The sequence below is a fragment of the Streptomyces sp. NPDC018026 genome, from assembly GCF_044327745.1.
GTDB classification, from domain to species: domain Bacteria; phylum Actinomycetota; class Actinomycetes; order Streptomycetales; family Streptomycetaceae; genus Streptomyces; species Streptomyces rubrogriseus.
In genome coordinates, this window is record NZ_JBIRFY010000008.1 from 165,715 (window position 1) to 278,138 (window position 112,424).

Annotated in this window: 104 protein-coding genes and 1 pseudogene (2 of these 105 only partly in view); 61 read left to right on the forward strand and 44 right to left on the reverse strand. The window is 73.2% G+C overall.

Features of this window, described 5'->3' with window-relative positions; all coding sequences use genetic code 11:
- A protein-coding gene (locus tag ACH4D3_RS24900) for a hypothetical protein (RefSeq protein ID WP_398325784.1) crosses the window boundary here: on the forward strand, positions 1-325 show its 3' portion. Its footprint begins 605 nt before the window's first position; the window shows 325 of its 930 coding nt (coding positions 606-930); its start codon lies beyond the left edge, outside the window; its stop codon occupies positions 323-325.
- A gap of 57 nt (positions 326-382) precedes the next feature.
- Here ACH4D3_RS24900 and ACH4D3_RS24905 read toward each other — a convergent pair whose 3' ends face one another.
- Positions 383-565 (reverse strand): hypothetical protein, encoded by a 183-nt coding sequence (locus ACH4D3_RS24905; protein WP_016325661.1) that lies wholly within the window; start codon positions 563-565, stop codon positions 383-385.
- Between the two features lie 271 nt (positions 566-836).
- On the opposite strand from ACH4D3_RS24905, the gene ACH4D3_RS24910 reads away from it, so the two are divergent.
- Together ACH4D3_RS24910 and ACH4D3_RS24915 are read left to right on the forward strand one after the other, a co-directional pair.
- Positions 837-3,707 (forward strand): DEAD/DEAH box helicase, encoded by a 2,871-nt coding sequence (locus tag ACH4D3_RS24910; protein ID WP_398326390.1) that lies wholly within the window; start codon positions 837-839, stop codon positions 3,705-3,707.
- Positions 3,704-4,972, forward strand: coding sequence for an SWF or SNF family helicase (locus ACH4D3_RS24915; RefSeq protein WP_398325788.1), 1,269 nt, complete (start codon positions 3,704-3,706; stop codon positions 4,970-4,972). The genes ACH4D3_RS24910 and ACH4D3_RS24915 overlap by 4 nt, the downstream gene beginning before the upstream one ends.
- Before the next feature lie 122 nt (positions 4,973-5,094).
- Here the strand turns inward: ACH4D3_RS24915 and xylA are convergent, their stop codons facing one another.
- Positions 5,095-6,258, reverse strand: a complete 1,164-nt coding sequence (xylA, locus tag ACH4D3_RS24920; RefSeq protein ID WP_361864144.1) for a xylose isomerase — start codon at positions 6,256-6,258, stop codon at positions 5,095-5,097.
- 155 nt (positions 6,259-6,413) lie between these two features.
- On the opposite strand from xylA, the gene xylB reads away from it, so the two are divergent.
- The 6 genes from xylB (at position 6,414) to ACH4D3_RS24950 (ending at position 13,810) form a co-directional block, all read left to right on the forward strand.
- Positions 6,414-7,859, forward strand: a complete 1,446-nt coding sequence (xylB, locus tag ACH4D3_RS24925; protein ID WP_398325791.1) for a xylulokinase — start codon at positions 6,414-6,416, stop codon at positions 7,857-7,859.
- Positions 7,860-8,090: 231 nt separating this feature from the next.
- Positions 8,091-9,299 (forward strand): ROK family protein, encoded by a 1,209-nt coding sequence (locus ACH4D3_RS24930; protein WP_398325794.1) that lies wholly within the window; start codon positions 8,091-8,093, stop codon positions 9,297-9,299.
- Positions 9,300-9,607: 308 nt separating this feature from the next.
- The gene (locus ACH4D3_RS24935) at positions 9,608-10,213 is read left to right on the forward strand and encodes an N-acetylmuramoyl-L-alanine amidase (RefSeq protein WP_398325797.1); all 606 of its coding nucleotides are present in this window, start codon (positions 9,608-9,610) and stop codon (positions 10,211-10,213) included.
- Between the two features lie 117 nt (positions 10,214-10,330).
- Positions 10,331-11,629, forward strand: coding sequence for a GAF domain-containing protein (locus tag ACH4D3_RS24940; RefSeq protein ID WP_398325800.1), 1,299 nt, complete (start codon positions 10,331-10,333; stop codon positions 11,627-11,629).
- Positions 11,630-11,767: 138 nt separating this feature from the next.
- Positions 11,768-13,291 (forward strand): aldehyde dehydrogenase family protein, encoded by a 1,524-nt coding sequence (locus ACH4D3_RS24945; RefSeq protein ID WP_398325803.1) that lies wholly within the window; start codon positions 11,768-11,770, stop codon positions 13,289-13,291.
- 186 nt (positions 13,292-13,477) lie between these two features.
- Positions 13,478-13,810: a type II toxin-antitoxin system PemK/MazF family toxin gene (locus tag ACH4D3_RS24950; protein ID WP_398325806.1), complete on the forward strand. Its 333-nt coding sequence runs from the start codon at positions 13,478-13,480 to the stop codon at positions 13,808-13,810.
- Positions 13,811-13,915: 105 nt separating this feature from the next.
- Here the strand turns inward: ACH4D3_RS24950 and ACH4D3_RS24955 are convergent, their stop codons facing one another.
- A complete protein-coding gene (locus tag ACH4D3_RS24955) occupies positions 13,916-15,736 on the reverse strand; it encodes an IlvD/Edd family dehydratase (protein ID WP_398325809.1) in 1,821 nt (606 codons plus the stop codon).
- Positions 15,737-15,841: 105 nt separating this feature from the next.
- Here ACH4D3_RS24955 and ACH4D3_RS24960 point away from each other — a divergent pair, with 105 nt between their 5' ends.
- A complete protein-coding gene (locus ACH4D3_RS24960) occupies positions 15,842-16,585 on the forward strand; it encodes a FadR/GntR family transcriptional regulator (protein ID WP_398325812.1) in 744 nt (247 codons plus the stop codon).
- Between the two features lie 49 nt (positions 16,586-16,634).
- On the opposite strand, the gene ACH4D3_RS24965 is transcribed toward ACH4D3_RS24960, so the two are convergent.
- Positions 16,635-17,048: an SgcJ/EcaC family oxidoreductase gene (locus tag ACH4D3_RS24965; protein ID WP_398325815.1), complete on the reverse strand. Its 414-nt coding sequence runs from the start codon at positions 17,046-17,048 to the stop codon at positions 16,635-16,637.
- A gap of 34 nt (positions 17,049-17,082) precedes the next feature.
- A complete protein-coding gene (locus tag ACH4D3_RS24970; protein ID WP_398325818.1) occupies positions 17,083-17,841 on the reverse strand; it encodes a YqjF family protein in 759 nt (252 codons plus the stop codon).
- 63 nt (positions 17,842-17,904) lie between these two features.
- Between ACH4D3_RS24970 and ACH4D3_RS24975 the strand changes: the two genes are divergently transcribed.
- From ACH4D3_RS24975 to ACH4D3_RS25020, 10 genes are all read left to right on the forward strand, one after another.
- Positions 17,905-19,119 carry a MerR family transcriptional regulator gene (locus ACH4D3_RS24975; protein ID WP_398325821.1) on the forward strand — a complete coding sequence of 405 codons (1,215 nt, stop codon included), beginning with the start codon at positions 17,905-17,907 and terminating at the stop codon, positions 19,117-19,119.
- 123 nt (positions 19,120-19,242) lie between these two features.
- Positions 19,243-20,097 (forward strand): DUF4132 domain-containing protein, encoded by an 855-nt coding sequence (locus tag ACH4D3_RS24980; RefSeq protein WP_398325823.1) that lies wholly within the window; start codon positions 19,243-19,245, stop codon positions 20,095-20,097.
- Positions 20,094-25,292: a hypothetical protein gene (locus ACH4D3_RS24985; protein WP_398325826.1), complete on the forward strand. Its 5,199-nt coding sequence runs from the start codon at positions 20,094-20,096 to the stop codon at positions 25,290-25,292. Before ACH4D3_RS24980 ends, ACH4D3_RS24985 begins: the two co-directional genes overlap by 4 nt.
- Positions 25,293-25,344: 52 nt before the next feature.
- Positions 25,345-26,514 (forward strand): AAA family ATPase, encoded by a 1,170-nt coding sequence (locus ACH4D3_RS24990; protein ID WP_109030324.1) that lies wholly within the window; start codon positions 25,345-25,347, stop codon positions 26,512-26,514.
- 5 nt (positions 26,515-26,519) lie between these two features.
- Positions 26,520-30,368, forward strand: coding sequence for a DUF5682 family protein (locus ACH4D3_RS24995; protein WP_398325829.1), 3,849 nt, complete (start codon positions 26,520-26,522; stop codon positions 30,366-30,368).
- Entirely contained in the window at positions 30,365-32,380 is a 2,016-nt protein-coding gene (locus ACH4D3_RS25000) for a hypothetical protein (protein WP_398325832.1), read from the forward strand. Before ACH4D3_RS24995 ends, ACH4D3_RS25000 begins: the two co-directional genes overlap by 4 nt.
- 75 nt (positions 32,381-32,455) lie before the next feature.
- Entirely contained in the window at positions 32,456-33,481 is a 1,026-nt protein-coding gene (locus tag ACH4D3_RS25005; protein ID WP_398325835.1) for a LacI family DNA-binding transcriptional regulator, read from the forward strand.
- 244 nt (positions 33,482-33,725) lie between these two features.
- Entirely contained in the window at positions 33,726-34,874 is a 1,149-nt protein-coding gene (locus ACH4D3_RS25010; RefSeq protein ID WP_398325838.1) for a cellulose binding domain-containing protein, read from the forward strand.
- 189 nt (positions 34,875-35,063) lie between these two features.
- Positions 35,064-36,164, forward strand: coding sequence for a lytic polysaccharide monooxygenase (locus tag ACH4D3_RS25015; protein ID WP_398325841.1), 1,101 nt, complete (start codon positions 35,064-35,066; stop codon positions 36,162-36,164).
- Positions 36,165-36,335: 171 nt separating this feature from the next.
- Positions 36,336-36,779, forward strand: a complete 444-nt coding sequence (locus ACH4D3_RS25020) for a luciferase family protein (RefSeq protein WP_398325844.1) — start codon at positions 36,336-36,338, stop codon at positions 36,777-36,779.
- Here ACH4D3_RS25020 and ACH4D3_RS25025 read toward each other — a convergent pair.
- Positions 36,742-38,343 (reverse strand): MFS transporter, encoded by a 1,602-nt coding sequence (locus ACH4D3_RS25025; RefSeq protein ID WP_398325847.1) that lies wholly within the window; start codon positions 38,341-38,343, stop codon positions 36,742-36,744. The genes ACH4D3_RS25020 and ACH4D3_RS25025 overlap by 38 nt on opposite strands.
- Positions 38,344-38,416: 73 nt before the next feature.
- Complete coding sequence (locus tag ACH4D3_RS25030; RefSeq protein WP_398325850.1) at positions 38,417-38,890, reverse strand: MarR family winged helix-turn-helix transcriptional regulator; 474 nt, start codon at positions 38,888-38,890, stop codon at positions 38,417-38,419.
- 121 nt (positions 38,891-39,011) lie between these two features.
- On the opposite strand from ACH4D3_RS25030, the gene ACH4D3_RS25035 reads away from it, so the two are divergent.
- On the forward strand, positions 39,012-39,380 hold the full coding sequence (locus tag ACH4D3_RS25035; RefSeq protein ID WP_398325853.1) for a DUF779 domain-containing protein: 369 nt from the start codon (positions 39,012-39,014) through the stop codon (positions 39,378-39,380).
- Between the two features lie 108 nt (positions 39,381-39,488).
- Here the strand turns inward: ACH4D3_RS25035 and ACH4D3_RS25040 are convergent, their stop codons facing one another.
- On the reverse strand, positions 39,489-40,058 hold the full coding sequence (locus tag ACH4D3_RS25040; RefSeq protein WP_398325856.1) for a TetR/AcrR family transcriptional regulator: 570 nt from the start codon (positions 40,056-40,058) through the stop codon (positions 39,489-39,491).
- Positions 40,059-40,158: 100 nt separating this feature from the next.
- Between ACH4D3_RS25040 and ACH4D3_RS25045 the strand changes: the two genes are divergently transcribed.
- Positions 40,159-41,649 (forward strand): MDR family MFS transporter, encoded by a 1,491-nt coding sequence (locus tag ACH4D3_RS25045; RefSeq protein WP_398325859.1) that lies wholly within the window; start codon positions 40,159-40,161, stop codon positions 41,647-41,649.
- Here ACH4D3_RS25045 and ACH4D3_RS25050 read toward each other — a convergent pair.
- The 6 genes from ACH4D3_RS25050 to ACH4D3_RS25075 form a co-directional block, all read right to left on the reverse strand.
- Entirely contained in the window at positions 41,639-41,833 is a 195-nt protein-coding gene (locus ACH4D3_RS25050) for a hypothetical protein (protein WP_003977636.1), read from the reverse strand. The two genes, ACH4D3_RS25045 and ACH4D3_RS25050, sit on opposite strands and share 11 nt — an antisense overlap.
- 115 nt (positions 41,834-41,948) lie before the next feature.
- Positions 41,949-42,812 (reverse strand): phosphatidylinositol-specific phospholipase C/glycerophosphodiester phosphodiesterase family protein, encoded by an 864-nt coding sequence (locus ACH4D3_RS25055; RefSeq protein WP_398325862.1) that lies wholly within the window; start codon positions 42,810-42,812, stop codon positions 41,949-41,951.
- Positions 42,813-42,987: 175 nt separating this feature from the next.
- Positions 42,988-44,076 (reverse strand): acyl-CoA dehydrogenase family protein, encoded by a 1,089-nt coding sequence (locus ACH4D3_RS25060; RefSeq protein ID WP_398325865.1) that lies wholly within the window; start codon positions 44,074-44,076, stop codon positions 42,988-42,990.
- Positions 44,073-45,254 carry an acyl-CoA dehydrogenase family protein gene (locus ACH4D3_RS25065; protein ID WP_398325868.1) on the reverse strand — a complete coding sequence of 394 codons (1,182 nt, stop codon included), beginning with the start codon at positions 45,252-45,254 and terminating at the stop codon, positions 44,073-44,075. Before ACH4D3_RS25065 ends, ACH4D3_RS25060 begins: the two co-directional genes overlap by 4 nt.
- Positions 45,251-46,231, reverse strand: coding sequence for an NADPH:quinone oxidoreductase family protein (locus tag ACH4D3_RS25070; protein WP_398325871.1), 981 nt, complete (start codon positions 46,229-46,231; stop codon positions 45,251-45,253). The genes ACH4D3_RS25065 and ACH4D3_RS25070 overlap by 4 nt, the downstream gene beginning before the upstream one ends.
- A gap of 91 nt (positions 46,232-46,322) precedes the next feature.
- A complete protein-coding gene (locus tag ACH4D3_RS25075) occupies positions 46,323-46,898 on the reverse strand; it encodes a helix-turn-helix domain-containing protein (protein ID WP_398325874.1) in 576 nt (191 codons plus the stop codon).
- Between the two features lie 77 nt (positions 46,899-46,975).
- Here ACH4D3_RS25075 and ACH4D3_RS25080 point away from each other — a divergent pair, with 77 nt between their 5' ends.
- The 8 genes from ACH4D3_RS25080 (at position 46,976) to ACH4D3_RS25115 (ending at position 54,884) form a co-directional block, all read left to right on the forward strand.
- On the forward strand, positions 46,976-47,977 hold the full coding sequence (locus ACH4D3_RS25080; RefSeq protein ID WP_398325877.1) for an NAD(P)/FAD-dependent oxidoreductase: 1,002 nt from the start codon (positions 46,976-46,978) through the stop codon (positions 47,975-47,977).
- A 90-nt stretch (positions 47,978-48,067) separates the two neighbouring features.
- On the forward strand, positions 48,068-49,606 hold the full coding sequence (locus ACH4D3_RS25085) for an ATP-dependent DNA ligase (RefSeq protein WP_398325880.1): 1,539 nt from the start codon (positions 48,068-48,070) through the stop codon (positions 49,604-49,606).
- A complete protein-coding gene (locus ACH4D3_RS25090; protein WP_398325883.1) occupies positions 49,603-50,064 on the forward strand; it encodes an NUDIX domain-containing protein in 462 nt (153 codons plus the stop codon). The genes ACH4D3_RS25085 and ACH4D3_RS25090 overlap by 4 nt, the downstream gene beginning before the upstream one ends.
- 133 nt (positions 50,065-50,197) lie before the next feature.
- Positions 50,198-51,583 carry an NADP-dependent succinic semialdehyde dehydrogenase gene (locus ACH4D3_RS25095; protein WP_398325886.1) on the forward strand — a complete coding sequence of 462 codons (1,386 nt, stop codon included), beginning with the start codon at positions 50,198-50,200 and terminating at the stop codon, positions 51,581-51,583.
- Between the two features lie 25 nt (positions 51,584-51,608).
- Positions 51,609-51,845: a DUF6213 family protein gene (locus ACH4D3_RS25100; protein WP_003977626.1), complete on the forward strand. Its 237-nt coding sequence runs from the start codon at positions 51,609-51,611 to the stop codon at positions 51,843-51,845.
- A 95-nt stretch (positions 51,846-51,940) separates the two neighbouring features.
- The gene (locus tag ACH4D3_RS25105) at positions 51,941-53,143 is read left to right on the forward strand and encodes a 1,3,6,8-tetrahydroxynaphthalene synthase (RefSeq protein WP_398325889.1); all 1,203 of its coding nucleotides are present in this window, start codon (positions 51,941-51,943) and stop codon (positions 53,141-53,143) included.
- Positions 53,140-54,354: a cytochrome P450 gene (locus ACH4D3_RS25110; RefSeq protein WP_398325892.1), complete on the forward strand. Its 1,215-nt coding sequence runs from the start codon at positions 53,140-53,142 to the stop codon at positions 54,352-54,354. The genes ACH4D3_RS25105 and ACH4D3_RS25110 overlap by 4 nt, the downstream gene beginning before the upstream one ends.
- A complete protein-coding gene (locus ACH4D3_RS25115; RefSeq protein ID WP_398325895.1) occupies positions 54,351-54,884 on the forward strand; it encodes a cupin domain-containing protein in 534 nt (177 codons plus the stop codon). The genes ACH4D3_RS25110 and ACH4D3_RS25115 overlap by 4 nt, the downstream gene beginning before the upstream one ends.
- Here ACH4D3_RS25115 and ACH4D3_RS25120 read toward each other — a convergent pair.
- Positions 54,881-56,107 (reverse strand): acyl-CoA dehydrogenase family protein, encoded by a 1,227-nt coding sequence (locus tag ACH4D3_RS25120; protein WP_398325898.1) that lies wholly within the window; start codon positions 56,105-56,107, stop codon positions 54,881-54,883. The genes ACH4D3_RS25115 and ACH4D3_RS25120 overlap by 4 nt on opposite strands.
- A gap of 170 nt (positions 56,108-56,277) precedes the next feature.
- On the opposite strand from ACH4D3_RS25120, the gene ACH4D3_RS25125 reads away from it, so the two are divergent.
- The gene (locus ACH4D3_RS25125) at positions 56,278-56,934 is read left to right on the forward strand and encodes a TetR family transcriptional regulator (RefSeq protein ID WP_398325901.1); all 657 of its coding nucleotides are present in this window, start codon (positions 56,278-56,280) and stop codon (positions 56,932-56,934) included.
- Between the two features lie 37 nt (positions 56,935-56,971).
- Here ACH4D3_RS25125 and def read toward each other — a convergent pair whose 3' ends face one another.
- Positions 56,972-57,511, reverse strand: a complete 540-nt coding sequence (def, locus tag ACH4D3_RS25130) for a peptide deformylase (RefSeq protein ID WP_398325904.1) — start codon at positions 57,509-57,511, stop codon at positions 56,972-56,974.
- Between the two features lie 179 nt (positions 57,512-57,690).
- On the opposite strand from def, the gene ACH4D3_RS25135 reads away from it, so the two are divergent.
- From ACH4D3_RS25135 to ACH4D3_RS25155, 5 genes are all read left to right on the forward strand, one after another.
- The gene (locus ACH4D3_RS25135) at positions 57,691-58,929 is read left to right on the forward strand and encodes a MurT ligase domain-containing protein (RefSeq protein WP_003977619.1); all 1,239 of its coding nucleotides are present in this window, start codon (positions 57,691-57,693) and stop codon (positions 58,927-58,929) included.
- 23 nt (positions 58,930-58,952) lie between these two features.
- Positions 58,953-59,681 carry a type 1 glutamine amidotransferase gene (locus tag ACH4D3_RS25140; RefSeq protein WP_398325907.1) on the forward strand — a complete coding sequence of 243 codons (729 nt, stop codon included), beginning with the start codon at positions 58,953-58,955 and terminating at the stop codon, positions 59,679-59,681.
- Between the two features lie 166 nt (positions 59,682-59,847).
- Positions 59,848-60,873, forward strand: a complete 1,026-nt coding sequence (locus tag ACH4D3_RS25145; RefSeq protein WP_398325910.1) for a 6-phosphofructokinase — start codon at positions 59,848-59,850, stop codon at positions 60,871-60,873.
- A gap of 194 nt (positions 60,874-61,067) precedes the next feature.
- Positions 61,068-62,018, forward strand: coding sequence for a cytochrome c oxidase assembly protein (locus tag ACH4D3_RS25150; RefSeq protein ID WP_398325913.1), 951 nt, complete (start codon positions 61,068-61,070; stop codon positions 62,016-62,018).
- 43 nt (positions 62,019-62,061) lie between these two features.
- Positions 62,062-62,232 carry a hypothetical protein gene (locus tag ACH4D3_RS25155; RefSeq protein ID WP_398325916.1) on the forward strand — a complete coding sequence of 57 codons (171 nt, stop codon included), beginning with the start codon at positions 62,062-62,064 and terminating at the stop codon, positions 62,230-62,232.
- 36 nt (positions 62,233-62,268) lie between these two features.
- Here ACH4D3_RS25155 and ACH4D3_RS25160 read toward each other — a convergent pair whose 3' ends face one another.
- The 4 genes from ACH4D3_RS25160 to ACH4D3_RS25175 are packed head-to-tail and all read right to left on the reverse strand — an operon-like array spanning position 62,269 to position 66,498.
- On the reverse strand, positions 62,269-63,486 hold the full coding sequence (locus ACH4D3_RS25160) for a sensor histidine kinase (RefSeq protein ID WP_398325919.1): 1,218 nt from the start codon (positions 63,484-63,486) through the stop codon (positions 62,269-62,271).
- Entirely contained in the window at positions 63,483-65,294 is a 1,812-nt protein-coding gene (locus ACH4D3_RS25165; RefSeq protein WP_398325922.1) for a cation acetate symporter, read from the reverse strand. Before ACH4D3_RS25165 ends, ACH4D3_RS25160 begins: the two co-directional genes overlap by 4 nt.
- A 43-nt stretch (positions 65,295-65,337) precedes the next feature.
- Positions 65,338-65,733 carry a hypothetical protein gene (locus ACH4D3_RS25170; protein WP_003977612.1) on the reverse strand — a complete coding sequence of 132 codons (396 nt, stop codon included), beginning with the start codon at positions 65,731-65,733 and terminating at the stop codon, positions 65,338-65,340.
- Between the two features lie 3 nt (positions 65,734-65,736).
- Complete coding sequence (locus ACH4D3_RS25175) at positions 65,737-66,498, reverse strand: LytR/AlgR family response regulator transcription factor (protein ID WP_398325925.1); 762 nt, start codon at positions 66,496-66,498, stop codon at positions 65,737-65,739.
- 77 nt (positions 66,499-66,575) lie between these two features.
- Between ACH4D3_RS25175 and ACH4D3_RS25180 the strand changes: the two genes are divergently transcribed.
- The 3 genes from ACH4D3_RS25180 to rocD all read left to right on the forward strand — a co-directional run bounded on the left by ACH4D3_RS25180 (position 66,576) and on the right by rocD (position 69,282).
- On the forward strand, positions 66,576-67,079 hold the full coding sequence (locus tag ACH4D3_RS25180; protein WP_398325928.1) for an Lrp/AsnC family transcriptional regulator: 504 nt from the start codon (positions 66,576-66,578) through the stop codon (positions 67,077-67,079).
- 125 nt (positions 67,080-67,204) lie between these two features.
- Entirely contained in the window at positions 67,205-68,062 is an 858-nt protein-coding gene (gene ddaH, locus ACH4D3_RS25185; protein WP_398325931.1) for a dimethylargininase, read from the forward strand.
- Positions 68,059-69,282, forward strand: coding sequence for an ornithine--oxo-acid transaminase (rocD, locus tag ACH4D3_RS25190; protein ID WP_398325934.1), 1,224 nt, complete (start codon positions 68,059-68,061; stop codon positions 69,280-69,282). Before ddaH ends, rocD begins: the two co-directional genes overlap by 4 nt.
- Before the next feature lie 17 nt (positions 69,283-69,299).
- On the opposite strand, the gene ACH4D3_RS25195 is transcribed toward rocD, so the two are convergent.
- A complete protein-coding gene (locus ACH4D3_RS25195; protein ID WP_398325937.1) occupies positions 69,300-69,758 on the reverse strand; it encodes an RpiB/LacA/LacB family sugar-phosphate isomerase in 459 nt (152 codons plus the stop codon).
- Between the two features lie 141 nt (positions 69,759-69,899).
- On the opposite strand from ACH4D3_RS25195, the gene proP reads away from it, so the two are divergent.
- Positions 69,900-71,414, forward strand: coding sequence for a glycine betaine/L-proline transporter ProP (gene proP / locus ACH4D3_RS25200; protein ID WP_398325940.1), 1,515 nt, complete (start codon positions 69,900-69,902; stop codon positions 71,412-71,414).
- Positions 71,415-71,503: 89 nt separating this feature from the next.
- Here proP and ACH4D3_RS25205 read toward each other — a convergent pair whose 3' ends face one another.
- Positions 71,504-74,704 (reverse strand): M28 family peptidase, encoded by a 3,201-nt coding sequence (locus ACH4D3_RS25205; protein WP_398325943.1) that lies wholly within the window; start codon positions 74,702-74,704, stop codon positions 71,504-71,506.
- Between the two features lie 280 nt (positions 74,705-74,984).
- Positions 74,985-76,463, reverse strand: a complete 1,479-nt coding sequence (locus ACH4D3_RS25210; RefSeq protein ID WP_398325945.1) for a helix-turn-helix domain-containing protein — start codon at positions 76,461-76,463, stop codon at positions 74,985-74,987.
- Between the two features lie 216 nt (positions 76,464-76,679).
- Here ACH4D3_RS25210 and ACH4D3_RS25215 point away from each other — a divergent pair, with 216 nt between their 5' ends.
- Positions 76,680-77,402 (forward strand): lysophospholipid acyltransferase family protein, encoded by a 723-nt coding sequence (locus tag ACH4D3_RS25215; protein WP_398325948.1) that lies wholly within the window; start codon positions 76,680-76,682, stop codon positions 77,400-77,402.
- A 76-nt stretch (positions 77,403-77,478) separates the two neighbouring features.
- Complete coding sequence (locus tag ACH4D3_RS25220; RefSeq protein WP_398325951.1) at positions 77,479-78,504, forward strand: NAD-dependent epimerase/dehydratase family protein; 1,026 nt, start codon at positions 77,479-77,481, stop codon at positions 78,502-78,504.
- A gap of 68 nt (positions 78,505-78,572) precedes the next feature.
- On the opposite strand, the gene ACH4D3_RS25225 is transcribed toward ACH4D3_RS25220, so the two are convergent.
- The 8 genes from ACH4D3_RS25225 to ACH4D3_RS25260 all read right to left on the reverse strand — a co-directional run bounded on the left by ACH4D3_RS25225 (position 78,573) and on the right by ACH4D3_RS25260 (position 85,512).
- Positions 78,573-80,180: an alpha/beta hydrolase gene (locus ACH4D3_RS25225; protein WP_398325954.1), complete on the reverse strand. Its 1,608-nt coding sequence runs from the start codon at positions 80,178-80,180 to the stop codon at positions 78,573-78,575.
- A 174-nt stretch (positions 80,181-80,354) separates the two neighbouring features.
- Complete coding sequence (locus ACH4D3_RS25230) at positions 80,355-81,119, reverse strand: urease accessory protein UreD (RefSeq protein ID WP_398326394.1); 765 nt, start codon at positions 81,117-81,119, stop codon at positions 80,355-80,357.
- Positions 81,116-81,793 carry an urease accessory protein UreG gene (ureG, locus tag ACH4D3_RS25235; RefSeq protein ID WP_398325957.1) on the reverse strand — a complete coding sequence of 226 codons (678 nt, stop codon included), beginning with the start codon at positions 81,791-81,793 and terminating at the stop codon, positions 81,116-81,118. The genes ACH4D3_RS25230 and ureG overlap by 4 nt, the downstream gene beginning before the upstream one ends.
- Before the next feature lie 162 nt (positions 81,794-81,955).
- On the reverse strand, positions 81,956-82,630 hold the full coding sequence (locus ACH4D3_RS25240) for an urease accessory protein UreF (protein WP_398325960.1): 675 nt from the start codon (positions 82,628-82,630) through the stop codon (positions 81,956-81,958).
- A gap of 8 nt (positions 82,631-82,638) precedes the next feature.
- A complete protein-coding gene (locus tag ACH4D3_RS25245; RefSeq protein ID WP_398325963.1) occupies positions 82,639-84,360 on the reverse strand; it encodes an urease subunit alpha in 1,722 nt (573 codons plus the stop codon).
- The gene (locus tag ACH4D3_RS25250; protein WP_398325966.1) at positions 84,353-84,664 is read right to left on the reverse strand and encodes an urease subunit beta; all 312 of its coding nucleotides are present in this window, start codon (positions 84,662-84,664) and stop codon (positions 84,353-84,355) included. The genes ACH4D3_RS25245 and ACH4D3_RS25250 overlap by 8 nt, the downstream gene beginning before the upstream one ends.
- A 14-nt stretch (positions 84,665-84,678) precedes the next feature.
- Complete coding sequence (locus ACH4D3_RS25255; protein WP_003977595.1) at positions 84,679-84,981, reverse strand: urease subunit gamma; 303 nt, start codon at positions 84,979-84,981, stop codon at positions 84,679-84,681.
- A gap of 243 nt (positions 84,982-85,224) precedes the next feature.
- Entirely contained in the window at positions 85,225-85,512 is a 288-nt protein-coding gene (locus ACH4D3_RS25260) for a type II toxin-antitoxin system Phd/YefM family antitoxin (RefSeq protein ID WP_398325970.1), read from the reverse strand.
- Between the two features lie 124 nt (positions 85,513-85,636).
- Between ACH4D3_RS25260 and ACH4D3_RS25265 the strand changes: the two genes are divergently transcribed.
- The 3 genes from ACH4D3_RS25265 to ACH4D3_RS25275 all read left to right on the forward strand — a co-directional run bounded on the left by ACH4D3_RS25265 (position 85,637) and on the right by ACH4D3_RS25275 (position 87,579).
- Positions 85,637-86,272 (forward strand): ATP-dependent Clp protease proteolytic subunit, encoded by a 636-nt coding sequence (locus ACH4D3_RS25265; protein ID WP_398325973.1) that lies wholly within the window; start codon positions 85,637-85,639, stop codon positions 86,270-86,272.
- 7 nt (positions 86,273-86,279) lie between these two features.
- Positions 86,280-86,588, forward strand: coding sequence for a hypothetical protein (locus tag ACH4D3_RS25270; protein WP_398325976.1), 309 nt, complete (start codon positions 86,280-86,282; stop codon positions 86,586-86,588).
- 517 nt (positions 86,589-87,105) lie between these two features.
- Complete coding sequence (locus ACH4D3_RS25275) at positions 87,106-87,579, forward strand: C40 family peptidase (protein ID WP_398325979.1); 474 nt, start codon at positions 87,106-87,108, stop codon at positions 87,577-87,579.
- On the opposite strand, the gene ACH4D3_RS25280 is transcribed toward ACH4D3_RS25275, so the two are convergent.
- The gene (locus ACH4D3_RS25280; protein WP_398325981.1) at positions 87,550-88,062 is read right to left on the reverse strand and encodes an ATP-binding protein; all 513 of its coding nucleotides are present in this window, start codon (positions 88,060-88,062) and stop codon (positions 87,550-87,552) included. The genes ACH4D3_RS25275 and ACH4D3_RS25280 overlap by 30 nt on opposite strands.
- Positions 88,063-88,277: 215 nt before the next feature.
- On the opposite strand from ACH4D3_RS25280, the gene ACH4D3_RS25285 reads away from it, so the two are divergent.
- Together ACH4D3_RS25285 and ACH4D3_RS25290 are read left to right on the forward strand one after the other, a co-directional pair.
- Positions 88,278-89,138: a helix-turn-helix domain-containing protein gene (locus ACH4D3_RS25285; RefSeq protein WP_398325984.1), complete on the forward strand. Its 861-nt coding sequence runs from the start codon at positions 88,278-88,280 to the stop codon at positions 89,136-89,138.
- Positions 89,139-89,159: 21 nt separating this feature from the next.
- Entirely contained in the window at positions 89,160-89,390 is a 231-nt protein-coding gene (locus ACH4D3_RS25290) for a DUF397 domain-containing protein (RefSeq protein ID WP_398326396.1), read from the forward strand.
- A 42-nt stretch (positions 89,391-89,432) separates the two neighbouring features.
- Here ACH4D3_RS25290 and ACH4D3_RS25295 read toward each other — a convergent pair whose 3' ends face one another.
- Positions 89,433-90,560: an 8-amino-7-oxononanoate synthase gene (locus tag ACH4D3_RS25295; protein ID WP_398325987.1), complete on the reverse strand. Its 1,128-nt coding sequence runs from the start codon at positions 90,558-90,560 to the stop codon at positions 89,433-89,435.
- Between the two features lie 150 nt (positions 90,561-90,710).
- Between ACH4D3_RS25295 and bioB the strand changes: the two genes are divergently transcribed.
- The 4 genes from bioB to ACH4D3_RS25315 all read left to right on the forward strand — a co-directional run bounded on the left by bioB (position 90,711) and on the right by ACH4D3_RS25315 (position 94,767).
- Entirely contained in the window at positions 90,711-91,871 is a 1,161-nt protein-coding gene (bioB, locus tag ACH4D3_RS25300; RefSeq protein ID WP_398325990.1) for a biotin synthase BioB, read from the forward strand.
- A complete protein-coding gene (locus tag ACH4D3_RS25305; protein WP_398325993.1) occupies positions 91,864-93,150 on the forward strand; it encodes an adenosylmethionine--8-amino-7-oxononanoate transaminase in 1,287 nt (428 codons plus the stop codon). Before bioB ends, ACH4D3_RS25305 begins: the two co-directional genes overlap by 8 nt.
- Position 93,151: 1 nt before the next feature.
- Complete coding sequence (gene bioD / locus ACH4D3_RS25310; protein WP_398325996.1) at positions 93,152-93,868, forward strand: dethiobiotin synthase; 717 nt, start codon at positions 93,152-93,154, stop codon at positions 93,866-93,868.
- A 221-nt stretch (positions 93,869-94,089) separates the two neighbouring features.
- Positions 94,090-94,767 carry a class I SAM-dependent methyltransferase gene (locus tag ACH4D3_RS25315; protein ID WP_398325999.1) on the forward strand — a complete coding sequence of 226 codons (678 nt, stop codon included), beginning with the start codon at positions 94,090-94,092 and terminating at the stop codon, positions 94,765-94,767.
- Positions 94,768-94,788: 21 nt separating this feature from the next.
- Here ACH4D3_RS25315 and ACH4D3_RS25320 read toward each other — a convergent pair whose 3' ends face one another.
- The gene (locus ACH4D3_RS25320) at positions 94,789-95,163 is read right to left on the reverse strand and encodes a fic family toxin-antitoxin system, toxin component (RefSeq protein WP_398326000.1); all 375 of its coding nucleotides are present in this window, start codon (positions 95,161-95,163) and stop codon (positions 94,789-94,791) included.
- Between the two features lie 19 nt (positions 95,164-95,182).
- Positions 95,183-95,410 (reverse strand): toxin-antitoxin system HicB family antitoxin, encoded by a 228-nt coding sequence (locus ACH4D3_RS25325; RefSeq protein WP_398326003.1) that lies wholly within the window; start codon positions 95,408-95,410, stop codon positions 95,183-95,185.
- A gap of 106 nt (positions 95,411-95,516) precedes the next feature.
- On the opposite strand from ACH4D3_RS25325, the gene ACH4D3_RS25330 reads away from it, so the two are divergent.
- The 6 genes and pseudogenes from ACH4D3_RS25330 (at position 95,517) to mug (ending at position 101,445) form a co-directional block, all read left to right on the forward strand.
- On the forward strand, positions 95,517-95,942 hold the full coding sequence (locus tag ACH4D3_RS25330; protein WP_398326006.1) for a GNAT family N-acetyltransferase: 426 nt from the start codon (positions 95,517-95,519) through the stop codon (positions 95,940-95,942).
- Positions 95,943-96,024: 82 nt separating this feature from the next.
- Positions 96,025-97,422: a hemolysin family protein gene (locus ACH4D3_RS25335; protein ID WP_398326008.1), complete on the forward strand. Its 1,398-nt coding sequence runs from the start codon at positions 96,025-96,027 to the stop codon at positions 97,420-97,422.
- Entirely contained in the window at positions 97,419-98,432 is a 1,014-nt protein-coding gene (locus ACH4D3_RS25340) for a hemolysin family protein (RefSeq protein WP_398326010.1), read from the forward strand. The genes ACH4D3_RS25335 and ACH4D3_RS25340 overlap by 4 nt, the downstream gene beginning before the upstream one ends.
- A gap of 94 nt (positions 98,433-98,526) precedes the next feature.
- Complete coding sequence (locus tag ACH4D3_RS25345; RefSeq protein WP_398326012.1) at positions 98,527-99,309, forward strand: SGNH/GDSL hydrolase family protein; 783 nt, start codon at positions 98,527-98,529, stop codon at positions 99,307-99,309.
- A 106-nt stretch (positions 99,310-99,415) separates the two neighbouring features.
- Positions 99,416-100,858, forward strand: a complete 1,443-nt coding sequence (gene purB / locus ACH4D3_RS25350; RefSeq protein ID WP_398326015.1) for an adenylosuccinate lyase — start codon at positions 99,416-99,418, stop codon at positions 100,856-100,858.
- 20 nt (positions 100,859-100,878) lie between these two features.
- Positions 100,879-101,445, forward strand: a pseudogene (gene mug, locus ACH4D3_RS25355) (G/U mismatch-specific DNA glycosylase).
- Between the two features lie 13 nt (positions 101,446-101,458).
- Here mug and ACH4D3_RS25360 read toward each other — a convergent pair.
- The 3 genes from ACH4D3_RS25360 to ACH4D3_RS25370 all read right to left on the reverse strand — a co-directional run bounded on the left by ACH4D3_RS25360 (position 101,459) and on the right by ACH4D3_RS25370 (position 103,615).
- A complete protein-coding gene (locus ACH4D3_RS25360) occupies positions 101,459-101,899 on the reverse strand; it encodes a hypothetical protein (protein WP_398326018.1) in 441 nt (146 codons plus the stop codon).
- 67 nt (positions 101,900-101,966) lie between these two features.
- Entirely contained in the window at positions 101,967-102,692 is a 726-nt protein-coding gene (locus tag ACH4D3_RS25365) for an ABC transporter permease (protein WP_398326021.1), read from the reverse strand.
- Positions 102,693-102,694: 2 nt separating this feature from the next.
- Positions 102,695-103,615 carry an ATP-binding cassette domain-containing protein gene (locus ACH4D3_RS25370; protein ID WP_398326024.1) on the reverse strand — a complete coding sequence of 307 codons (921 nt, stop codon included), beginning with the start codon at positions 103,613-103,615 and terminating at the stop codon, positions 102,695-102,697.
- 108 nt (positions 103,616-103,723) lie between these two features.
- On the opposite strand from ACH4D3_RS25370, the gene ACH4D3_RS25375 reads away from it, so the two are divergent.
- The 3 genes from ACH4D3_RS25375 (at position 103,724) to ACH4D3_RS25385 (ending at position 106,809) form a co-directional block, all read left to right on the forward strand.
- A complete protein-coding gene (locus tag ACH4D3_RS25375) occupies positions 103,724-104,878 on the forward strand; it encodes a sensor histidine kinase (RefSeq protein ID WP_398326027.1) in 1,155 nt (384 codons plus the stop codon).
- A 14-nt stretch (positions 104,879-104,892) separates the two neighbouring features.
- Positions 104,893-105,555 (forward strand): response regulator, encoded by a 663-nt coding sequence (locus ACH4D3_RS25380; RefSeq protein ID WP_398326030.1) that lies wholly within the window; start codon positions 104,893-104,895, stop codon positions 105,553-105,555.
- A gap of 99 nt (positions 105,556-105,654) precedes the next feature.
- Positions 105,655-106,809: an ROK family protein gene (locus ACH4D3_RS25385; protein ID WP_398326033.1), complete on the forward strand. Its 1,155-nt coding sequence runs from the start codon at positions 105,655-105,657 to the stop codon at positions 106,807-106,809.
- A 47-nt stretch (positions 106,810-106,856) separates the two neighbouring features.
- Here the strand turns inward: ACH4D3_RS25385 and ACH4D3_RS25390 are convergent, their stop codons facing one another.
- Complete coding sequence (locus tag ACH4D3_RS25390; RefSeq protein WP_398326036.1) at positions 106,857-107,618, reverse strand: GntR family transcriptional regulator; 762 nt, start codon at positions 107,616-107,618, stop codon at positions 106,857-106,859.
- 191 nt (positions 107,619-107,809) lie between these two features.
- Complete coding sequence (locus tag ACH4D3_RS25395; RefSeq protein WP_398326039.1) at positions 107,810-108,697, reverse strand: RNA polymerase sigma-70 factor; 888 nt, start codon at positions 108,695-108,697, stop codon at positions 107,810-107,812.
- Between the two features lie 153 nt (positions 108,698-108,850).
- On the opposite strand from ACH4D3_RS25395, the gene ACH4D3_RS25400 reads away from it, so the two are divergent.
- On the forward strand, positions 108,851-109,729 hold the full coding sequence (locus ACH4D3_RS25400; RefSeq protein ID WP_398326042.1) for an alpha/beta fold hydrolase: 879 nt from the start codon (positions 108,851-108,853) through the stop codon (positions 109,727-109,729).
- Here ACH4D3_RS25400 and ACH4D3_RS25405 read toward each other — a convergent pair.
- The 4 genes from ACH4D3_RS25405 to ACH4D3_RS25420 all read right to left on the reverse strand — a co-directional run.
- On the reverse strand, positions 109,681-110,550 hold the full coding sequence (locus ACH4D3_RS25405; RefSeq protein ID WP_398326045.1) for an esterase/lipase family protein: 870 nt from the start codon (positions 110,548-110,550) through the stop codon (positions 109,681-109,683). The genes ACH4D3_RS25400 and ACH4D3_RS25405 overlap by 49 nt on opposite strands.
- Positions 110,547-111,839 (reverse strand): beta-ketoacyl-[acyl-carrier-protein] synthase family protein, encoded by a 1,293-nt coding sequence (locus ACH4D3_RS25410; protein WP_398326048.1) that lies wholly within the window; start codon positions 111,837-111,839, stop codon positions 110,547-110,549. The genes ACH4D3_RS25405 and ACH4D3_RS25410 overlap by 4 nt, the downstream gene beginning before the upstream one ends.
- Positions 111,836-112,093 (reverse strand): acyl carrier protein, encoded by a 258-nt coding sequence (locus ACH4D3_RS25415; RefSeq protein WP_398326051.1) that lies wholly within the window; start codon positions 112,091-112,093, stop codon positions 111,836-111,838. The genes ACH4D3_RS25410 and ACH4D3_RS25415 overlap by 4 nt, the downstream gene beginning before the upstream one ends.
- 102 nt (positions 112,094-112,195) lie before the next feature.
- Positions 112,196-112,424 carry the end of a 2-oxo acid dehydrogenase subunit E2 gene (locus ACH4D3_RS25420; RefSeq protein ID WP_398326054.1) on the reverse strand. 890 nt of this gene lie beyond the right edge of the window, so the window shows 229 of its 1,119 coding nt (coding positions 891-1,119); its start codon lies beyond the right edge, outside the window; its stop codon occupies positions 112,196-112,198.

Consider the following 112,424-nt stretch of genomic DNA (forward strand, 5'->3'; position numbering starts at 1 on the left):
CGACGCCGCGGACCGGAGCGTGGTCACGGACGGCCGGCCCGGCGCGGAGGTCTCCGGACACGGCGGTGTCCGGCGGGTCCTCGCGGAGGCCCGCGCCTACGTCGACACACCGCCGCCGCTCGGCCGGGTCCGGTCGTCGTTCGCACCGGGGGAGGCGCGGACGCTGCGTGCGGACGGCCCCGGCTGGTCGCTCGTCGCCAGGACCGACGACATCGCGTTCATCCTGCTCGACGAGGAGCCCGGTGAGGTCCTGCCGGTGGGGCGGGGGCCGTCACTGCCCGGACTCCTGGAGGCCCTGGACAAAATGGCCGTACGGCCGAGCTGACCACGGACACAGGCGGCGTCCCACCGCCGGGAGCCGGTCGTCGCGGGCGTCAACGCCTCAACGGCCTATCTCCTTGCGTGAGACACGGCGCAGCCTGCGCCGCTGTGAGGGGTCGAGCGTGAGGTAGGCGGCGGCCGGGACTCCCAGAACTATCAGCAGGGCGGCCCACCAGGGCAGCCAGATCAGCAGGATGAGCCCGGCCGCCACGCCACCTGCTGCGACCTTGGCGTTCTTCGACATGGTGTCGCCTCCTTCGCGGCCACTGCCGCTCTCTGTCCTGAAAACGGTCCCGCGCTCGCGGCGGTTCCGCAGCGCGACCCTGAGAACTCCCTGAGGACCGACCCCTACGCGCCCCTGAGAGCTCGTCCGCGACCGGGTCCGGGAAGGCATTGGCAGAGCACCTCCCCCACTGAATAGTGACCCATGCCACGTCCAAGCCGCAGCCCATGGCCTCGACGTCCGTGTACACTCGGCCGCCGCACCCTGGCTAGTCAAATTTGAGGAATACGTCATCGCTGCGCAGAACACTCCTCCCGCCCCCTCCGAGATCTCCGCACTCGTCGACTGCTGCGCCGTCTTCCTGCCCGGCGATCCTGCACGCACCGGCACGGTCGCGTTCTGGCGCCCCGACGGCGAAGCGCCCGGCACCGTACAGACGGGCGCCCCGGGAAGCCTGACGGTCGCACTGCCCGACGGCAACGGTGTGGAGGCGGTGAGCGTGCCGGCCGTGCTGCTCCCGGTACGGGCCGCCCTGCCCGTACTCACACGCGCGCGTGCCCTCGCGGACGGCCACCGGGCGTCGGTGTTCTGGGGAGCGGTCGCCGTCGAGGCCCTGCACCTCGTGGCGCGCGGGCTGTTGCTGCCCGGCCTGTCCGCGTCCGAACACGACGCCTGGCGCGCGGGTCCACTGGACGCGGAGGGGGCCGAGCGGGTCCGTCATCTCGCCGCCGCCATGCCGCCCGAGGCACACGCGGTCCCGTTGGACGGCGCCGGTCCCCTGCGGCTGCCCGACCCGGAACTCCTGGTGCGGTCCTTCCTGGACGCCGTAGCGGACACGCTGCCCCGTTCTCCCGCCGCCGAACTCCTGACGGCCGGGCCCGCCTACGCCTCGCGGCCGCCCCGGCCTTCGCCCGAGCTGCGCGAATGGGCCCTGGACGTCGCCGCGGGACACGACACGGGCGTACGACTGTCGCTGCGTGTCGAGGTGCGGGGACTGTCGGCCGCGGCTCACGAGGACGCCCGGCCGGCGTTCCGGGCGGTGCCACAGGTGCACAGCGTCAGCGATCCCGGGCTCGTCGCCGACACCGCTCAGGTGTGGGGCGGCACCGTGGGAGAGGCGTTCGGCACGCGCGCGCGGATGGACGCCCTGCTCGCGCTGCGCCGGGCAGCACGGGCCTGGCCCTCGCTCACACCCCTGCTGTCGGCGACAGTGCCGGAAGCCGTCGAGCTCACCGACGAAGAGATCACCGAGCTGCTCGGAACCGGTTCCCGGGCGCTCGCCGGCGCCGGAGTCGACGTGCACTGGCCGAGGGAGCTGGCCCGTGACCTGACCGAGCGCGCCGAAGTGGGACCGCCCGACGGCGGCCCGGCGTCGCGTGCGGCGGTGCCCGAGGCCGGCCCGTCGTTCCTGTCCGCGGACGCGCTGCTCGCCTTCAACTGGACGTTCGCCCTGGGCGACAAGGCCCTCACGCGCGAGGAGCTGGACCTGCTCGCCGAGGCGAATCGCCCCCTCGTACGCCTGCGCGACCAGTGGGTGCTCGTCGATCCGGAGGAGGCCCACCGCGCCCGCGCCCGCGCCCGCCAGGATCACAAGGTCACGCCGGTCGACGCCCTGGCCGCGGCCCTGACGGGCTCGGCGGAGGTCGACGGACGCCGCGTGGAGGTGCGGCCCACAGGATGGCTGGCGTCCCTGCGCGAGCGCCTCGCCGACCCCGAGGCGCAGGAGCCCGTGGCGCAGCCCGCCGCCCTCGATGCCACGCTGCGCGACTACCAGCGACGGGGCCTCAACTGGCTGGTCCGCATGACGTCGTCGGGCCTCGGCTGCTGCCTCGCCGACGACATGGGGCTCGGGAAGACCGTCACACTGATCGCCCTGCATCTGCACCGGCAGTCGGACGCGGACGCCGCCGGTCCCACCCTGGTGGTCTGCCCGACCTCCCTGATGGGCAACTGGCAGCGGGAGATCGAGCGGTTCGCGCCCGGCACGCCCGTGCGCCGCTTCCACGGGCCTCGCCGCGACCTCGACGGCCTCGCGGACGGCGAGTTCGTGCTGACCACCTACGGCACCATGCGCCTGGACACCGAACGGCTCGCCGCCGTGTCGTGGGGCATGGTCGTGGCGGACGAGGCGCAGCACGTGAAGAACCCGTACTCCGAGACCGCGCGACAGTTGCGCTCCATCGGCGCCCGCGCGCGTGTGGCGCTCACCGGCACCCCGGTGGAGAACAACCTCTCGGAGCTGTGGGCCGTTCTCGACTGGACCACCCCCGGGTTGCTGGGCCGGCTCGGCGGCTTCCGGCGGCACTACGCCCAGGCCGTCGAGGGCGGGCAGGACCCGGCGGCGGCGGAGCGACTCGCCCGGCTCGTACGGCCCTTCCTGCTGCGACGCCGCAAATCCGATCCCGGAATCGCGCCGGAACTGCCACCGAAGACCGAGACGGACCATCCCGTGTCGCTGACCGCCGAACAGACGGGCCTGTACGAGGCGGTGGTGCGCGAGGCGCTCGCGGAGATCGCCGGGGCCGACCAGATGGCGCGCCGCGGCATGATCGTGAAGCTTCTGACGAGCCTCAAGCAGATCTGCAACCACCCGGCGCAGTTCCTCAAGGAGGACCGGCCGAAGATCACCGGCCGCTCGGGGAAGCTGGAACTGCTGGACGAGCTGCTCGACACGATCCTCAGCGAGCAGGCGAGCGTACTGGTCTTCACGCAGTACGTGCAGATGGCGCGGCTCCTGGAGCGGCATCTGGCCGCGCGCGGCGTGTCGTCGCTGTTCCTGCACGGCGGCACGTCCGTCACCGCACGGGAGTCGCTGGTGCGACGCTTCCAGGACGGCGACGCCCCGGTCTTCCTGCTGTCCCTGAAGGCCGCGGGCACCGGACTGAACCTCACGCGCGCGGAACACGTCGTGCACTACGACCGCTGGTGGAACCCGGCCGTCGAGGCCCAGGCCACCGACCGTGCCTACCGGATCGGCCAGACCCGTCCCGTGCAGGTGCACCGGCTGATCGCCGAGGGGACCATCGAAGACCGCATCGCCGCCCTCCTGAAGCGCAAGAGGGAACTCGCCGACGCCGTTCTGGGCTCGGGCGAGGCGGCGCTCACGGAACTGACGGACGCGGAACTGGCCGACCTGGTCGAGCTGCGAGGGGGTACGCGATGACCCGGTACGACGACGAGGCGGAGCGGACGTTCGTCGCGCTGCCGCCCGCACAGGGACGCGGCTTCGCGCAGACCTGGTGGGGCCGCGCCTGGCTGAAGGCGCTGGAGGACGCGGCGATGGACGCGGCGCAGGTGAAGACGGGGCGCCGGCTGGCGCGCGCGGGCGCGGTCGGGGCTGTGTCGGTGCGGCCGGGGCGCATCACGGCGGTCGTCCAAGACCGGGACCGTACGGCGCACCGGGCCGACGTCCTGCTGGAGCAGCTCTCCGACGCGCAATGGGACCGCTTTGTCGACATGGCGATCGAGCGGTCGGGGCATGTCGCGGCGCTGCTGGACCGCGACATGCCACCGCACCTCGTGGAGGACGCGGCGGCGGCCGGCATCGACCTGCTGCCGGGCATGGGCGACTTGGAACCGGAGTGCGACTGCGGCGCCTGGGACCACTGCGGGCACACCGCCGCGCTCTGCTACCAGGTCGCGAGGCTGCTGGACCAGGATCCCTTCGTCCTGCTGTTGATGCGGGGACGCGCGGAGGGTGCCGTACTCGACGCCCTCCAGACGCGCGGCTCCGCGCCCACGGAGGACGTCACGTCCCGGCCGGAGGGTGTGGACGCCGCTGAGGCGTACGCGGCGGGCCAGGTGCTGCCTCCGTTGCCCGCACCGCCCAGCCTTGGGGAGGGCCCGGGCGTACCGCCGTCGCTGGACACCGAGGCGGCGCCTCCGCCGGGCGTCGACCCTTCCGGCCTGTCCTTTCTGGCCTCGCGGACGGCGGCGGAGGCCCACCGCCTGCTCGCCGAGGCCCTGCGCGGCGGGCACGGCGGGCACGCGGTGGCCCCGGAGCCGACCCCGGCACAGGATGCGGTGCGCTTGGCCGCGGGGGATCCGGGACCGGACGTACTGGACCGCCTCGGCGACGGTTCGGGGCGCACGCGGGAGGCGCTGGACGCGGCCGTACGCGCATGGCGGCTCGGAGGCGGGGCCGCCCTGTCCGTGCTCGAGGAGGAATGGGCGGTGGAGGGCGACACGCTCGCACGCGCGCGTGCGGCCCTGGAGTCGGCCTGGGAGGAGGACGAGCGGCCCTCGCTGCTGGCGCGGGCCAACCGGTGGACCGTCGTCGGCGCACCCCACCAGCTCCGGCTGGACCGCCGAGGGCGTTGGTGGCCGTACCGCAGGGAGCACGGCCGTTGGGTCCCCGTGGGCGGCCCGAGCCAGGACCCGGCGACGGCACTGGCCTCAGCGACCCTCGCGATGGAGTGCGAGCCCTGACCGGCCTCGACGGACCGCGGGCCCTTACGGCCCCGTCCCGCCCTGCCGGGTGACGCCCCGCACGAGCTCCGGCCCCGTCCGCGAAGGACGGGGCCGGAGCGTTCTCACGGGTGCCGAGCCGGTCAGCGGGCGCCGAGGAGGTGGTCCATGGCGAGCTGGTCGAGGTGCTCGAAGGCCATGCCTCGCGCGGCGGCCGCGTCCACGTCGAAGGTGTCGTAGGCGCTCTGGTCGGCCAGCAGGGCGGCGAGGCCGTCCTCGGCGGTCGGGCGGGCCAGTTCGTCCAGCCGGGCCGCGGCCAGCGCCTCCTGCACCTGCGGGTCGGCGCGGAAGGCCGCCGCCCGGTCCTTGAGGATCAGGTAGTTGCGCATGCAGCCGGCCGCCGACGCCCACACGCCGTCGAAGTCCTCGGTCCGCGGCGGCTTGAAGTCGAAGTGCCGCGGACCCGCGTACCCGGCCCGCTCCAGCAGGTCGACGAGCCAGAACGCGGCCCGCAGGTCGCCCGCACCGAACCGCAGGTCCTGGTCGTACTTGATGCCCGACTGGCCGTTGAGGTCGATGTGGAAGAGCTTGCCCGCCCACAGCGCCTGGGCGATGCCGTGGGGGAAGTTCAGGCCGGCCATCTGCTCGTGGCCGACCTCCGGGTTCACGCCGTACAGCTCCGGCCGCTCAAGGCGCTCGATGAAGGCGAGGGCGTGGCCGACCGTCGGGAGCAGGATGTCACCGCGCGGCTCGTTCGGCTTGGGCTCGATCGCGAACTTCAGGTCGTAGCCCTGCTCGGTGACGTACTCGCCCAGCAGGTCGAAGGCCTCCTTCATCCGGTCGAGCGCGTCCCGCACGTCCTTGGCCGCACCGGACTCCGCGCCCTCCCGGCCGCCCCAGGCCACATAGACGCTCGCGCCCAGCTCGACCGCGAGGTCGATGTTGCGGATCGTCTTGCGCAGCGCGTAGCGGCGCACGTCCCGGTCGTTCGCCGTGAAGGCGCCGTCCTTGAACACCGGGTGGGTGAACAGGTTCGTCGTCGCCATCGGCACCTTCATGCCGGTCGCGTCCAGCGCCTGCCGGAACCGCTTGATGTGCGACTCCCGCTCCGTGTCGCTCGACCCGAAGGGGATCAGGTCGTCGTCGTGGAACGTGACGCCGTACGCGCCCAGCTCGGACAGACGCCGCACGGACTCCGCCGGGTCCAGGGCCTGCCGGGTGGCGTCACCGAACGGGTCACGGCCCTGCCAGCCGACCGTCCACAAGCCGAACGTGAACCTGTCCTCGGGAGTGGGCTGGTAGTTCATTCCGCGGCTCCTCACTCGCTGCCGATCAATCGCTGCCGACTATTTCGTCATGGCGCTTTACAAATTAGTATGCACACACGGTCCTGGGAAGGGACAAGGTGTCCCCGAAGGAGTGAAGGCCGGGTCACAGGACCCGCGGAAGAGGGAGAAGCCCGATGTCAGCAGCCGAGGGTCCGCTCGTCGTCGGCGTGGACACGTCCACCCAGTCCACCAAGGCACTGGTCGTCGACGCGGCCACCGGCCGGGTCGTCGCGAGCGGCCAGGCGCCCCACACCGTGTCCTCCGGGACCGGCCGCGAGAGCGATCCCCGCCAGTGGTGGGACGCGCTGGGCGAGGCCCTGGACCAGTGCGGCGAGGCCGCCCGCGAGGCCGCCGCGGTGTCCATCGGCGGGCAGCAGCACGGTCTGGTCACGCTCGACGCCCAGGGCGAGCCGGTGCGCCCCGCCCTGCTCTGGAACGACGTGCGCTCAGCTCCGCAGGCCCGCCGGCTGATCGACGAGCTGGGCGGCCCCAAGGCCTGGGCGGAGCGCACCGGGAGCGTGCCCAGCGCCTCCTTCACGGTCACCAAGTGGGCCTGGCTGGCCGAGCACGAACCGGAGGCGGTCCGCGCGGTGCAGGCCGTACGGCTCCCCCACGACTACCTCACCGAGCGCCTCACCGGCGAGGGGACCACCGACCGCGGCGACGTGTCCGGCACCGGCTGGTGGGCGTCGGCCACGGAGGCCTACGACGAGGAGATCCTCGCGCGCGTGGGGCTCGATCCGGCGCTGCTGCCCCGAGTGGTCCGGCCCGGTGAGGTGGCCGGCACCGTACGCGCCGACCACGGCCTGCCGTTCTCCAAGGGCACCCTGGTCGCCGCCGGCACCGGCGACAACGCGGCCGCCGCGCTGGGGCTCGGACTGCGCCCCGGCGTCCCGGTGATGAGCCTCGGCACCTCGGGCACGGCGTACGCCGTGTCGCAGCGCCGGCCCGCCGACCCGACCGGCACCGTGGCGGGCTTCGCCGACGCGCGCGGCGACTGGCTGCCGCTGGCCTGCACCCTCAACTGCACGCTCGCCGTGGACCGCGTCGCGTCCCTGCTGGGCCTGGACCGCGAAGCCGTCGAGCCCGGCACCGACGTCACCCTGCTGCCCTTCCTCGACGGCGAGCGCACACCGAACCTGCCGCACTCCTCCGGCCTCCTGCACGGGCTGCGCCACGACACGACCGCCGGACAACTGCTCCAGGCCGCCTACGACGGCGCCGTCCACTCGCTGCTCGGCGCGCTCGACCTCGTACTCGACGCCGACGCGGACCCGTCCGCGCCCCTGCTGCTGATCGGCGGCGGTGCCCGGGGGACGGCCTGGCAGCAGACGGTGCGGCGGCTGTCCGGGCGCCCGGTCCAGATCCCGGACGCCAGGGAGCTGGTCGCGCTCGGTGCCGCGGCGCAGGCGGCCGGTCTGCTGACCGGCGAGGACGCGGCCGCGGTCGCCCGCCGCTGGAACACGGCCGCCGGGCCGGTGCTCGACGCCGTGGAGCGGGACGAGGCGACGCTGAACCGGATCACCGGGGTACTCTCCGACGCGGCACCGCTGCTGGAACGGGACGCGGCCTCCCGCTGAGGGCGCGCCCGCCCGGGCGGGGCCGTCGGCGGACAGTCCGCCCTCCGCTCCCCGCGGAGCCGCCGCGGACGGGTCGCCCGGCAGACCGGGACGTGACGAGGGGCGTCTCAGGCATCCCCCGTCGCCTCCGGCGTCGGACGGCCCGCACGTGGCCCCGACCGCGCGCCGTGGCGACCGCCGGTCCCGGCCGGGACCGGACCGAGCGACGACAGACCGAGGACTGACGGAGGCATGACCGCACCGCCGCACGAAGCCCAGCCGGCCCGCCCCGGGCGCGCGCTGCCGGACACCCAGCAGGGAATGCGCCGCCGCAACCTGGCGCGGGTGATGCACACCGTCAGCGCCGAGGGCCCGCTGTCCCGGGCCGCCGTGGCCTCGCGGATCGGGCTGACGCGGGCCGCGGTGTCGACCCTCGTGGACGAACTCATCCGCTCGGGCCTGCTGGAGGAGCTGGGTCCCGAACGCCCCGGCCGCGTGGGCCGTCCCGGCTCCGCACTCGCCGTGAGTGGTCAGGGCCCGGCCGGAATCGGGGCGGAGGTCGGCGTCGACCATCTCGCGGTCTGTGCCGTTGACCTCCGCGGCCGCGTACGCGCGCGTGCGGTGCGGTACGGCAGCAACCGGGGCCGTTCGCCGGAGCCGGTGCTGGAGCAGCTCACCGGCCTGGTGCGGCAGGTGGTCTCGGAGGCGGAGACCGAGGGACTGTGGCCGGCCGGGCTCGCGGTGGCCGTGCCCGGTCTGGTCGCCCGGGACGGCCGGACCGTCGTCCGCGCGCCGAACCTGGACTGGCACGACGCGGACCTCGGCGCCCTGCTGCCGGCGGATCTGCCGCCGACCGTGGACAACGAGGCCAATTTCGGCGCACTCGCCGAACTCTGGCTCGGCGACGGCACCCCCCGGGACTTCCTGCACGTCTCGGCCGAGATCGGCATCGGTGCGGCCGTGGTGTTCGACGGTCGGCTGCTGCGCGGCACCCGCGGGTTCGCCGGCGAGCTGGGGCATGTGCCGGTCCATCCCGACGGGCCCGAGTGCGCCTGCGGTGGGCGCGGGTGCCTGGAACAGTACGCCGGTGAGAAGGCGGTCCTGCGCGCGGCGGGCGTGGAGCCGGGGGAAGACCGTGTCGGGCTGCTCGCCGACCGGGCCGCGGAGGGTGACGAGGACGTACGGCGTGCCCTGCGCGAGGCGGGCACGGCGCTCGGCATCGCCCTGACCGGTGCGGTGAACCTGCTCGACCCCGAGGGCGTGGTGCTGGGCGGCGCCCTCGCCGGACTCGCGCCCTGGCTGTTGCCGTCGCTGCGGGACGAACTGGCCGGGCGCACGGCGGGCCCCGCCTGTCCGGTCGTGGTGTCCGAGCTGGGTCCGCAGGGTCCGCTGCTCGGCGCCGCACACTCCGTGGTCCGGGCGGTCCTGGACGACCCGGGCGCGGTGGCGGAGCGGGCCTGACACTCGCTCGTCGGGAGTCACCGACAAGCCGAACCATCGCTCCCGTTCACTCGATCGAGTGAGCACGGTGTTCACAAGGCGGTGGCTGTCCACGGAACGGCGCGGCGCTCTACTGCGCAACCCCCGCTCCCCGTACGGTGATTCACGCGGACGCACCTCGCCCACGGGGCGGTCGGACGTCCGCGCCGGCATTCCGCTCCGCAGTCATTTCGCTCCGTCGTGCGCTCGGACATGTCTCTCCGTCATTCCGAACGGCTGAGCACTCACCCCCCACCGGGCCCAGGGCCCACCGACGAAAGGGCAATCCCATGGAAAGGGAGAGGACAGCACCCGTTCCGACCAGGCGGCGGCTCCTGAAGGGCGCCGCGCTGGCCACCGTCCCCTACACCCTGCTCTCCGGTACACGGGCCGCCGCGCAGGCCCGTGCCGTCGACTACCCCTCGGCCGAGTGGCTGCCGGCGAGCACGTCGAACTACAGCCGGTCGAGCCGGCCCACGGCCTACCCCGTCGACTTCGTGGTCGTCCACGTCACGCAGGAGACGTACGCGGACACGCTGTCCATCTTCCGCGATCCCGAGAAACAGGTGTCCGCACACTACGTCGTCCGGTCCTCCGACGGGCACGTGGCGCAGTGCGTCCGCGAGACGGACATCGCCTGGCACGCGGGCAACTGGGACTACAACACCCGCAGCATCGGGATCGAACACGAGGGATGGATCGACCGGCCCGAGTACTTCACCAACGCCATGTACGAGCAGTCTGCCCGGCTCACCGCGGCGATCTGCACCACCTACGGCATCCCCAAGGACCGCACGCACATCATCGCGCACCACGAGGTTCCCGGCAGCGACCACACGGATCCGGGGCCGTTCTGGGACTGGACCCGCTACATCAGACTGGTCAACTTCGCCTGACCCCCACGTCCGGCCGTCGCCGGGCCTCGCCCGGCCTCCTCGCCGGTCCACTCGGAACGCCACATTCGGGTGTCCGGCCGGTCGAAGTGGTTGTCCGCGCGTATCCGCGGAGTCACGATGTCCCACACCGCAACACCGTCCGGGGAGGAGGCCCAGTTGACTGATGCATGGCTGGCTCTGGAACCGGGGGCCGACCCCGTCGAGCGCGCGCGGGCACTGCGCCGGGCCCACGAGACCTTCACCGAAGCGGGAACGGTGCCGCGGCCCGTGCGGGCCGTGGTCGCGGATTCGTGGCGGCGGTCGGTCCGGGCGGGTGTCGGCCCGGACGGTACGGCGAGCGTGGAACTGATGGACGGCGACCTCGGCGCCTACCGGGCCGAACACCCGCTGTCGCGCGTGATGCCGCTGGTCCGCGAGTTGCTGGGCACGTTCGCCGCCGACGGCGAGCACCTGCTCGCGGTGTGCGACGAGCACGGCAGGCTGCTGTGGGTCGAGGGGCATCCTGCCACCCGGCGCCGGGCGGGACGGATGAACTTCGTGCCGGGGGCCCGCTGGTCGGAGTCGGCCGTCGGGACGAACGCGCCGGGCACGGCGGTGGCCGTCGGCCGTCCGGTGCAGGTGTTCGCGGCCGAGCACTTCATACGCCGGGTACAGCCCTGGACCTGCGCCGCCGCTCCGGTGCACGATCCCCGCACCGGTCGGGTGCTCGGTGCCGTGGACATCACCGGCGGGGACGGTCTGGCGCATCCCCACAGTCTGGGTTTCGTACAGGCGGTGGCGCGTGCCGCGGAGTCCCAGCTGGCGCTGCTCACTCCGGAGCGGTCCGCTCCGGAGGCGGCCGAGCTGACCGCGCTGGGCCGCGACGAGGCCCTGCTGAGCGCCGACGGTCGCAGGGTCCGGCTGAGCCGGCGGCACAGCGAGATCGTCGTGCTGCTGGCCCACCATCCCGAGGGTCTGACGGGGGACGAATTGCTGTGCGCCCTGTACGAGGACGAGACGGTACCGCCGGTGACACTGAGGGCCGAGCTGGCCCGGCTGCGCGGCATCCTGGGACCCGGCCGACTGGCTTCCCGGCCGTACCGGCTCACGATGCCCGTCGAGTCCGACGCCTCCGTCGTCGAACGCCGGCTGCGGGCCGGTGCGATCACGGCGGCCGCGTCGGCGTACCCGGGTCCGATGCTGCCCGGTTCCCAGGCTCCGGCGGTCGGACGGCTCAGGCGCCGGCTCGCCGACGGTCTGCGCGCGGCGCTGATCGCCTGCGCTGACCCCGACCTGCTGGCCGACTGGGCTCACGCCCCCTGGGGGGAGGACGATCTCGACGTGTGGCGGGCGCTCGCGGCGGTGCGGCCCACGGCGGCGACGAGTTCCCGGCTCGCGGCGTTGGAGTCCGAGCTGGCCGCACCCCACGCGTGGTGAGCACCCTCCGCCGATCGGCGCTCCGGGAAACCGGGCACCGCCCGCGACGCGCGCAACGTCTCTGCAACGTCCCGCTTCCTAGCCTCGCGCGCAGAGCTGTCCAACGGCGGACAGCGCACGATGAGGGAGGCAGACAGGATGACCCGTTACGCGGCGCCCGGCACCGAGGGCGCGATCGTCTCCTATCAGTCGCGCTACGACCACTTCATCGGCGGCGAGTACGTGCCACCGGCGCGCGGGCAGTACTTCGAGAACCCGTCCCCGGTGAACGGCCTGCCGTTCACCGAGATCGCGCGCGGTACGGCGGACGACGTGGAGCGGGCGCTCGACGCCGCGCACGAGGCCGCTCCGGGCTGGGGCCGTACCTCGGTGACCGAGCGTTCCGACATCCTGCTGAAGATCGCCGACCGCATGGAGGCGAACCTGGAGCGCCTGGCGGTCGCGGAGAGCTGGGAGAACGGGAAGCCGGTGCGCGAGACTCTGGCGGCCGACATCCCCCTCGCCATCGACCACTTCCGCTACTTCGCGGGCGCGATCCGCGCCCAGGAGGGCTCACTCGGCGAGATCGACGACGACACCGTGGCGTACCACTTCCACGAGCCGCTGGGAGTCGTCGCGCAGATCATCCCGTGGAACTTCCCGATCCTGATGGCGACCTGGAAGCTCGCGCCCGCCCTCGCCGCCGGCAACGCCGTGGTCCTGAAGCCCGCGGAGCAGACCCCGGCCTCGATCCACTACTGGCTGAGCCTGGTGGCGGACCTGCTGCCGCCCGGGGTCCTGAACGTCGTCAACGGCTTCGGCGTGGAGGCGGGCAAACCGCTCGCGTCGAGCCCCCGGGTGGCGAAGGTGGCGTTCACCGGCGAGACCACCACCGGGCGGCTGATCATGCAGTACGCCTCGGAGAACATCAAACCGGTCACGCTGGAACTGGGCGGCAAGTCGCCGAACATCTTCTTCGACGACGTCTGGGCGCGGGACGACGACTTCCGCGACAAGGCGCTTGAGGGCTTCACGATGTTCGCCCTCAATCAGGGGGAGGTCTGCACCTGCCCGTCCCGGGCGCTCGTCCAGCGGGGCGCCTACGCCGAGTTCATGGAGGCGGCCGTCGCCCGCACCGAGCTGATCAAGCCCGGCCACCCCCTGGACACTGACACGATGATCGGCGCCCAGGCCTCCAACGACCAGTTGGAGAAGATCCTCTCCTACCTGGACATCGGCCGCCAGGAGGGCGCGAAGGTACTCACCGGCGGTGAGCGGATCGAGCACGAGGGCGAGTTGAAGGGCGGCTACTACGTCCAGCCGACGATCTTCGAGGGCCACAACCGGATGCGGATCTTCCAGGAGGAGATCTTCGGCCCGGTGGTGTCGGTGACGTCCTTCGACGACTTCGACGACGCCGTCAAGACCGCCAACGACACCCTGTACGGCCTCGGCGCCGGGGTGTGGACCCGCGACATGAACACCGCCTACCGCGCGGGCCGCGCGATCCAGGCGGGACGCGTGTGGACGAACTGCTACCACGCGTACCCAGCGCACGCCGCCTTCGGCGGCTACAAGCAGTCGGGCATCGGCCGGGAGAACCACAAGATGATGCTGGAGCACTACCAGCAGACGAAGAACATTCTTTGTTCCTACAGCCCCAAGAAACTGGGGTTCTTCTAAAGCCTCGAACCGGGCTCCTGGAGGGGCGTTGCTCCTCGCTCCTCCAGGCCCCACGGGACTCGGCCAGTACGTCGGTCTGCCGCCAGCACCCGCTCCAGCCAGGAACGACGGGTATGGTCCCCATCGGGCGCAGTGACCGCGCCCGCTCGCACAGGGCCCTCACCGCAGATCGTGCCAGGAGGACGAATGCAACACGGCGAAGTCTGGTGGGTCGAGTTTGATGAGCGACGGCCGGTCGTGCTGCTGCCGGGAGACGAGGCATCCGGGCTCCGGGTGATGCAGGTCGTCGCTCCGGCGGGCGTCGACCTCACCGGTCTGGGCGTGGAAGTGACCGTGGGCGCCGCGGACGGACTGCCCTTTGAAGGCGTGCTGCGGATCGCGTTTCCGCGTCCGGGCTTCACCCCGTGCACGTGGCTGACCGTCCTGTCCCCGGACGACCTGATCGAGCGGGCAGGCGTGCTGTCCTCCGTGAAGCTCAGCGAGATTGAGGACGCCCTCCGCCTCGGTGGACTGGAGTAGGCGGGCTGGGGACGGACGCCGCCGACGGTGTGGGCGATCTCGTCCAAGTGGTCAGTGCCGGCCGTCTCCGCGGCGTCCCACACCTGCAAGATCACGATCATGGGCTCAGTGGGAGTCGCGGGGAACCTCGTGTCCACGGTTTCCGCGCAGGAATCCGAAGTCGGCGCCCTGGTCGGCCTGTTCGACGTGCTGGGTGTAGAGCCAGGCGTAGCCGCCGGGGTGCCGTTCGGCGGGGGCGCGCCACGCCTGCCTGCGTCGCGTGAGCTCGGCGTCGTCGACGTCCAGGCGCAGGGTGCGGTTCGGGACGTCGAGGACGACCTGGTCCCCGTCGTGGACCAGGGCGAGGGGTCCGCCTACGGCGGCCTCCGGCGCCACGTGCAGGACCACCGTCCCGTACCCGGTGCCGCTCATCCGGCCGTCGCAGACGCGCACCATGTCCTTGACGCCGGCCTTCAGCAGCTTGGCGGGCAGGGGGACGTTGGAGACCTCGGGCATGCCGGGGTAGCCCTTGGGGCCGGCGTTGCGGATGACGACGACGGTGTTCTCGTCGATGTCGAGATCCGGGTCGTCGGCCACCTCGTGATACGCCTCGGGAGAGTCGAAGACGCGTGCGGGGCCGCGGTGGGTGAGCAGGTGCGGTGAAGCGGCGGACTGCTTGATCACGGCGCCGTCGGGACACAGGTTGCCGCGGAGGACGGCGATTCCGGTGCCGGCCGGCTGGAAGGGGGCGTCGAGTCGCGTGATGACGTCGGAGTCGGAGTCGGAGTCGACCCGTTCGGTGTTCCCGGCGGTCTCGGTGTTCCCCGTCTTCCCCGTGTCCCCCGTGTCCCCCGTGTCCCCCGTGTCCCCCGTGTCCCTCGTGTTCTCGGCAACGGTGCGTCCGGTGACCGTGATCTGGTTGCCGTGCAGCAGACCGCCGCCGAGCAGTTCGGTCAGGACGGCGGGCAGACCGCCCGCGTAGCAGAAGTCCTCCATGAGGTACTTGCCGCTGGGCATCAGGTTGACCAGCGTCGGCACCGCACGGGCCAGTTCGTCGAAGTCCCGCAGGCTCAACTCGACGCCCACGCGCCCGGCGATGGCCAGGAGATGGATGACGGCGTTCGTGGAGCCGCCGATGGCCGCGTTGACCCGGACGGCGTTCTCGAACGCCTCCCGGGTCAGGATCCGCGAGGGGCGCAGCTCCTCCTCCACCATCCCCACGATGCGCCGCCCCGCGGCCTGCGCGGTCTCCATCCGCCTGGAGTCGACCGCGGGCCAGGCCGCCGAGCCCGGCAGCTGCATGCCGAGCGCCTCGGCCAGGCAGGCCATCGTCGAGGCGGTCCCCATCGTCATGCAGTGCCCGTTGGAGCGTGCCATGCAGCCCTCCGCGAAGAAGCACTCCTCCTCGGTCATCCGGCCGGTCTTCAGGTCCTCCTCGAACTTCCACACATGGGTGCCGGATCCCACGTCCTGCCCCCGGTACTTGCCGTTGAGCATCGGCCCGCCGGTGACCATGACGGCGGGCAGGTCGACGCTGGCGGCGCCCATGAGCATGGCAGGCGTCGTCTTGTCGCAGCCCGACAGCAACACGACACCGTCGAGCGGATTGGCCCGGATCAGTTCCTCGACCTCCATGGCCATGAGGTTGCGGTACAGCATGGCGGTGGGGCGCATCAGTGTCTCGCCGGTGGCCATGGTGGGGAACTCCAGCGGAAAGCCGCCGGCTTGCCACACCCCGCGCTTGACGGCCTCGGCGACCCGGGTGAGGTGGGCGTTGCACGGGGCGAGTTCGGAGGCACTGGTCGCGATGCCGATGACGGGGCGCCCGTCGAACACCTCGTGGCCGAAGCCCTGGCTGCGCATCCAGGAGCGGTACACCATGCCGCTGCGGCCCTGTGCGCCGAACCACGCCTGGCTGCGGCGGCTCGTCCTCGGATCGTCGGTCATGCGGTCACTCCCGTGGCTCTGGCGTCGTCCGCTTCGCGATGGGGTGTTGCCGGGTGCCGACCCGCGGGCCGTACCCTGTCCCACAATCATTGAATGATTCGATGAATGGCGTCCAGGGGGCGGACGGAGATCGTGGTGCACTTTCTGACCAGGCAGCAGCGTGTGGCCGACGAACTCGGCCGGCGCATCGTGGGCGGCACGTGGGAGCCGGGGGATCCGCTGCCGGTCGAGGACGCGCTCGCGGCCGAGATCGGCGTCAGCCGAGGGGTGCTGCGGGAAGCGGTCAAGGCACTGGCGGCCAAGGGGATGCTCCACGTGCGCCCGCGCACCGGCACACGTGTGCTGTCCCCGGAGCACTGGAACCACCTGGACCGCGACGTGCTGCGCTGGAAACAGGCCGGGGACGCCGCCTCGCTGCTGCGCGACACGAGCGAACTGCGCCGGATCGTCGAGCCCGAGGCGGCACGGCTGGCCGCCGAACGGGCCGGCCCCGAAGACGTACGAGTGCTGTACGACTCCCTGGCCGCCATGGAGGCCGCGGCGGCCAGGCCCGGCCGCCGCGGCTACGTCGAGGCCGACATCGCCTTCCACCGGGCCCTGCTCGACGCCGGCGGCAACCGTCTCCTGGGCTCGCTGGGCCGTGCTGTCGACATCGCGCTGGAGCACAGCTTCCTCGTCAGCACCCGGACCCCCGGCGCGGTGGAAGCCTCACTGCCGGCTCACCGCGCCGTCGTGCGAGCCGTCGAGGCCCGCGACCCCGCGGCCGCGGCAGCCGCCGTGCTGGCCATCGTCGAGGCCGCCGAGGACGAGATCGCCCGGTCTCCCGGAATGCCGGACGGTGCCGCATGACGGCGCGGGCCGCGCCCGCGCCGCATGCCTCACCCGCTCCGGTCATGCCTCAGCCGCTCCGGACTTCGGTGTTCTGGCAGGCGTGCAGCAGCCAGCGTCCGTCCTCCTGCTTGGTCATGACGTACAGCGGGGCACCTTCCGTCTCCCCCTCGGCCGAGTGGTAGACCTGCCGGACCTTGACCGCCGCCACGTCGGGGCGCAGGAACTGCGTGTGGATCACCTCGTAGGTGACGTCGCCGTCCCACACGGCCTGGGGCAGCACCGCCCGGGTGAACTCGGCGATCGCGTCGAAGCCCAGGAGTACCTTGCCGTGCCCGGTCGTCCAGAGCGCGTCTGGTCGGAAGAGGGTGAGGAACCCTTCGGCGTCCTTGTTCCGCTGGGTGCGTTCGACGGTGGCCACGACGCGCTCGATGGCCTTGATGTCCTCGGTGCCTGCTTCCATGGGTGATCCCTGTGTGTTCATGTGGATCACCGTGATGCCTCAACCACGCTTGAGGTCAAGGGCGGGCGGAGACGGCGGAGACCGGCAGGGCTGGACGGCCCAGACGGACGGGGACCCCGGGCGAGTAGAGGACGCTGACCGGGTCCTCTCCTGTCGCCGGTATCCCGGCACTCGCGACCAGGTCCTCGTCGCACGAGACGAGTCGGGCCCGGTGCAGGGGCCAGCGGGGGTGGTGGTTGGGCAGGTACGCCGCCCCGCCGAAGAACATGTTGTGCATGCCCCAGCGGGCGGTGAGGAAGTGCTCCAGGGCCGTGGGCTCGTGGATGCGTTCGCCGGTCCGCAGGGTGATGCGGCTGTGGGCACCGCGCGGTCCCGGCCAGCGGCGGGAGCTGGTGTAGGTCACGGTGTCGCCCGCGGAGCGGACGGACATGCGGGACCACAGGTAGGGCAGCCGGAAGCCGATGCGCCCCATCACCACCGGTATCAGCCGCGAGGCGTCCATCGACCGGAAGACCACGCCGCGCCGCCCGTGCGCGTCCACGCTGTACAGACGCACGTTCGTCTCCGGGAACGAGCCGAGGTACGGGATCCCGGGCAGCCGGAACCATCCGACCCGGTGCATGCGGAACGCGACGAGTCCGACGTAGGTGAGTCCGTCGTGCGTGTCGGGGACGGTGCCGCGCGGCAGGAGTCCCGCCACGGCGGCGGGCTCGACGGCCCAGTGGATGAAGGCGAGGTCGAGCCACTCCTGGGTGAGGAGCGGCGACCCTATCGCCGCGGGGGCGTCCGGGGTGACGGCGCTGGGCTTCTGCACGGCGCAAGGATGGCAGACGGTCGGCCGTACGGTCGCACCGGCCACTCCTGCGGGAATCTCCTCATGATTGACCCTCGACCTGGTTCAGGGAGCAGAGTCCCCGACGTGGAGAACGAGATGCGCAGCATTGGCGAGATGGCCCGCGACAGCGGACTGGGCGTGAGCGCCCTGCGGTTCTACGACCGTGCCGGTGTACTGGTCCCCGCCCGGGTCGATCCGACGAGTGGCTACCGCTGGTACGCCCCTGGCCAGCTCGACGAGGCCAGGGTGCTGGCCCGGCTGCGGCGGACCAGCCTGCCGCTGGCCGACATCCGGCTGGTACTGGCCGGCTGGTCCGGGGCGGACGCCGACCTGGTGCGAGGGCTGCTCCAGGCGCACCTGCGCCGTCTGGAACGGGGGCTGGCCGAGGCCCGCAGCGAGTTCTCCACGCTCGAAGCGCTACTCGATCACAGGGAGAATCCCATGACCGCCTCACCGCGTACCGGCTCCGTCCGACTGTCCCTTCCCGCGCCCGCGCTGGCCGACGCGCTCGACGCGGTCCGCTTCGCCGCGGGCCGGGACCCCGAGCTGCCGATGCTCGGCGGCGTCCTGTTCGACGTCGAGGGCGACGCGCTCCACGTCGTGGCCACCGACCGCTACCGGATGGCCGTCGCGCGGCTGGCCGCCGTCGGACACGGGGCAGCCCGCGAGCAGGTCATCGTGCCCGCGCCGCTCGTCGACGCGATGCGCGCGCTGCTGGGCGAGGACGGACCCGCCCGGTTCGCCGTGGAGGGCGACCGCGTGACGCTGGAGGCAGGGGAGCGCCAGGCGTCGGGGCGGCGCCTGGCCCACGACTTCCCCGACTACCGCCGTCTCGTGCAGCTGCCGCCCGGGCGGCGCGTCGTCGTCGATGTGCCCGAGTTCCGGGAGGCGTTGGAGACCGGCCCCGTCCGCGCGGCCGAGGACCGCGAGCCGGGTCGGCAGGCGCGGGACGTCAGCGTGCTCTCGACGGCGGACGACGGCACGGTGATCGTCTGCGGCGACGGCACCCCGGGCAAGGACGGGGCCGAGGCCGGGGCCGGGGTCGGGGTCGGGGCCGAGGCCGGGGCCGGGGTCGGGGCCGGGGCCGGGCACCTCGTCGGTGTCGACCGCGGATTCCTGTTGGACGCGCTCGCCGCCGCGGACCGGGACCGGCTCGTCCTGGAGTTCGGGCCCGCCCCCACCGCGCCGCTGGCGATCCGCCGGGCGGACGACGAGGGGGCGTTCTCGGTGCTGATGCCGGTCCGCCTGGACGACTGACGGCTCTCCGGTAGCCCGCCCCGTGGCCCCTCCCCACGTCCTGCGTCCCCCGCGCCGACGGCGTTGTCAGTGGGCTCGCTTACAGTCGTCAGCACTTGATCACTGCGGTGCGGGGAGGCACTCATGGGGTGGGTGACGGCCGGGGACTACGAGGTCGCCCTGGACGAGGGAAAGGTGGTGTGCCGCAACGCCACCGGACGGCGGCTGAAGTCGGTGCCGGCCAAGCTCGCGGACGATCCCGCGGTGGTCGGACTGCGGCAGCTCGTCGAGTGGCTGGAGCGGCACGAACGCCAGTGCCTGAGCGACGTGGAGCGGTGGATGGTGCGGTCGCTGCCCGTGCCGCTCGCCGTGCTCACCCGGGTGTGGCCCGACCCGGCCTGGCGGTCCGCCCTGCGCGACCTCGTGGTCACCGGTGCCGACGGCGAGGTCGCGGGATTCCTGCGCGACGCCGACCCCGAGCGCGGCCTGGGCCTCGTCGACCTCGACGGTGACACGGTCCGTGTCGCCCCCGACCTCGTCCGTCTCCCGCATCCGGTGCTCCTCGAGGACCTGGAGGAGCTGCGGGAGTTCGCCGTCGAGCTCGGCGTCGAACAGCGCGCTCAGCAGCTCTTCCGCGAGGTGTGGCACCGCCCCGCCGGGCTCGACGCCGAGGCCGCCTCGGTCGAGGAGTACGCGGGCGGGGCCTTCAAGGAACTGCGCTTCCTGCACGGTCGCGTCACCCAGCTCGGCCATCGTGTACGGGGCGGATACGCGGTCTGCTCCGCCTGGGAGGACGGCCGGGCCGTGGAGGCCCGCGTCTGGGTCGGCGACTACGACGGCTACGAGGAGACGGAGACCGGCCCCCTCATGTGGACGGACGCCGCCGGGCGGGTGCTGAAGCTGGGCCGGGTCGGTCCGGTCGCCTGGTCGGAAGGGATGCGCATGGCGGCCGCGCTGTACGCCGGTCGCGACATCGAGGACGAGGAGCGGGCCGCGTGAACGCCACGGACACCACCACCGCTCCGCACGGCGCCACCGGCGCGCGCGAGGTCACCGGCCCCGACGACGCCACCGCCTCGGCACTGCTCGAGGCCGGCGCGCTCCTGCCGCCCGGCAGCAGCGGCCGGGAGGACGCCGACATCCTCACGGTCCGTACGTACACGCATGCCGCGCTCGGCGAGCGCAGCGTCGTCCGGCTGGTGCCGGGCACCCTCGGGGAGGCCGAGGACCTCGCTCTGGACTTCCTCGGTCTTGTGCGGGACGCGGAGACTCCGGAGGTCGGGCAGGTCAGGCGGGAGACCCTCGGATTCCCCGCCTGGGCCCTGGTCAACGACCCGGCCAACGGGCACCACGCGCTGGCCCTGGTCAAGGACGTCGAGCGGCTCGCCCGTCAGGCCAAGTCCCGCCCGGGCACCGCCAAGGAGGGCTTCGAGCAGCTCGGCGACCGGCTCGGCCGGGCCGTCCCGCACTTCCTGCCGACCTTCTTCGAGCAGGCCGCGCGGATCTTCCTGCAGTTCGACAACACCACCTACGCCGCCGCCTTCTTCGGCAAGGCGCGGGAGGCGGAGCGAGTGCACGCGCTCACCGTCGACGAGCAGCGGCAGCGCGCCGTGTTCCTGGAGTTCGCCTTCGCCGGGGCGCTGACGGTCAAGGCACTGAAGCAGCATGTGCGGGATCTGGCCGCCCGCCTGGACGCCAGCGAGGCCTGGGCCCAGTTCCGTCAGCTGGCCGTGGAACGCTGTGCGGCCGGTATGCCGCCGTACGCGTCGCTGCCGCAGGACGCACGCGTGCTGATCAAGGCGGCCGGGCTGCCCCGTGTGGAGGCGGAGTGCGATCTCGTCGCCGACCTGGTCGCCTCGCCCGCCGCCGTGCGGGCGCCCGCCTCCTTCTGGACCGCCTACCGGGCGACGCTCGCCGTCCTCGCCGAGCGGCGGCCCGCGGTCCGGGAACGGATGCTGGAGATCATGCCGGACGGGCTGGACGACGGCACCAAGAGTGACGAGTTCTGGCTGGAGTTGCTGGCCGAGTGCGGTGCCGACCGGCTGCTGACCGGTGAGGACGGCGGGACGGCGGCCGGCGGTGGCCCGGCGGCCGAGGCCCCGGGCGGTGTCGACGCGGCGGACTGGCTGAGCCGTTGGGCCGCCCATCGCAAGCACGGCGCCACGGTGTGCGACAGCTCCCCGGCCACGCTCGGCCTCGTCGCACGGATGGCGCCCCGGCTGCGGGCCGACGGACGCGCCGTCGACCTGTTCACCGGCCGTCGGCACGTGGGCGTCGACATCTCCCTGCTCGACCTGTGCGCCGCCGAGGACGTCCCCCTCGCCCTGCCGGACCCTGACGCGGAGGTCCACCTCGGGCTGGACCGCTGGGTGCGCGACACCCGGCCGGAGCGGCGTGATCTGGCAGCCGTCGCCACGGACCCGCGGCTGCGCCCCTTGCTGCTGCGGGCGGTCGGCGCCGCGGGGCACGAGCGGCAGTCGAGCCGGGTGCTGGACCATCTCGCCGACCACCACGTGCTGAGCGGGGTGCTGAGCGAGTGGCTGGACGGCGCCGTCGGTGAGCTGGCCGGCGTGGTGGGCCTGCCCGGAGCCCGCGAGGCGCTGAACCGGCTGAGCCCCTATCGGTCGGTGGCCCCGCGGGTCAATCCCGAGGCCGTCGCCCGTGCCGCCGGGTACGAGGCGGCTCCGCTGCTCGGGCGCACCCTGCGGACCGGGCTCCTGGACGAACTGGGCTGGCCCGCCCTGGACGAAGCCCTGCGGCTGCTCGACGCCGAGACCCGGGCTCGCAACGGCAACGGCAACGGCCCCGGGACCGGGACCCGCTCGGACCGCGACACCGCGCTGATCGTGAACGAGGCCTGGCCCTGCCTGATCCTCAGCCGCGGGCACAAGGCGGTCGTCGTCGGCCCGGACGGGATTCTGCTCGAACACGACCTGCGGCTCCCGGCCGACCTGGACCGCTGGCAGCGCCCGCAGTTCCGGTACGCCGACGGAGAGCTGCTCGTGGTGTGGTGGCAGGACGGCAAGCAGCGCGGCTACTGGTCCACCCGGCCGTCCGAGGTCCTCACGCTCACGGGCGAGCAGATCTCCCACTGGTGGCGCAACGACGAGGTCGCCCCGTCCATCCCGCTGCCCGACGGCGGCCGGGCCACCGGCGGGCGCACCCTGCACGCCGGCGACACCGTCCTGCCCCCGAGCCGGCCCGTCATCGGCGACGGCACGTCGTACTGGCGGCAGGGCAGGCAGGGCAGGCAGCACGTGTGGCTGGAGTACGACCCGGCGACGGGCACGCACAGTCGCGCGTCGCTGCCCGCCTTCCTCCGCTCCGGCATCAGCGACGACGCGACGCTGCTGCAGGACCGGTGCGAGGTGCTGCCGATGCAACCCGGTCTCGAGCGGAGCCCGTTCGGCACCGACGGCACCGTGCTCGGGCGTTGGGTACGCGCGGAGGAGGCTGCGGGCGAGGCGCTGTCCACGGCGGGAACGCCCGACGGCCGGACCGTCACGCTGCGCACCTCCGGGCGCGGCGAACGCGTCACCCCGCTCGGTGCGCTGCGCCTGCCCGGAGGAGCCGCGCCCGTCGTGGCGCGCACACGGCGCCAGGTCGCCCTGTACGCGCCGGGCGACGGCACCGACGCGGGAGTGCTCGGCCGGGTGACACCGAACGAGCGGGGCGGGGAGTTCGCCGCGGGCACCCCGTTCGTCCCGCCGGTCTCCTTCTGGCACGCGCTGCGCCCCCGCGACGAGCGGTCGTCGGCCGTCCTGCGCGCTTTCACCGACGAGCAGGCGGCCGACCTGCTGCGCACGGCGGTGCGGGCGCTGGCGGAGCGCCAGGCGCAGGTGAGCGCGGCGAAGGCCGAGGAGGAGGCGGCCGGTGAGCACGGCACGGGCTCCGGAGCGGCCACCGGGTCGGCCCGCGGGTCGAGCGGCGGGAACGGGCCGGTGGTGCCGACCGCCGACGAGGTGGTGCGGCGGATCGTGGCCCGTGCGCTTCCCGGGCTCACCGACAAGCGGCTCCTCGCCGGTGTGACGGCTCTGGTCCGCACCACGGTCCAGATCGCCGACGCGGTCGACCGCTTCGTCACCCCGCCCGTGGAGCAGCCGAAGCCGCAACGGAAGCGGACCGAGGGGATGTTCGCGGACTACCGGCCCGAGCACGGCGACGACCGCACCCTGCGCGCGGCCGCCGACGGCCTGGCTCGCATGTGGGGGTCGTGGGGCAGCGAGAGCCAGTGGACCGTGCTCCGGCAGATCCGTGCCGTGAACCACGTCCTCTCGGGCAAGCCCGCCGACGGCATGCGCCTGCCCGAGCGCACCCGCAGGTCCGCGCTCGGCGACGGGTGGCACAGCGACGAGCACACCGTCCCCCGCATGGGCATGGTGTGGCCGGAGCTGCTGGGCGTGCTGCGGCCGCTGGCCTACCGGGCCACGGTACCGACCCTGCCGGCGGCGGAACGGGAGGCGCTGCTCCTCCTGTTCGAGGCGCTCACCGAAGGCCCGCTCGCCGCACCCGGGGACGGCATCCGGGAGATCGTCCTGGGCGAGCCGCACGACAGGCACCGGCAGCAGGAGCGGGAGCGTGCGGGGCAGGTACTGCGACGCGAGGGCCGCACCGTGGTCGTCCTCGGCTGCCAGAACGTCGACACCGCCCGGGACCGCGTCAACTGGCTGGCGATCGAACACGATCCGGCGGGCGTCTTCGGCGCCGTCGCCCACTTCACGTTGGAGAAGGAGACCCGGCACGCCTCGGTGCTCCCCGTCGGCGCGCTCTCCGCGGTCGCCCGGCTGACCCGCGACAAGGGAGCGCCGCCCTGGCAGCCCGAGGCGCCCGCCGCCCTCGCCGCGGCCACCGGCCATGGCCTCGGACCGCTCCAGGCCACCGTGCTCCTCGCCGCGCAACCGGAGCGCCTCGACACCGGCGCCCTCGCCACGGCCGGACTCAAGCCCCGTCAGCTGGACGCGGGCAACCGCATGCTGAACTCCCTCTTCACCGACGACCGGGCGGCGCTCATCGGCGCGCTGCTGCCCGACGATCCGGCCGAGTTGTGGACGGCGGGACCGGACACCGGCGCCGCGGGCCGGGTCTGGTCCGAGCGCCTGGGTTCCCTCGTCCGTCTGCCCGAGGACCTGGCCGTCACGCTCGACGGCCTGCCGGTCGGGTCCGCCGAGGCCGTGCTCAATCCCGAGCGCACCCCTTGGCTCAGCCGCACCACGGTCCAACGACCGGACAAGAACGGCCGGCTGGTCGCGGACGACCCCTCCGCGGTGCCGCGCCGCTACACCCTGACCGGCGTCGTCGACGCCCTCGCCTCGCTCGCCTACGCCCTCCCCCACGGCCACCCGTTGCGCGCGGCCCTGCCCCGGGGTCTGGCCGCCGTGCGCCGCCGTCTTGCCGATCCGGGACTGCTGCTCGACCTGGACGTGGAGTGGACGGAGAAGGACGGCACCACCGCCGCCGAACTCCGCAAGGCGTACGGGCTGCCCGCCACCGGCGGCGCCGACTCGGAAGGAGCGACGCGGATCGGGGAGGCCCTGGTCCTGCGCCCCTGGCACGGCGACCGGGAGACCGTCCTGGTGCGCCCGGCCGGTCTCACCGGCCCGGACGACGCCGTGTTCGGACTGCTCGAAGGGCTCGTGGGCGCCGTGCGCGGCTCCGGGGTGCGGGCCCTGCGCACGCTCCTGGGCGACGAGCTGGCGCGCAGCGTCGGCGCCGGACTGGATCCCGCGGGGGCCGAAGGACCCGCCCAGGACCCCACGGTCAGTGTTCCCGGGCTCGTCACCGAGGTGGCGCGGACCCACGGTCTGAGCGAGGACGCGGCGGCGCTCTACCTGCAGCTGCTCGCCCTGCCCGACCCGACCGACCGCAACTGCGCCCGTTGGACCGGCTGGAGGCCCGCGCGGTCGAAGAAGGCCCGGGCCGAGCTGGCCGCCACGGACCTGGTCGTCGAGGCCAAACGGCCGCGGGCCGGCCGTTCCCTCTTCCTGCCCTGCGGCTGGCGCGATCTCAAGTCGCCCGCCCTGCCGGTGGAGACGTGGAAGGAAGGGCTGTACCCGGTCGGCGAGGGATTCCGGTCCGTTCCGCTGCTCCCGGTGCCCGAGCTGTTCACCCGCGCCTGGGCCCGGGTGCGCGACCGGGACGCGCCCGCCTACGAGGAGCTCACCACCCGTGCCACGCGCGGGGGCCGCCGCCGATGACCCCGCTCGACGCTCCAGTGACCGCCGCCCGACCCGACCGGAAGATCCGTCGATGACCACCACCCTCTCCCCCGACACCGCCCGCCAGATCGTGCCGCCCGAGGAGCGGTACGCCGCCGAACTGGCCTTCCTCGCCGCCTACGACGACGGTCCGCGCCCGCCCGCCTGGCGGCTCACCCCCCGCGCCGTGGTCACCTTCGTCATGGGCAGCGACGGCCGTGCCCTGCGGCTGCCCGAGGGCGCCGAGACGCCCGAGGGCGTGCCCCGCCGACTGACGGTGGAGGGCAAGTTCGTGGGCGACCGGTCGCTGGTCGAGCGGTGCGTCGTCACCCTCGCCGGGGAGCGCGGACTGCTGCTCGTCGGAGAGCCCGGCACCGCGAAGTCCATGCTGTCCGAACTGCTGTCGGCGGCCGTGTGCGGCACCAGTGGGCTGGTGGTGCAGGGCACTGCGGGCACGACCGAGGACCAGCTGAAGTACGGCTGGAACTACGCTCTGCTGCTCGCCCAGGGCCCCAGCCGGACGGCTCTCGTGCCCTCCCCCGTCCTGACCGCGATGGCCCGCGGCGGCATCGCCCGCGTCGAGGAGGTGACGCGCTGTCTGCCGGAGGTGCAGGACGCTCTGGTCTCCCTGCTCTCCGAGCGGCGCATCGCCGTTCCCGAACTCTCGGGCACCGACGACGCCCTGGCGCACGCCGCACCCGGCTTCAACCTCATCGCCACCGCGAACCTCCGCGACAAGGGCGTCTCCGAGATGTCCGCCGCGCTGAAGCGGCGCTTCAACTTCGAGACGGTCGGCCCCATTCCGGACCTCGACGCCGAGACGGCCCTGGTCCGCAGCCAGGCCCGGGCCTCGGTCGAACGGGCCGGCGCGCCCTTCAAGGTCGACGAGGCGGTCCTGGAGGCGCTGGTCGTCGCCTTCCGCGACCTGCGCGAGGGCCGGTCGGCGGAGGGCTGGGAGGTCGAGCGCCCCTCCACGGTCATGAGCACCGCGGAGGCGGTGTCGGTCGCGGGCGCGCTGGGGCTGGCCGCGGCGTACTTCCCCGGGGACCGCGACGTGCTGGGCCTGCTGCCGGGTCATCTGCTCGGTGTGGTCCGCAAGGACGATCCCGCGGACGCGGCTCGGCTGCGCGGGTACTGGGACGGTCCGGTCCGGCGCCGCGCCGAGCAGGGTTCCGCCACCTGGCGCACCCTGTGGGACCTGCGCACGGTCCTGGAGGGCTGACCGCCGTGTCCCGCTCCCCGTCCTCCCCCGACGGCCACTCCCCCGCCTCGCCCCTGTCCGCGGACCGGGCGGTCGCGGCGCTCACCGGTCCCGGGGTGCCGTTCCTCGTCGGCGTACGGCATCACGCGCCGTCCCTGGCCGCGGCCGTGCCGGCACTGCTCGACCGGGCCGCCCCGGACGTCCTGCTGGTCGAGCTGCCCGCCGAGATGCAGGAGTGGCTCCCCTGGCTGGGCCACGAGGAGACGCGGGCGCCGGTCGCGCTGGCCGCGGCCGCCCCGGAGGAGGGGTCGGGACCGGCCTTCTATCCGTTCGCCGACTTCTCCCCCGAGCTGGCCGCCGTGCGCTGGGCCGCCCGGCACGGCGTGCCGGTCGTCGCCTGTGACCTGCCGCTGGCCGACCGGGCGTGGCGCGAAGAGAGGCGCTCGGGAGCCCCCGTCACGCCCACCGTGCCCACCATCACGCGCCCGGCACCCGTCGCGCCGGAATCGCAGCCGGAGCCGCAGCCGGACCTCTCGGACCGTGCCGGGCTCGGCAAGGCACTGCGGGCGCGGCTCACCGGTCGTCCCGGTGAGGATCTGTGGGACCGCCTCGTCGAGGCCACGGCTCCGGGATCCGGGCCGGAGGCGTTGCGCCGCGCCGCGCTCCTGACCGGCTGGGCCCTGCGCGAGGAGGCCGTGGCGTCCGGAGGCGTACCCGAGCTGGATCTGCGGCGCGAGGCGTGGATGCGCTCCCGGCTGGCCGCAGCCACCGCGGACGGTGCGCGGGCCGCCCTGGTCGTGGGTGCCTTCCACGCGCCGGCACTCGCCTCACCGGCCGACGCGGCCGAACCCGGGCGGGACGGCTCCGGAGCCCCGGCCGGGCCGACCGGGCGGCCCGGGTGGATCACGTCCCTCATTCCGTACACGTACGCCCTCCTGGACGAGCGGTCCGGTTATCCCGCCGGCATCCGGGACCCCGAGTGGCAGCACCTGGTGCTGCGGGCGGCCGGTGATCCGGGGGCGCTGGAGGAGGCGCTGACGCACGCGGCCGTCCGCGTGTGTGCGGCGCTGCGCGGTCTGGGGCATCCGTCGGGTCCGGCCGACGCACGCGAGATCGTGCGGTTGGCCTCGGACCTGGCACGGCTGCGCGGGCTGCCGGCGGCCGGCCGGGGAGAGCTGGTCGAGGCGGTCCAGACGGTACTCGCGCAGGGCGAGCCATACGGCAGGGGGCGGGCCGTCGCCAGGGCGATGGAACAGGTGCTCGTCGGCACCCGCAGCGGCCGCCCCGCCCCGGACGCACCGCGCAGCGGCCTCGCTCCGGCGGTCGAGGCCGAGCTGACGGCCCTGGGGCTGCCCGGCCCGGTGTCGGAAGGCGGCGGGCCGGCGGGGAGGGGCGGCACCGCACGGGGCAGCGGCGCCTCGGGGGGCACCGCGTCGACGACCGCCCGGGATCTGCGGCTGGACCCCCTGCGGTCCGAGCTGGACCGCGCGCGCGACCTGTTGCTGCGCCGCCTGACGGTGTGCGGCGTGCCCTACGCCGAGGCGCGGGGCACCGTCGGCGCGAGCGGCGCCGAGACGTTGACGACACGGTGGGAGGTGCGCTGGACGCCGGCCACCGCGGCGATGCTGTCCGCGGTCGGCGTGCACGGTGTCACGCCCGCCCAGGCCGCCGAGGGGATGCTGCGCGAGCGGTGGCGGACAGAGCGGGACGAGGGCGGTCCCACCGCCGCGCAGAACCTGGACGGACTCCGGCAGGCGGCCGAGTGCGGTCTGCCTGACCTGGCGGACGCACGGCTCACGGAGACCGCCGACGTGCTGCCCGGTGCCGCAACACTGTCTGAACTCCTCACCGGCCTCGGTCTGTTGGACCGGTTGCGGGCGGGGCACGTCCCGGGGCTCGGTGCCGAGGAGGACCGTGCGCTGCGGGCCACCGCCGTGACCGAGCTGCTCACCGCAGCGGCGGTGCGTCAGGTGGACGGGCTGAGCGGTGCCGAGGACCCGGCGGACGCGCACGCCCTGCTGGAACTGGCCCACCGCGCGGACGTGCTCGGCGGCGTCCGGCTGGCCGCTGCGCTGACCCGGTTGGCCCGTGAGGGTTCGCCCCTGATGCGCGGCGCCGCCGGAGCCGTCCGGGTGCTCCTCGGGCACGAGGATCCCGACGTACTGGGCGAACGTGTCGCGTCCTGGGTCGACGGGGCCCGCGACCGCGCGTCCCGCTCCGAGCTCACCGCCCGGCTCACCGGGCTGCTGACGGCCGCGGGTCCGCTGCTGGAGTCGGCGGCCCCAGCGCTCGAGCCGCTCCTCGACCGGGTGTCGGAGTTGGCCGACCGGGAGTTCCTGGACCGGCTGCCGGCCCTGCGCGGCGGCTTCGACACCCTGAGCCCGGCCGCCCGCGACCGTCTGCTGTCCGTCGTCGAGGAGCGCGTCGGCGTGGACCGGCCGGCCGACACGGGCGGGGTGGATCCCACGGCCCTCGCCCTGTGGACCCGCGCCGACCTCATGGCACGGGCCGCCCTCGACGGGTTGAGGCTGCTGTCCCCGGCCCCGGGACCGCTCTCAGGACCGATCCCAGGTTCCGGTGGTCCTGGCCCCGGCCCGGGATCGGAATCGGAATTGGCATCGGCATCGGCATCGGCATCGGCATCGGCATCGGCATCGGCATCGGCATCGGTCTCAGATCCGGACCGGCTCCAGATCCCGGCCGACGACGCCGACCCGCCCCGCGGCACGGCCACGGCTGCCGTCGGCGCCGCGACTCACCGCCTCGCGCCCGCCGACCGCTGGCGGCTCGTGCTCGGTCGCCGTACCGACCGGCTGTCCGCGGCGGCGACCGCCCCGGCCACGGCGTTGGACGAGCTGTACGGCAGCGGACGCGGCGAGGGCAGCCGGGGTGACCTGACCGGTCCGGGCCGGGGCGGCTCGGGCGGCGGCCGGGAGCCTTCGTACCCGGGGGTGCGTGAGTGGTCGGAGGAACTCGCCGCGCTGTTCGGGCCGGGCATCCGCGAGGAGGTCCTGGCGGCCGCGGCCTCCTCGGGCCGGCCGGACGTCCTGGCCGAACTCGACCCGGACAGCGTGCGGCCCTCCGTCGATCTGCTGCGCACCGTGCTGCGACATGCGGGAGGTCTGCCCGAGGCGCGACTGGCCGCGCTCCGACCGCTCGTGCGGCGCCTGGTCGAGGCGCTGACCCGGGAGTTGGCCACCCGGCTGCGGCCCGCGCTGCACGGCACCGTGGTTCCGCGCCCCAGCCGACGGCCGGGCGGCGGCCTCGACCTCCCCCGCACCCTGCGGGCCAACCTGGCCTCGGCACACCGCGGTCCGGACGGCACGGTCCGGGTCCTTCCGGAGCACCCCGTCTTCCGCACCCGGGCCAGGAGATCGGCCGACTGGCGGCTGGTCCTGGTGACGGACGTGTCGGGGTCCATGGAGGCGTCCACGGTCTGGGCCGCCCTCACCGCGTCGGTGCTGGCGGGCGTGCCCACCCTGTCCACCCACTTCCTGGCCTTCTCCACGGAGGTCATGGACCTCACCGACCACGTCGACGATCCGCTGTCCCTGCTGCTCGAGGTCAGCGTGGGCGGCGGCACCCACATCGCCGCGGGGCTGCGGCACGCCCGTGAGCTCGTCACCGTGCCGTCCCGCACCCTCGTGGTCGTCGTCAGCGACTTCGAGGAGGGCTATCCGCTGGGCGGACTCCTCGCCGAGGTCCGCGCCCTCGTCGGCGCCGGCTGCCATGTGCTGGGCTGCGCCAGCCTCGACGACACCGGCCGCCCGCGCTACTCCACCGGTGTGGCCGGGCAGCTCGTCGCCGCGGGCATGCCGGTCGCCGCGCTCAGTCCGCTCGAACTCGCCCGCTGGGTAGGGGAGAAGATCGCATGAGCCCGCTCCTTCCGCCGGTCAGCCCCTCGGTGACCGCCGAGCTCGTCTCCGCGCTCACACCCCGGCTGCGCAAGCGGCTGGACGCGGGGGTCGCCAAGGTCTCGGGGCGGCCGGTGGTCCGGGACGGCGACGTCGTGCGCATCGCGGTCGACGACGAAACCGACCTCGAACTGCACGCTCCCGACGGGGTGGTGTCCAGCGCCGGGGCGATCCGCTGCGGGTGCCTGCTCGCGCCCGACTGCCTTCACCGGGCCGCCGCGGCATCGGCGGCCCCGGTCGCCGAGCCCGCGGAAACGGCAATCGGGGCGCCCTCGCCCGCTGCGCCGGTGCCGGAGGCGCCTCCGGCACCGGCCGGAGCCTCGACAGCGGCCTCAGCAACCGCCCCAACACCGGCCTCAACACCTGCCCCGGGCCCCGGCCCGACCCTTGCCCCGCCCGCTGACCAGGCCCCTGCCCAGGCTCCTGGCGCCGCTCCCGGCGACGTCCCGGCCCCGGAATCGGCCACCCCCGCCCAGCGCGCCGCCTCGGCGGCGCTGCACGATGCGGCGGCCGCCGTGCTGGAGGCAGGCATCGAAGGTGCCGGGGCCGTGCTCCAGGCGGAGCTGCTGCGGGCCGCGCACACCGCGCGACTCGCCGGCCTTCCGCGCGCCTCCGGCCGTGCCGTCGCCGTGGTCACGGCGCTGCGCGCGGCCCGTGCCGCCGACCCCGCACACCGCCTGAGCGATCTCGGCGCCGCACTGCGCGACGTCCTCCTCCTCGCGCACCGCCTCCCGGACGCCACGGGGCCCGAGCTCGCCGGGCTGCGCGGCAGAGTACGCCAGCCGTACTCACCGGACGGGTCACTGCGCCTGTACGGGCTCTTCGCCGAGCCGGTCCTCACGACGACCGGCTACGCGGGCACCGTCACCTGGACCGCCGATGCCGCGGGACGGCTCTACACGGTCCCGGAGGTGGCCCCGGGTGGCGCCGAACGGGCCGCGGGCTCGGCGGACCGTGCCGTGCGCATCGGCGACACGACCCTGACGCCTCGTGAACTCTCGCGCGCGGGACTCGCCGTGTCCGGGGCGACGGTCTCCCCGACGGGCCGCCTGGGGGCGGGAACGGGCGTGCGGGCCGTCCGCGCACCGGGCGTCTCGTGGTACGCGGAGCCGCTCGACCGGCTGTGGGCGGTCCCGGTGGCCGAGCAGGTCGCCCGGGCACTGGCGAGCGACCTGGACGTACCGAAGGCGCACCACACCTCCCACGCCACCGAGCGGACCGAGCGGACCGAGCGGACCGATCGGGACGGCGATATCGGCCGAGACGGCCAGGACCTGCTGTTTCTCGACGTCACGATAGTCGGCACGGTCCGCGAGGCCGCGGGCGAGTGTCTGCTCGCCGACAGCGACGGGCTGACGGTCCGACTGGCCGCCGCCCACGACGACCCGGCGCTGCCCCACCGTGAGAACCTGCGCCTCCTCGCCCGGCTCGCGTCCGCGCGCGGTGCCCGGCTCCGTGTGGTCGCCCGGCTCACACCGGCCCCGCAGCCCCGCGCCTTGCTGCTGGCGGCGAGCCATCCCACCGATCCGGACGGCCGTGTCGACCTGGGTCTCGACCGGCTCCGCCGCGCGGACCTGCCCGCGGCAGCGGTGTCTGGCCCCGCGGACGACGCGCGGACCACGTCGTCCGTACCGGCGGCGGCCGCCGCGGACGAGGCTCCCGTGCATCTGCTGCGCCGCCGCGTCCACCAGGCCGCGTCCGGTGGCCGCCGCGTGCTGGCCTTCCCCGGGAGCCGGGAGTCCGAGACCGCGCGCCTGCGCCGGTACGGCCTCGGCACCGCCGGTGAGCTGCTCGCCGAGTTGCACGCCACCGCCGCGGAACGGGCGCGCGACCCTTTCGGCCGGCTGCTCCCGGCCGACACCGGACGCTTCGCCCGCGCGTGGCTGGGCGCGGCCGTCTACACGGAGGAGGTGGACCGCGCCCTGTGCGCCGCCGCGTGGGGCGCGAGGCTCCCCGGCCTCACCTCGTCGTGATCCGCGTCCCGGCCGGCGGGCAACCAGGCGGGTCACCGTAGTATCGGACGATCTCGTGGGGGAAGGCGGGCGGACATGGGCAGGCAGCGTCCCGGTACGCCGACGCTGGAGGAGGTGGCCGCCCGTGCAGGCGTGGGGCGAGGCACCGTCTCAAGGGTCGTCAACAACGCGGCCGGCGTGCGCGACTCGACGCGCCGCGCCGTGCAGCGGGCCATCGCCGAGCTGGGGTACGTACCGAATCTCGCGGCCCGTTCCCTGGCGGGCCACCGTGCGGACGCCGTCGCGCTGGTGATGACGGAGCCGGACTGGCGGCTGTTCGGGGAGCCGTTCTTCACGGAGATCGTCCACGCCGTCGGCGACGCCCTCACCGACACCCCGTTGCAGTTGTTGCTGACCCTGGTCCGCACGGACACCGAGCGGCGGCGTTTCGTGGAGTACGCGCGCGGCGGCCGGGTCGACGGGGTGCTGCTCATGTCCGTGCACGCGAAGGATCCGCTGCCCGACATGCTCGCCGACGCGGGGCTGCCCACCGTGATGCTGGGCCGGCGTTCCGGCGAGGAGTGCGTCACCTACGTCGACGCGGACAACGCGGGCGGTGCGCGCGGCGCGGTGACGTATCTGCTGGACGCCGGCCGGCGCACGATCGTGGCCATCAGCGGACCGCTCGACATGTACGTCGCCCAGTGCCGGCTGCGCGGCTACCGGGAGGCGCTGGAACCGGCGGGCGTGGCGGCGGGGGCGTCGCTGGTCGTCGAGGGGAGCGACTTCACGGAGGAGAGCGGGCACCGGGCGATGACCGACCTGCTCGCCCGGCACCCGGACCTGGACGCGGTCTTCGCCGCCTCGGACACGCTGGCCGCCGGGGCGCTCGGCGCGCTGCGCGCCGCGGGCCGGCGGGTGCCGCAGGACGTCGCCGTGATCGGCTTCGACGACTTCCACCCGGCCCGGCCCACGGACCCGCCGCTGACGACCGTCCGGCAGCCGCTGGAGGAGATCGGCCGCACGATGGTGCGGCTGCTGCTGGAGGAGATGGAGGACGCCCCGGTCGCCTGGCGGCACGTCATCCTCCGTACGGAACTGGTGCTCCGGGACTCCGCCTGAGCGATCCGGGCGGCCTGAGCGACCTGAGCGACCTGGCCGCCGGGAGCGCTCCCGGAACGGGACCCCTCCCCACCTGCGGCTTCGAGATTCGTTCGACAACTCTGCTGCGCACAGTCTTGTCAGGAACATGAACCGCTCCTACAGTCCCATCAACCGGTAAGTGGGAGCGCTCCCATCAGTGGGGAGTTGGGAGCGCTCCCGCACCGGCCCCTCCTTCCCCCCGCACCCTCCCGGAGAGGCCCCCATGCGAACGTTACGGCCCCAGGCCCGCGCCCCTCGCGGCCTCTTGGCCGCCCTGGGCGCGGCCTTCGCGATCTTCGCCCTCGTCGCGTCACTCCTGACCGCCGCCGCGCCCGCCCAGGCGGACACCACGATGTGCGAACCCTTCGGGACGACCACGATCCAGGGCAGGTACGTCGTCCAGAACAACCGCTGGGGCTCCACCGCCACCCAGTGCGTCACCGCCACCGACACCGGCTTCCGGGTCGCGCAGGCCGACGGCTCGGCACCGACCAACGGGGCACCGAAGTCGTACCCGTCGGTCTTCAACGGCTGCCACTACACGACCTGTTCACCGGGCACCGACCTCCCCGCCCGGCTCGACACCGTCTCCGAGGCGCCGTCCAGCATCTCGTACGGTTTCGTCGACGACGCCGTCTACAACGCCTCGTACGACATATGGCTGGACCCGACGGCCCGCACCGACGGGGTCAATCAGACCGAGATCATGATCTGGTTCAACAGGGTGGGTCCGATCCAGCCCATCGGCTCCCCGGTGGGCACGGCCTCCGTCGGCGGCCGGACCTGGGAGGTGTGGAGCGGCGGCAACGGCACGAACGACGTGCTGTCGTTCGTGGCACCGTCGGCGGTCACCGGCTGGAGCTTCGACGTCATGGACTTCGTCCGGGCGACCGTCGCGCGCGGACTCGCCGAGGACGACTGGTACCTGACGAGCGTTCAGGCCGGGTTCGAGCCCTGGCAGAACGGCGCCGGACTGGCCGTCAACTCCTTCTCCTCCACCGTCGAGACCGGCGGCACCAACCCGGACCCCGATCCCGGCGAACCGGGTGACTCGTCGGCGTGTGCGGTGTCGTACGGCACGAACGTCTGGCAGGACGGCTTCACCGCGGACGTCACCGTCACCAACACCGGTACGGCTCCCGTCGACGGCTGGCAACTGGCCTTCACCCTGCCCTCCGGCCAGCGGATCACCAACGCCTGGAACGCGTCCGTGGCACCGTCCTCGGGTGCCGTCACGGCGACCGGCGCGAGCCACAACGCCCGGATCGCACCGGGCGGCAGCCTGTCGTTCGGCTTCCAGGGCACCTACGGCGGCGCGTTCGCCGAGCCGGCCGGCTTCCGCCTGAACGACACCGCCTGCACCACGGCGTAACGGCCCCGCCTCCCCGCCCGTCCGGTCGAAGCGCCCACCCCGGACGGGCGGGGGTTCCATGGAACACCGTCCTGATCTTGTCATGAGCTGATCACTCAAACGCTCCCTCAAACGCTCACTCGGGAGCTCATTCGGACGCTCCGTCAGAAGCTTGTCAGCCCACTCACGGACCGGAACCAGGAGACCCCTATGGTTCGACGCACCAGACTCCTCACCCTCGCGGCGGTACTGGCCACCCTGCTCGGCTCGCTCGGCGTGACCCTTCTGCTCGGGCAGGGGCGGGCCGAGGCGCACGGCGTGGCGATGACGCCCGGCTCCCGCACCTACCTGTGCCAGTTGGACGCCAAGACCGGCACCGGCGCCCTCGACCCGACGAACCCCGCCTGCCAGGCCGCCCTCGACCAGAGCGGGGCGACGGCCCTGTACAACTGGTTCGCCGTGCTCGACTCCAACGCCGGCGGCCGCGGCGCCGGTTACGTGCCGGACGGCACCCTGTGCAGCGCCGGCGACCGTTCCCCGTACGACTTCTCCGCCTACAACGCCGCCCGCTCGGACTGGCCCCGCACGCACCTGACGTCGGGTGCGACGATCCCGGTGGAGTACAGCAACTGGGCGGCCCACCCCGGTGACTTCCGGGTGTACCTCACCAAGCCGGGCTGGTCGCCCACGTCCGAGCTGGGCTGGGACGACCTGGAGCTGATCCAGACGGTGACCGACCCGCCCCAGCAGGGCTCGCCGGGCACCGACGGGGGCCACTACTACTGGGACCTCGCGCTGCCCTCGGGCCGCTCGGGCGACGCGCTGATCTTCATGCAGTGGGTGCGTTCGGACAGCCAGGAGAACTTCTTCTCCTGCTCGGACGTCGTCTTCGACGGCGGCAACGGAGAAGTCACCGGCATCCGCGGTTCCGGCAGCACCCCGGACCCGGATCCGACACCGACCCCCACCCCGACGGACCCGACCACTCCGCCGACGCACACCGGCTCCTGCATGGCCGTGTACTCGGTGGAGAACTCCTGGAGCGGCGGCTTCCAGGGTTCGGTCGAGGTGATGAACCACGGCACCGAGCCGCTGGACGGCTGGGCCGTGCAGTGGCAGCCGGGCAACGGGACCACGCTCGGCGGGGTGTGGAACGGTTCGCTGACCAGCGGCACCGACGGTACGGTCACGGTCCGGAACGTGGACCACAACCGCGTCGTACCACCGGACGGGAGCGTGACCTTCGGCTTCACCGCCACGTCGACGGGCAATGACTTCCCGGTCGACTCGATCGGCTGCGTGGCATCCTGACGCACACCCCGTCGCTCGCCCCGTCGCACGCCCGGCGCACGCCGGGAATGGCGTCGGGGCACGCGTCGGCACCCGGTCGGCGGGGGCGCAGCGCTCCCCGCCGACCTCACGTGCCGGTTACAAATCGCTCAACCTCTGGTTGCGAAGCGGTAAGCGGGCGACGATAGGGCCATGACTCCGGCCCAGCGCGCCTTCGAGCGGCTGCAAGCCTGGCCCGACCTCTCGGCGGGTCAGGCCAGTTGCGGAACCGGACGGGCACTGTGCTCCGTCCGCGACGAGATCGTCCACTTCCACTCGGACCGGGATGTGGACCTCCACCTCACCCACCGGGCCATCCAGCGCTTCCAGTACGACCTGGGCGCCTCCACCGCCATCCGTCTGGTGCCCGGCTCCCGTTGGGTGACCGTGCACCTGGACTGCGACGCGGACGTGGATCTGCTGTTGAGCCTGGTGAGCATCGCCCTGAAGGCCCATCAGTCCCGGCCCCCGGCCGACCTCGCCCCGGGGCCACCGGGGCCACCGGGACCGACGGCCCTGTCGGCGCTGTCGGCGCCCCCGGGGTGCAACTTCCACCGGGTCACGGTGCTTCCGCGTGCCGCGGCCGGGGAGGCCTGAGTCCGGCCGCCGCCAGGGCGGCACCGAGCACGCAGAGGACGCCGGTGACGACCACGGCCACGTGCACGCCGTTCATGAACGCCTGCCCGCTGCCCTCCACCACGGCGGCCCGCAGCCCAGGCGGCATCTCGCCGGAGACGGGCGCCACGCCCATGGCCACGGCGTCCCGGGCCTCCTGGAGACCGTGGGCCATGGCGGGAGGCACGCCCGCGCCGGTCAGCTCACCGGTGAGGGTGGCGCCCACCTTGGCGCTGATCAGGGAGACCAGCACGGACGTGCCGAGCGCGCCGCCGATCTGCAGGGTCGTCGCCTGGAGACCTCCCGCCACCCCGCCGTCCCGGACGGGGGCGTTGCCCACGATGGCGTCGGAGGAGGCGGCCATCACCATGCCGACGCCGAGGCCGAGCGCGATGAACGGCGGCCACATCGTGGCGTAGGCGGAGTCGGTCTGCCAGGTGAGCATGCCGAAGCAGGAGGCGGCCTGGAGCAGCATGCCCAGCGGCATGGTCAGCCGGGGCCCGAAGCGCTGGGTCAGGGCCGCGCCCAGCGGCGAGGCGACCAGTGAGGCGAGGCTGAGCGGGAGCGAGCGCACGCCCGCCTCGACCGGCGTGAAGCCGCGCACGTTCTGCAGGTAGAGCATGACGAAGAAGATCACGCCGAGCATCACGAAGAAGTTCAGCGCGGTGACGATCGCGCCGATGGTCAGCGCGCGGCTGCGGAACAGGCGCATCGGCAGCAGCGGGTGCTCCACCCGGGTCTCGTACCGGCCGAACACGAGCAGGAGCAGGAGACCGGCGGCTACGGCACCGAGAGTGCCGGCGGAGGTCCAGCCCCAGGTCTCGCCCTTGACGACGCCGAAGACGACGGCCAGCAGGCCGAGGGCGAGCAGGACGAGCCCGGGTATGTCGAAGCGCTCGCGGCCCGCGGCGTTGCGGCTCTCCGGGAGGACGAGGGCGCCGAAGGCGATGGCGGCGACGCCGATGGGGGCGTTGACGTAGAAGACGGACTCCCAGTCGACGTGCTCCACGAGGAGACCGCCGACGATGGGCCCGAGGGCCGTGGCGACGGCGGAGACCATGGCCCAGATGCCGACGGCCATGCCGAACTTCCTGGGCGGGAACACGGAGCGGAGCAGCCCGAGGGTGTTGGGCATCAGCAGTCCGCCGAAGGCGCCTTGGAGCGCGCGGAAGGCGACGACGCCCTCGATCGAACCGGCCAGACCGATGGCGACCGAGGCGAGGGTGAAGCCGGCGACGCCCACCAGGTAGTAGGTGCGGCGGCCGAAGCGGTCACCAAGCTTGCCGCCCAGGATGAGGGTGGCGGCGAGGGCGAGCAGGTAGGAGTTGGTCACCCACTGGAGCTGGGCGGTGGACGCGTGCAGGTCGCTGCCGATCTCGGGGTTGGCGATGGCGACGACGGAACCGTCGAGCTGGACCATGAACAGGCCGAAGGCGACGGCGAGGAGGGTCAGCCACGGGTTGGACCGCAGGCGGCCGGAGACCCCCGGAGTGGGGGCGGCCCCGGCCGCGGGCATGGCGGGGTGATCCACGGACGTGGAGGGCATGGAGGAGCTTCGCTTCCGGATTCAGGGGTGGTGCGGGGAAGGGAATGGCGCGCCGCGAGGGCGGGCGCACGGGTCAGCGGACGCCGGGGTGGAGGTGCCGCGTCAACGCGTCGAGTGCGTCCAGGGCGGAGCCGAGCGCGCCCTGCTGGCCCTCGGTGAGGGAGGTCAGGGCGTGGCGGATGAACGCGGTCTCCAGTTCCCGCACCTCGGACACCCGCTCACGGGCCGTGGCCGTGAGGTGGAGGTGGGCGACCCGCTTGTCGGCGCTGTCCCGCCGGCGCTCCAGGTCACCCTGCTCGACGAGCTGGGAGACCAGGGCACTGACGTTGTTCGGCTTCATCAGCAGGGCCTCGGCGGCCTCGCGCACCGTGACGCCTTCGTGCTGCGCGACGTATCGCAGCAGGGCGAGCTGCCCCTCGGGGGGCTTGGGGTGCGGGTACCGGGCGGTGACCTGCCGGTCCAGCGCCCGGTGCAGGACGGGAAGGCACGCCGCGAGCCCGGAGGCCATGCGGTCGATGTCCCGGCGCGGGGAGCTGGAGGCGGTCACCCCCAGACAATAGATATGGCCGGATAGGTATGTCAAAAGAGGTGTCTCGCCGAGGAGGCGACCGGCCGCCACGGACGCCGCGCAACGCACTCGCAACGTGCCCCGTGCTGGCATGTGCGGTATGGGCGACACATACGAGGAGACCCCGCGCGTCGAGCTGACCGCCGAGGCGTCCGCACTGCTGCGGAGGCTCCGCCAGGCGCACGGCCCGCTGATGTTCCACCAGTCCGGCGGTTGCTGCGACGGCAGCGCGCCCATGTGCTATCCGGCCGGTGAGTTCCGCACCGGCGCCTCGGACATCCTGCTCGGCGAACTGTCCGTCGACGGCGTCGAGGAGCCGGTGGAGTTCTGGATGTCGCGCAGCCAGTACGAGGCGTGGCGCCACACCCGGCTGATCGTCGACGTGGTCCCGGGCCGGGGCAGCGGCTTCTCGCTGGAGGCGCCCGAGGGGGTGCGCTTCCTCACCCGCTCCCGGCTCGTGGACGCCTAGGGGGTGTCGTTTGGATCTTGCCGGGGTCGCGGGCCACAAGGCGCCGTCGCTCGGAGCCGGCCTGATCCAAACGACACCCCCTAGCCGGACCCCCTCCCCGTTCGGCCGTCAGCGCACCAGGGGCAGGAAGATCGTGTCGACGATCTCCTCGACGACGTCCTCGGAGACCGGTGCGAGGGTCGCGAGGATCTCCTGGCGCAGCAGGTCGAAGGGGAGGGACCGGACGCGCCCGGTGAGCCGTTCCGGCCTGGCCTCGCCGCGGGCGACGGCCCGGTCGTAGACCTCGGCGAGCGCGTCCGCGGACTTCCCGCGCGCCGAGTCGAGCAGCTCCCCGGGGTTGGTGCCGGTCTCCTGGCAGTAGCCGGCCAGGTGCGCGTACATGAGGATGACGAGCTGGGCGTTGGCGGTGCCGATCTCCCGCATGAGGGCGAGGACGTCCCCCCGCAGGCTTCCCGTGTCGGGGGTGTCGACGCGGGCTTCCTCCAGGACATGGGCGACGGCTGCCCGGGCCAGCTCGTCGCGGTGCGCCCAGCGCCGGTACAGCACCGGCGGGCTGGTGCCCGCGCGCCTGACGACGCCGTCCATGGTGAACCGGGCGTAGCCGCGCTCGGCGAGTTCGTCCCAGGCCGCGTCCAGGAGTGCCTTCTCCAGTGCCGCTCCGCGGCGCCGCTGCGCCATCCACGCCTCCGTCAAGCGAGAAAGGATTGCCTTTCTTATCCTATCGCCCTACCCTGCCGAGAGTAAGAAAGGACGCTCTATCTTAAGGAGGTGGGGGTTCGTGAGCATCCCCCATGGGGCCGCGCCCTCGGCGGCACCCCCCGGTCGCGTCGACCCGGCCGTCCGGCGCACCGGGGCCACCCTCGTCGTGGGCGCGCTCGCCGTCGTCTTCGACACCACCGTCGTCAGCGTCGCGCTGGACGACCTGGCGAAGGCGTTCGACGCCCCGCTGGCCACCGTCCAGTGGGTGAGCACCGGCTACCTGCTGGCGGTGTTCGTCACCATCCCGCTCGCCGTGTGGGCCCAGGCGCGCTTCGGCGGCCGACGGCTGTGGACCGGAGCGCTGGGCGGGTTCCTGATCGGCTCGGTCCTGAGCGCGCTGGCGTGGAACGCCACGAGTCTGATCGTCTTCCGTGTCGTCCAGGGCCTGGCGGGCGGCATCATGATGCCGCTCATGGCCACGCTGCTCATGCAGGCGGCCAAGGGCCGTCACCCGGGCAAGGTCATGGCGATCATCACGGTGCCCACCGCGCTGGGCCCGATCCTCGGCCCGGTCCTGGGCGGCCTCATCCTGCATCTGGCCGACTGGCGCTGGATGTTCCTCGTCAACATCCCGTTCTGCGTCGTCGGCGGGTGGCTGGCCCTGCGGAACCTCCCCGACGACCGGCCGGAGCCCGGCCGCCCCCGCGTCCGCCTGGACGTCGTCGGTCTGCTCCTGCTCTGCCCGGGCGTCACCGCCCTGGTCTACGGCCTGTCCCGGGTCGAGGGCAGTGCCGGATTCGCCGGCGCCGCGGTCCTCGTGCCGCTGCTCGGCGGACTCGCCCTCGTCGGCGGGTTCACGGCCCGGTCCCTGGCCCGACCCCGCGGCGCCCTGGTCGATCTGCGGCTGTTCCGCCATCGCGCGGTGGCCTCGTCCGCCACCCTGCTCTTCCTGGGCGGCATCGCCCTGTACGGGCCGATGATGCTGCTGCCCCTGTACTTCCAGCAGGTCCGCGGCGAGGACGCCCTCGGCGCCGGGCTAGCGCTCATCCCGCAGGGTGTGGGGGCGCTGCTCGCACGCGGCCTGGCGGGCGGATACCTGGACCGCGTCGGGCCCCGCCGGGTCGCCGTCACCGCCTTCGCCCTCGTCGCCGTGGCCACGGTGCCGTTCGCCTTCGTCACGGCCGACACCGGCGCGACCGTGCTCATGGCCGCGCTGTTCGTCCGCGGCATCGCGCTCGGCGCCGCCATGATCGCGCCGATGGGCGCCGCCTACGTCGGGCTGCGGCACCAGGAGATCCCGGACGCGGGTGTCATCACCCGCGTCGCCCAGCAGATCGGCGGCTCCGTGGGCATCGCCGTGCTCGCCGTCGTCCTGCAGCACGCCTCGCTCGGCGCCCACGGCCCGAGCGCCCTGGCCGGCGCCTTCGACCGGGCCTTCTGGTGGTCGGTGGCCCTCACCGCTCTCGCCGTCCCGCTGTGCCTGCTGCTGCCCGGCCGGCCGGAGCCCCCGTCCCCCGCCGCGACGGCGCAGCCCGACGCGGCGGTCGAACCCCGCCGCCCTACGGTCTGAGGCTGCCCACGATGTCCGCGGTCGCGGTCAGTCCGCTGTTGATGGTCGGGGCGATGCTCGTGCTCGCCAGGTAGAAGCCGAGCAGCAGACACACCAGGGCGTGCGAGACCTTCAGCCCGCCGTTGCGCAGGAAGAGCACCGCCAGGATGGACAGCAAGAGCACCACAGAGATGGAAACGGCCATCGTCAACCTCCTCCGCCACGTCCACTTCGCGGCGTTCGGCCGTAAGTGTGGCGTAGCGGAGGGTTCGTCCGGGCGGCTGACCTGTCCTCCGAACGAGTGGTGTCCCGGCGTCGCCCTACGCGGCGCGGTGGGCGTCGAGGAACGCTTCGAGGCCCCCTAGGTCGTCGGTGTTGAGGTGGTCGACACCGGCGGCGAGCAGTTCGGCCCACACGGCGTCCCGCGCCGGCCCCGCCGCATCGGGCGTGGCCCAGAAACGCACCCGCTGCCCGCGCGCGTGTGCCGCGCCCACGATGTCCCGCAGTCTGCGCCGCTCGGCCGCCGGGAAGGTGCCGACGCCCTGCCAGGTGAAGTTGAGCGTCCAGTTGTCGCTGATCAGCGGGACGAACGAGGCCGGGGCGGAGGTGCCGAGGTCGGTGAGGCGGCCGTCGTAGAAGGCACGGCGGCTGCGCTGAGCCTCCATGGGCGCACGGGCCGCCCGGTCGCCGGAGACGACCGCCGTGACCGCGCCCGGGAAGACCCGCCCGTGGGCGTAGGAGGTGAACAGGTGCTTGTAGCGGCGCAGTCGGCGGTCGAGTTCGAGGTAGGTCGCCTCGCCCTCGGTCTTGATGTCGATCAGGAGTTGCAGGGAGCCGCGGTCCCGTCGGTAGACCCGGCCGTGGTGCGCGCGGACGCGGGCGGCGAGCGGGTCCAGGTAGAGCGACTCCAGGGTGCGGGACGGGTCGAGGTCCTCGGGGTCGTGGGCGACCAGGAGTTGGCCGCCGACCAGGTAGATGTCGGCCTCGACGCTGCCGAAGCGGTGGTCGAGGGCGTCGAGGAGGGGCCGGGGGTGCTCGTAGTCGTTGTGGGCGTGCGCACGCCACAGCGGGCGCGGTCCGTGCCCGCCCTGGGACGCCAGCGCCGAGCCGGCGGGCAGGGCGACCGCGCCCGCGAGGGCGGCGCCGAGAGTGGTGAGGGCTCTGCGTCGGGTGGTGAGGGCCATGCTCTGCCTCCCTGGAAGTGCCGTACGGGACGCCTGTGAGTATGGGGTCCCGACGGCCCCAGGGAGCAGAGCCGTGCGGTGAGTTGGCCGGACCGCCGCCGGTCGTTCACTTCGGTCGTTCGCCTCGCCCGCGCGGGTTTCCCCCACCGGCCGCACCCGCGCGCGGGCGGGTGCGTCAGGGAGCCCGCAGGTCGACCAGTTCGGCCAGCGCCGCGCGGTGGGCGCCCGCCGCTCCGTAGGCGATCGAGTCGGCCTTGGCCCGCTTGAGGTACAGGTGGACCGGGTGTTCCCACGTCATGCCGATGCCGCCGTGCAGTTGCAGCGCCTCCTCGGCGGCGTGCACGGCGACCTGGGCCGCGTACGCCTGGGCCACGGCCACGGCCACGTCGGTGTCCGCGCCGGTCGCCAGGGCGTCGGCCGCGTTCCGGGCCGCGGCACGCAGGCCCGCCACCTCCAGCCACAGCCCGGCCAGCCGGTGCTTGAGCGCCTGGAAGCCGCCGACCTGACGGTTGAACTGCTTGCGTTCCTTGAGGTAGCGGACCGTCTCGGTCAGCAACCAGTCGGCGAGGCCCAGCTGTTCGGAGGTGAGCAGCCCGGCACCGGTCCGCAGGGCACGGCGCACGGCCGGTTCCGCGTCACCGAGGCGACGCCCCGGGGCGCCGTCGAGGGTCACGCGCGCCAGCGGCCGGGTGGAGTCGAGCGACACCTGCTCGGTGACCGTGGCCTCGGCGGCGCCGACCGCGTACAGGCCCCCGTCGTCCGCGGGCACGAGCAGCACGTCGGCGACGGACGCGTCGGCGATGCCGGTCAGCTCCCCGTGCAGCGCGCCCCCTTCGAGCCGTACTCGCGGGGCGGCGCCGCCCGGTGCGACGTGCAGCCCGACGGCGAGCACGGCGACGGTGGTGGCGGACGCCAGCTCGCCGAGCAGGTCGTCCGCGCCGCAGGCCAGCAGCGCCTCGGTGGCGACGACGGCGCTCGTCAGGTACGGCACCGGTGCGACCGCGCGGCCCAGTTCCTCCAGGACCACGGCGGCTTCGCGGTGGGTGGCGCCCTGTCCGCCCAGTTCCTCCGGGATCAGCAGGCCCGCGAGGCCCATCGAGTCGGCGAGGGCCTTCCACAGCGACACGTCGTGGCGGGCGTCCGATTCGGTGCGGGTGATGACGCCCGCCGGGTCGCAGTGGTCGGTGAGCAGGTCCCGGACGGCGGCGCGCAGCGCCTCTTCCTCCTCCGAGAGGAGCAGGGCGGGTTGCGGCTGTGCGCTCATCGGGCGAGGTCCTTCCATGCGACGTCCTTGTCGGTGCGCGGCTCGGCGGGCAGGCAGAGGACGCGCTCGGCGACGATGTTCAGCAGCACCTCGCTGGTCCCGCCCTCGATGCTGTTGCCCTTGGACCGCAGGTAGCGGTACCCGGCGTCGCGGCCGGTGAAGTCGACCAGTTCGGGGCGGCGCATGGTCCAGTCGTCGTAGAGCAGGCCCTCCTCGCCGAGGAGTTCCACCTCCAGGCCGCTGATCTCCTGGTTCAGCCGGGCGAAGTTCAGCTTCATGCCGGCGCCCTCGGGTCCGGGCTGGCCGGCCGCCAGTTGCTGGCGCAGGCGTACGCCGGTGAGGCGGGCGACCTCGGCCTCGACCCACAGGCCGAGCAGCCGCTGGTGCAGGTCGTGGGTGCGCAGTTCGGGGCGTTCCCGCCAGGTCCCGGCGAGCTTGCCGATCATGCCGCCCTCGCGGGGGATCGGCGTGCCGCCGATGGCGACGCGTTCGTTGTTCAGCGTGGTCTGCGCGACCCGCCAGCCGTCGCCGACCTCGCCGAGGCGGCGGGAGTCGGGGATGCGGACGTCGGTGAGGAACACCTCGTTGAACTCGGCCTCGCCGGTGATCTGGCGCAGCGGCCGCACCTCGACGCCGGGGTCGGTCATGTCGCACACGAAGTACGTGACGCCCCGGTGCTTGGGCACGGCCGGGTCGGTGCGGGCGATGAGGATGGCCCAGCGGGCGAGGTGCGCGCTGGAGGTCCACACCTTCTGCCCGTTGACCACCCAGTCCTCGCCGTTCCGCACCGCGCGCGTGCCGAGGGCGGCCAGGTCGGACCCGGCGCCCGGCTCGCTGAAGAGCTGGCACCAGACCTCCTCGCCGGTCCACAGCGGGCGCAGCAGTCGGCGCTGCTGCTCCTCGGTGCCGTACTGGAGGATGGTCGGGGCGGCCATGCCGAGGCCGATGCCGATGCGCCGGGGGTCGTTGTCGGGGGCGCCTTCCGCGGCCAGCTCGGCGTCCACGACGGCCTGGAGGGCGCGCGGGGCGCCGAGGCCGCCGAGGCCCTCGGGGTAGTGCACCCAGGCGAGTCCCGCGTCGAAGCGGGCGCGCAGGAAGTCCAGGCGTCCGGTGGTCTCCGGCGGGTGGGCGGCCAGCAACTCCTGGGTACGGCGGCGCAGTTCCGCTGCGTCGGTCATGCGGCGGCTCCCTTCTCCAGCTTCTCCGGTACGACGGTCACCCGGCCGGTCGTGCTGCCGTCGGCGACGCGCTGCACGGCGTCCGCCGCCCCGCCGAGCGGGACCCGCTCGCTCACCAGCGGCTTGACGGCGCCCTGTGCGGCCAGTTCGGTGAGCTGCTCGTGGCAGTGCCGGACCAGCTTCGGGTTCTTGGTGTTGTACAGGCCCCAGTGCAGGCCGAGGATGGTGTAGTTCTTCACCAGCGCGTGGTTCAGCGCCGGGCTGGGGATCGTGCCGCTCGCGAAGCCGACGACGACGATCCGGCCCTCGAAGGCGACGACCTTGGCGGACTGGGCGTAGGCCTGGCCGCCCACGGGGTCGTAGATCACGTCGGCGCCCCGGCCGCCGGTGGCCTCCTTCACGGCCGCGACGACGTCCTCGGCGTGCCGGTCGACGACCACGTCGCAGCCCAGTTCGCGGGCGACGGCCGCCTTCTCCGGGCCGCCGACGACGCCGACGACGGTGGCACCGGCCGCCTTGCCGAGCTGCACGGCGGCGCTGCCGACGCCGCCCGCGGCGGCGTGGACGAGCAGGGTCTCGCCGGCTTCCAGCCGGGCCCGGCGGTGCAGGCCGAACCAGCCGGTCTGGTAGCCGATGTGCAGGGCGGCCGCCTCCGCGTCGTCCAGGGAGTCCGGCGCGGGCAGCAGGGCGCGGGCGTCGGCGAGGGCGTACTCGGCGAAGCCGCCGTGCGGCAGCGCGGGGTTGGCGATGACGCGTCGCCCGTCCTCGGTCTCGCCGCAGATCTCCACGCCCGGTGTGAACGGCAGCGGCGGCCGGATCTGGTACTGCCCCCGGCACAGCAGGGCGTCCGGGAAGTTGATGTTCGCGGCGCGGACCCTCAGCAGGACCTGGCCCTCGCCGGGCGTCGGCGGCGCCACGTCCGCGAGGCGCATCACCTCGCCCGGCTCGCCGTTCTCGTGCACCTGCCATGCCTGCATGCGGGGCCTCCACCGACTGCGTCGTCCGACCGGGTCAACCGCATACTAAGCGGTCGCTTGCCGATCAGGGAACAGGGTGCGGGGTGCCGGGTCACGCCTGCGCGGGCCGGGCCCGTACGTGCATCCGCTCGCCCTGCGGGCCGAAGAGGCTGAGGAACTCGGCCGGTCCCTCGCCCGTCGACCCGAACCAGTGCGGCACCCGGGTGTCGAACTCCGCCGCCTCCCCCGCCGACAGCACCACGTCGTGCTCGCCGAGCACGAGCCGCAGCCGTCCCGAGAGGACGTACAGCCACTCGTACCCCTCGTGGGTGCGCGGGTCCGGCTCCTCCCGGCGCTGGGGCTCCAGCACCTTGAACGCCTGGAGGCCGCCCGCCTGGCGGGTGAGCGGCCAGTGGGTGCGGCCGTGGCGCACGATGGGCTTGGCGCGCACCCGGGGATCCCCGACCGGTGGCGCGCCGACCAGTTCGTCCAGCGGCACCTGATGGGCCTGGGCGATCGGCAGCAGCAGTTCGAGGCTCGGTTTGCGCAGGCCCGACTCCAGCCGCGACAGGGTGCTGACCGAGATGCCGGTCGCCTCGGACAGTGCGGCCAGGGTCACCTCCCGCTCCTTGCGCACCTGGCGCAGCCGCGGCCCGACACCGGCGAGGACATCGTCTGCGGTCGTCATGCATTTATTGCAGTTCCGGCAAACGTATTTGTCAATCCCGTCGGATCCGAGCGACCTTGTGGGTGGAGGTGGTCACCATGACCCAGCACACGAACCTGAACGATCCGAAGGACCTGAACGATCTGGAGGACATGAAGGATCTGAAGGACCCGGCCGGGACGTACGACGTGGTGGTCGTCGGCGGCGGCGCGGCCGGGCTCTCCGCCGCGCTCGTCCTGGGCCGCTCCCGGCTGCGCACCCTGATGGTCGACGCCGGTGAGCCGCGCAACGCGCCCTCGGACCACATGCAGGGCTACCTGACCCGGGACGGCATGTCCCCCGCCGAGTTCCTGGCCCTCGGCCGGGAGGAGATCGCCCGCTACGGGGTGGACCTGGTCCGCGACCGCGCGGTGGACGTGTCCCGGGGCGAGGACTTCGCGGTGGAGCTGGCCGGCGGGGACACCGTGCACGCCCGTCGGCTGATCGTCACCACCGGCCTCAGGGACGAGCTGCCGGCCGTGCCCGGAGTCGCCGAGCGGTATGGCCGGGATGTGCTGCACTGCCCGTTCTGCCACGGCTGGGAGGTGCGGGACGAACGCTTCGGCGTCCTCGCCACCAGCCCGCTCAGCGTGCACCAGGCCCTGATGGTGTCCGGCTGGTCGGACGACGTGACGCTCTTCCTGCACACGGTCGCCGAGCGGGAGCTGTCCGACGACGACCTGCGGCGGCTCGCCGCGGCCGGGGTCAAGGTGGTGCCCGGCGAGGTGGCCGCCCTGCGGATCGACGACGACCGGCTGACCGGGGTGCGGCTGGCGGACGGCACGGCGCACGACCGCACGGTGGTGTTCGTCGCCCCGAAGGCGGTCCCGCGGACCGGCCTGATGGAGCGGCTGGGGGCGGAGCTGCAGGAGACGCCGTTCGGCGCCTACCCGGTGGTGGACCCGACGGGCCGGACCAGCGTGCCGGGCGTGTGGACCGCCGGCAACGCGATGGGCTTCGCCGAGCAGGTCGTCCACGCGGCGAGCGGCGGGTACCGCGCGGCGTCGGCGGTCGTCGGCGACCTGATCATGTCGGACCTGGACGCCGCCCTCGCGGAGTGAGGGCACTCCGGAACGCCCGGGGAGGGCATACGCGGCCTCGCGCGGCAGCCGCGGGGTGTGCGCCCGCCCGCTCCGGTGCACCATGACTGCATGCTGCTTGCCCGGTTGGCCCAGGTGTCCCGGGAGGTCGCCGCCACGTCGGCGCGGTCCCGGAAGACCGTCCTGCTCGCTGAGCTGTTCCGCGAGGCGGAGGCGGCGGACGTGCCGGTCGTCATCCCGTACCTGGCGGGACGGCTCCCGCAGGGCCGGATCGGCGTCGGCTGGAAGGTGCTGAGCCGGCGGGTCGCGCCCGCCGCCGAACCGACCCTGACCGTACGTGACGTGGACGCCCGGCTCACCCGGCTCGGCGCGGTCTCCGGCGCCGGTTCGCAGGCCGAGCGGACCCGGCTGGTCGGCGAGCTGATGGGTGCCGCCACGGAGGACGAGCAGCGGTTCCTGATCGGCCTGCTGACCGGTGAGGTCCGCCAGGGTGCCCTGGACGCGGCCGCCGTCGAGGGCCTGGCCGCCGCGACGGACGCTCCCCCGGCGGACGTACGGCGTGCGGTGATGCTCGCGGGGTCGCTCCAGACGGTGGCCGAGGCCCTGCTGGCCGACGGGCCCGGCGCCCTCGACCGGTTCCGGCTCACCGTCGGCCGGCCCGTGCTGCCGATGCTGGCGCACAGCGCGTCCTCGGTCGCCGAGGCGGTCGGCAAGCTCGGCACCGCCGCCGTCGAGGAGAAGCTGGACGGCATCCGCGTCCAGGTGCACCGGGACGGCGGCACCGTACGGGTGTACACCCGCACCCTGGACGAGATCACCGACCGGCTCCCCGAGGTCACCGGGGCGGCCCTGGCGCTGCCCGGCGAGCGGTTCATCCTGGACGGCGAGGCGATCTCCCTCGACGAGGACGGGCGCCCCCGCTCCTTCCAGGAGACGGCCGGCCGGGTCGGCTCCCGCACCGACGTGGCCACGGCGGCACGGGCGGTCCCGGTCTCCGCGGTCTTCTTCGACGCGCTGTCCGTCGACGGCCGCGACCTGCTCGACCTGCCGCTGACCGAGCGGCACGCGGAGCTGGCCCGGCTGGTCCCCGAGCCCCTGCGGGTACGGCGCACGCTGGTGCGCGGCACCGAGGAGACCGGGACCGCCGAGGAGTTCCTCGCCGAGACGCTGGCGCGCGGGCACGAGGGCGTCGTCGTCAAGGGGCTCGACGCCGCCTACAGCGCGGGACGGCGCGGCGCGTCCTGGCTGAAGGTCAAGCCGGTCCACACGCTCGACCTGGTGGTGCTGGCCGCCGAGTGGGGCCACGGCCGCCGCACCGGCAGGCTCTCCAACCTCCACCTGGGCGCCCGCACCGCCGACGGCTCCTTCGCGATGCTCGGCAAGACCTTCAAGGGCATGACCGACGCGCTGCTGACCTGGCAGACCGAGCGCCTGACGGAGCTGGCCGTCGAGGAGCACGGCTGGGGCGTGACCGTACGCCCCGAGCTCGTCGTCGAGATCGCCTACGACGGCCTGCAGCGTTCCACCCGCTACCCGGCCGGCGTCACCCTCCGCTTCGCGCGCGTGGTCCGCTACCGCGAGGACAAGCGCCCCGGGGACGCGGACACCGTGGACACCCTGCTCGCCGCACACCCCGGGGTGGCCCCGTGAGGCGCAGCGCGGGTCTGCTGCTGCACCGGCGCGCCCCCGGCGGCGAGCTCCAGGTGCTCCTCGGTCACATGGGCGGCCCGTTCTACACCCGCCGGGACGCCGGGGCGTGGACCGTGCCCAAGGGCGAGTACGACTCCGGGGAACCGGCGTGGGAGGCGGCCCGGCGGGAGTTCGAGGAGGAGCTGGGGCTGCCGCCGCCCGAGGGCGAGGCCGTCCCGCTCGGCGAGGTGCGCCAGGCGGGCGGGAAGCTCGTCACGGTCTGGGCCGTGCGGGCCGACCTCGATCCGGCGACGGTCGTGCCCGGCACCTTCCGCATGGAGTGGCCGCCGAGGTCGGGGCGGACCGAGGAGTTCCCCGAGCTGGACCGGGTGGCGTGGTTCGGCCTCGACCGGGCCCGCGAGGTGATCGTGAAGGCGCAGGCCGCGTTTCTCGACCGGCTGGCTGAGCACTCGCACTGACGAGAGGCGACGACGCACGGCGGCTTCCGGACGCGCGACGGGCCGCGGCACCCATCTGCGGGACCCGTCCGCGTTGCGGTACCCCACGCCGCGCGCCAAGGTCGAAGCACGCATGCACCCAGGGAGGTCGGCCATGCCCATCGCGACGGTGAACCCGGCGAACGGCGAGACGCTCAGGACGTACGAGGCCATGGGCGAGGAGGAGATCGAGCGCCGGATCGAGCTCGCGGAGGCCACCTTCCGCACCTACCGGACCACGGGGTTCTACGAGCGGGCCGGGCTGATGCGCCGCGCCGCCGATCTCCTCGAGGCCGACCGGAAGGAGATCGGCACGGTCATCACCACGGAGATGGGCAAGCCGGTGCGGCAGGCCCGCGCCGAGGCGGCCAAGTGCGCCAAGGCGATGCGCTGGTACGCCGACCACGCGGCGGAGCTGCTGGCCGACGAGGAGCCGGACGACGCCGACGTGAAGGACTCCGGCGCCTCCCGGGCGCTGGTCCGCTACCGGCCGCTGGGCCCGGTGCTCGCGGTGATGCCGTGGAACTTCCCGCTCTGGCAGGTGATCAGGTTCGCGGCGCCCGCGCTGATGGCGGGCAACGTCGGGCTGCTCAAGCACGCCTCGAACGTGCCGCAGACCGCCCTGTACCTGGAGGATCTGTTCCACCGGGCGGGCTTCCCCGAGGGCTGCTTCCAGACGCTGCTCATCGGTTCCGCCCAGGTCGACGGCATCCTGCGCGACGAGCGGGTACGGGCCGTCACCCTCACCGGCAGCGAGCCCGCGGGCCGCGCGGTGGCCTCCACGGCCGGGGAGATGATCAAGAAGACGGTGCTGGAGCTGGGCGGCAGCGACCCGTTCGTCGTCATGCCGTCCGCCGACGTCGAGCGGGCCGCCGAGGTGGCGGTGACCGCGCGCACCCAGAACGCCGGGCAGTCGTGCATCGCCGCCAAGCGGTTCATCGTGCACACGGACGTCTACGACGCCTTCGCCGAGCGCTTCACCGAGGGCATGCGGGCGCTGAAGGTCGGCGACCCGATGGACGAGGGGACCGAGGTCGGCCCGCTCTCCAGCGAGCAGGGCCGCAGCGACCTGGTGGAGCTGGTCGACGACGCGGTGCGCGGCGGCGCGACGGTGCTGTGCGGCGGCGAACGCCCGGACGGGCCGGGCTGGTACTACCCGCCGACCGTCCTGGCGGACGTCACCCGCGAGCTGCGCATCCACCGCGAGGAGGCCTTCGGACCGGTCGCCACCCTCTACCGGGCCGCCGACCTGGACGAGGCGGTGCTGATCGCCAACGACACGCTCTTCGGGCTCAGTTCGAACGTGTGGACGCGCGACGACGCGGACGTGGAGCGTTTCGTCCGGGACCTGGAGGCGGGCGGCGTGTACGTGAACGGGATGACGGCGTCCCACCCGGCGTTCCCGTTCGGCGGGGTCAAGCGGTCGGGCTACGGGCGTGAGCTGTCCGGGCACGGAATCCGCGAGTTCTGCAACATCACCACCGTATGGCACGGAGCGTGAGCCTTCCGCGACTACGATCCCCTTTGTGAACCGCGAAGTGACCCTGCCTCTGATCGTCGACGACCGCGGCACGCTTCAGGTCGCCGCGTCCGACGTGAGCAAGCTGCTGCGCACGGTCGGCGGGCGGTGGCTGCGGCTGGTGGAGACCGGCGAGGAGAGCCTGGACGAGGACACCGTCGCGGCCCTCACCATCGAGCTGGCCAAGCTGGCCGACCGGATCGACGTGGCGTGCATCGCCCACAGCAGCGGCCCCTCCTCCTGACACGGCCCCTCCTCCTGACGCCCCGCGCCGAGCCGACGCGTTCCCCGAGACGGAGTAACCCGGCGAGAGATCACCGCTCCGGTGAGTGATCGTGGATGGGCACCCCTGAAAAGGTGCACCACTTTCCGGCCGGGGGGCGCAAGCCTTCCGCGAGGCGAAAGCAGGCACGGTTCATGGCGACTTTGTGCAGACCCTCGGTGTCCGTCCCGGAGCACGTGATCACGATGGAGGAGACGCTGGAGCTGGCGCGTCGGCGTCACACGGACCATCCTCAACTGCCGCTCGCGCTCCGGCTGATAGAGAACACCGGGGTCCGCACCCGGCACATCGTGCAGCCCATCGAGGACACGCTGGAGCACCCCGGCTTCGAGGACCGCAACAAGGTCTACGAACGGGAGGCGAAGTCCCGCGTCCCGGCCGTGATCCAGCGTGCTCTGGACGACGCGGAGCTGCTCACCACCGACATCGACGTGATCATCTACGTCTCCTGCACGGGCTTCATGATGCCGTCGCTCACGGCGTGGCTGATCAACGAGATGGGTTTCGACAGCACCACCCGCCAGATACCCATCGCCCAGCTGGGCTGCGCGGCCGGCGGTGCCGCGATCAACCGCGCCCACGACTTCTGCACCGCCTACCCCGAGGCCAACGCGCTCATCGTGGCCTGCGAGTTCTGCTCGCTGTGCTACCAGCCCACCGACCTCGGCGTGGGCTCCCTGCTCTGCAACGGCCTCTTCGGCGACGGCATCGCCGCCGCGGTGGTCCGCGGCCGGGGCGGCACCGGAGTGCGGCTGGAGCGCAACGGCTCGTACCTGATCCCCAAGACCGAAGACTGGATCATGTACGACGTGAAGGCGACCGGTTTCCACTTCCTGCTGGACAAGCGGGTGCCGGCCACCATGGAGCCGCTCGCGCCGGCGCTCAAGGAGCTGGCGGGAGAGCACGGTTGGGACGCCGCCGACCTGGACTTCTACATCGTGCACGCGGGCGGCCCCCGGATCCTCGACGATCTCAGCAAGTTCCTCCAGGTGGACCCGCACGCCTTCCGGTTCAGCCGGGCGACGCTCACCGAGTACGGCAACATCGCCAGCGCCGTCGTCCTGGACGCGCTGCGCCGGCTGTTCGACGAAGGGGGCGTCACCGACGGGGCGCGCGGGCTGCTGGCCGGTTTCGGTCCGGGCATCACCGCCGAGATGTCCCTGGGCTGCTGGCAGACCGCGGACGTGCGGCGCGGCGTGCGACAGGACGTGACGCGGACCGCGGCACGCGGTGTGACGCGAGGTGTGAGGCAGACATGAGCGAAGAGACGATCTCCCGGACCGTGCCGCCCGTCCGGGACTGGCCGGCCGTCGACCTGCCCGGCAGCGACTTCGACCCGGTGCTGACCGAGCTGATGCGCGAGGGCCCCGTCACCCGGATCTCACTGCCCAACGGCGAGGGCTGGGCCTGGCTGGTGACCCGCCACGACGACGTCCGCCTGGTCACCAACGACCCCCGGTTCGGGCGCGAGGCAGTCATGGACCGCCAGGTCACCCGGCTGGCCCCGCACTTCATCCCGGCGCGCGGCGCGGTCGGCTTCCTGGACCCGCCCGACCACACCCGGCTGCGCCGCTCGGTGGCCGCGGCCTTCACCGCGCGGGGCGTGGAGCGCGTGCGCGAGCGGTCCCGGGGCATGCTCGACGAGCTGGTCGACGCCATGCTGAGGGCGGGTCCGCCCGCCGACCTCACCGATGCGGTGCTGAGCCCGTTCCCCATCGCGGTGATCTGCGAGCTGATGGGTGTGCCGGCCACCGACCGGCACGCCATGCACACCTGGACCCAGCTGATCCTGTCCTCCTCGCACGGCGCCGAGGTCAGTGAGCGGGCCAAGAACGAGATGAACGCCTACTTCTCGGACCTCGTCGGGCTCCGGTCCGACAGCACGGGCGAGGACGTCACCTCGCTGCTGGGTGCCGCCGTGGGGCGGGACGAGATCACGCTGTCGGAGGCCGTCGGACTCGCGGTGCTGCTCCAGATCGGCGGCGAGGCGGTCACCAACAACAGCGGGCAGATGTTCCACCTGCTGCTGACCCGCCCGGCGCTGGCCGAACGCCTGCGCTGCGAGCCGGAGATCCGTCCCCGGGCCATCGACGAGCTGCTGCGCTGGATCCCGCACCGCAACGCGGTGGGCCTGTCCCGGATCGCCCTGGAGGACGTGGAGGTCAAAGGGGTGCGGATCCGCGCGGGCGACGCCGTCTACGTCTCGTACCTGGCGGCCAACCGCGATCCGGAGGTGTTCCCCGACCCGGACACCATCGACCTCGACCGCTCCCCCAACCCGCACGTGTCCTTCGGCTTCGGCCCGCACTACTGCCCCGGCGGCATGCTGGCGCGGCTGGAGTCGGAGCTGCTCCTCGACGCGGTCCTGGACCGGGTGCCGGGGCTGAAGCTGGCGGTGGCGCCGGAGGACGTGCCGTTCAAGAAGGGTGCGCTGATCCGCGGGCCCGAGGCCCTGCCGGTGACGTGGTGAGCGGCCTGGTCGCGGCGGCCGAGGGCCTGCTGGTGCCGCCCGGTCAGGGCCGGGTGGTACAGGCGCCGGCCCAGCACGTGACCTTCAAGGTGACCGGTTCGCACTCGCGCATGGCGTCCACCTTCGAGGTGATCGTGCCGCCGGGGTTCGACGTCGGCGCCCATGTGCACACCCGCAGCGAGGAGCTGTTCTACGTGCTGGAGGGCGAGCTGGACGTGCTCGCCTTCGAGCCGCGGATCCGTACCCCGGACAGCTGGCGGAAGTGGGAGTCGAGTTCGGGCAACCGGGTGGTGCGCGCCACCCCGGGCACGGTCATCGTCGTGCCCCCGGGCTGTCCGCACGCCTTCGCGAACCCGACGGGTGAGCCGGCCAAGATGTTCTTCCAGGCCAGCCCGCCCCCGGACCACGAGCGCTACTTCGAGGAACTGCTGGAGATCCTCGGCGACGGCGGCCCGCCGGACCACGAGGCGATCGAGGCGCTACGGGCGAAGTACGACATCGAGCAGCTCACGCCGCTGCGCCACGGTTAGCGGATCGGCATCCCCGCCAGCGTCCGCGCGATCACCAGCCGCTGGATCTCACTCGTGCCCTCGAAGATCGTGTAGATCGCGGAGTCGCGGTGCATCCGCTCCACCGGGTACTCCCGCGTGTAGCCGTTGCCGCCCAGGATCTGGACCGCCTGGGCGGTCACCTTCTTCGCGGTCTCGCTCGCGAAGAGCTTGGACATCGAGCCCTCGGCCGCCGTGAACGGCTTGCCGTTGATCGCCATCCAGGAGGCCCGCCACACCAGCAGCCGCGCCGCGTCGATGGAGGTGCGCATGTCGGCGAGCTGGAAGGCGACGCCCTGGTTGTCGATGATGGGGCGCCCGAACTGCTCCCGGGTCTGCGCGTACTCCAGCGCCACCTCGTACGCGGCACGGGCCGTGCCGACCGCCATCGCGCCGACCGCCGGGCGGGACGCCTCGAAGGTGGCCATCGCCGCGTTCTTCACCCGCTCGCCGCCCTTCTTGGCCTTCTCCCGGGCGCGGGCGAGGCGGGCGTCCAGCTTCTCCTTGCCACCGAGCAGGCAGGAGCCGGGCACCCGCACGTTGTCGAGGACGACCTCGGCGGTGTGCGAGGCGCGGATGCCGTGCTTCTTGAACTTCTGGCCCTGGGACAGCCCCGGCGTGTTCGGCGGCACGATGAACGAGGCGTGACCCTTGGAGCCCAGGTCCGGGTCGACGACCGCGACGACGACGTGGACATTGGCGATGCCGCCGTTGGTCGCCCAGGTCTTGGTGCCGCTCAGCACCCACTCGTCCTTGGCCTCGTCGTACACGGCACGCGTGCGCATGGAGGCGACGTCCGAGCCGGCGTCGGGCTCGGAGGAGCAGAAGGCGGCGACCTTGACGTCGTTGGCGTCGCCGTACATCTGCGGGATCCAGGTGCCGATCTGCTCCTCGGTGCCGTTGGCGAGGACGCCGACGGCGGCGAGTCCCGTGCCGACGATCGACAGGGCGATGCCCGCGTCGCCCCAGAACAGCTCCTCCATCGCCATGGGGATGCCGAGGCCGGTGGGGTCGAAGTACTGCTGGGCGTAGAAGTCCAGGGAGTAGATGCCGACCTTGGCGGCCTCCTGGATGACCGGCCAGGGGGTCTCCTCGCGCTCGTCCCATTCGGCGGCCGCGGGGCGGATGACGTCGGCCGCGAAGCCGTGCAGCCAGTCCCGGACCTCCTTCTGTTCGTCGCTCAGCTCCATGGTGAACTCGGCCATGTCCCCTCCAGTGACGCCCATGCATGTTACTTGCGGTAACACCGAGTCTGTTACCCGCGGGTAGGAAAAGTCAACTCCCGGGACCACCTCGCCCTCCCGTTCGATGGCCCTCGTCCCGTGAGTGTTAGTTTGCGCAGGCGTCACCGAAACAGCACGGGTGGGGAGAGCACATGAACACCACGCAGCGGGCCGATCAGCAGACGTCCGCCGACCGCAGACGGCGCGAGCTGCTCGAGGCCGCCGACCGGGTGGTGCTGCGCGACGGTCCACACGCCTCCATGAACGCCATCGCCGCCGAGGCGGGCATCACCAAGCCGATCCTGTACCGCCACTTCGGCGACAAGGGCGGACTCTACGCCGCCCTCGCCGTCCGCCACACGGACGCCCTCCTCGCCTCGCTGCGGGCCGCCCTGGACGCCCCGGCCCAGCGCCGCCAGCGCGTCGAGGCCACCCTGGACACCTATCTTGCGGCCATCGAGGCCCGCCCGCAGGTGTACCGCTTCCTGATGCATCCGGCGGAGGGCGCCGGCGCCCCGGGCGACCAGTCCGAGCAGGGCTTCGACGTCGGCAGGCACTCGGCGCCGCTGCTGCGCCGCATGGGCGAGGAGCTGGCCCAGGTCATCGAGGAGCGCCTCGACGTCGGTCCTGGCACCCAGCAGCTGGCCCGGGTCTGGGGGCACGGCATCGTCGGCATGATGCACGCCGCCGGGGACTGGTGGCTCGGCGAACGTCCCTGCCCTCGGGAGGAGTTGGTGCGCACCCTGGCCGACCTGCTGTGGGGCCGGCTCGCCGAGGCGGGGGACAAGGCGGGCGGCCCGGGGTTCTGACCTCCGGCCTCCCCCGGTCCGTCGTCGGCGCGGGCGCTCAGCGGTGCCAGGACGCCCGGGCCACCTGGCGCATCAGCTTCCGGTGCCGCCGGCCGGTCAGGCGATCGGCGTAGACCCGCCCCTCCAGGTGGTCGCACTCGTGCTGGAGGCACCGGGCGAAGAACCCCGTCCCGCGCACGGTGACCGGCTCACCGGCCACCGTGAAGCCCGTCACCACCGCCTCGTCGTGCCGCTCGGTGCCCGCCTCCAGACCCGGCAGCGACAGACAGCCCTCGGGACCGCGCACCACCACCCCGCCGGTCTCCACCAGCCGGGGGTTCACCACGTGCCCGAGGTGCCGCTCGTCCTCGTCGTCCGGGCAGTCGTACACGAAGACGCGCACCGCCTCGCCGATCTGGTTCGCGGCCAGGCCCACGCCGTGGGCGGCGTACATGGTCGCGAACAAGTCCTCCACGAGCGCCGCGAGTTGTGGACCAAAGTCCGTCACCTCCGCGCAGGGGGCGTGCAGGACGGGGTCGCCGAGGAGGCCGAGGGGACGGACGCGCCCGTGGGCGCCCGGGATGGAGCCTTGTCGCATGGCGGCCAGAGTAAGGTCCCTGTGTTCCCCCGGCGGCACGCGCCCACCGCCGGAACCGGTGGCCGGTGCCGCGATTCGGGAGTGCGAATGGATCTCGATAGGCTGAGGTCCACACCACGTGGCCGTCAGGCTTCACAGGCTTCAGGCGCGGCGCGTACGGCAAGGAGGATCGAGAACTGATGGCAGGCAACTCGGACCCGCTCACGCCGCGGGCCAAGATCGCCGTGACCGCGGGCAAGGCGGTCGCGGCGGCATCGCGCGCCGCTGGGCGCGGCAGCGGTTCGGTGATCGGCGGCCGGGTCGCGCTGAAACTCGACCCCGACCTCCTCGGCCGGCTCGCCGGGCACCTGGACGTGACCCTGGTCTCGGCGACCAACGGCAAGACCACCACCACCCGGCTCATCGCCGAGGCGCTCAAGGCGGCCGGACCGGTCGTCTCCAACGCGCTCGGCGCCAACATGCCGGCCGGCATCACCTCGGCGCTGGCGGGCGGCGCGGACGCCCGCTACGGGGTCATCGAGGTCGACGAGAAGTACCTCGTCGGCGTCGCGCAGGCCACCGACCCGAAGTGCATCGCGCTGCTCAACCTCTCCCGCGACCAGCTGGACCGCGCCGCCGAGACCCGCATGCTCGCCGAGAACTGGCGCGAGGGCCTGGCCGGCTCGAAGGCCGTGGTCGTCGCCAACGCCGACGACCCGCTGGTGGTGTGGGCCGCGTCCTCCTCCCCGAACGTGATCTGGGTCGCCGCCGGGCAGATGTGGAAGGACGACGCCTGGTCCTGCCCGTCCTGCGGCGGCGTCATGCAGCGCCCGGGCGACGACTGGTTCTGCGGCGAGTGCGGCTTCCGCCGCCCGACGCCGAGCTGGGCCCTGTCCGGCGACCACGTGCTCGACCCGCACGGCTCCGCCTGGCCCATCCACCTCCAGCTGCCGGGCCGCGCCAACAAGGCCAACGCCGCCTCCTCGGCCGCCGTCGCCGCCGTCTTCGGGGTGCCGCCCCAGGTCGCCCTGGAGCGCATGTACCAGGTGCAGGCGGTCGCCGGGCGCTACGACGTCGTCCAGTTCCAGGGCCGCGACCTGCGCCTGCTGCTCGCCAAGAACCCGGCGGGCTGGCTGGAGACCTTCTCCCTGATCGACCCGCCGCCGGCCCCGGTGATCCTCTCGGTGAACGCGCGCGGCGCCGACGGCACCGACACCTCCTGGCTGTGGGACGTGGACTACACCCGGCTGTCCGGCCATCCGATCTGCGTGGTCGGGGACCGGAAGCTGGACCTCGCGGTGCGCCTGGAGGTCGCGAACCAGCAGTTCCAGGTGTGCGAGGACCTCGACCAGGCGGTGCAGCTGTGCCCGCCGGGACGCATCGAGGTCATCGCGAACTACACCGCCTTCCAGGACCTGCGCCGCCGCGTCGGCAACTGACCGCGAGACTTCAGGGGATTTTCGTGAGCGACAACCAACTGCGGATCGTCTGGATCTACCCGGACCTGCTCAGCACGTACGGCGACCAGGGCAACGCCCTCGTCGTGGAGCGCCGGGCCCGCCAGCGCGGCCTCGACGTGGCCCGGCTCGACGTGCGCAGCGACCAGCCGATCCCGACCTCCGGCGACATCTACCTCATCGGCGGCGGCGAGGACCGGCCGCAGCGGCTCGCGGCCGAGCGGCTGCGCCGCGACGGCGGCCTGTACCGGGCGGTGGAGAACGGCGCGATCGTCTTCTCGGTCTGCGCCGGCTACCAGATCCTGGGCCACGAGTTCATCAACGACCTGGGCCAGCGCGAGCCGGGCCTCGGCCTGCTCGACGTGGTCTCCACCCGCGGCGAGGGCGAGCGGTGCGTCGGCGACGTCCTCGGCGACATCGACCCGCGCCTCGGCCTGCCCCCGCTGACCGGCTTCGAGAACCACCAGGGCGTCACCCACGTCGGGCCCAATGCCCGCCCGCTCGCCCAGGTCCGCTTCGGCAACGGCAACGGCACGGGGGACGGCACCGAGGGCGCGTACAACGACACGGTCTTCGGCACCTACATGCACGGCCCCGTGCTGGCCCGCAACCCGCTGATCGCGGACCTGCTGCTCAAGCTGGCCCTCGACGTGAACGCGCTGCCGCCGACCGACGACCGCTGGTACGAGGCGCTCCGCAACGAGCGCATCGCGGCTGCGCAGCAGCCTGCCTGACCCTCCCGGGACGGGCCCGTCTGATGACTCGTCCGCACAGGTGAGCGGGCACGTCCAGCAGGCGGACGCACGGTTCGGTCCCGCCCCCCGATGCCGCTAGGGTGGCGGGGATCGAGCCGGACAGCGCGGTCCGGACCCGTGCCACGTTGAGAAGGTATTTCGGGCTATGCGCATTGGTGTCCTCACGTCCGGCGGCGACTGCCCCGGCCTGAACGCCGTCATCCGGTCCGTCGTGCACCGCGCCGTCGTCGACCACGGCGACGAGGTCATCGGTTTCCGGGACGGCTGGAAGGGCCTCCTGGAGTGCGACTACCTCAAGCTCGACCTCGACGCGGTCGGCGGCATCCTGGCCCGCGGCGGCACCATCCTCGGCTCCTCCCGGGTCCGGCCCGAGCATCTGCGGGACGGCGTCGAGCGGGCCCGCGGCCACGTCCAGGAACTCGGCCTCGACGCGATCATCCCGATCGGCGGCGAGGGCACGCTGAAGGCGGCCCGGCTGCTGTCCGACAACGGCCTGCCGATCGTGGGCGTGCCGAAGACCATCGACAACGACATAGCGGTCACCGACGTCACCTTCGGCTTCGACACCGCGGTGACCGTCGCCACCGAGGCCCTGGACCGGCTGAAGACCACCGCCGAGTCCCACCAGCGGGTGCTGATCGTCGAGGTCATGGGCCGGCACACCGGCTGGATCGCGCTGCACTCGGGCATGGCGGCCGGTGCGCACGCCGTCGTCGTCCCGGAGCGGCCCTTCGACATCGACGAGCTGACCGCGAAGGTCGGGGCGCGTTTCTCCGCGGGCAAGCGGTTCGCGATCGTGGTGGCGGCGGAGGGTGCCAAGCCGAAGGCCGGGACCATGGACTTCGACGAGGGCGGCAAGGACGTCTACGGCCACGAGCGCTTCGCCGGGATCGCCCGCCAGCTCTCCATCGAGCTGGAAGAGCGGCTCGGGAAGGAGGCGCGGCCGGTGATACTCGGGCACGTCCAGCGCGGCGGGACGCCCACGGCGTACGACCGGGTGCTGGCGACGCGGTTCGGGTGGCACGCGGTGGAGGCGGTGCACCGCGGGGAGTTCGGGATGATGACGGCGCTGCGCGGGACGGACATCGAGATGGTGTCGCTGGCCGACGCGGTGGAGTCGTTGAAGACGGTGCCGGACGCGCGGTACGCGGAGGCGGAGTGCGTGCTCTGACCTGCCGGTCGGAGCTCGGGCCTTGAGGTGATTCGCGGTCCGCGGGCCGTAGGTGGCTTGTCGCGCAGTTCCCCGCGCCCCTTCGGGACGCTTCACCCGCCCCCGGTCGCAGATGCGCCCTGGGGCGGTTCTACGCTTGCTTCGGACAAGCGGCGTTCAACCGCGCTCAACCCCCACGAAACAGGAGCGGGCGGATGGATCACAGCGGGCACGGCATGACGATGGATCTGCCGCCGTTCACGCTGGGGCGGGGGCTCGCCTGGTCGGCGGATCCCTTCTTCCTGATCGCCTGCCTCCTGGGACTGGCGCTGTACGGGTGGGGCGTCGTGCGTCTGGTGCGGCGCGGTGACAAGTGGCCGGTCGGCCGGACCGTGGCCTTCGTGGCCGGTGTGCTGAGCGTCGCCCTGATGATGTGCACCAAGCTGAACGACTACGGCATGGTCATGTTCAGCGTGCACATGGTGCAGCACATGGTGATCAGCATGGTGTCGCCGATCCTGCTGCTGCTCGGCGCCCCGATCACGCTGGCCCTGCGCGCGCTGCCCCCGGCGGGCCGTGGCCGCAAGGGTCCCCGCGAGCTGCTGCTGATGCTGCTGCACAGCCGCTACATGCGGATCATCACGCACCCGGCGTTCACCATTCCGCTGTTCATCGCGAGCCTGTACGCGCTGTACTTCACGCCGCTCTTCGACACGCTGATGGGCTCGCAGGCCGGGCACATCGGGATGATGGTGCACTTCCTCGCCGTGGGGGTGGTGTTCTTCTGGCCGATCATGGGCGTCGACCCGGGCCCGCACCGGCCGGGCTACCTGATGCGGATGCTGGAGCTGTTCGCGGGCATGCCGTTCCACGCGTTCTTCGGCATCGCGCTGATGATGGCCTCCTCCCCGATGGTCGAGACGTTCAAGAACCCGCCCGCCTCGCTCGGCATCGACGCCCTCTCCGACCAGAACGCGGCCGGCGGCATCGCCTGGGCCTTCAGCGAGGTCCCGTCCGTGCTGGTGCTGCTCGCGCTGCTCTTCCAGTGGTACGCCTCGGAGGAGCGCCAGGCCCGGCGCAGCGACCGGGCCGCCGACCGCGACGGCGACAAGGAGCTGGCGGCGTACAACGACTACCTGGCCTCACTGAACACACGCGGCGGCTGAACGGGGCACCATGGAGGGCAACGGACACGAGGAGGGTGTTGCGATGCCCGGTTCCACGGACGGTTCGACAAAGACGATGGGGGCGCTCACCATCGGCGGCCTCGTCGCGGTGACGGCGTACACGGTGGCGCTCGGGAGCAACGGCTGGCTGTGGTTCGGCTGGGTGGTGCTCGGTCTGATCACCCTGGGGCTGGTGGCCACGCGCAGCGCCTGAGCCCTCGCGCGGGGCCCCGTCACCCGGCGGGCCGGCTCAGTCGCGACCGAGCCGGCCCGCCGAGTGCACGCCCGGCTGGTACTTCGGCAGCCGGACCGTGATCTTCATGCCCGCGCCGACGGCCGTCTCGATGACGAGGCCGTGGTCGTCTCCGTAGACCTGGCGGAGGCGGTCGTCGACGTTGGACAGCCCGATGCCGCCGGACGGGCTGACCTCGCGCGCGAGGATGCGGCGCAGCAGGCCGGGGTCCATGCCGGCGCCGTCGTCCTCGATGACGACCAGGGCCTCGGCGCCCGCGTCCTGGGCGGTGATCTGGATGCGGCACCGGTCCGCCTTGCCCTCCAGGCCGTGCTTGACGGCGTTCTCCACCAGTGGCTGGAGGCAGAGGAAGGGCAGCGCGACCGGCAGCACCTCGGGGGCGACCTGAAGGGTGACGGCGAGCCGGTCGCCGAAGCGGGCCCGCACGAGCGCCAGGTAGTGGTCGATGGCGTGCAGCTCGTCGGCGAGGGTGGTGAAGTCGCCGTGCCTGCGGAACGAGTAGCGGGTGAAGTCGGCGAACTCCAGGAGCAGCTCGCGGGCCCGCTCGGGGTCGGTGCGCACGAAGGACGCGATCACCGCGAGCGAGTTGAAGATGAAGTGCGGGGAGATCTGGGCGCGCAGTGCCTTGATCTCGGCCTCGATGAGGCGGGTGCGGGACTGGTCGAGGTCGGCCAGCTCCAGCTGGACGGAGACCCAGCGGGCCACTTCCCCGGCGGCGCGGACCAGGACGGCGGACTCGCGGGGCGCGCAGGCGACGAGGGCCCCGTGCACCCGGTCGTCGACGGTGAGCGGGGCGACGACGGCCCAGCGCACCGTGCAGTCCGGGGTGTCGCAGGAGAGCCGGAAGGCCTCGCCGCGGCCGGTGCTCAGGGGTCCCGCGAGGCGTTCCATGATCTCGGTGCGGTGGTGGGTGCCCACGCCGTCCCAGACCAGCACCTCTTCGAGGTCCGTCAGACACAGCGCGTCCGTGCCCAGCAGGGAGCGCAGCTTGCGGGCCGACTTCCCGGCGGTCTCCTCGGTCAGGCCCGCCCGCAGCGGGGGCGTGGCCAGGGACGCGGTGTGCAGGGTCTGGAAGGTGGCGTGCTCGACCGGGGTGCCCAGGCCGCCGAGGTTCTGCGGGCGGGCCGTGCGCCGCCCCAGCCAGAATCCGGCGGCCAGCAGCGGGAGCAGGGCCACGGCGAGACCCGCCAGGAAGCCGCCCGTGGAGCCGCTCACCGCGTCGGCTCCTCGCGCACCTCGCGCACCTCGCGCAGGCCGGCCGCCGCCTCCGGACCGTCCGGGCGCAGATCGTCCTGGCGCAGACCGTCCGGGCGCAGTTCCTCCGCGTGCAGCTCCTCCGGCAGGTGGAAGCGGGCCAGGATCGCCGCCGTCCCGGCCGGTACCCGGCCCGGGGTGGCGAGGGACACCAGCACCATGGTGAGGAAGCCCAGCGGCACCGACCACAGGGCGGGCCAGGCCAGCAGCGCGTGCAGGGACCCCCCGCCGCCCGGGAAGCCGCCCATGGTGGCGGCGACGGCGAGCAGTGCGGAACCGCCGCCCACCAGCATCCCGGCGGCCGCCCCCGGCGGGGTCAGCCGCCGCCACCAGATGCCGAGGACGAGCAGCGGGCAGAAGGAGGAGGCGGACACGGCGAAGGCGAGGCCGACGGCGTCGGCGACCGGCAGCCCGCCGACCAGCGCGCTCGCCGCCAGCGGCACGGCCATGGCGAGCAGGGTGCCGAGCCGGAAGTGCGGCACGGCACGGGACGGCAGCACGTCCTGGGTGAGCACGCCCGCTACCGCCATGGTGAGCCCCGACGCGGTGGACAGGAACGCGGCGAAGGCGCCGCCCGCCACCAGCGCCCCGAGCAGGTCGCCGCCCACTCCCCCGATCACCCGGTCGGGCAGCAGCAGGACCGCGGCGTCGGCGTCCCCGGTGAGGGTCAGCTCGGGGGCGTAGAGGCGGCCGAGGGCGCCGTAGAGGGGCGGCAGCAGGTAGAAGGCGCCGATCAGGCCGAGCACGGCGACGGTGGTGCGGCGGGCGGCGACGCCGGTCGGGCTGGTGTAGAAGCGGACCACTACGTGCGGCAGGCCCATGGTCCCGAGGAAGGTGGCAAGGATCAGGCCGTACGTGGCGTACAGCGGGCGTTCCGTGCGGCTCTCGGCGCGGGAGGGGGACAGGGCGTCGTCGGCGCCGCGTCCGGCGGCCGGGACGGGGGTGTGCGCGGCGAAGGTGAGGCGGGCGCCGGCCTCGATGCGGTGGGTGCCCGCGGGCAGGGCGACGCGGTCGCCGTCGTGGGCGCGGCCGTCCACGGTGCCGTCGACGGCGACGGTCAGCGGCTCCGCCAGCTTGAGGGTGAGACTGTCGTCGACCCGGACCGAGCGCTGCTCCCGGAAGGTGGCGGGTTCGTCGAAGGGGCGGCCGGGAGCCCCGTCACCCTGCCAGGCCAGCACCAGGAAGAGGGCGGGGACGAGCAGGGCGGTGAGCTTGAGCCAGAACTGGAAGGCCTGGACGAAGGTGATGCTGCGCATGCCGCCGGCGGCGACGATGGCGGTGACGACGACGGCGACGATCACCCCGCCCAGCCAGTCGGGCGCCCCGCTGAGCACGGTCAGCGTCAGCCCGGCGCCCTGGAGCTGGGGCAGCAGGTAGAGCCAGCCGACCCCGACGACGAAGGCCCCCGCGAGCCGCCGCACCCCCTGGGAGGCGAGCCGGGCCTCGGCGAAGTCGGGCAGCGTGTAGGCGCCCGAGCGGCGCAGCGGGGCCGCGACGAACAGGAGCAGGACGAGGTAGCCGGCGGTGTAGCCGACCGGGTACCAGAGCATGTCGGGACCCTGGACGAGGACCAGTCCCGCGATGCCGAGGAAGGACGCGGCGGAGAGGTACTCGCCGCTGATGGCGGCCGCGTTGAGGCGGGGGCCGACGGTGCGGGAGGCGACGTAGAAGTCGGAGGTGGTGCGGGAGATGCGCAGCCCGAAGGCGCCGACGAGGACAGTGGCCACGACGACGAGGGCGACGGCGGGTATGGCGTAGCTGGAGTTCATGGTGCCTTCACGGCCTCGTCCGGCGTGGTCACCGGTTGCATGGTCACCGGTCCTCGACGAGCCGCACGAAGTCGCGTTCGTTGCGCTCGGCGCGGCGCACGTACCAGCGGGCGAGCAGGACCAGCGGGGCGTACAGGCCGAAGCCGAGGACGGCCCACTCCAGACGGCGGGCGTCGGGCAGCGCCGCGAACAGCAGCGGCAGCGGCCCGACGAGGAGGCCGAGCACGGCGAGGGCGGTGAGACCCGCGCGCAGCTGGCTGCGCATCAGGGAGCGGACGTAGGTGTGGCCGAGGGTGGTCTGCTCGTCGATCTCGGTGCGCGGCCGGTAGTGGCCGGTGGCCTGGGGGTGGCGCCCGCGGGAGCGGAGCCGGGCGGGCGGGACGGTGCGCCTGGGCGGGCCGGTGACCGTGACGCGGCGTTCGGTGGGGTCCTGGGGCACGGTTCACGGCCTCCGCATGAGCAGGTCCCGCAGTTCGCGGGCGTGGCGCCGGCTGACCTGGAGCTCCTCGGTGCCGACCAGGACGCTGACGGTGCCGGCGTCGAGCCGGAGTTCGCCGACGTGGCGCAGGGCGACGAGGTGCCGGCGGTGGATGCGGACGAAGCCGCGGGCACGCCAGCGCTCCTCCAGGGTGGACAGCGGGATGCGGACGAGGTGACTGCCCCGGTCGGTGTGCAGGCGGGCGTAGTCGCCCTGGGCCTCGACGTGGGTGATCTCGTCGACGGGGACGAAGCGGGTGACGCCGCCGAGCTCCACGGTGATGTGGTCGGGGTCGGGTTCGTGCACCGGGATGCGCGGGGCGGGCACGGCGGCGGTGCCGCGCTGCTCGGCGACCCGGCGCACCGCTTCCGCGAGCCGCTCCCTGCGCACCGGTTTGAGGACGTAGTCGACGGCCTTCAGGTCGAAGGCCTGGACGGCGAAGTCCTCGTGCGCGGTGACGAACACGACCAGCGGCGGCCGGGCGAACCCGGTGAGCAGCCGGGCGAGGTCCAGTCCGTCCAGGCCGGGCATCTGGATGTCGAGGAAGACGACGTCGATGGCGTCGGGACCGCCGGGGCCCGACTCCAGGGCCCGGTTGATGCGGCGCAGTGCCTCGGTGCTGTCGCTCGCTCCCTCCGCCGTGCCGACGCGGGGGTCGGCGTTCAGCAGGTACACGAGTTCCTCGAGTGTGGGGCGTTCGTCGTCGACAGCCAGGGCGCGCAGCATGAACGTGGAGTGTAGGGGCGATCCGGGCGCCTGCACACGCCTGCGACGTGCCGGTATCCCCTGGATACAGTGCCCGCATGAACAGCAGGCCCGCTTCGTTCGACGAACTCGACCGGAAGATCGTCACCGCCCTGATGGAAAACGCCAGGACGTCCTTCGCCGAGATCGGCGCGGAGATCGGACTGTCCTCCACTGCGGTCAAGCGCCGGGTGGACCGGCTGCGCGAGACCGAAGTGATCACCGGGTTCACGGCGACGGTGCGGCCCGCCGCGCTGGGGTGGCGCACGGAGGCGTACGTGGAGGTGTACTGCGAGGGGGCGGCGCCGCCGCGGCGGCTCGCGGAGGTGGTGCGGGGCTACCCGGAGATCACCGCGGCGATGACGGTGACCGGCGGCGCGGACGCGCTGCTGCACGTGCGGGCGCGGGACGTGGAGCACTTCGAGGAGGTGCTGGAGCGGATTCGTGCGGAGCCGTTCATCCGGAAGACGATCAGTGTGATGGTGCTGTCCCACCTGATCCCGGAGAGTCCCGAGGCAGGGGCGGCCCTGCTCGCTCCGGACGGCGCAGCAGACGTGCGCTGACCAGGGGTAAAACGCAGCGATCCTGCGGGAACACGCAGCTTTCGTCGCTTGTCGGGCGCGGTCGCCATTTCTTACCGTGGTGTCAACACCCCGTCACACACCGTGAAAAGCGGAGGTACCCCTCTGTGACCGAGCCCCGTGTGCCGCGCCGGCGGCGCTTCGTTGTCTGCGAACCCAGACACTTCGCCGTGCAGTACGCGATCAACCCGTGGATGAGCACCGGCCGACCGGTCGACGTCGTCCGCGCCCTCGACCAGTGGCAGGCGCTGGTCGGCACCTACCGTGCCCACGGCCACACCGTGGACACCGTCGCGCCGGTCCCCGGACTGCCCGACATGGTCTTCGCCGCGAACTGCGCGGTCGTGGTCGAGGGCCGGGTCTTCGGCTCCCTCTTCCACGCGCCCGAGCGGCGTCCCGAGTCCGTGCCCTTCGAGGCGTGGTTCAAGACGGAGGGCTTCGAGGTCCACCATCCCGAGTCGGTCTGCGAGGGCGAGGGCGACCTGGTCCCGGCCGGCCGCTGGATCCTGGCCGGCACGGGGTTCCGCACCACCCTTGCGGCCCACCGCGAGGTGCAGGAGTTCTTCGGCGTGCCGGTGATCTCGCTGACCCTGGTGGACCCGTACTTCTACCACCTGGACACGGCCCTGTTCGTGCTCGACGACGGGACCGAAGGGGACGGCCCGAGCGGGGTGGGCGGCGGGAACATCGCCTACTACCCGGGCGCCTTCTCGCCCGGCAGCCGCGAGGTGCTGGAGCGGCTCTACCCGGACGCGGTGCTCGCCACCCGCGAGGACGCGATGGCGTTCGGGCTCAACTCCGTGTCCGACGGACTGCACGTGTTCATCGCGCCCGAGGCCCGGGGGCTGGCCGACCGGCTCGCCGGTCGCGGCTACGTGCCGGTCCCCGTCGACCTGTCCGAGTTCCACAAGGCCGGTGGCGGCATCAAGTGCTGCACCCAGGAGATCCGGGAGATCCGCTCATGACCGCACCCGCCCGCACCGCCCGCGGCTCCGAGGAACTGATCCGCGCGGAGGAGCCCGTCCTCGCGCACAACTACCATCCGCTGCCCGTCGTGGTGGCCCGCGCCGAGGGCGCGTGGGTCGAGGACGTCGAGGGCCGCCGCTACCTGGACATGCTGGCCGGCTACTCGGCGCTCAACTTCGGCCACCGCCACCCGGCACTGGTCGAGGCCGCCCACCGGCAGCTGGACCGGCTCACGCTCACCTCGCGCGCCTTCCACAACGACCGGCTCGCGGGCTTCGCCGAGCGGCTGGCCGCCCTGACCGGCACGGACATGGTGCTGCCCATGAACACCGGCGCGGAGGCGGTGGAGAGCGGCATCAAGGTGGCCCGCAAGTGGGCCTACGACGTCAAGGGCGTGCCGGCCGACCGGGCGACGATCGTGGTCGCCGCGGACAACTTCCACGGCCGTACGACGACGATCGTGAGCTTCTCCACCGACGAGAGTGCCCGCTCCGGCTTCGGCCCCTTCACGCCGGGCTTCCGGATCGTGCCGTACAACGACCTGGCGGCGATGGAGGCGGCGGTCGACGAGACGACGGCGGCCGTGCTGATCGAGCCGATCCAGGGCGAGGCGGGCGTGCTCATCCCGGACGACGGCTACCTGGCCGGGGTGCGGGAGCTGACCCGGCGCAAGGGCTGTCTGTTCGTCGCGGACGAGATCCAGTCCGGTCTGGGCCGCACGGGGCACACCCTGGCCGTCGAGCACGAGTCGGTGGTGCCGGACGTGGTGCTGCTCGGCAAGGCCCTGGGCGGCGGCATCGTCCCCGTGTCGGCGGTGGTCGGCAGCCGTGACGTGCTGGGCGTGCTGCACCCGGGCGAGCACGGTTCGACGTTCGGCGGCAATCCGCTGGCCGCCGCGGTGGGCACGGCGGTGGTGGAGCTGCTGGAGACCGGCGAGTTCCAGCGCCGGGCGGCCGAGCTGGGCACGGTGCTGCGCGAGGGCCTGGCCGCCCTGGTCGGCAAGGGCGTCGTCGGCTTCCGGGCACGGGGACTCTGGGCGGGCGTCGACGTGGACCCGGCGCTGGGCACCGGGCGCGAGGTCAGTGAGCGGCTGATGCGCGAGGGCATCCTGGTCAAGGACACCCACGGGTCGACGATCCGGCTGGCGCCGCCGCTGACGGTCACGGCCGAGGAGCTGGCGGGCGCCCTGGGGACACTGGAGAAGGTCCTGGCCTCCTGACCCGCCCTACGGGGTTCTCACCGAGCGGCTCGGCGGTCCTCGTCGAGCCGCTCCACGTGCGCGACGTTGTCCCGGTCCTCGGCGTCCTCGCTCGGCCCGCCCGCGAACCAGGCGTCGAGGATCTCCCGCAGCAGCGGCCCGGACGTCAGCCGCAGACCGATGGCGAGCACGTTGGCGTCGTTCCAGCGGCGGGCTCCGTCGGCGGTGTACGCGTCGGTGCACAGGGCCGCGCGGACGCCCGGCACCTTGTTCGCGGCGATGGACGCGCCGGTGCCGGTCCAGCAGCACACCACGGCCTGGTCGGCCCGGCCCTCGGCGACCTCGCGCGCCGCCCCCTCGGAGCAGGCGGCCCACCGCGAATCCGCTCCGGGGCTCAGCGCGCCGTGCGCGCGCACCTCGTGGCCGCGTGCGCGCAGTTCCTCGACGAGGAGCCGGGCCACGGGTTCGTCCATGTCGGAGGAGACGGAGATACGCATGTGCGCAGCGTACTCACCGGCCGCTCACCTCATCGGCCCAACCACATGACCGAAGTCACGACCATACCCAGCATGATCGGGGGAACGGGTACGAGCTGAACGACGTACGACCGAGCAGTTCTCCGCCTGGAGTGTCTGCGCGTGGAAAGGGAGGCCGCCACGTCCCCCACCGAGAACGGACCGGAGACCGACACCGCGGCGGTGCGCCGCCACCCTGCCCTGTTCCGGGCGATCAAGCGCCGCCAGAACCCCCGGCTGCGCCGGTCGGACATCACCGTCACGGACGAGGCCGCGGTCAAGCGCGCCGTCAAGGCGGCCTCCCTCGGCAATGCCATGGAGTGGTTCGACTTCGGCATCTACGCCTATCTGGCGGGCACGATCGGCCGGGTGTTCTTCCCGTCCGGGAGCGACACCGCGCAGTTGCTCTCCTCGTTCGCCACGTTCGCCGTGGCGTTCCTGGTGCGGCCGATCGGCGGCATGGTCTTCGGCCCGATGGGCGACAAGATCGGCCGCAAGAAGGTGCTGGCGCTGACGATGATCCTCATGGCGATCGGCACGGCCGCCATCGGGTTCATCCCCAGCTACGACTCCATCGGCTTCTGGTCGCCGCTGCTGCTGATCCTGTTCCGCCTGCTCCAGGGCTTCTCCACCGGCGGCGAGTACGGCGGCGCGTCCACCTTCATCGCCGAGTACGCGCCGGACAAGCGGCGCGGGTTCTTCGGCAGCTTCCTGGAGCTGGGCACGCTGGCCGGGTACACCGCCGCCGCCAGCCTGGTCACCGCCCTGACCGCCGTGCTGGGCAGCGACGGCATGGACTCCTGGGGCTGGCGCGTCCCGTTCCTCGCCGCGCTTCCGCTCGGCATGATCGGTATCTACCTGCGGCTGCGGCTCGACGACACGCCCGCGTACCTGAAGCTGGAGGACTCCAACGTGCACGTCTCGGAGGCCGCGACGGCGGTGGAGACCACCGCACGGGGCGACCTCGCCAAGATCTTCCGCACCCACTGGCGGGCGCTGGTGCTGTGCATCGCGCTGGTCGGCGCGTACAACGTCACCGACTACATGCTGCTGTCGTACATGCCGACGTATCTGTCGGACGAGCTGGACTACAGCGAGAGCCACGGCCTGATGATCCTGGTGGCGACGATGGTGCTGCTGATGCTGATCATCAACCAGGTCGGCCGGCTGTCCGACCACTTCGGGCGCAAGCCGGTCCTGATGACCGGCATGATCGGGTTCTTCGTGCTGTCCGCACCGGCCTTCGTGCTGGTGCAGGAGGGCAGTCTGCTCGCGGTCTCGGCCGGCATGCTGATGCTCGGCCTGTCGCTGGTCTGTCTGCTGGGCACGATGTCGGCGGCGCTCCCGGCGATGTTCCCGACCAACGTCCGGTACGGGTCCCTGTCGGTCGGCTACAACCTGTCGGCGTCGCTGTTCGGCGGGACCACGCCGCTGGTGATCACCGCGCTGATCAGCGTGACCGGCTCCGACATGATGCCCGCCTACTACTCGATGGCGGCGGCCCTGATCGGTGTGGTCGCCGTGGCCTGCATGAAGGAGACGGCCAACAAGCCGCTGGCGGGCTCCCCGCCGTCGGTGCAGACCGAGGAGGAGGCGGCGGAGATGGTGGAGGCGCAGGCCCCGACGCCGAAGTTCTGACGCCGCGGTCACCGGCACACGCCGGGGGCGGTGGGGTTCGGTGCGAACCCCACCGCCCGTCGGCGTGTCAGGCGTTTCTCAGCCGTGTGTCACAGGCGCTGCCACAGGGCGGGGACGTTCGGCGGCTCCCAGCCGGGGTAGGCGGTGTGGCCCTGGATGCACCGGTAGCTGACGCCGTTGTAGCTCACCACGTCACCGGCCGCGTAGGTGGCTCCCAGCTGCCAGGTGGTCTCACCGCCGTCGTCGCCGGACACGGTGAGGGTGTACGTGGTGGTGTGGGTGACGGTGCCCGCACCCGTGAAGGTCAGGGTGTAGGTGCCGCCGGCCGTGCCCGCGGCGACCTGGACCGTGGCGGTCGAGGACTGGCCGGAGGTGACCGAGTCCGGGCTGAAGCTCACGCTCACCCCGGTCGGCGCGCCGGACGCCGACAGCCGCACGTTCTGCGCGTCGCCGCTGGTCGTGGCAGTGCTCACGGTGACGGACGCGGAGCTGCCCGGGTCGACGGTGCCCGAGGACGGGTTCGCGGAGATCGAGAAGTCGTCCTGCGGGTTGGGCGCGTCTCCGACGGCGGTCTTCCAGATCGTGTAGGCGATGCCGTCGGCGCTGCGGTTCAGCGCGGTGGCGTTGATGTTGGAGGTGGTGTCGCAGGCGGAGTGGTAGCACGGGTCGTAGGACCGGCCCGCGGTGCCGCCCCACTTGGCGGCCTCCGTGGACGACTTGATCGCGGAGGCGCCGGTGGCGTAGCCCGAGGTCGGGATGCCGACCTGCTGGAAGGAGTAGTCGTCGGAGCGGCCCTGGCCCTCGACGTTCTCCTGCGGGGCGAGGCCGAGGGAGGTCCAGTACTCCCGCATCGGGGCGGAGGCCGAGGAGGTCAGGTTGTTGATGAAGTAGCCGCCGTTGACGGAGGCGACCATGTCGAAGTTGTAGTACGCCTTGATCCGGGAGCGGTCGGTCGTGGAGAGGCTCCGGGCGTAGAAGTCGGAGCCGTTCAGACCCTGCTCCTCGTCGGTCCACCAGGCGAAGCGGACGCGGTTCTCCATGGTCGGGTTCTGCTCGGCCAGGGTCAGCGCCGTCTCGAGGAGGGCGGCGGAACCGGAACCGTTGTCGTTGATGCCGGGGCCGGCCGAGACGCCGTCCAGGTGGGCGCCGAACATGTAGACGCTGTTCGCGTCGCCCTTCGGCCACTCGGCGATCAGGTTGTTGCCCGCGCCGGCGGAGCAGCCGGAGGTGCAGGTCTGCTCGGTGACGGTGTAGCCGGCCGCCTGCAGCCTGCCCTTCACGTACGCGAGTGAGGCGTCGTACCCGGAGCCGGTGGAGCGGCGGTTGCCGCCGTTCTGCGCGGCGATGGAACCGAACTGCGCCAGGTGGGCCTGGACCTGGGCGACGTCGACGTCGGGCGGCGTGCCCGGGTTGTTGCCGCCGCCGACGGTGAGGGTGTACTGGGCGGTGTGGCTCTTGCTGCCCGCCGTGCCCTTGACCGTGAGCGAGTAGGTTCCGGCGGCGGTGCCCGAGGTGGTGGCGACCCGCATCGTCGAGCTGGAGCCGGAGGTGACCGTGGCCGGGCTGAAGGTGACGCTGACGCCGGGCGGGGTGCCGGTGGCGGTCAGCGACACCTGCTGGGCGCTGCCGGTGACGGTGCTGGTGTTGACCGTGGCGTTGACCGCGGAACCGGCCTCGACGTTGCCGCTCGCCGGGCTGAGGGCCAGCGAGAAGTCGGTCTCCTGCCGGGTGCAGGTGGGGTCGCCGCTCTGGGCCGGGATGTCGATCGCGTTCCAGGCCGCCTTGGTGGCGTCGAACAGGTCGCAGGAGGCGTCCAGGTTCTTGGCCGCGGTGAGGGTGGCGGAGCGGTACCGCTTGTAGGTCATGCCGCTGGTCTTGAGCAGCATGCCGCCGTAGAAGATCTTGCCCGCGTTCTGGATGCCGATGCCGGTCACCTGGCTGCCGTCGCAGGTGGGGCTGGAGGGCTTGCCGCCGCCGGGGTTGGAGCCCTCGGCGAGGAGGTAGAACCAGTGGTTCATGGGCCCGGCGGCCGCGTGCTCCTCGGTCCTCGGGATGGCGGAGGAGTAGCAGTTGGGGTCGTTGTTGACCAGCTGGGGGTTGTACATGTTGCGGATCGGGCCGCGGCCCTGGAGGTTGATCTCCTCGCCGACGGTGTAGTCGGGGGAGTCGTACCCGGCGGGCTGGTTGGCGTAGGCCTCGGTGAGGGCGCCCATGATGTCGCCGGTGGCCTCGCCCAGACCGCTCTCGTGGTTGGCGCCGCCGGGGGTGTAGCTGTCCAGGCCGTGGCCGTACTCGTGGCCGACCACGTCCATGCCGGCGATCCACTTGCCCGCGCTGTTGTGGCCGATGGTGACCCGGGAGCCGTCCCAGTAGGCGTTGAGCTGGTTGAGCCCGACGGAGGTGGGCCAGCTGCCGCCGTTGCCGTTGTGGCCGTTGCGGCCGAGCCAGTCGCGGAGCATGTCCGACTCCTTCTGCGCCGCGTACATGACGTCGACGCAGCCGGTCTCGCGGCTGGAGGCGTTGCCGGTGCCCCAGTCGTCGTCCGGTCCGGTGAACAGGCCGCCGTTGTAGTCCGAGCACTGCAGGCCGGGGCGGGTGGTGTCGCGCAGGGCGTACTGGCTGCCGGAGCGGGAGGTGTCGATGGTCAGCGGGTCGGGGCCGTTCCACTCGCTGTGGCCGGTGCCGGCCTTCACGTCGTCGTACTTGTCGACGACCTTGCCGGTGCGGGCGTCCACGAACACGTGCAGCTTGCTGGGCACGTGGTCCTTGGTGGTGCCGACGAGGACGGTCTCCCAGGCGAGGGTCTGGACGTCGTCCTTGACCCGGACCACCAGCCGCTTGGAGTCGACCTTGTCGACCTCGGCGAGCTGCTTGCGGCTGGTTTTCACCGCCTGCTCGGCCTTGATCGCGGCCTCGGTGGGCACGGCTATCGCGCCCTCGGTGGCGGACTGGACGGCGCGGACCCTTCCCTTGCCGTCGGCGAGGACGACGGCGTCGCCGCCGACCACCGGCAGACCGTTGTAGGTGCGCTCGTAGGCGACGGAGAACAGGTTCTTGTCCCAGGGGGTGACCTGGTGGCGGTCGTACTGCTCGTCGGGGCCGCCGGCGACGAGGGCGTCCAGGCCGCTGCGTACGGCCTGGTCGGCGGCTGCGACGGCCCTCTCGACGGGACTGGGTTCCGCCGCGGAGGGCGCGGACCGCTCCGAGGCCGAGGCGAGGGAGGTCGGTACCACCACCCCTGCGAGTGTCATGGCCAGGACTGTCCCGGCCACCGCGGTCTGTCTGAGCATCGTGGCTCCTTGTGAGAGTGGGGGGCTCCTTGCGGGCCGGCCCGGGCCGTGGCATGCCGAACGCGCACCCTGGGGTGCGGGGACGCGTCCATCAGGTGTCATTTGCATGTCATGTCGCGGGCTGGGCGGAACCCTCACACCCCGCCGCACCGGAATCAACGGCTCCGTGGGCGCGGTACGGTCCTGTCAAAATCCGGCAAGTAGGCGTGCGGGTCGGAAAGTTGCCGCGCGCCTCGCTGCCCCGTGCGCCAACGGCGCCTCCCCCGCCTCGCTCCCCGCCTCACTCCCCCGCGTCCCGCAGCCGCTCCCGGTAGGCCCTGACCTCGGGCAGGTCGGCCCACTGCCCGGTGAGCCGGGTGTGCAGGCCGCGCAGTTCGGCGGTGACCATCGACTCGCGCGAGCGCACCGCCTCCGGCAGGACCTCCGAGGCGAGGGCGACGGCGGCGCCGGGATCGCCCGCACACGCCCAGCTGTCCGCCAGCCGCAGGGTGAGCAGCAGCCGGGCACCGCGCATCTGGGGCGGCACCTGCGCGCGCGAGCGTGCGGTGGCGTCGACCGCGCGTCGGGCCGCCGTCCGGTCCCCGGTCGCGACGGCCAGGTCGCGCAGGGCGCCGCCGATCGCCGAGTCCACCCGCATCGCGCCCTCGGCCCCGGCCATCCAGGGCGCTTCCAGGTGGTCCTGCGGACCGAGGCGGGCGAACCCCCGCCGGGCCAGGGAGACGTGCCGGCGGCACGCCGCCGAGTCGCCCGCCAGGGCGTGGCCGCGCGCCTGGTAGAGGTCCGAGAGGGTGGCCATCCACCGGCGCCGCGCGTCCACCGCGCCGATGCCCTGCGCGTACCCGAGCATCAGGGAAGGGTCCCCGTCGAGCCGGACCAGGGTGCACATGTCGCTGAGCAGGGTCGCGCGGGCCGAGGCGTCCTGGACCGCGTCCGCCCAGCGCAGTCCGTGGCCGAACCAGGCCATGGCCACGCCGATCTGCCCGCGCTCCATCCGCAGCCGGCCGGCCACCTGGGCGTACTGCGCGCCGAGCCGCAACTGCCCGTACGGCAGCCGCCCGGCGGAGTTGACCTCGCCCGCCCAGCGGGCCAAGGCCCGCAGCAGCCCCTCGACGGCCGTCACGCGGCCCTCGTGCCGGAACGCCTCCCGGATCAGGCAGGCCAGCACCGCGGTGAGGCCGTGCAGCAACTCCGCCTCGGCGACCGCCGCTCCGGTGCCGGTGCCCCAGGAAGGGGCCGGGCCGCCCGCCGGACCCGGCCCGTCGAGCAGCGCCGGTAACTCACCCGGATCGGGCACCGCGCACCCCGCGGTGCCGTGCAGCGGGCAGGCCAGCCCCTCGGCGGGCAGCCGCGCGGGCCACATCCGGGAGTCCGGCGCGCCCTGCCCCGCGGGGGCGTCCGCGCCGGGCAGCGGCGTGAACAGCGCCGGGTCGGCCGGGAAACGGCCCGGTCTCCGCGGCACCTCGCGCGGCGCGGCGACGGTCGCGGCCAGCTCGCCGCCCGTCTCCAGCACCGCGTCGAGTCTTCGCACCAGCCCCACGGGCGGTTCGCGCAGGCCCGCCTCGAGTTTGCTCACGGCGGAGTGGTGGTAGCCCACGCGCAGGCCGAGTTGCAGCTGGGTGAGTCCGGCCGCCCTGCGCAGCGAGCGCAACTGCCGCCCGAACTCGGCCCACGGAGCCCCGGCCGCCCCTGCCGGTCCGGTCCCCCCTGCCGGTCCGGCCGTCCGCGCAGGTCCCGCCGTCCGTGCCGATCCACCGGTCATCCGCCCTCCCCCCGGTCGCGCCCCCGCCGCGGGCCGTGCGTCGCCCGGGCTTCGCGCCTTTGCTGACGGACAGCACAGAGGAGGTGCGGTGCCGCGTCAATCGAGTTGACCGAAGAGCGGCCGAACCGGTCCCGGCCGGTTTCGGCGAGGTCGGGCTACGATCGATCAACGGCCGCGGACGACCGGCCGGGAGCCCGGAGAACTGGGAGACACACCGTGTTCTACTACGTGCTCAAGTACGTACTGCTGGGCCCGCTGCTGAGGGTCGTCTTCCGCCCCCGGATCGAGGGGCTCGACCATGTCCCGGGGTCGGGGGCGGCCATCGTCGCGGGCAACCACCTCTCATTCTCGGACCACTTCCTCATGCCCGCGGTGCTCAAGCGCCGCATCACCTTCCTGGCCAAGGCGGAGTACTTCACCGGGCCGGGCCTCAAGGGCAGGCTGACCGCGTTCTTCTTCCGCAGCGCGGGGCAGATCCCCGTGGACCGCTCGGGCAAGGAGGCCGGGCAGGCCGCGATCCGCGAGGGCCTCGGCGTGCTGGGCCGGGGCGAGTTGCTCGGCATCTATCCGGAGGGCACCCGCTCGCACGACGGCCGGCTGTACAAGGGCAAGGTCGGCGTGGCGGTGATGGCGCTCAGGGCCGGGGTGCCGGTCGTGCCCTGCGCGATGATCGGCACCTTCGAGGCGCAGCCGCCGGGCCGGAAGATCCCGAAGCTGCACCCGGTGGTCATCCGCTTCGGCGAACCCCTCGACTTCTCCCGCTACGCGGGCATGGAGGGCGAGAAGGCCGTACTGCGCGCCGTCACCGACGAGATCGTCTACGCGATCCTCTCCCTCTCCGGTCAGGAGTACGTCGACCGGTACGCGGCGGACGTGAGGGCCGAGGAGGCCGAGAGGGCGGCCCGGGGCCGCAGGTTCCCCCGGTTGCCGCACCACTAGCCGGGGGAACCCGCGGCCCCGTCTGCCGTCGGCAGAAGGGCGTGCCCGGTGGGGGCCGGGCGCCTACCGTCGCCGTATGACACGTGCGGTGGTGCTCGGGGCGACGGGACAGATCGGGCGGGCGGCGGTCGACGCGCTGGCCCGGGACGGCTGGGAGGTGACGGCCGTCTCGCGGGGCGGCGACCGGGACGGGCGGTGGCCGGAGGGCGTACGGGTGGTCCGGGCCGACCGGGAGGACGACGCGGCGCTGTCGGCGGCGGTGGGCGGGGGCTGCGACGTGCTGGTGGACGTGGTGGCCTACGGGGAGCGGGAGGCACGGCAGTTGGTCTCGCTCGCCGGGCGGGTCGGCTCGGCGGTGGTGATCTCCAGCGTCTCGGTCTACGAGGACGACAGGGGCCGCGGCTTCGACACGCAGGCCGAGCCGGACGGCTTCCCCGCGTATCCCGTGCCGATCACGGAGACGCAGCGCACCGTCCGCCCGGGGAACGGCTCGTACAGCACCGGCAAGGCGGCGCTGGAGCGGGAACTCCTCGCGGCGGGCGACCGGTTGCCGGTGACGCTGCTGCGGGCGGGCGCGATCCACGGCCCGTACTGCCGGACTCCGCGCGAGCTGTACTTCGTCAAGCGCAACCTCGACGGCAGGCGCCGGCGCGTGCTCGCGTACGGCGGTGCGAGCCGCTTCCACCCGGCGAGCGTGCGCAACATCGCCGAGCTGATCCGGCTGGCCGCCCCGCGACCGGGCACGCGCGTGCTGAACGCGGTGGATCCGGACGCCCCGACGGTGGCGGAGATCGCGGCGGAGATCGACGCGGTGATGGGGGTTCGGACGCGGGACCTGCTGTTGGACGGGCCGCCGGTGGACGGCGTCGGGGACACCCCGTGGACCGTGCCCGCGCCGGTGGTGTGCGACATGGGCGCGGCCCGGGAGCAACTGGGCTATCGCCCGGTGGTCCGGTACGCCGATGCCCTGCCGGAGACGGTGGCCTTCATCGAGGAGCGGCTGGCCGGGCGGGACTGGCGGGAGGCCTATCCGGAGATGTTCGAGGCGTACGGCGACCTCTTCGACTACGCGGCGGAGGACGCCTGGGCCGAGGGACGGTAGCGACAGAGGTGTCAGGGGGTGACCGGTCGGACCGGTCACCCCCCCTTGCCGCTCGTCCCCGGTCCGGGTTACGGCTTGGGCGTGGCGTGCGGCGCGCAGGTCACGTCGCGGGCGTCCAGCTTGCCGGTGAGCAGGTAGGCGTCCACCCGGTCGTTGATGCACGGGTTGACCAGTCCGGTCACGCCGTGCGACCCGGCGTCCCGCTCGGTGATGAGCCGGGAGCCCCTGAACCGCTGGTGCAGTTCGACGGCGCCCTCGTACGGGGTGGCGGCGTCACGCTCGGACTGGACGATCAGCACCGGCGGAAGTCCCTTGCCGGTCTTCACGTTCAGCGGGGTCTGCTGCTTGACCGGCCAGGTGGCGCAGGGCAGGTTCATCCAGGCGTTGGCCCAGGTCATGAACGGGTGGTCGCGGTGGAGCCGGGTGTTGTCCCGGTCCCAGGTGCGCCAGTTGGACGGCCACTTGGCGTCGGTGCACTCGACGGCCGTGTAGACGGCGTTGCCGTTCTCCGCGGAGGCGTTGCCCGCGGTGTCGGACGGGTCGGGTGCGGCGGCGTCGACGAGCGCCTGGGTGTCACCGGCGACGTACTTGCTGAAGATCTCCGCGGTCGGCGCCCAGGCGGAGTCGTAGTAGGGGGCGCTCTGGAAGAAGGAGATCAGCTCGGCCGGTCCGACGACGCCGCCCAGCGGCTCCTTCGCGGCCCTGGCGCGCAGCTTCAGCCACTGGTCCTGGACCTCGGCGCGGGTGTCGCCGAGGTGGTAGGCGGCGTCGTTCGCGGCGACCCAGTCCTGCCAGTCCTTCCAGCGGCCCTCGAAGGCGACGTCCTGGTCCAGGTTGGCCTGGTACCAGATCTTGTCGCGGGAGGGGTTGACGACGCTGTCGACGACCATGCGGCGGACGTGGTCCGGGAAGAGGGTGCCGTAGACGGCGCCGAGGTAGGTGCCGTAGGAGACGCCGAGGTAGTTGAGCTTCTTCTCGCCGAGGGCGGCGCGGATGACGTCGAGGTCGCGCGCGGTGTTCGGCGTGGTCATGTGCGGGAGCATCTCGCCGCTGCGCTCGAAGCAGCCCTCGGCGTACTCGCGGGCGAGCTTGCGCTGGGCGCGCTTGTCGGCCTCGGAGCCGGGCACGGGGTCGGCCTTGGGTGCCTTGACGAACTCCTGCGGGTCGACGCAGGAGATGGGGGCGGAGTGGCCGACGCCGCGCGGGTCGAAGCCGACGAAGTCGTAGGCCTTGGCGGTGTTGGCCCAGACCGCGCTCTTGCTCGTGACGCGGGCCGGGAAGCGCAGGCCGGAGCCGCCGGGGCCGCCGGGGTTGTAGATGAGCGCGCCCTGGCGCTCGCTCCTGGTGCCGGTGTTGCCGATGCGGTCGACGGCGAGCTTGATCTGCTTGCCGTACGGCTTGGCGTAGTCCATCGGCACCGTGACGTAGCCGCACTGGATGGGCTTGGGCAGGTTCCAGTCGGCGGCGCAGTCCTGCCAGTCGATGCCCGCCCGGGCGGCGCGGGCGGCGGCGATGGCGGCACCGCGCGCCTCCCGGTCCCAGCCCCGCCCGTGGCCGTCGGCCGGGGTGGCGCTCGCGGCGGGTGCCGACACGGCGCCGGCGATCAGCGTGGCGGTGACCAGCGCTCCGGCCGTGCCGAACGCGGTCGCCCGCCGCCGTATGCTGCTCTTCCTCAAGTGGCCCTCCCCGTACGTGTTCGCGACAAGTACGGGGATCCTCGCCGCTGTGGGTTTCCTGAGAACAGAGTCAGTACTACTTCTTTGCCAATCCGATAAACGGAGAAGGGCGTTCGTTCGGCGGGGCCGTCGGCCGGCCCGTGGCCGGCCTGTGGACGACCCGTGGACGGAGACTCAGTCCAGCGAGGCCAGCGCCCCGTCCAGCAGCCGTCGCAGCCGGAGCGCGTCCGGCGCCACGGCGGTCACCAGCGCTGCGGGCCCCGCGAGCGGCATGACGGCCGCGCCCTCCTCGAACACGCGCGCCGCCGGTGGCTCGGCGGCGAAGCCGGGCCGGACGACGACCAGCTGGCCGACTGCGCGGTGTCCCGCCAGCCCGGCCGGTCCGTCCCAGCCACCCGGCGCGCCGGGCCCGCACGACAGCTCCTGGTCGAGGACGCACCGTCCGTCGATCCGCAGGGTGAGACGGCTGGTCAGGCGCCCCGGTTCCTCCCCGGCCCGCCCGAGCACCTGCTCCTCGCGCAGCAGCAGCCGCGCCCCCGCGGCGAGGTCGACGGACGTGGTGACGGTGAGTTCGCTGCCGCCCGCGGAGATCAACTGCTCCGGCAGCCAGCACAGTTCCGCGTCCTCGTCGACGGTGAGCCGGACGTCGTAGCGGGCCCCGGCCTTGTCCTGCCCGGGCAGGGCGAGGGTGGCGGCGGCCGAGCCGACCCGCAGCCGGGCGCCGTTCGCGGCGTGCACCCCGACCTCGAAGCGGTCGCCGCCGAGCGGCCCGCTCATCGCGCCGACCAGCATCACCCGGGTCTCGGCCCCGCTCCCCCGGGTCCGCCGCACGGCGAGGGGGCCCTCGCCCTCCAGGACGGGCAGCACGGTGCCCCCGCGCCCGTCACCGCGGGCGAGGACGCGGGCGCTCGCCCGGACACCGCCGGCGGCGGTGGTCACGCGGTCCACGCGGCGATCCGCTCCCGCACCCAGTCGGCGACCTCCCGCACGCCGTCCTCGCCGCGCAGCGACTGCAGTACGACGGGCAGTTCACCGCGCACCGCCTTGGCGTCGGCGGCCATGCGCGCGAGGTCGGAGCCCACGTACGGCGCGAGGTCGGTCTTGTTGACGATGAGCAGGTCGGCGGTGGCGACTCCGGGCCCGCCCTTGCGCGGGATGTCGTCGCCGCCCGCCACGTCGATCACGAACACCTGCGCGTCGACGAGTCCCCTGGAGAAGGTGGCGGTGAGGTTGTCCCCACCGGACTCCACCAGGACCAGATCGAGCGGGCCGACCTCGTCCTCCAGGTCTTCGACGGCCTCCAGGTTGGCTGAGATGTCGTCCCGGATCGCGGTGTGCGGGCAGGCGCCGGTCTCCACGGCGGTGATCCGCTCGGGCGGCAGCACCGCCTCGCGGAGCAGGAACTCGGCGTCCTCCCGGGTGTAGATGTCGTTGGTCACCACGGCGAGGGACAGCTCCGCCCGCAGCGCCCGGCACAGGGCGGCGACGGTGGCGGTCTTCCCGGACCCGACGGGCCCGCCGAGTCCGATCCGCAGCGCCCGCCGCGTCCCGTCGGGCCGACGCGCGTCGGCGGAGACGGCGGCGGGGGATTCGAGGTGATGGTCAAGATGCATACGGCAACTCCTGGCAAAGTCGGGGGAAATGAGCCCGTCCGGCGTTTGAGGACGAGGCCGTCCAGGCCGAACGGGGGTCCAGGGGGCACAGCCCCCTGGCGGGGTGGAAGGGGCAGCGCCCCTGGGGTCGGGAACGGGAAGGGGCGGCGGGGGCGAACCCACCTACGAGGCGAACAACCTCACAGGCCAGGCGGCATGCGCCTCCGCCCCGATCTCCAGCAACGGCGCCGACCGCGCGGGCAGCACACCGGCCCCGTCGCTCACCACGCGCTCCGCCACCTCCACGGCGTCCGCGGCGACCCGGTCGAGCTCTCCCGCGAGCCGCGCCAGCACCCCCGTCGCGTCGAACGGATCGAGACCGAGCAGCCGCACGACGGCCGTCGCGGGTCCGCTCACCCCCTCGTAGAGGGAGCAGTACGCCGCGTCGAGCGCCCCGAGCCCGGCCGCACGCGCGGCGAGCCCGAGCACGACGGGCTGATGGGCCCCCTTGGGGAACAGCGAGGCCAGGGCGTCGAGTTCGGCACTCGGCCAGGTCGCGCGGGCGGCCCGCATCAGCTGCCGCCCCAGTCGGCGCGCCGCCACCCGCAGGGCGGGCGACGGGGTGCGGGCGTCGGCGGCCCGGTCGAGTTCCCCGGGGTCGGCCCCCAGCGCGGCGGCCGCCGCGACGCACGCCGCGACGACCCCGCTCGTGTGCAGGCGCCCCCGGCAGAACGCCTCCAGGCTCGCGGCGTCCGTGATACGTCCCACCCGGACGGCGGCCTCCGCCCCGCCGGAGTGGGCGTGCCCTCCGGCGGGGAAGCGGCCGTCCGCGAGGACGAGCAGTGCTGCGCGGCTCATCTCCGCGCTCAGAAGAGGAAGTACCGCTGGGCCAGCGGCAGTTCGGCGACGGGTGCGGGTTCGACGAGTTCGCCGTCGATGGTCACCGCGAAGGAGTCCGCGGCGACCTCCACGCGGGGCAGCGCGTCGTTCTGCCGCATGTCGGCCTTGGTCCGGCCGCGGGTGGACCGGATGGGCACGAACGCCCGCCCGAGCCCGAGCCGTTCCGCCAGCCCGTCCTCGACGGCCTGCTCGGAGACGAAGTTGACCGAGTTGGTGGCGGGAGCGGTTCCCAGCGCCCCGTACATCGGGCGCGGCAGCACCGGCTGCGGCGTCGGAATGGAGGCGTTGGCGTCACCCACCTGCGCGTAGGCGATCTGGCCGCCCTTGATGACGAGTTGCGGCTTGACGCCGAAGAAGCGGGGGTCCCAGAGCACCAGGTCGGCGAGCTTGCCGGTCTCGACGGAGCCGACCTCGTGCTCGATGCCCTGGGCGACGGCGGGATTGATGGTGTACTTGGCGACATAGCGACGGGCCCGCAGGTTGTCCGCGCGGGTGTCGCCGGGCAGGAAGCCGCGCCTGCGCTTCATCACGTGCGCGGTCTGCCAGGTCCGCAGGATCACCTCGCCGATGCGGCCCATGGCCTGGGCGTCCGACGACATGATGGAGATCGCGCCCATGTCGTGCAGGACGTCCTCGGCCGCGATGGTGCTGGGCCGGATCCGGGACTCGGCGAAGGCGAGGTCCTCGGGGACGGCCGGGTTGAGGTGATGGCAGACCATCAGCATGTCGAGGTGTTCCTCGACGGTGTTGACGGTGTGCGGCCGGGTCGGGTTGGTGGACGCCGGCAGCATGTTGGGCAGCGATACCGCCGTGATCATGTCAGGTGCGTGGCCGCCGCCGGCGCCCTCGACGTGGAAGGCGTGCAGGGTGCGGCCCGCGACCGCGTCGAAGGTGTCACCGACGAAGCCGGCCTCGTTCAGGGTGTCGGAGTGCACGGCGAGCTGGACGCCCGACTCCTCGCACACGTCCAGGCAGGCGGAGATGACGGCGGGGGTGGCGCCCCAGTCCTCGTGGATCTTGAAGCCGAGGACACCGGCCCGCAGCTGGTCACGCATGGACTCCTTCGACATGGTGCTGCCCTTGCCGAGGAAGCCGATGTTGACCGGGCTCGACTCCAGGGCGGCGAACATCCACGCGAGGTGCCAGGAGCCGGGCGTGACGGTGGTCGCCTTGCTGCCCTCGGCCGGGCCGGTGCCGCCGCCGATGAGGGTGGTGACGCCGGACGCCAGGGCCTCGTCGACGGCGCTCGGCGCGATGAAGTGGACGTGGGTGTCGATGCCGCCCGCGGTGACGATCTTGCCGTTGCCCGCGACGATCTCCGTCTCGGGGCCGATGACGAGGTCGGGGTGGACGCCGTCCATGGTGTCCGGGTTCCCGGCCTTGCCGATGCCGGTGATGCGTCCGTCGCGGATGCCGATGTCGGCCTTGACGATCCCCCAGTGGTCGATGATCAGGGCACCGGTGATCACGGTGTCGGGAGCGCCCTGGGCGCGGGTGGTGCGCGACTGCCCCATGGACTCGCGCAGCACCTTGCCGCCGCCGAAGACGGCTTCGTCGCCGGAGCGGCCGGGACCGCCGGACCGGTCCTCCTCGATCTCGACGAAGAGGTCGGTGTCGGCGAGGCGGACGCGGTCGCCGGTGGTCGGGCCGAACAGGTCGGCGTAGGCGGTGCGGGACAGTTCAGGCATCGAGGGCACCTCCGGTCGCGCCGCGCAGTCCGACGACGACCCGGGCGCCCGCGAGGGGGATCAGCCGCACGTCGACGGGGATGCCGGGCTCGAACCGGACGGCGGTGCCGGCGGCGATGTCCAGCCGCCTGCCGTGCGCCGCGGCGCGGTCGAACTCGAGACCGGGGTTGGCCTCGGCGAAGTGGTAGTGGGAGCCGACCTGGACGGGCCGGTCGGCGGTGTTGAGCACGGTCAGGCGGACGGCCGCGCGGCCTTCGTTGAAGGCGACCGGCTCGTCGGCGAAGAGGATCTCTCCGGGGATCACGACTGCCGCCCCCGTCAGATGATCGGTTCGTGGACGGTGACCAGCTTGGTCCCGTCGGGGAAGGTGGCTTCGACCTGCACGTCGTGGATCATCTCGGGGATGCCCTCCATGACCTCGTCGCGCTGGATCAGCTTGCGTCCGGAGGACATCAGTTCGCCGACGCTGCGCCCGTCCCGGGCGCCTTCGAGGATGTGCGCGGTGATCAGCGCGACGACCTCGGGATGATTGAGCTTGACACCTCGTGCGCGGCGCTTCTCCGCCACGTCCGCGGCCACATGGATGAGCAGTCTCTCCTGCTCGTGCGGGGTCAGTTGCATTTACCACCTCACAGGGCATCACGCCAGGACCGGCAGGTCCGGCTGCCGCGGCCACCGCGACGGCTCTAGATGTAACACACATGAATGGGCCGGTATGCACCCACCGGTGCCCGAGAAACCGCAGGTGGATCGGGGTGCAGACTAGGGCTACAGTGTTACGGCCACGTCACCCGGTTTTGACCGATTGATTACCGGTGCCGTCGGCGATCCCCCGCATGCCCGCACCCGGACGCGCGCCCCGCCCTAGGACGGTTCGGACCCCCGGTGCTCCGCGGCGATGCCGAAGCGGTGGTGCTCGGGGCGTGCCGAGGTGGCGGCCGTGTCGTGGACGCCGGCGACCGAGGTGATGGTCACCTGGGTGTCCGAGGGTTCCCGGACCTCCTCCAGCCGCTCGAGGTCGGCGGCGGAGACGAGGGCGACGAGAGGCTTGCCGTGCCGCGTCACGACGACGCGCTCACCGCCGTACACCACCCGGTTGATCAGGTCGGCCAGCTCGGCCCTGGCTTGCGTCACCGGAATCTCGTAGGCCATGGCCCCAGCTTACGGTTCCGCCCGAATCCGCTCTCGACTCCACGCCCAAGCAAGCGTACGTCCTGTACATTTTTTACAGAGACAGTGCAGCCGAAGTCGGTTCTGCCACGAGGAGGGGTTCGTCATGACCCGGCCGCCCGCCCGCCATGTCCTGCCGGAGTTCACCGAGCGCACCAGCGCGGGGACCCGGACGTCGGACCCGTACTCCAAGCTGCTCCAGGAGCGGATCGTGTTCCTCGGGACACCGGTCGACGAGGCCTCCGCGAACGACGTGACGGCGCAGCTCATATATCTGGAGCACCAGGCGCCGGACCGGGACATCGAGCTGTACGTCAACTCGCCCGGCGGCTCCTTCACCGCCATGACCGCGATCTACGACACGATGCGCCACGTCGCCTGCGACGTGGCCACCACCTGCCTCGGGCAGGCCGGTTCGTCCGCCGCCGTGCTGCTGGCGGCGGGCACCCCCGGCAAGCGCGCCGTCCTGCCGGGCGCCCGGGTGGTGCTCCACCAGCCGGCGCTCACCGAACCGGTGCGGGGGCAGGCGAGCGACCTGGCCGTCCACGCCGGGGAACTGGTCCGGGTCCGCGCCCGCCTGGAGGAGATCCTCGTACGGCACACCGGCCGCTCTCCCGAGCAGGTGGCCGAGGACATCGAGCGGGACACGGTCCTGGACGCCCGGCAGGCGCTGGAGTACGGGCTGGTGGACCGGATCGTGCCGGGCCGCAGGACCCCGCCCGCCTCGCCCGGCGCGAGGTGATCGGCCCGTGCTGCCACCCGAGTTGCCGCCGCTGCCCGCACTGACCCGCGCCGAGGCCGAGGTCGTCGACCGCTATCTGGACGTCGTCGACCTGCTCGGACGCATCAACCCCGGCCGGGACGGCGACACCTACCGCGGGCTGCGGGCCGCCCAGGCACTGGTCGGCAAGGCGGCGGCGCTGCGTGACGCGCTGACGGTGATGCACCGGCGGGGCGAGACGGAGGTGCACGCCGCCACCCTGGCCCGGGCGCTGCGCGTGCTCGACGGTGAGCGGCGGACGGCGCGGGTCGGTCTCCCGCCCGCTTCCGAGAGTTGAGAAACCCCGGGTCGAAACGGACCAAACGACGTACCCCCTTTCGGCGTAGGAACACCTCCGATTCGCGACCGGCCGAAGTTGCGGCAGTCGTGCGCTCCGCCGGCGCGAGACCCCACTGCACCGCTGGTCCCGGGGCCGCCACCGCCTGCGGCGGCGCTTCGAACAGGAGGGCGTCGACCCGGACGGGTGAGTGGGACGTAACAACACAAAGGGCACGTTCCGTTGGGAATTCCCCTCGGGGCGGGACAAGATCCGTGACTGACGACAAGCCCCCGCCGCAGCGGCGGGGCGGTCCGGGCGGACGCCGAGTCCTGCCGCCGTCCGGACGACCGGTCGCAAGGGAAGTGGATCGGCAGGAGTGGAGGACCCGAGCACGACGGGTCGCCGGCACGGCCGCCTCCGCGAGAGGCACCGGGCCCGGCGGTCCTTGGGGTGAAGCCGCACACCGCGGCCGGGCAACTTCGCCAGCCCGAATCCGACAGGTCATCCTTCACAGGCGGCTGACGAAGGGTTGCGCATGTCCGCGCTCAATCGTGTCCCGTCGCTGATGGCCCGTGCCGGTACGGCCTCGGCTCTCACCCTCGCCGCCGTGGGCGGCTCCGTCGTGGTCCCCGGTGTCGCCGCCGAGGCGGCCGCGGCGAGTCATGCGACGAAAGCCCTCAGGATCGCGGCCTCCAAGAAGGGCGCCCCGTACCGCTGGGGTGCCACCGGCCCGCACCGGTTCGACTGTTCCGGCCTGACGTTGTACTCGTTCAAGAAGGCCGGCAAGAAGCTGCCGCGCACCGCGGCCCAGCAGTACAACAAGACCAGCCGGGTGTCCGTGAGGAACCGCAAGGCCGGTGACCTCGTGTTCTTCCACTCCGGCAGCAGCGTCTACCACGTCGGCATCTACGCCGGGAAGGGCCGGATCTGGCACGCGCCGAAGACCGGCGCCGTGGTGCGCCTGGAGAAGATCTGGACCTCAAGCGTCTGGTACGGCCGGGTCAAGTAGCCCGCCCGCGGGGGTGACGGCGTTCTGTCCCGCCGTCACCCCCGCGGGCGCGGCCGGTCCGCGCGGGGGCGTCCAGGGCAGTTCGATGGAGACGGTCTTGCCGCCCTCGCGGGTGGGCCTGACTCTCAGCTTGCCGCCGCACTCGGCGGTCAGCCAGCGAATGATCACCATGCCCCGGCCGTTGTCCTGCTGGACGGCGGCGGGCAGGCGCTTGGGGAAGCGCGGGTGGCTGTCCGTGACGCCGAGGCGCAGCCGCTCGTCGCGGTCGAGGACGAGGTCCACCGTGAAGGTGGGTGACTGCCCGAACGTGTGCTGGACCGCATTGGTCGCCAGTTCGGAGACGATGAGCCGCACCGTGTCCGACAGGTCGGCGTCGCCCGGCAGGCCCCACTCCCCCAGGGTGCCGACCACGTAGGTCCGCGCGGCGGCCACCGAGGCGGGATCGCTCGGCAGAGTGACGGATGCTTCCAGATGGTCTGCCATGGCGACGTCGTCCCTTTCTCACGGGACCGCGGCCCGACACGGAGCGGATGGTTCGAGTACGGTCCCGGACTGGTGCTTCGCCGCCAGACTGCCATCACCGGACCTGTGAAGGGCGGCGATCCACCAAGATATGCATATATCTGTCGCTCGAAGCGGTGAACTCTGCGACGGCAGAGCGTATTTGGGCGACTCATAAGGAGTAAGGGAGTTGTCCCATGCAGCACGGTCCCGTGGTGCGCCGCCGGAAGCTGGGCGCGGAACTGCGCGCCCTGCGCACGTCGGCGGGCATCACCAGCGGTGAGGCGGCCCGGCTCGTGGGCTGGCACCAGTCGAAGGTCAGCCGGATCGAGACCGGCACGAGCGGGGCGAAACCGGCCGACGTGCGGTTACTGCTGGACGCCTACGGCGTGGCCGACGAGCAGCTGCGGGGACTGCTGGTGATGCTGGCGCGCTCCGAGGACGCGGGGGGACGCAACCACTGGTGGCACGCGTACCGCGGGGTGCTGCCGCCGACCTACCGGGACTTCATCAGCCTGGAGTCGCAGGCCGCCGCGATGCGCACGCTGGAGACCACGGTGGTGCCCGGCCTGCTCCAGACGCCGGAGTACGCCCGCGCGGTGACGCGCGCCGCCGTGGACGGGATGCCGGCGGAACGGCTGGACACGCTGGTCGAGGTCCGGCTGGCCCGGCAGGACGTGCTGCGGGGCGAGCCGCCGCTGGAGCTGAGCGCGGTCCTGGACGAGGCGGTGCTGCGCCGGGAGGTGGGCGGGCCCGGGGTGATGGCCCGTCAACTGGCGAGACTGGTCGAGGCGGCGCAGCTCCCCCATGTCCGGCTCCAGGTCCTGCCGTTTGCCGCCGGGGCGCACATCGGTGTCACCGGCCCTTTCGTAATCTTCTCATTTTCGAGCACTTCTGATCTGGACGTGGTTGTTCTCGACCACTTGACGAGTAGCCTGCACCTCGAACGGAAAGAAGACCTAGAGGCCTATACCGAGGCCTTCAACGCCCTTCTGATCCATGCCCTTTCGCCCGAGGACTCGTTGGACTTCATCGCCGCGACCGCGGCAGGCGCGTAAGGAGGCACCATGTCAGGCTCCATGTCCGAACGTCCCCGGAACATCCCTGCCGGCACCGATATGCCCGGTGTCCGGTGGCTGCGCAGCAGCTACAGCACCGGAGCGAACAACTGTGTGGAGACGGCCCGTCCGTCGGCCGGCCCCGGCGCCGGACTGCTCGCCGTGCGCGACTCCAAGAACCCGGCCGGACCCGCCCTGCTCTTCTCCCCCGGGAGCTGGACGGCGTTCACCGCCGGCGCCGGCCGCGGCTGACCGCGCCGGACACCGGACGACGCACGGCCGTGTCCCGCCGACTCATGGCCGCGTTTCGCCGATCACCCGTACAGCGCGCTCGATCTGTTCCCGGGAGAGGTCCCCGCGAGCGGTCAGCCTGAGCCGTGAGATGCCGTCGGGCACCGAAGGAGGGCGGAAGCAGCCCACGGACAGGCCGGCCGCCCGGCAGTCGGCCGCCCACCGCACGGCCTCCTCCGGGGAGGGTGCGCGCACCGAGACGACCGCGGCGTCCGGACGTACCGCGTCCAGACCCGCGGCGGTCAGCCGTTCGTGCAGTTCGGCGGCGACGGCACGGGCCCGCGCCGCACGCTCCGGCTCGCGGACGAGCAGCCTGAGCGCCGCGAGGGCCGCTCCGGCGGCGGCGGGGGCGAGTCCCGTGTCGAAGATGAACGTGCGGGCCGCGTTGACCAGGTGGTCGACGACCCGGGCGGGGCCCAGCACGGCGCCGCCCTGGGCGCCGAACGACTTGGACAGCGTGACGGTCACGACGACGTCGTCGCGGCCCGCGAGGCCCGCGCCCTGCGGGGCGCCCCGGCCGCCGTCACCGAGGACACCGAGACCGTGGGCGTCGTCGACGACGAGCCCGGCCCCGTACGCCCGGCACGCGTCGGCCAGTGCCGCCAGGGGCGCGGCGTCGCCGTCGACCGAGAAGACCGTGTCGGAGACGGCCAGCGCGGGTCCGTCGTGCGTCGCCAGTGCCTTGCGCACGGCGTCCGGGTCGGCGTGCCCCACGACCTGGGTGGTGCCGCGGGCGAGCCGGCAACCGTCGATCAGCGAGGCGTGGTTGCCCGCGTCGGAGACGACGAGGCTGCCGTGCGGTGCCAGCGCGGTGACCGCGGCGAGGTTGGCCGCGTAGCCGGAGGAGAAGACGAGCGCGGCCTCGAAACCGCAGAACTCGGCCAGTTCGCGTTCGAGTTCGGCGTGCAGTGCGGTGGTGCCGGTCACCAGCCGGGAGCCGGTCGCGCCGCCGCCCCAGGTCCGCGCGGCCGAGGCCGCCCCTTCCACCACCTCCGGGTGCCGGGCCAGACCCAGGTAGTCGTTGCTCGCCAGGTCCAGCAGCGAGGACGCCGCCGGGCGGGGGCGCAGAACCCGTACGAGTCCGGCCTCGCGGCGCGCCCGGTCCTGCTCCTCGATCCAGCCGAACGCCATGGCACGGTCCTCCGGGGTTTTGTAGGCAATGAACAGACATTAGCGGTCCGGCCACCCCCGCGAGGTGTGGCAATACCCACACGTCGATCTGTCAGTGTTGTGCAAAGTCTCCTTGGCCGCGGACGGCCCCTTAGGACAGGATCGGCTCTCATGGACCTGCTGAACACGCTGGTGGACAAGGGGCTTCGGCGCGAGTCGCCGACCCGCGAGGAGGCGCTCGCCGTCCTCGCCACTTCCGACGACGACCTGCTCGACGTGGTGGCCGCGGCCGGAAAGGTGCGCCGCCACTGGTTCGGCCGACGGGTGAAACTCAACTATCTCGTCAACCTCAAGTCGGGCCTGTGCCCCGAGGACTGCTCCTACTGCTCGCAGCGGCTGGGCTCCAAGGCGGAGATCCTCAAGTACACCTGGCTCAAGCCCGACCAGGCCTCGGCGGCCGCCGCGGCCGGAGTGTCCGGGGGCGCCAAGCGCGTGTGCCTGGTGGCCAGCGGACGCGGTCCGACGGAGCGGGACGTGGACCGCGTGTCGGACACCATCAAGGCCATCAAGGAGCAGAACGAGTCCGTGGAGGTCTGCGCCTGCCTGGGGCTGCTCTCCGACGGCCAGGCGGAGCGGCTGCGGGAGGCCGGGGCCGACGCCTACAACCACAACCTCAACACCTCCGAGTCGACGTACGGCGACATCACGACCACGCACACCTACGCCGACCGGGTGGACACGGTCAACAAGGCGCACGCCGCCGGGCTGTCCGCCTGCTCGGGGCTCATCGCGGGCATGGGCGAGAGCGACGAGGACCTGGTCGACGTGGTCTTCTCGCTGCGCGAGCTGGACCCGGACTCGGTGCCGGTCAACTTCCTGATCCCGATGGAGGGCACGCCGCTGGCCAAGGAGTGGCACCTCACCCCGCAGCGGTGCCTGCGCATCCTGGCGATGACGCGGTTCGTCTGCCCGGACGTCGAGGTGCGCATCGCGGGCGGGCGCGAGGTCCATCTGCGCACGATGCAGCCGCTCGCGCTGCACCTGGCCAACTCGATCTTCCTCGGCGACTACCTCACCAGCGAGGGCCAGGCGGGCCACGCGGACCTGGAGATGATCGCGGACGCCGGCTTCGAGGTGGAGGGCGCGGGCGAGGTCACCCTTCCGGAGCACCGCGCATCGGTGCGGGGCGGGGGCTGCGGGTCGCACGCCGGTGGTGGAGTGTGCGCCCCCGCGCCCGCGTCCACGACGCCGCGCCCGGCCGAGGAGCCCCGCACGGACCTGGTGGCGGTACGCCGCCGCGGCGCCGGGACGGACCTCGCGCCCAATGCCTGAGGCCGCGCCGAACGTCGCCGAACTGCTGGACCTGGACCGGCGGCACGTCTGGCACCCGTACGGGCCCATGCCCGGCCGGCAGGACCCGCTGGTCGTGGAGTCGGCGAGCGGGGTACGGCTGCGGCCGGCCGACGGCTCCGGGGATCTGGTCGACGGGATGTCGTCCTGGTGGTCGGCGATCCACGGCTACAACCACCCGGTGCTGAACACGGCCGCCCGCGAGCAACTTGAGCGGATGAGCCATGTGATGTTCGGCGGGCTCACCCACGAGCCCGCCGTACGGCTGGCGAAGCTCCTTGTCGACATGTCTCCCGAGGGCCTGGAGCACGTGTTCCTCGCCGACTCCGGGTCGGTGTCGGTCGAGGTCGCCGTGAAGATGTGCCTGCAGTACTGGCGCTCGCTCGGCCGCCCCGGCAAGCGCCGCCTGCTCACCTGGCGCGGCGGCTACCACGGCGACACCTGGCAGCCCATGTCGGTGTGCGACCCCGAGGGCGGCATGCACGAGCTGTGGTCCGGTGTCCTGCCGCGCCAGGTCTTCGCGGACGCGCCGCCGACGGAGTACGAGGAGACGTACGCCGACCACCTGCGGTCACTGATCGAGCGGCACGCCGGCGAACTGGCCGCGGTGATCGTGGAGCCGGTGGTGCAGGGCGCGGGCGGGATGCGCTTCCACTCCCCCGCGTACCTGCGGGTGCTGCGCGAGGCGTGCGACGCGCACGACGTCCTGCTGGTCTTCGACGAGATCGCGACCGGCTTCGGCCGCACGGGCGCCCTGTTCGCGGCGGAGCACGCGGCGGTGACGCCGGACGTGATGTGCGTGGGCAAGGCGCTGACCGGCGGTTACCTGACGATGGCGGCCACCCTGTGCACCTCGCGGGTGGCCGAGGGCATCTCGCGGGGCGAGGTACCGGTGCTGGCCCACGGGCCGACGTTCATGGGCAATCCGCTGGCCGCGGCCGTGGCGTGCGCGTCGATCGGGCTGCTGCTCGGCCAGGACTGGCGCGCGGAGGTCAAGCGCATCGAGACGGGCCTCACCGGGGGGCTCGCGCCCGCCGCCGAGCTGCCCGGCGTGCGGGACGTGCGGGTGCTCGGCGCGATCGGGGTGGTGCAGCTCGACCACGCCGTCGACATGCGGGCCGCGACGCGGGCGGCCGTGCGTGAGGGCGTGTGGCTGCGCCCGTTCCGCGACCTGGTCTACACCATGCCGCCGTACATCACGGGCGACGCGGACGTGGCACGCGTCGCCCGCGCGGTCTGCGCGGCGGCACGGGAGGGATGACATGCCGGTACTGGTGATCACGGGCACGGGCACGGAGGTCGGCAAGACGGTCGTGACCGCCGCGGCGGCCGCTGCGGCCCTGGCGGGCGGCCGGACGGTGGCCGTGCTCAAGGCGGCGCAGACCGGCGTCGGTCCGGACGAGACCGGGGACGCCCGGGAAGTGGCCCGCCTGGCCGGGAACGCCACGGTCGCCGAGGTGGCCCGGTTCCCCGAACCCTTGGCGCCGGGCACGGCCGCGCGCCGGGCCGGACGGGCACCGGTGCGTCCGTGGGAGGTGGCGGAGGCCGCGGCCAAACTCGCCACGGAGCACGATCTGGTGCTGGTCGAGGGCGCGGGCGGACTGCTCGTACGCTTCGACACGGAGGGCGGCACGCTGGCCGACGTCGCCGGTCTGCTGGGCGCACCGGTGCTGCTGGTGACGTCGGCGGGGCTGGGCACCCTGAACACCACCGAGCTGACGGCGCGCGAGCTGCGTTCCCGGGGGCTGGAGCTGCCCGGGCTGGTGATCGGCAGCTGGCCCGGGGCCCCGGACCTCGCCGCCCGCTGCAACCTCGCGGACCTCCCGGACGTGTCCGGCGCTCCGCTCCTCGGCGCGGTCCCGGCCGGGGCGGGGTCCCTCACCCCGGCCGCCTTCCGGTCGGCGGCGCCGCGCTGGCTGGCGCCGCCCCTGGACGGCACCTGGGACGCGGACGCGTTCGGCGACCGGCACGGCCCGTGACCGACGGGATGCTCGGGACGGGCGGCAGGAGGGTCCGGTAGGCGGCGGAAAGGTCCGGGCCGAGGCGGACGGTCCGGGAGGACGCGGGAGGGGTCCCGGCCGCTGCCGCAGGGGGCCGGGGCCACGCGGTCGGTCTAGGGCCGAGTCGCTCGCGCGGTGGGTGCACCGGGCCCGCGCGGGGGAGAATCGCGGTAAGGCTGCCGCCTGGTGAGGGAGGTCCCATGCCGCTGCGATCCGCCCGGGCCCGCGGGGTGCCGCGGGACGCCGTGCACCATCCGCTGTTCGCCCGCTACTACGCCCGCGTCAGTGTGGGCGCCGAGACCCGGATGGGCATGGCCCGCGTGCGCCGGCGGCTGCTCGCCGGACTGACCGGGCGGGTCATCGAGGTCGGCGCGGGCAACGGGCTGAACTTCTCGCACTATCCGGGCACCGTGTCCGAGGTCGTCGCCATCGAACCGGAGCGGGTGCTGCGGCAGTTGGCGGTGGAGGCGGCACTGCGCGCCGAGGTTCCGGTGGACGTGGCGCCGGGCGCTGCGGAGGCCCTGCCGGTCAAGAGCGAGGCCTTCGACGCGGCCGTGGTCTCGCTGGTGCTGTGCAGTGTCCGGGACGTGCCGCGCGCGCTCGCGGAGCTGCGGCGCGTCCTGAAGCCGGGCGGACAGGTGCGGTTCTTCGAGCACGGCCGGGGCGGCGGGCGGGCGATGACCTTCACCCAGCGGGCGCTGGACCGGACGCTGTGGCCTCCCCTGTCCGGCGGCTGCCACCTCTCCCGCGAACCGGTGGCCGCGCTGCGGGAGGCGGGGTTCACCCTCGGGCCCTACCGGCAGCTGATGATGCCGGAGCACGGGCCGGCCCTGCCGAGTTCGTACTGCGCCCTGGGCACGGCCTGGCGACCGTCCTGAACGGCGGTGCGACGGGCGCGGTCACCCGCTCCAGCCGCGCAGTTCGTCCGCGATCTCCTCGACCGACGCCTCGCCCTTCTTCACGAGCAGCGCGAGGTCCCGCACCCGCTCCGGCGTGGTGACGACCTCCACCCCGCTGGCGACCAGGTAGGCGTAGGCGACCGCGGAGGCGAACAGGGCGTTGGAGCGCTCCAGCGCCGGGACGTGGATCAGCAGCTGGAGCAGCGCGGCGGCGCGGGCGTGCGGGGTGTCGTAGACGGGGGTGTCGAATATCTCGGCCCGGTGGCGGGCGACGGCCGCGACGAGCGCTCCCCAGTCGGTGACCTGCGGGTCACCGGGGGTGCGCCGCTCGGCGAGCATCAGCAGCCAGGCGAGGTCGATGGTGAGGTCGTTCATCCGGGACGCGTGCGACGGCTCAGCGTCGGCCCTCGCCGGCCTCCTCGGCGAACACCTTCTCGTACTGGCGCATGAAGTCCGCGGCGGCCTCCACGAAGGTGCGGCCCGCCTCACCGGTGTCCTGCCGGACCAGTTCCTCGATGTAGCGGTTCACGCTCACCCCCCGGGCCAGGGCCTTCTCGCGGGCCGCCCGGGCGGTGCCCTCGTCCACCCGCACGTTCAGCTGGGCCTTCCGGGTCTTCGCCATACCTCGAAGCTAGCGCCGGAACGCTAGCGGCGGCAAGGGCGTGCCGCGCCCGTCCGCATCCCGGAACAACCGCACGGGTGCCCGGCGCCCGTGGTGGGATCGCGGCATGACGGATCTGCGCATACGGCCCGCCCGGCCCGAGGACCTGGACGCCGTGCTGGCCTTCTGGAAGACGGCCGCCGAGGGGACGAGCATCAGCGACGACCGGGAGGGGGTGGAGCGCCTGGTGGCGCGCGACCCCGAGGCGCTGCTCCTGGCCGAGCGCGAGGCGGAACTGGTGGGCACGGTGATCGCGGGCTTCGACGGCTGGCGCTGCCATCTGTACCGGCTGGCGGTGCACCCGGACCACCGGCGCCGTGGCATCGGCTCGGCCCTGCTCACGGCCGCCGACGAGCGCTTCGTCCGGCTCGGCGGGCGCCGCGGCGACGCGATGGTGCTGGTCCGCAACGAGCGGGCCCAGCATGCCTGGCGGGCCGCCGGGTACGAGCCGCAGGAGCAGTGGCGGCGCTGGGTGAAGCCGCTCACCGACTGAGCGACCGCCAGGCGAAAGGTTGAAGGCTTGAACATCGGGCGAACCTTCTGCTCCTGGCCGATCATGGATCCGAGGTGACCCGATGACCGAAGTGCTCCTGCTGCTGGTGGCGATCCTGCTCTCACTCGCGTGCGGTGCGTTCGTCGCGGCCGAGTTCTCGCTGACCACCGTCGAGCGCGGCGAACTGGAGCGCGCGGCGGCCCGGGGCGAGCGGGGCGCGGCGAGCGCCCTCAAGGGCGTACGGAACCTGACCTTCCAGCTCTCCGGCGCCCAGCTCGGCATCACGGTCACCAACCTGGTGGTCGGCATGCTCGCCGAGCCGTCGGTCGCGGCGCTGATCGCGGGGCCGCTGGAGGACCTCGGGGTGTCGCGTTCGGCGGCGTCCTCGCTGGCGCTGGTGCTGGGCACCGCCCTGTCGACGGTGTTCCTGATGATCGTCGGGGAACTGGTGCCGAAGAACTGGGCGATCTCCTCGCCGCTGGCCGTGGCCAAGCGGGTGGGCGGCCCGCAACGCTGGTTCAGTGCGGTCTTCCGCCCTTTCATCACCCATCTGAACAACACCGCCAACCGCATCGTGCGCCGCTTCGGCGTGGAGCCCGCCGAGGAACTGGCGTCCGCGCGCGGCCCGCAGGAGCTGGCGGCGCTCGCCCGGCACTCGGCGAAGGAGGGCGCGCTGGAGGCCGACACCGCCGAGTTGTTCGTGCGCACCCTGAACCTGGCCGACCTGACGGCGCAGCAGGTGATGACCCCGCGCGTCCAGGTCGTGGCCCTCGACGTCCGGGCGACGTGCGAGGACGTGGCGAACGCGACGCGGGCGACCGGGTTGTCCAGGTTCCCGGTCTACCAGGACAGCCTCGACGCCGTGGTCGGGACGGCACACGTCAAGGACGTCCTGGCGGTGCCGGCCGAGCGGCGGCCCGGGATGCCGGTCGCCGACCTGATGCGCGAGCCGCTGCTGGTCCCCGAGTCGCTGACCGTGGACCGGCTCCTGGACCGGCTCTCCGGGCGGCGCACGATGGCCGTGGTGATCGACGAGTACGGCGGTACGGCCGGGGTGGCCACGCTGGAGGACATCGTCGAGGAGGTGGTCGGCCAGGTGCGGGACGAGCACGATCCGCACGAGACGCCCGACCTCGATCCGGCGGGCACGGACGAAGCGGGGCACGCGCTGTACTGGGCCGACGGCTCCGCGCGCGTGGACCGGCTCGAACGACTGGGCCTGCGGGTGCCCGAGGGCCCGTACGAGACGGTCGCGGGGCTGGTGGCGGCCGGTCTCGGGCACATCCCCGCCGTGGGCGACAGCCTCGATGTCGCCGGCTGGCGGCTGGACGTCGTGGACGCCACGGGGCGCAGGGCCGCCCGGGTGCTGATGCACGCCCCCCTTGACGACGGAACCGACGGAGCCAACGGAACCGACGGAACCGACGCCGCCGGGCCCGGCCCGGGCGGCGGGGAGAACGAGGGGGAGGCCGGCCGGTGACCGCCGTACAGCTGCTGATCGGTCTGGCGACCCTGGTCGTCAACGCGTTCTTCGTGGGCGCCGAGTTCGCGCTGATCTCCGTACGCCGCAGCCAGGTGGAGCCGTACGCCGAGGAGGGCGACACCCGGGCGAAGCGCGTGCTGTGGGGGCTCGAGCACGTGTCGGCCCTGCTGGCGGCGGCGCAGCTCGGCATCACGCTGTGCACGCTGGTCCTCGGCATCGTCGCGGAACCGGCGATCGCGCACCTGCTGGAGCCGGTGTTCCACGCGGTGGGCGTGCCGTCGGGCGCCGGGCACGCGGTGTCGTTCGTGCTCGCCCTGGCACTGGCGACGTATCTGCACATGCTGCTCGGCGAGATGGTCCCGAAGAACATCTCGCTCGCCGAGCCGGTGCGCAGCGCGCTGATCCTCGGGCCGCCGCTGGTGGCGCTGTCCCGGGCACTGCGGCCGGTGATCTTCACGGTCAACGCCTTCGCGAACGGGCTGCTCAAGCTGCTCAGGGTCGAGGCCAAGGACGAGGTGGCGGCGACCTTCACGGACGCGGAGCTGGCGGAGATCGTCAAGGACGCGGGCGAGGCCGGGCTGATCGACGACCGGGCCCGGGAGCGGCTGCACGACGCCCTGGAGCTGGGCCGGCGGCCGGTGCGGGACGTGGTGCTGCCGCTGGAACGCGTCGTCCACGCGCGCGTGGGCATCACCCCGGAGCAGTTGGAGCGGCTGTCGGCGCAGTCGGGGTTCTCCCGCTTCCCGGTGGTCGACGACGGGCGGCGGATCGTCGGCTACCTGCACGTGAAGGACGCCCTGGACGCCTCGCCGCGGGACCTGCCGTTCCGGCTGCGGGACATGCGCCCCATCGCCCGGGTGCGCGAGCGCACCCCGCTGGACGACGTGCTCACCGCCATGCGGCGCAGCCGTACGCACCTGGCGGCGGTGCTCGGCTCCGACGGGCGGCTGGCGGGTCTGGTGACCATGGAGGACGTCCTGCGGGAGCTGTTCGGGCAACGGACGTGAGCCCGGCGTCCCCAGGGCCCGCGGGCCCTCGGGGACGGCACCGGGGAGGGCGACCGACCGGCGGGTATGTGCAGGGGATACCATTTCCGTCGCCATGCAGACGAACCCCGCGTACACCAGTCTCGTCGCCGTCGGCGACTCCTTCACCGAGGGCATGTCGGACCTGCTGCCCGACGGCTCCTACCGTGGCTGGGCCGACCTCCTCGCCACGCGGATGGCGGCCCGCTCCCCCGGCTTCCGGTACGCCAACCTGGCGGTGCGCGGGAAGCTGATCGGACAGATCGTCGACGAGCAGGTGGACGTGGCCGCCGCCATGGGAGCCGACGTGATCACGCTGGTCGGCGGGCTCAACGACACGCTGCGGCCCAAGTGCGACATGGCCCGGGTGCGGGACCTGCTGACCCAGGCCGTGGAGCGGCTCGCCCCGCACTGCGAGCAGCTGGTGCTGATGCGCAGTCCCGGCCGGCAGGGACCGGTGCTGGAGCGCTTCCGGCCCCGCATGGAGGCGCTGTTCGCCGTGATCGACGACCTGGCCGAACGGCACGGCGCGGTGGTCGTCGACCTGTACGGGGCCCGGTCGCTGGCCGACCCGCGGATGTGGGACGTGGACCGGCTGCACCTGACCGCCGAGGGCCACCGCCGGGTCGCGGAGGCGGTGTGGCAGTCGCTCGGCCACGAGCCCGAGGACCCCGAGTGGCACGCGCCGATCCCGGCCACACCGCCGCCGGGGTGGGTGTCGCGCAGGACCGCCGACGTCCGGTTCGCCCGGCAGCACCTGCTGCCCTGGATAGGCCGCAGGCTGACCGGCCGCTCGTCCGGGGACGGCCTGCCGCCCAAGCGCCCGGACCTGCTGCCCTACGGGGACCCCGCGCGGTGATCCCCGGCGCCGCACGGCCCTTCGCGGGTTGCGACGGCGCTTCGTAGGTTCCGACGAACGGCCCCGCGGCGCCGACCTGCACGAATCGCCAGTAGAATCCGTCTACGTGACTTCCGCTCCCGCCAAGCCCCGCATCCCGAACGTCCTCGCCGGACGCTACGCCTCCGCCGAGCTCGCCACCCTCTGGTCGCCCGAGCACAAGGTGAAGCTCGAGCGGCAGCTCTGGCTCGCCGTGCTGCGGGCCCAGAAGGACCTGGGCATCGAGGTGCCCGACGCCGCGATCGCCGACTACGAGCGCGTCCTCGACCAGGTCGACCTGGCCTCGATCGCCGAGCGCGAGAAGGTCACGCGGCACGACGTGAAGGCGCGGATCGAGGAGTTCAGCGACCTCGCCGGGCACGAGCACGTGCACAAGGGCATGACCTCCCGCGACCTGACGGAGAACGTCGAGCAGCTCCAGATCCGGCTCTCGCTGGAGCTGGTCCGGGACCGTTCCGTGGCCGTCCTGGCCCGCCTCGGCAAGCTGGCCGGCGAGTACGCCGAGCTGGTCATGGCCGGCCGCTCGCACAACGTGGCGGCGCAGGCCACGACGCTGGGCAAGCGGTTCGCCACCGCCGCCGACGAGCTGCTCGTGGCGTACGGCCGGGTGGAGGAGCTGCTCGGCCGCTACCCGCTGCGCGGCATCAAGGGCCCGGTCGGCACCGCCCAGGACATGCTGGACCTGCTCGGCGGTGACGCGGGCAAGCTGGCGGACCTGGAGCGGCGGATCGCCGGGCACCTCGGCTTCTCGCAGGCGTTCACCTCGGTCGGCCAGGTCTACCCGCGCTCCCTGGACTACGAGGTCGTCACCGCGCTGGTGCAGCTCGCCGCCGCGCCGTCCTCGCTGGCCAAGACGATCCGGCTGATGGCCGGGCACGAGCTGGTCACGGAGGGCTTCAAGCCCGGCCAGGTCGGCTCGTCCGCGATGCCGCACAAGATGAACACCCGTTCCTGCGAGCGCGTCAACGGCCTGACGGTGATCCTGCGCGGCTACGCCTCGATGACCGGCGAGCTGGCGGGCGACCAGTGGAACGAGGGCGACGTTTCCTGCTCGGTGGTGCGCCGGGTGGCGCTCCCCGACGCCTTCTTCGCGCTGGACGGGCTCCTGGAGACCTTCCTGACCGTGCTCGACGAGTTCGGTGCCTTCCCGGCCGTGGTGGCCCGGGAGCTGGACCGCTACCTGCCGTTCCTGGCCACCACGAAGGTGCTGATGGGCGCGGTGCGGGGCGGTGTGGGCCGCGAGGTCGCGCACGAGGCGATCAAGGAGAACGCGGTCGCCTCCGCGCTGGCCATGCGCGAGCAGGGCGCCGAGCGCAACGAGCTCCTCGACAAGCTGGCGGCCGACGACCGCATCCCGCTGGACCGTGCCGCCCTGGACGCGCTGATGGCCGACAAGCTCTCCTTCACCGGCGCCGCGGCCGACCAGGTCGGTGTCGTCGTCGGCCGGATCGAGGACATCGTCAAGCGGCACCCGGAGGCCGCCGGTTACGCCCCCGGAGCGATCCTCTGACCCGCTTCACCCGGGCCGAGCTGGAGGCCGCCCGCGACCGTCTCGTACCGGACGTCGTCGCGGACGGCCTCCGCGTGCTGTTCTGCGGCATCAACCCCGGCCTGATGACGGCGGCGACGGGCCACCACTTCGCCCGTCCCGGCAACCGCTTCTGGCCGGTGCTGCATCTGTCCGGGTTCACTCCGCGGCTGCTGCGTCCGTCGGAGCAGGGGCAGTTGCCCTCGTACGGGCTCGGCATCACGAACGTCGTGGCGCGGGCCAGCGCGCGGGCGGACGAGCTGACCGCCGAGGAGTACCGGGAGGGCGGCCGGCTGCTGGCGCGGAAGGTGGCGCGGCTGCGGCCCGGTTGGCTGGCGGTGGTGGGTGTCACCGCGTACCGGGCCGCCTTCGACTAACCGAAGGCCCGGGTGGGGCCGCAGGAGCGGACGTTCGGGAGTACGCGGGTGTGGGTGCTGCCCAATCCCAGCGGGCTCAACGCGCACTGGACGGCGCAGACGATGGCACAGGAGTACGCCCGGCTGCGGAAGGCGGCACACGGGACGGGGGCGCACGGGACGGACGCGCACGGGTCGGGGGCGCAGGCCTAGGCGTGGGCCGCGGTCACGGTGGTGCCTCCCGCGTGATCACCGCCAGCAGCCGCACCTCGTCCGCCTCGTCGCGGTCGGTGACGGCCACCGCGACCCAGCGGCCGGTGCCCGCGACCTCCCAGACGTACGCCACGCGGGCGTCGGCGCTCAGCCCGGCCCACGGCTCGGGTATCCGCTCCCGCTCGGTCCGCAGCAGGACCGTCTGCAGGTTGACGGGGTCCGTCCCGCCCCAGCGCGGGGCGAGACGCTCGCAGAGGGCGTCCCGCTCCTTCTCGTACTGCTCGACCGTCGCCGCCCGCTCGCCCGGGGCGCGGCCGCGCAGGCCGCGGCTGCTCTCCAGCACCGCCGTGAAGTACCCGGGACCCGCGGTGCCCCCGTCCGACGGGCCGTGCTCCGCCGGGAAGGGCCGGAAGCACAGCTCGTCGACGAGGGCGAGGTGCCGCGCGATGTTCATGCCTCCAGTAAACCCGCCGCCACTGACAATTGGCGGGGCGTCAGCCTCCCCGCCAAGTCGTCCGCGGTCAGGCGTCCCGGCGGCGCAGCCGCCAGAATCCGGCGAGGAGGGCGGCCGCGGCCCACAGCGCGGTCACCGCGAGCCCCGTCCAGGGCCCCAGGGTCCCGTCGTGCGTCCGGTAGAGGACGATCTGACCTGCCTTGTCGGGCAGGAAGTCGGCCGCTGTGCCCGCCGCGTCCCCGATCACGAAGGAGACGATGAGGATGAACGGGACCAGGGTGGACAGGGTGGCCACTCCGCTGCGGAACAGGGTGGTGAGCCCGGCCGCGAACAGGGCCATGAGCATGAGGTAGATCCCGCAGCCCACGACGCCGCGGACCTGCTCGCCGACGGTTAGCCCGGCCGCCGCCGTGCCGAGGCCCGCACGAGCCGCGAGCAGGGCGGCGAGCGCGGTGACCAGTCCCACCACCAGGGCCGGTACGGCGGCGACCGCCAGCTTCGCCGCGAACCACCGGCCGCGCTGCGGTACGGCGGCCAGGGAGAGCCGGATCCCGTTGCCCTGGTACTCGGAGGAGACGACGACGGCGCCGAAGGCGATGGCCGCGATCTGGCCGGGCATGACACCGGACAGGGCGGTGAACAGCGGGTCGAAGTCCGGATCGGAGGCGTCGGACGACCCGGCCAGTGCGGAGAACGCCGTGGTGACCACGAACAGGGCCAGCAGAGAGCCGCACAGCGAGCGCAGGGTGAGCACCTTGAGCGCCTCGGCGCGGAGGACGGGCGTGAGGTTCATGGTCAGGCCTCCTTGGGCTGTGCGGCGAACTCGGTCTCGGCGGCGGTCAGGTCGAGGTAGGCCTGTTCCAGCGTGCCCTCGTCCGAGGCCAGTTCGAGGACGGGTACGCCCGCGCCGGACACGATCCGGCCGACGTCGTCCACGCGCGCGTGGTGCACGGTCCAGTACCCGTCGTCGTGTTCCACGGCGTCGTGTCCGTGCCGGGCGAGCGCGGCCTTGAGCGCGGTCGCGTCCGGCGTCCGGATGCGCACCCGCGGCTGCACGCGCGCGTCGATGAACTCGCGCATCGGCGTGTCGGCGAGCAGGCGGCCCCGGCCGAGGACGACGAGGTGGTCGGCGAAGGACGCGGTCTCGTTCATCAGGTGGCTGGAGACCAGCACCGTGCGCCCCTCGGCGGCGAGCCCGCGCAGCAGTTCGCGGATCCAGATGATGCCCTCGGGATCCAGTCCGTTGGAGGGCTCGTCCAGCATCACCACGCCGGGATCGCCCAGCAGCGCGGCGGCGATGCCCAGGCGCTGACGCATGCCCAGGGAGTACGTCTTCACCCGGCGGTGGGCCACCGATGCGATGCCCGTCCGCTCCATCACCTCCCCGACCCGTCGCGCGGGGACGCGGTTGCTCGCCGCCAGGACGCGGAGGTGGTCCCGCGCGGTGCGCGATCCGTGCGCCGCCTCCGAGTCGAGCAGGGCGCCGACGTGCCGCAGCGGCTCGTCGAGGGTGGTGTAGGCGCGTCCGCCGACCGTCGCGGTTCCCGAGGTAGGCCGGTCCAGGCCCAGGACGAGCCGCATGGTGGTGGACTTCCCGGCGCCGTTGGGGCCGAGGAAGCCGGTGACCCGGCCGGGGCACACGGTGAAGGAGAGGTCGTCGACGGCTCGTCGGGTGCCGTACTCCTTGGTGAGGTTGCGGACGTCGATGCTGGTCATGGCTCCAGCGTGGCGGAGCGTGGTGCGCGGGGGCCTCCCCCACCGGTGGACCGTGCCTCCCCCGTGCGGGGGAGCCGTGCCGTCGGTGCCGGATGACACGATGACGGGATGGTTCGCCTGCTGCGCCCGCTGGTACGCGGGAGGACGTACACCCGGCTGCTGCACCTGTGGGTGCCGGTGGCCGCGATCAGCGTGTGGTGGTGGGTCGAGCCGGAGCTGCCCTGGGTGCCGCTGCTCGTGCTGGTGCCGGTGGGTCTGATTCCGGCGGTGCGCGTGGGCGAGGTGATGCAGGCCCGGCTGCTGCTGACCCCGGACGAGGCGGACCCGGACTTCGCCACGCTGCCCGCCACGGCCTGGCGGGACCGCTGGCGGACCGTGCTCTGGCTGGAGATGAGGACGCTGCTCGGCGGAGTGGCCGCCTACCTCACGATCTGGCTGCCGATCGTGGCGTACTCCCTGGCCGCGCGCACGGTCGGGCACGAGACCGAGGACCTGCCCGCCCTGTCGGGCGGGCCGCACTGGGTCTACGGCCTGCTGGCGCCGCTCCCACTCCTCGTGCTGTACGCGGTCGTGGTCGGCCTCGGCGAGGTGCTCACCGCCGCCGCCCGGCGACTGCTCGGCCCGTCCGCCGCCGAACGGCTCGGCGCGCTCGAGGAACGCACCGAGCAGCTCCTGGAACGCACCCGCATCGCGCGCGAGCTGCACGACTCCATCGGCCACGCGCTGACCGTGGCCGTCGTCCAGGCGGGGGCCGCTCGCGCGGCGAACAGCCCGGAGTTCACCGACCGGGCCCTGACGGCGATCGAGGAGACCGGCCGGGCGGCACTGGAGGACCTGGAGCGGGTGCTCGGGGTGCTGCGGGAGGCGGAGCGGCCGGTGAGCGCCCGGCCGACGCTCACGGACGCCGACCGGCTCCTGGAGTCCGCGCGCGCCTCCGGGGCCAAGGTCGACGCCGAGGTCGCCGGTCCGCTGGAGAGCCTGCCGGGCCCGGTCTCCCGTGAGGGTTACCGCATCCTCCAGGAGGCGCTGACCAACGTGCTGCGGCACGCGGGTCCGGTGCCGGCCCTGGTCCGTATCGGGGTCGCGGACGGGACGCTCACCCTGGAGGTGCGCAATCCGCTGCCGGACGGCAGGGCCGCCCCGGGCCGCGGGAGCGGTCTGCGCGGCATACGGGAGCGGGCCGCGCTGCTGGGCGGGCGGGCCCGCACGGGGCCGGACGGCGCCGGTGACTGGCAGGTGCACGTCGAGCTGCCGCTCGGCTGATCTACGCTGGGCGGATGCCGGTCAGAGTGCTCCTCGTCGACGACGAACCCCTGGTGCGCGCGGGTCTGCGGGCCGTGCTGGAGGCCCAGCCGGACATCGAGGTGGTCGGTGAGGCGGCCGACGGGGCGGCCGTCATCCCGCTGGTGCGGCAGGTGCGGCCGGACGTGGTCGCCATGGACGTCCGGATGCCGCTGCTCGACGGGATCGAGGCCACGCGCGCGCTGCTGCGGACGGTGGCCGAGCCGCCGAAGATCCTCGTGGTGACGACCTTCGAGAACGACGAGTACGTGTACGAGGCGCTGCGCGCGGGCGCCGACGGCTTCCTGCTCAAGCGGGCCCGACCGGCCGAGATCGTGCACGCGGTGCGGCTGATCGCCGAGGGCGAGTCCCTGCTGTTCCCCGCCTCGGTGCGGCAACTGGCCGCCGAGTACGGCGACGGCGGCGGGAACCGCGCGGCCCACGCCGAGTTGGCGCGCGCCCGGCTGACCGAGCGGGAGGGCGAGGTGCTGCGGCTGATGGCGCGGGGGCTGTCGAACGCGGAGATCGCCGCCCGGCTGGTGGTCGGCACCGAGACGGTGAAGTCGCACGTGAGCGCCGTACTGGCGAAGCTGGGGGCGCGCGACCGCACCCAGGCGGTGATCACGGCGTACGAGTCGGGGTTCGTGGCGCCCGGCTGAGGGCGCCGCGGGAAGCGGGAACGGCGGACCGGAACTCGCCGGGGTTCGGCGGGCCGAGTACCATCCGGCCCACACGCGCACGAGCTGGGAGGACGGACCTTGGCAGGCCTGACCGGCGGGGATCCTTCGCTGTTGCGGAGGATCAATTCCGCTGTGGTGCTGCACGCGTTGCGTGCGACGGACTCCGCGACGCTGACCGAGATCACCCGGGTGACGGGGCTGTCCAGGCCGACCGTCGAGGGCGTCGTCGAGGGGCTGATAGAGACCGGTGTGGTCGTCGAGGCGGCCGCCGACGAGGGGACGGCCCGGCGGCAGGGGCGGCCCGCGCGGCGGTTCCGGTTCCGGGCGGAGGCGGGGCACCTGCTGGGCCTGGAGATCGGCCCGCACCGGGTAGCCGCGCTCCTGTCCGGCCTGGACGGCCGGGTGATCGGCGCCCAGGCCAAGGACGTGGACGAGAACGCGCCGGCCGACGAGCGGCTGGAGCGGCTGCGTACGGCCGTGGCCGAGCTGCTGCGCCGGGCCGGTGTGGCGCGCGGCTCGCTGCGGGCGGTCGGCGCGGCCACGCCCGGCATCGTCGAGGCGGACGGCACGGTCCGCCTGGGCACCGCGCTGCCCGGATGGACGGGTCTGGGCCTGGGCGAGCGGCTGAGCCGGTCCTTCAAGTGCCCGGTGCTGGTGGAGAACGACGCGAACGCGGCGGCGGTGGCCGAGCACTGGAAGGGGACCGCCACCGAGTGCGACGACATCGTGTTCGTGCTGGCGGGGCTCAGCCCCGGGGCGGGGGCGCTGATCGGCGGGCGGCTGCACCGGGGGTACGGCGGGGCGGCCGGGGAGATCGGCGCGCTGCACCTGCTGGGCCGGGACGTGACGCCGGAGACGCTGCTGTCCACCACGGACCAGCCGCTGCATCCGCTGGACGAGCAGGCGGTGGCCAAGGTCTTCGCCAAGGCCCGCGAGGGGAACGAGCGGGCCCGTGCGGCCGTCGAGCGTTTCATCCAGCGGCTGGTGCACGACGTGGCGGCGCTGGCGCTGGCGCTCGATCCCGAGATGGTCGTCATCGGCGGGTGGGCGGCCGGCCTCGACGGCGTGCTGGAGCCGTTGCGCCGGGAGCTGGCCCGCTACTGCCTGCGTCCGCCGCGGGTGGCCCTGTCGCTGCTCGGCGAGGCCGCCGTGGCGACGGGGGCGCTGCGGCTGGCCCTCGACCATGTGGAGGAGCAGCTCTTCGCGGTCGAGGGCGCGACGGCCCGCCGCTGATCCACGGGCGGCGGTGGGGGCGCGGGTCCGCGGCGGGGGCGGGTCGGTCAGGAGGCCCGGGTCTCGGGGCCGTGGTGGATCTCCACATCGCCCGAGTCGCCGAACGTCAGCCGGCAGGTGTCCGCGCGGTAGGTGGCGACGGAGACGGCGGCGGTGCGGCCCTCGGCGAGGTAGCGGGTGGTGACGACCAGGACGGGCGCGCCCGGGAGTCGGTCCAGCTCCTTCGCGTCGTCCGCGCCGGCCGAGCCCAGCTCGACGGCGCTCTCCTGCCGCTCCAGGTCCCCGCGCTGCAGTTCACGCAGGACGGCACGCGCGCGTGCGGGGCCGGAGGGCGCGTCGATGGCGGTGAGGTCGGGCACCGAGGACGCCGGGACGTACAGCAGTTCCGCGGCGACGGGCTGGCCGTGGCTCACGCGGGAGCGGCGGACGGTGTGGACCGGCTCGTCGCGGTCGGTCTCCAGGGCGTCGGCCACGGCCGCGGGAGCTGCCGCGAGGACGCAGTCGGCCGGCTGCCAGGCGTCGTCGGCCGTCCCGGGCCATGTGTGCTCCCGGGTGCCGACGGCCACGCCGACGCGCGGCGGCGCCACGGTCGTACCGACGCCCCGGCGGCGCTGGAGCCTGCCCTCCAGCTCGAGCTGCTCCAGGGCCTGGCGCAGGGTCGCGCGCGCGACGCCGAAGCGGGCGGCGAGGTCGCGTTCGTTGGGCAGGATCTCGCCCACCTCGAACTCCGAGTCCAGCGCCTGGCTGAGCACGGTCCTGAGGTGCCAGTACTTGGGCTCCGGCACCGATTCCAGCTGCGTGGTCCCCACCCTGTCCTCCGCAATCGCCGTGTTCCGGCGGCGTTTTGACGCCCTTGTTTATTAAAGGTTGTTGCAGTTCTCTGCGACGATAAAACGCCCCACCCCCTTGGTCAAGACCAATCCCGCGACGGAACGGCCCCGGCCCCCGTCGCGGGACGGGGGCCGGGGCCGTGGGATGCCGGAGGGAAGACGGGGCGGGGTCAGGGAACGTCGGCCAGAGAAACCAGTTTGTCCGGGTTGCGGATGATGTACATCGACTGAATGCGGCCGTCGACGACGTCCACCTGCACGACGGAGTCCGGCTTGCCGCCGGAGCGGATCAGCAGGGCCGGGCCGCCGTTGAGTTCCAGGAAGTGGAAGGTGACGTCCGGGATGCCCTGCCGCGCGACCCCGTGCAGGAAACGGCCCACCTTGTCGGAGCTCTCCAGCACGCGCAGCGGCGCCTTGGACCGGCCGCCGCTGTCGCCCACCAGCCGGACGTCCGGCGCGAGCGTGGCCAGCAGGCCGGCCAGATCGCCCTCGGCCGCGGCGGCGAGGAAGCGCTCGGTGAGGTCGCGGCGCTGCGCCGGGTCGACGTCGTAGCGGGGGCGCCGCTCGTCGACGTGCCTGCGGGCGCGTCCGGCGAGCTGGCGCACCGCGGCCTCGCCGCGCTCCAGCATGGCGGCGATCTCCGCGTACGGGTAGCCGAAGGCCTCCCTGAGGACGAACACCGCCCGTTCCAGCGGCGACAGCGACTCCAGGACGACGAGGACGGCGAGGGAGACGGAGTCGGCGAGGACGGCCCGCTCGGCGGCGTCCGGCACCGCGTCCCCGAAGTCGGTGACGTAGGGCTCGGGCAGCCACGGGCCCACATAGGTCTCGCCGCGCGACTTGACCTGGCGCAGCCGGTCGATGGCGAGCCGGGTGGTGACGCGCACCAGGTATCCGCGGGGTTCGCGCACGGCGGCGCGGTCGGCGCCGGACCAGCGCAGCCACGTCTCCTGGACCACGTCCTCCGCGTCGGCCAGGCGGCCGAGCATGCGGTAGGCGACGCCCATGAGGACGGGCCGGTGTGCTTCGAAGACGTCGGTCGCGATGTCGGTGCTCACCCCACCATCCCAGCGGACGCGTCCGGTGGTGTCCAGACGGAATCGCTCGCACCCGACACCGGGACTACCCGTCGGTAGTAATTGCTGACAAGCTGTCTACCCGACGTCATCGCGCATGCGTTCCCGGAACACCTGTTCCCGACAAGGAGCCCCATGTCCGCAACGCTCTCTTTCACGGCCCCCACCGCCCACGGTCCGCGTGACATCACGCTCGCCTACGCGCGCGTGGGCGCCGGCGAGCCGCTGCTCCTGCTGCACGGCATAGGCCACCACCGGCAGGCCTGGGACCCGGTGGTCGACATCCTCGCGACCGAGCGCGAGGTGGTGGCCGTGGACCTGCCGGGGTTCGGGCAGTCGTCCGCGCTGCCGCACGGCCTGCCGCACGATCTGCCGACGACGAACGCGGTACTCGGCGCCTTCTGCGCGGCGCTGGGGCTCGACCGGCCGCACGTGGCCGGCAACTCGCTGGGCGGTCTGCTGGCCCTGGGGCTCGGCCGCGAGAACCTGGTGCGGTCGGTGACGGCCCTGTCCCCGGCCGGTTTCTGGACGCGGGCCGAGCGGCGCTACGCCTTCGGCGTCCTGACGGGGATGCGCCGGACCGCCCGGAGCCTGCCCCTCCCGCTGGTCGAGCGGCTGTCCCGCACCGCGGTCGGCCGCACCGCGCTGACGAGTACGATCTACGCCCGTCCCGGCCGCCGCTCCCCCGAGGCGGTCGTCGCCGAGACGCTGGCGCTCGCACACGCGCAGGGGTTCGCCGAGACGCTCCGGGCCGGGCGGAGCGTGCTGTTCACCGACGACGTGCCCGGCGTCCCCGTCACCGTGGCGTGGGGCGACCGGGACCGGCTGCTCCTGCCCCGGCAGGGCATACGCGCCAAGCGCACCATTCCGCGGGCCCGCCTGGTGCGGCTGCCCGGCTGCGGCCACGTCCCGATGAACGACGACCCGGCGCTGGTCGCCCGCGTCCTCCTGGACGGCAGCAGGCCTCAGTCGGCCAGGGCCTTGAGGACTTCGTTCAGCACGGTGGCGTTGTAGGGCATGCTCACGTGCGGGGTGTGGTCGTCCGGGTCGATGTCCTGAAGGACGATGTTGTTGACGTAGCGGCCCTCGCTCTTCGCGAGGGCGCACGACGTGTACGGAGTGACCACGTCGTCGTACCGGGTGGCGATGACGGTGTGGCGGACGCCCTCCGTCGTCTCGCCGAGACCGGCCAGCTCGCGCTGGAAGGGGTGGTCGTGCTGGAGTTGCGGCCAGGCCGGCACGACCTCCCCGACGGCGCCCTGTTCCAGCAGTTCCACCGCGCCGGGGATCTGGCGGGCGAGGTTCATCAGCCCCTGCGCCGTGACTCCGTGGTTGCTGGGCGCGATGCCGACGAAGTTGCGCACCTTGGGTCCGCCGCCCAGGGCGTTCAGGTAGTAGCGCGGCATCATGCCGCCCTGCGAGAAGCCGACCACGTCGACCTCCTGGGCGCCGGTCCGCCGCAGTACCTCGTCGACGAAGTCCGCGAGCTGCCGGGCGGAGTGCTTGATGTCGCCCAGGCCGAAGATCACGGGGTTGCCGTGCTGGCCGTAGTCGAGCCGGAAGACCCGGTGACCGTGCTGTCGTAGCAGCGGTGCTGCCGTGTTCCAGGTGTAGCCCCGGTTGCCGAAGGTGCCGTGCACGAGCACCACCGGACGCGGATGCTCCTCGGTGGACGCGGCGTTCCAGTCGTCCTCTCCCGCCTGTACGTCGACGGTCGCGACGACCTGCGCTCCGCAGGCTTGGGCGACGGCACGCAGGCGGTGCGGGGCCTCGGCGATGTCCGTGACGACGTCGTCCGAATTGACGCCGGGGATACGGGGATTGAGGTAACTCACGGTCCTCTCCATTTCGTTGGGGAATGGCGCGGCGTTGGGGCCGACTTGGCCGGTTCGGTGGGGCAATTCCTGAAGGCGAGTACGGCGTTGTGGCCGCCGAAGCCGAAGGAATGACTCAGGGCGAGGTCGACGGGCTGCTCCCGGCTGGAGCCGGTGACGGCGTTGATCTCGGCGTCTCCTTCCTGTTTCTCGAGGTTGGCCACGGGAGGCACCCGGCCGTGGGCCACGGACAGCGCGGTGATCGCCGCTTCGACCGCCCCGGCCGCGCCGAGCAGGTGGCCGAGGGTGCCCTTGACCGAGGTCACGGAGGGCTGGTGGGGGAAGAGGCGGCGGATCAGACGGGCCTCGGCGGCGTCGTTGAGCGGCGTGCTGGTGCCGTGCGCGTTGATGTGCTGCACGTCCGCGGGGCGGGCGCCGGCGTCGTCGAGGGCCCGCCGCACGGCGAGGGCGGCGCCCTTGCCCTCGGGGTCGGGTGCCACGGGGTGGTGGGCGTCGGACGATGCCCCGTAGCCCGCCAGCAGGGCGTAGCCGGGGCGTCCACGGGCCCTGGCCGCACTCGCCGGCTCCAGGACCAGGGCCGCACCGCCCTCCGCCATGACGAAGCCGTCCCGGTCGGTGTCGAACGGCCGGGAGGCGGCCCGCGGGTCGTCGCCGCGCCGGGACAGCGCCCCCATCCGGTCGAAGCCGGTGACCCAGAGGGGCTGTACGACCGCGTCGGAGGCCCCCGCGACGGCGATGTCGCAGGCCCCGGAGCGCAGCAGTTGCAGGGCGGTGCCGATGGCGGTGGCGCCGGAGGCGCAGGCGGTGACCGTGCACAGCGCCGGGCCCCGGGCCCGCAGGTGGATGGTGAGCTGTCCGGTGGCCATGTTGGGCAGGAACATCGGCAGCAGCAGCGGTGAGACGCGTGCCGTGCCCTGTTCGAGCAGTTTGCGGTGCTGTTCCAGCATGGTGCCGGTGCCGCCGGCCGAGCTGCCGAAGACCACCGCCACGCGGTCCGCGTCCCAGTCGGCCGGGTCCAGACCGGCGTCACGGACCGCTTCCAGGGCGGCGTAGAGGGCGAACTGGGTGAAGCGGTCGTACTGCCAGGGGCGTGAGCCGGGGACGTGAGCGCGGGGGGAGAAGTCCGGCACGAGGCAGGCGAAGTCGACCGGGAGGCCCTTGAGTTCGGGGACGTGCCGGGCGGTGGGGCGGCCCGCGCACACACCGTCCCAGGTGGCCTCGCGACCGGTTCCGGCCGGAGTGACCAGGCCGATCCCGGTGACGGCGACGTCGGGACGGGCGCCGGTCACTGCTTGACGGCCTCGGCCATGAGGTCGGCCACGCCGGCCAGGGTGAGGTCCGGGTCGGCCTCGCCGTCCTGTACTTCGATGCCGAGTTCCTCGGTGAGGACGACGAAGAGCTCCACCACGGCCAGCGAGTCGAGGTCCAGCTGCTCGAAGGTCGCGGTGGGGACGATGGCCTCGGCGGGCACTTCGAACTTGTTGCTGAGAACCGAGGCCAGCAGGTCGTAGGCGCGGCTGTGGGGTGTGGTGTCGGTGGTCATGTCAGGGGTGTCCTTTCCAGTCCGACGGGCGGTACCCCGGAGGTGGTGGGGTTCCGTGTGGTGGGTTCCGTGTGGTGGGGTTTTGTGGCGGCGGGTCGGCGGTCAGCCGAGCGCGGCCGGTGCCTCCAGCTCCTCCTTGACGTCCTTGAGCAGGGCCATCGCGTCCCTGCCGTTGACCACCCGGTGGTCGTAGACCAGGCCGAGGTGGACGAACCGGTGGGTGCGAGGCGTGCCCTGCGCGTCCAGGAGCACCTGGTCGTCGACGGCGCCGACGGAGATCACGCAGGTCTGGCCGGGAAAGACGATGGGGGTGGCCAGGAGCATGCCCTCG

Bases quoted from the DNA above. Each gene is read 5' to 3' on its own strand.
- ACH4D3_RS25255 (WP_003977595.1), bottom strand. From the start codon at position 84,981: ATGCAACTGACCCCGCACGAGCAGGAGAGACTGCTCATCCATGTGGCC.
- ACH4D3_RS25125 (WP_398325901.1), top strand. From the start codon at position 56,278: ATGAACACCACGCAGCGGGCCGATCAGCAGACGTCCGCCGACCGCAGA.
- rocD (WP_398325934.1), top strand. From the start codon at position 68,059: ATGACCGCACCCGCCCGCACCGCCCGCGGCTCCGAGGAACTGATCCGC.
- ACH4D3_RS24915 (WP_398325788.1), top strand. From the start codon at position 3,704: ATGACCCGGTACGACGACGAGGCGGAGCGGACGTTCGTCGCGCTGCCG.
- ACH4D3_RS25165 (WP_398325922.1), bottom strand. From the start codon at position 65,294: ATGAACTCCAGCTACGCCATACCCGCCGTCGCCCTCGTCGTCGTGGCC.
- ACH4D3_RS25105 (WP_398325889.1), top strand. From the start codon at position 51,941: ATGGGCACCCCTGAAAAGGTGCACCACTTTCCGGCCGGGGGGCGCAAG.
- ACH4D3_RS24945 (WP_398325803.1), top strand. From the start codon at position 11,768: ATGACCCGTTACGCGGCGCCCGGCACCGAGGGCGCGATCGTCTCCTAT.
- ACH4D3_RS25055 (WP_398325862.1), bottom strand. From the start codon at position 42,812: ATGGCCCTCACCACCCGACGCAGAGCCCTCACCACTCTCGGCGCCGCC.
- ACH4D3_RS25025 (WP_398325847.1), bottom strand. From the start codon at position 38,343: ATGCCCTCCACGTCCGTGGATCACCCCGCCATGCCCGCGGCCGGGGCC.
- ACH4D3_RS25260 (WP_398325970.1), bottom strand. From the start codon at position 85,512: ATGGCCTACGAGATTCCGGTGACGCAAGCCAGGGCCGAGCTGGCCGAC.
- ACH4D3_RS25060 (WP_398325865.1), bottom strand. From the start codon at position 44,076: ATGAGCGCACAGCCGCAACCCGCCCTGCTCCTCTCGGAGGAGGAAGAG.
- ACH4D3_RS25005 (WP_398325835.1), top strand. From the start codon at position 32,456: ATGGGCAGGCAGCGTCCCGGTACGCCGACGCTGGAGGAGGTGGCCGCC.
- ACH4D3_RS24965 (WP_398325815.1), bottom strand. From the start codon at position 17,048: ATGAACACACAGGGATCACCCATGGAAGCAGGCACCGAGGACATCAAG.
- ACH4D3_RS25305 (WP_398325993.1), top strand. From the start codon at position 91,864: ATGCCTGAGGCCGCGCCGAACGTCGCCGAACTGCTGGACCTGGACCGG.
- ACH4D3_RS25330 (WP_398326006.1), top strand. From the start codon at position 95,517: ATGACGGATCTGCGCATACGGCCCGCCCGGCCCGAGGACCTGGACGCC.
- ACH4D3_RS25020 (WP_398325844.1), top strand. From the start codon at position 36,336: ATGACTCCGGCCCAGCGCGCCTTCGAGCGGCTGCAAGCCTGGCCCGAC.
- ACH4D3_RS25205 (WP_398325943.1), bottom strand. From the start codon at position 74,704: ATGCTCAGACAGACCGCGGTGGCCGGGACAGTCCTGGCCATGACACTC.
- ACH4D3_RS25370 (WP_398326024.1), bottom strand. From the start codon at position 103,615: ATGACCAGCATCGACGTCCGCAACCTCACCAAGGAGTACGGCACCCGA.
- ACH4D3_RS25180 (WP_398325928.1), top strand. From the start codon at position 66,576: ATGAACAGCAGGCCCGCTTCGTTCGACGAACTCGACCGGAAGATCGTC.
- ACH4D3_RS25110 (WP_398325892.1), top strand. From the start codon at position 53,140: ATGAGCGAAGAGACGATCTCCCGGACCGTGCCGCCCGTCCGGGACTGG.
- ACH4D3_RS25085 (WP_398325880.1), top strand. From the start codon at position 48,068: ATGCTGCTTGCCCGGTTGGCCCAGGTGTCCCGGGAGGTCGCCGCCACG.
- ACH4D3_RS25380 (WP_398326030.1), top strand. From the start codon at position 104,893: ATGCCGGTCAGAGTGCTCCTCGTCGACGACGAACCCCTGGTGCGCGCG.
- bioB (WP_398325990.1), top strand. From the start codon at position 90,711: ATGGACCTGCTGAACACGCTGGTGGACAAGGGGCTTCGGCGCGAGTCG.
- ACH4D3_RS24905 (WP_016325661.1), bottom strand. From the start codon at position 565: ATGTCGAAGAACGCCAAGGTCGCAGCAGGTGGCGTGGCGGCCGGGCTC.
- ACH4D3_RS25240 (WP_398325960.1), bottom strand. From the start codon at position 82,630: ATGAGCCGCGCAGCACTGCTCGTCCTCGCGGACGGCCGCTTCCCCGCC.
- ACH4D3_RS25145 (WP_398325910.1), top strand. From the start codon at position 59,848: ATGCGCATTGGTGTCCTCACGTCCGGCGGCGACTGCCCCGGCCTGAAC.
- ACH4D3_RS25120 (WP_398325898.1), bottom strand. From the start codon at position 56,107: ATGGCCGAGTTCACCATGGAGCTGAGCGACGAACAGAAGGAGGTCCGG.
- bioD (WP_398325996.1), top strand. From the start codon at position 93,152: ATGCCGGTACTGGTGATCACGGGCACGGGCACGGAGGTCGGCAAGACG.
- ACH4D3_RS25315 (WP_398325999.1), top strand. From the start codon at position 94,090: ATGCCGCTGCGATCCGCCCGGGCCCGCGGGGTGCCGCGGGACGCCGTG.
- ACH4D3_RS25035 (WP_398325853.1), top strand. From the start codon at position 39,012: ATGGGCGACACATACGAGGAGACCCCGCGCGTCGAGCTGACCGCCGAG.
- ACH4D3_RS25400 (WP_398326042.1), top strand. From the start codon at position 108,851: ATGTCCGCAACGCTCTCTTTCACGGCCCCCACCGCCCACGGTCCGCGT.
- xylB (WP_398325791.1), top strand. From the start codon at position 6,414: ATGTCAGCAGCCGAGGGTCCGCTCGTCGTCGGCGTGGACACGTCCACC.
- ACH4D3_RS25245 (WP_398325963.1), bottom strand. From the start codon at position 84,360: ATGCCTGAACTGTCCCGCACCGCCTACGCCGACCTGTTCGGCCCGACC.
- ACH4D3_RS25320 (WP_398326000.1), bottom strand. From the start codon at position 95,163: ATGAACGACCTCACCATCGACCTCGCCTGGCTGCTGATGCTCGCCGAG.
- ACH4D3_RS25365 (WP_398326021.1), bottom strand. From the start codon at position 102,692: ATGAACCTCACGCCCGTCCTCCGCGCCGAGGCGCTCAAGGTGCTCACC.
- ACH4D3_RS25065 (WP_398325868.1), bottom strand. From the start codon at position 45,254: ATGACCGACGCAGCGGAACTGCGCCGCCGTACCCAGGAGTTGCTGGCC.
- ACH4D3_RS25415 (WP_398326051.1), bottom strand. From the start codon at position 112,093: ATGACCACCGACACCACACCCCACAGCCGCGCCTACGACCTGCTGGCC.
- ACH4D3_RS25195 (WP_398325937.1), bottom strand. From the start codon at position 69,758: ATGCGTATCTCCGTCTCCTCCGACATGGACGAACCCGTGGCCCGGCTC.
- ACH4D3_RS25075 (WP_398325874.1), bottom strand. From the start codon at position 46,898: ATGACGACCGCAGACGATGTCCTCGCCGGTGTCGGGCCGCGGCTGCGC.
- ACH4D3_RS24975 (WP_398325821.1), top strand. From the start codon at position 17,905: ATGATTGACCCTCGACCTGGTTCAGGGAGCAGAGTCCCCGACGTGGAG.
- ACH4D3_RS25135 (WP_003977619.1), top strand. From the start codon at position 57,691: ATGGCAGGCAACTCGGACCCGCTCACGCCGCGGGCCAAGATCGCCGTG.
- ACH4D3_RS25280 (WP_398325981.1), bottom strand. From the start codon at position 88,062: ATGGCAGACCATCTGGAAGCATCCGTCACTCTGCCGAGCGATCCCGCC.
- ACH4D3_RS25050 (WP_003977636.1), bottom strand. From the start codon at position 41,833: ATGGCCGTTTCCATCTCTGTGGTGCTCTTGCTGTCCATCCTGGCGGTG.
- ACH4D3_RS24935 (WP_398325797.1), top strand. From the start codon at position 9,608: ATGGAAAGGGAGAGGACAGCACCCGTTCCGACCAGGCGGCGGCTCCTG.
- ACH4D3_RS25175 (WP_398325925.1), bottom strand. From the start codon at position 66,498: ATGCTGCGCGCCCTGGCTGTCGACGACGAACGCCCCACACTCGAGGAA.
- ACH4D3_RS25325 (WP_398326003.1), bottom strand. From the start codon at position 95,410: ATGGCGAAGACCCGGAAGGCCCAGCTGAACGTGCGGGTGGACGAGGGC.
- ACH4D3_RS24960 (WP_398325812.1), top strand. From the start codon at position 15,842: ATGGCGTCCAGGGGGCGGACGGAGATCGTGGTGCACTTTCTGACCAGG.
- ACH4D3_RS25010 (WP_398325838.1), top strand. From the start codon at position 33,726: ATGCGAACGTTACGGCCCCAGGCCCGCGCCCCTCGCGGCCTCTTGGCC.
- ACH4D3_RS25345 (WP_398326012.1), top strand. From the start codon at position 98,527: ATGCAGACGAACCCCGCGTACACCAGTCTCGTCGCCGTCGGCGACTCC.
- ACH4D3_RS25080 (WP_398325877.1), top strand. From the start codon at position 46,976: ATGACCCAGCACACGAACCTGAACGATCCGAAGGACCTGAACGATCTG.
- xylA (WP_361864144.1), bottom strand. From the start codon at position 6,258: ATGAACTACCAGCCCACTCCCGAGGACAGGTTCACGTTCGGCTTGTGG.
- ACH4D3_RS25210 (WP_398325945.1), bottom strand. From the start codon at position 76,463: ATGACCGGTGGATCGGCACGGACGGCGGGACCTGCGCGGACGGCCGGA.
- ACH4D3_RS25095 (WP_398325886.1), top strand. From the start codon at position 50,198: ATGCCCATCGCGACGGTGAACCCGGCGAACGGCGAGACGCTCAGGACG.
- ACH4D3_RS25275 (WP_398325979.1), top strand. From the start codon at position 87,106: ATGTCCGCGCTCAATCGTGTCCCGTCGCTGATGGCCCGTGCCGGTACG.
- ACH4D3_RS25070 (WP_398325871.1), bottom strand. From the start codon at position 46,231: ATGCAGGCATGGCAGGTGCACGAGAACGGCGAGCCGGGCGAGGTGATG.
- ACH4D3_RS24940 (WP_398325800.1), top strand. From the start codon at position 10,331: ATGTCCCACACCGCAACACCGTCCGGGGAGGAGGCCCAGTTGACTGAT.
- ACH4D3_RS25285 (WP_398325984.1), top strand. From the start codon at position 88,278: ATGCAGCACGGTCCCGTGGTGCGCCGCCGGAAGCTGGGCGCGGAACTG.
- ACH4D3_RS25040 (WP_398325856.1), bottom strand. From the start codon at position 40,058: ATGGCGCAGCGGCGCCGCGGAGCGGCACTGGAGAAGGCACTCCTGGAC.
- ACH4D3_RS25335 (WP_398326008.1), top strand. From the start codon at position 96,025: ATGACCGAAGTGCTCCTGCTGCTGGTGGCGATCCTGCTCTCACTCGCG.
- ACH4D3_RS24990 (WP_109030324.1), top strand. From the start codon at position 25,345: ATGACCACCACCCTCTCCCCCGACACCGCCCGCCAGATCGTGCCGCCC.
- ACH4D3_RS25000 (WP_398325832.1), top strand. From the start codon at position 30,365: ATGAGCCCGCTCCTTCCGCCGGTCAGCCCCTCGGTGACCGCCGAGCTC.
- ACH4D3_RS24930 (WP_398325794.1), top strand. From the start codon at position 8,091: ATGACCGCACCGCCGCACGAAGCCCAGCCGGCCCGCCCCGGGCGCGCG.
- ACH4D3_RS25220 (WP_398325951.1), top strand. From the start codon at position 77,479: ATGACACGTGCGGTGGTGCTCGGGGCGACGGGACAGATCGGGCGGGCG.
- def (WP_398325904.1), bottom strand. From the start codon at position 57,511: ATGCGACAAGGCTCCATCCCGGGCGCCCACGGGCGCGTCCGTCCCCTC.
- ACH4D3_RS25375 (WP_398326027.1), top strand. From the start codon at position 103,724: ATGGTTCGCCTGCTGCGCCCGCTGGTACGCGGGAGGACGTACACCCGG.
- ACH4D3_RS24950 (WP_398325806.1), top strand. From the start codon at position 13,478: ATGCAACACGGCGAAGTCTGGTGGGTCGAGTTTGATGAGCGACGGCCG.
- ACH4D3_RS24980 (WP_398325823.1), top strand. From the start codon at position 19,243: ATGGGGTGGGTGACGGCCGGGGACTACGAGGTCGCCCTGGACGAGGGA.
- ACH4D3_RS25290 (WP_398326396.1), top strand. From the start codon at position 89,160: ATGTCCGAACGTCCCCGGAACATCCCTGCCGGCACCGATATGCCCGGT.
- ACH4D3_RS25150 (WP_398325913.1), top strand. From the start codon at position 61,068: ATGGATCACAGCGGGCACGGCATGACGATGGATCTGCCGCCGTTCACG.
- ACH4D3_RS25360 (WP_398326018.1), bottom strand. From the start codon at position 101,899: ATGAACATCGCGCGGCACCTCGCCCTCGTCGACGAGCTGTGCTTCCGG.
- ACH4D3_RS25155 (WP_398325916.1), top strand. From the start codon at position 62,062: ATGCCCGGTTCCACGGACGGTTCGACAAAGACGATGGGGGCGCTCACC.
- ACH4D3_RS25015 (WP_398325841.1), top strand. From the start codon at position 35,064: ATGGTTCGACGCACCAGACTCCTCACCCTCGCGGCGGTACTGGCCACC.
- ACH4D3_RS25295 (WP_398325987.1), bottom strand. From the start codon at position 90,560: ATGGCGTTCGGCTGGATCGAGGAGCAGGACCGGGCGCGCCGCGAGGCC.
- ureG (WP_398325957.1), bottom strand. From the start codon at position 81,793: ATGCATCTTGACCATCACCTCGAATCCCCCGCCGCCGTCTCCGCCGAC.
- ACH4D3_RS24955 (WP_398325809.1), bottom strand. From the start codon at position 15,736: ATGACCGACGATCCGAGGACGAGCCGCCGCAGCCAGGCGTGGTTCGGC.
- ACH4D3_RS25265 (WP_398325973.1), top strand. From the start codon at position 85,637: ATGACCCGGCCGCCCGCCCGCCATGTCCTGCCGGAGTTCACCGAGCGC.